The sequence below is a fragment of the Aurantimicrobium minutum genome (assembly GCF_029892845.1).
In the GTDB taxonomy this organism is placed as follows: Bacteria; Actinomycetota; Actinomycetes; order Actinomycetales; family Microbacteriaceae; genus Aurantimicrobium; species Aurantimicrobium minutum_B.
This window is the reverse complement of record NZ_JARXVT010000002.1, coordinates 284487-389497: the sequence shown is the minus strand read 5'-3', so window position 1 is coordinate 389497 and position 105011 is coordinate 284487. Positions and strand designations below refer to the sequence as shown.

Genomic DNA, 105011 nt, shown 5'->3' with positions numbered 1-105011 from the left:
CGGGGAATACCAAATCGATCCACACAAGAACTATCAACCCAAGAAATAAAAAGACACCTGAACCCCGTTTCGGGGGTTCAGGTGTCCACGATGTCTTGGAACATCACAGTGTGCGCCCGGAGGGATTCGAACCCCCAACCTTCTGATCCGTAGTCAGATGCTCTATCCGTTGAGCTACGGGCGCAGTGTTGAAAACAACTTTGAAAGCATAGCAGGGCTCTAGGGTGCCCTAAAAATCGAGTTGGAAAGTGCTTTCTAGGCGGTGAGGTTCACTAGTGAGCTGTGATCGTCTTCCTGCATGTCATCTGCTTCAGCATTAACCGCGAGAGAGCCGAAGTTCACCTGGCCGCCCACAACACTCAACCACGCAGTGTCTGCAGCATCGCGACCGGTCGCGATGCGCATAAGCGTCTGGCGAGGTGCACGGCCAGTGGAGTCAAAGACGTGCCACGAGCCATCAATGAAAGCTTCCGTGACGGCGTGGAAATCAGCTGGGGTCACACCAGGTGCATAGGTGGAAACTAGTCGTGCAGGAACATCTAGCGCTCGAAGCAGTGCGATGTTGAGGTGTGCAAAGTCGCGGCAGACACCATGTCGGGATACGAGAGTGTGGAGTGCTCCATCTGAGGAACGGCTGGTTCCCGGAATGTAGCTGAGCTGCTGGTTGACCCAGTCACGAACGCTGTTTACAAGTTCCAGTCCAGCAAGGCCACCGAACTCAGCCCGGGCAACATTGCCGAGCTGGTCAGATTCGCAGTAGCGACTCTGGCGCGAGTAGACGATGAGATCTGACTCTTCCACGGCAGGTGGTGGAGTCACCGCAGTGATGAGGGCGTCATAGGCAACCGTGACACGTCCACCGGTTACCTCAGCAATGTGAAGTCGGCTGCCGTTAGCTTCGACTAATTCACGAACAGGAACATCAACCTCGTCTTGGCGCACGACCAAGGTTTCTTCTGCGTTGGCTTTGTCTGCCACTGCGATGGAAAGAAGCAGTCGGGCAGGTGCTTTCGCGTGAAGAACGATGTGGGTGGAAGCAGTTCTCTGCATGAATACAGTGTCCGGTCTCAAAGAGGGAATAACAAGAGGTGAGGCCCCCACCTGCTCTCACAGAATAGCGGTCAATGTCACCCCTCTTCTCACCAGGAGATAACTTAGATGTATGCGCATAGCCACCTGGAACGTGAACTCGATACGTGCTCGTGTGGAGCGCGTCGTGGACTACATCGTTCGCGAAGAGATTGATGTTCTGTGCATGCAGGAAATCAAGTGCCGCGACAACCAGTTCCCCTACGAACAATTCACGGCTGCTGGGTATGAAGTCGTGCTTCACGGCTTGAACCAGTGGAATGGTGTGGCCATTGCCTCACGCCTTCCCCTGGAAGACGTGCAGATTACTTTCCCCTCTCAGCCAGGCTTTGGTGAGCCAGATGCTGACGGTAATGCGCCCATCGAAGCCCGCGCAATCGCTGCCACCGTGGACGGTGTGCGCTTGTGGAGTTTGTATGTTCCGAACGGTCGTGAACTCGACCACCCGCACTATGCCTACAAACTCGAATGGCTTCAGGGCCTTGCCCGCGACACCGCGGGCTGGCTCGCAGAGTCACCGGATATGCCGTTGGCGCTTCTTGGTGACTGGAACGTTGTTCCCTATGACGACGACGTCTGGGATATTCGAGAATTCGCTGGCAGTACTCACGTCTCTCCCCCCGAGCGTGAAGCATTCTTTGCCTTTGAAGCTGTTGGCCTGAAAGACGTTGTCCGTCCACTCATCCCCGAGGGCTACACCTATTGGGACTACAAGCAGCTGCGTTTCCCTCGCAACGAGGGTATGCGCATCGATTTCATCATGGGCTCGCCTGCTTTTGCTGAACTCGTCGACAGCGCGGTGATCGCGCGCGACGAGCGTAAGGGTGACGGCCCCAGTGACCACGTTCCTGTCGTGGTTGACTTGCTCCGGGACGGCGATGAAGACGACCGCCCCATGATTTGGTAGGAATCCATGGCAACTCCTGAAACTCGTGACCGCGTCACCGCCATCGTTGTTCTGGTCCTCACGTTCCTGAGCAGCTTCATCTTCTTTGTCTTAGCCATCATTGTGGGACTGACCAAGAGTGCCTGCGTGGGTGGCTGTAATGAGATGGTTTATGACTTTGGTGCACAGCTGACCTGGATAGGTCCCGGCATCGTGACCCTTGTGTCACTGTTCTTTACTATCCAGAAGCTTTATAAGCGAGAGAGTGCCACAACCTACGCACTGATCGGTCTCGGTGGTGCCTATGGAGCATCGCTGTTGGGCGTTGCAATTTCCTTTATCGACATCGCTGTCGGACAGGGTTAGTACTCAGGCGTTTGCTCTTCAATCAGCTGAGCAAGGTCAAGGTTGATGAACTGACGCAGGCGATCCTTGCGTTCGTCTTCGTAGTTCTCGTCGCCGAATTCACTGGCTTCTTTGCGGTCGAGTGAGCGTTCCATTTCTCTGGAGAGCTCTGCCCAGGCAAGTTCGTGGGCTTCAGTGATCAGTGCGCGTAGCCACTCCTCGTTTTCGAGGTTGTCCTTGAGGGACTCGGCAACCTTCTCGAGTGAGCCCAAGCGAATGGTGAGATTCTTCACATCTCCGCGGCGGTAGTCGTCTCGATACATCGCCTCGCCGCGGAGCTTTCGAGCGCGCTTGAGATCAGCGGAGACGATTGCTGCTGTTTCAAGTGATTCCACAGCCAAGGTGGTGACTGCTTCCTTGGCAGGAAGCATGTAAGTGTTGGGGTCGAAGGCGTCTGGCTGCGTGATCGCCTGCACCAGAATCTTGTTCTTGACCGACATGATGGCGCCGAGTCGTGCCATCGCTAGACCATCTTCTGCAGAGGTCTCGATGCTCTCCAGAACTTCTGGGGTGGGTTCGTCAATGACAGGTTCCTTGCGCCACAAGCGCCAGCCAGCCATGCGTTACTCCCGATGATTTCTTACTTCAAGAATACCGAGAACCAGCTCAGAGAAATCTGAGGACAGGGGTTGTTTCCCCTCTGTTTACTTCCGGCCCGTGAACTTATCCATGGTGTTGTAGACACCAAAGATGTTGCCGGCAATGGCGTCGAACCAGCTCTGAGGCAGAATCCCTTTGAGCACCTTGGACAGGTGGACAGTCCACGGCAACATCAGCATGGGCTTGCCCGTGGTCATGGCATGCCAGACGCGGTTGACCACATAATCAGGCTGCATGATCGGGGTCATCAGAGGACCCTTCACGCCTTCAAACATTCCAGTCGCGATATAGCTTGGGCAGACCGTAGTCACCTTGACGTTGTCGTAACCCTGCTGCTTGAGCTCGAGTCGAACTGAGTCACTCCAGCCAATCAGTGCCCACTTACTCGAGGCATAGACGCTCATCTTGGGGTTGGAGAGGGTGCCCGCAGCGGAAGCGATGTTCACAATGCGGGAAGGTCGCTTGCCGTCAATCATTCCCTTGAGGAACTCATGGGTAATGAACATGGGAGCCAGGGCATTGATCTTCATGATGAACTCGGTGTCACGCTCGTTCTCGTGTTCCCAGAAGTAGGTGCCACGAACTACGCCCGCGTTGTTGATGATGATGTCCACACCACCGTGGTTCTCTATGACATTGGCAGCGGCCTTCTCGATGGCCGTGCGCTGTCCAATGTCTACGAGCATGGGGACGATCTCTTGCGTGTTGTCCGCGTGAACACGAAGTGCCTTGGTGGTTTCACTGAGGGCTTCTTTATTGATGTCCCAGAGAATGACGGTCTCTGCGCCTTCGGCAACAGCGCGTTCGGCATAGAGGCGGCCCATTCCCATGGCAGCGCCGGTGATAAGGATTCTGGTTCCTGCAACAGTGAAGGTCATAGCTTTACTCTACTCACGCGTGTTTGTTGCGTGAATATGCTGTTTTTGTGCGTGATATTGCCTAAACTTGCTGGTTTCACGCAAGATTTCGCTGAAACGTGCGTGCATTCTCCGTTAGCGTTGAATCATGACACAGGTACTCGACATCACTGCTGCTGCAGACATCACCGCCACCACTCCAGCATGGGTTGCTCTCAAAGAAGCTGCCGTTGCCCTTCAGGCTGTGCAGATCAAAGACGGTTCTATTCCTGATGCCAGTAACCACGCTGCAGCCGGTGGCCACGTTGCTGTGATCATCGAGTCCATTCACGAACTCCTCCCAGCATTCCAGCACGATTCCGCATACCTCGAAGCAGTCATTGCTGACCTCGGTCGATGGGTCGAGGGTGGCTTTGCTGAGCCAGACTTCCTGGCCTCTATCTTGGCCTTCGCTCCCGCGGACCAGCGTGTGAACGGTGTTCGTCACTTGGTTGTCTTCCCGATGTACACCCAGAACGGCAGCACCAACCGTTTCGTTGAAGCAGTTCTCGTTGAAGTGATGTGGCCTGAGTTCATCTCCGAGCTCGAAGCTGGCGAATATGGCAACAAGCTGTTCCTGCCCCTGCGCTTTATTGACTTCACTCCTGGATACGACACCAACTCGGCTGTGCTGTTCCCCGAGACCGTGGCCATGAGCGAAGTTCCCGCTTTCAGCTGGGGTGCTATTTTCCAGGACCGCGAAGCAGCTCGCTTCGCTGTTGTGACCAAAGCTGCTGCTGAGATCACAGGACTTGAGCTTCCTGCCGATGCAGAAGAACTTTTGACTAACCAGAAGCTGGCTGAAGAGACCTTCATCATGTGGGACCTCATCCATGACCGCACCCACATGAGCGGCGATCTTCCTTTTGACCCCTTCATGATCAAGCAGCGCATGCCTTTCTTCCTTTATGGCCTGGAAGAACTGCGTTGTGACCTCACCGCATTCCGTGAGTGCGTCAAGATCGAGCGCGGTGGCTCTGCTGACCCCGAAACTCGTCAGCACGCTCGCCTGGTTCAGTACGCCGTGGTCTTTGACCGTATCTTCCGCTTCTCTATGACTGGTACCCGCGTGCGCAACTACGACGCCGTCGCTGCACAGCTTCTCTTTGCGTGGATGCACCAGCACGGTGTTTTGCACTGGACCAACAACAAGCTCTCGATTGACTGGGCTGGTCTGCCCGATGTCGTTGTAGCCCTCGGTGACGCCATCGACGAGCTCTACTGGCGCTCCATTGACCGTCCCAAGATCTCGCACTGGCTTGCTGCCTACGAACTGGTTGCCGGAACCCTGACTCCTCACCCTGCCTCGGTGTGGGCAAAGGGTGCTGACGCGCTTCCTGTTTCAGGCGAACTCGGTGAACTCACCAACCAGCTCTTGGATGACGAGTTCCCACTGTCAATGTTCTATGAAGCACTGCAGCGCAAGATCGCTCCCGTTATTGAATCCACTCAGGGAATTCGCGCATAACGCGTAGGCTCAGTTTCATGCAACGAGTACATGATGCCGCCTGGCGCGGCTTTGCCTCAGATAACTACGCTGGCGTTCACCCCCGAGTGCTGGAAGCACTAGCTGCAGTGAACGGTGGACATCAGGTCGCCTATGGCGAGGATGTCTACACCGAGCACCTGCACCAAGTGATGACTACTCACTTTGGTATGGGTATTGATGTGTTCCCCGTGTTCAACGGAACCGGTGCGAACGTGCTCAGCTTGCAGTCCATGCTTCCTCGTTGGGGCGGTGTGATCTGTGCTCAGACCGCACACGTGAACAACGATGAATCCGTTGCTCCTGAAGCAGTAGGTGGCATCAAGCTCCTCACTGTGGAGACTCCCGACGGCAAACTCACACCTGCACTCATTGACCAGCAAGCCCACGGCCGTGGTGATGAGCACCGTGCACAGCCACTGGCTGTGACCATTACTCAGTCCACTGAGCTCGGCACTGTGTACACCCCCGAAGAAGTGAAGGCGATCGCAGATCACGTTCACTCCCTCGGCATGCTCATGCACATGGATGGTGCGCGCATCTCCAACGCCGCAGCGTCTCTGGGTGTTCCTTTCCGCGCGTTCACTCGCGACGCTGGCGTTGATGTGCTCAGCTTCGGTGGCACTAAGAATGGCCTGATGGGTGCTGAAGCAATCGTCGTGCTCAACCCTGACGCTGTTGAAGGTTTGATCTACCTGCGCAAGATGAACATGCAGCTTGCGTCCAAGATGCGCTTCACTTCTGCTCAGCTCATCGCTCTGCTCGAGGGTGACCTGTGGCACCACCTGGCTAACCACGCCAACCAGATGGCTCAGCGTCTGCGTAAGGCCCTCGAAGGAACCAAAGGCCTGAACTTCACTCAGCAGACCCAAGCCAACGGTGTCTTCGTCACTCTGCCTGCTGGTGTTGCTGACGAACTGCGCAAGGAGTTCCGTTTCTATGACTGGAACGCTGCCACCGGTGAAGTGCGCTGGATGTGTGCATGGGACACCACCGAAGATGACATTGACTACTTCGCTGCTGCCGTCAAGAAGGTTCTGAGTTAAGTACTCACACAGACAAAAGGAAAGCCCCGAGAAATAATCTCGGGGCTTTCCTTATTGGTAAAGACTTAGTCTTCGAATGCGTCGTAGCGAACGATCTCTGCAAGCTCGTGACGAACACGAGGTGCCTTCTCGCGCTCTGCGAGAGCCTCAGGGAGATCATCAGCTGGAGCAAGCTTGCCCACTGCAATGGTGAGGAATGCTTCGTAACCTGCAGGCAGGTTGAAAGCTTCCTTGAGAGCTTCAACATCGGTTCCTGCAACCTGGTGAACATAGAGTCCATCTGTCTGGGCCTGGACGGAGAAGTGAGCTACCGACTGACCGAGGTCATACAGTGCGTAGTGGTTGGGGGTGCCGTCTGCGCCAGCGGTCTGAGCAACAGCAACAATGATGGCCGAAGCGTTGGGCATCCATGCCGAGTTCCAGCCTGCAAGGGTGGGAACAATCTTGTTGAATGTCTCATCGCCGCGGAAACCCACGATGAAGCGCCAAGGCTGGCTGTTGTTTGCCGAAGGCGACCAGCGAGCTGCCTCGAATGCAGGGGTGAGGTCTGCAGGAGTCAGGGTTGCCGTGGTGTCATAGGAGCGTGGGCTCCAACGTGCTGCCAAGACAGGGTTAATGGGAGTGCTGGTGTGCGCGTTGCGTGACATTTTTATCCTTGTGTTGTGTTGATGAAAATCTGTGGTGTTCTGTGCAGAAGCACGGGCATCCGAGAGAGAGATAACCGGATACCCGTGCTGGTATTCCCGAAAAGGGAAAGAATTATTCGTCTGCCAACAGCTCTGCCTCGATGAAGGGATCTTCATCACCAGCATCGAAGACTGGCCTGACCTTGTCGGCCTCAACGGTGAGCTGGTCACCATCAAGATCAACTCGGACTATGTCGCCGTCACGGATAGTGCCGCCCAAGATGGCCGTCGCTAGACGGTCATCAATCTCGTGCTGCATCAGGCGACGCAGTGGGCGTGCTCCATAAATGGGGTCGTAGCCACGTTCTGCCAACCAGGTGCGTGCCTTGGGTGTGACTGCCAATTCAAGGCGTCGTTCACCGAGACGCTTCTGCAAGCGGTCGATGTAGAGCTCCACAATCTGGCCGAGGTCTTCTTGGCTCAGCGCCGAGAACACCACGATGTCATCGAGACGGTTCACGAACTCAGGCTTGAAGGCCTGACGCACGGTCTCGTTGACAGCGCGTTCCTTCTCGTCCCAGCTCAGGTCAGGGTCAACCAAGAACTGAGAACCCAGGTTGGAGGTGAGGATCAAGATCACGTTGCGGAAGTCCACGGTGCGACCCTGACCATCGGTCAGGCGTCCATCGTCAAGGACCTGCAGCAGTACATCGAACACCTCAGGGTGGGCCTTCTCGACTTCATCGAGCAAAACTACCGAGTAGGGGCGACGACGAACAGCTTCCGTGAGCTGACCGCCAGCTTCATATCCGACATATCCGGGAGGAGCACCCACCAGACGCGAGACAGAGAACTTCTCTCCGTATTCGCTCATGTCGATACGAATCATGGCCTTCTCGTCGTCGAAAAGATACTCCGCCAACGCCTTAGCCAACTCCGTCTTTCCCACACCAGTGGGTCCGAGGAAGAGGAAGGAACCCGTGGGACGATCAGGATCTGAAATGCCCGCACGTGATCGACGGACAGATTCAGAGACCGCTTGCACGGCCTTCTTCTGGCCGATCAGGCGCTTACCGATCTCATTCTCGAGTGTGAGCAGCTTCTCAGTCTCGCCCTTAGTCAGGCGGTCAACAGGAATACCTGTCCAGGCCGCAATGACCGAGGCAATGTCGTCACTGGTCACCTGATCATTGACCATTCGCTCAGTGTCGGTCTGCTCAGCAGACTCTGCCTCCGCCAATTGACGCTCGAGTTCAGGAATCTCTGCATAAAGCAAACGGCTTGCCTGCTCCAGCTGTCCTTCACGCTGAGCACGCTCAGCCTGAATGCGGGCAGCATCGAGTTTGGTCTTGAGTTCACCCACGCGGTTCAGAGCATTGCGCTCCAACTCCCAGCGCTTCTCGAGCTCGTCCAGACGTCCCTGGCGTTCTGCCATGTCTTCACGCAGCTTGGTGAGACGGGCTTTCGAAGCGTCATCCTTCTCTTTCTTCAGAGCAAGCTCTTCCAACTTGAGTCGGTCAACGCCACGGCGCAATTCATCAATCTCAACCGGAGCCGAGTCAATTTCCATGCGCAAGCGGCTGGCGGCTTCATCGATCAGGTCAATGGCCTTATCGGGAAGCTGACGGCTGGTGATGTAACGGTTGGACAGGGCAGCGGCAGCAACGAGAGCGTTGTCCGCGATGGCCACCTTGTGGTGTGCTTCGTAGCGTTCCTTCAGTCCACGCAGAATGGCAACGGTGTCTTCAACACTGGGCTCTCCCACGAACACTTGCTGGAAGCGACGCTCGAGTGCAGCATCCTTCTCAATGAACTCGCGATACTCATCCAGGGTGGTGGCACCGATCAGGCGCAGCTCACCACGAGCAAGCATCGGCTTGAGCATGTTGGCTGCCGCCACGGAGCCTTCGCCTCCGCCCGCACCCATCAGGGTGTGGAGTTCGTCGATGAAGGTAATGATCTGACCATCTGAGTCATTGATTTCTTTGAGGACGGCCTTGAGGCGTTCCTCAAATTCACCTCGATACTTTGCACCTGCAATGAGGGCAGAGATGTCGAGGGAGACAAGCTGTTTTCCCTTGAGACTGTCGGCGACATCACCGGCGACGATGCGCTGGGCGAGTCCTTCCACGACAGCAGTTTTTCCCACGCCTGGTTCACCGATCAGCACGGGGTTGTTCTTGGTACGACGAGTAAGCACTTGGCTGACTCGACGGATTTCCGCATCGCGACCGATGACGGGGTCGAGCTTGCCGCTCTTTGCAATTTCGGTGAGGTTGACACCGTATAGCTCGAGCGCGCTCTGTTCTTCTTGCGGCTCTTGTTGCATGTTTTTCTATCTCCTTGTGTGGATTTCATCACCCAACAAAGTTGAGTGGTGATGACTCAAGTTTAGCCGATAAGCCTAGGAATTACTAGGGCTCCAGGGCTGTGAGAATGCTGTGAACTAGGCCTTAGTAGAGCAGGTAACCGTGAACTTAGGAGTCCTACGGATCTCCTTCGTTTCACCCACCAGATTGATCAAGATGGGCTTGTATCCGAGGTGGCTGTTGGCCACGACCCACAGCTCCCCGCCTGGCTTGAGCACACGTCCTGCCTCAGCAAACAGCCTCACGCTGGTGTCAGAATGCACGGCAGCACCGGAATGGAACGGAGGGTTGAAGAGAATCACATCGGCAGAAGCATCTGCTTGCGAGGACAGCCCGTCATCACGCACAACCTCAACAGCACCACCCAGACCGTTTGCCTCCAGAGTTGCCGTGGCAGACACAACAGCAGCCGAAGACTGATCGCTTGCGATCACCGTGGCGCCGGGACGAAGTCTCGAAATTGCCACGGCGAGCAGACCTGAGCCGCAGCCAAAGTCGATGATGCGCTTGGCATCAGTAGGAGTCTGATCAAGGACCGCGAGAAGCTCACGCGTTCCGATGTCAAGATTGATTCCGGCAAAGACGCCGCCGTGTGCACAGACGGTCATATCGATGACGTCATAGCGCTTGGACTTCGGCCACGTCGAGAGCGCTTCGAGCGCGACATCACTCATGGGTTCTTTCACTCGCAGCACACGGCTCTTCTGGACAGCGAGGCTGGCCACGACCATGCCGAAGTACTGCTTGAGAACATCATTCATGCCCAGAGTCATGTGCTTGAGACGTCCGCCTGCGAACACCTGCACGTTCGGGGCTGCATAAGCAGCAATGAGTGAGCTCCACTGATCGAGTTGGTCAAGAGACCTGGGCAATCTCATCACCACGATGCGGGCACCGCTGACTAACTCTTTATCCAAGTCGTGGTGAGTAAAACCCGTAATGGAAAGTTCCTTGGCGTTGTTATCGAGTGCAAGCTCACCCGAGCGTGCATCTTGATGCACGCGAACGGAGGTAAATCCCAAGTCCGCAATAGCTGCCAATGTGATGGCGCCGTAGCTGTCACCAATAACGACGAGCCCTGCCTCGAGCAGACTGGGGTCGGCCTCGACCTCATGTTGGAGCTCGGATAGCAGCAAGCGATCTGCAGCGTCACTGGCCAGAAGCTCAGGGGACTCGAAATCAGGCAAACGCCTGAGGGACTCAAAAGGGAATGTGCTCACCCCTTGAGACTATGCGGACTTTCCGACCTGCTTGTACAACTTGGAGATCACGAACCAGGAACCATCAACGTGGAGCAAGCTGAGGTAGTCCTGCATGACTCCGCCGAACATCTCGAGCTGGACTTTCGCCATGGCGAGTTCTTGTGAAATCTGGTCGACCAACAGAACCTCATCGCGGCGAGCATTCCCGGAATCATGGGGTGAGGTGCGAGCTTCCATTTGTCCGCGATAGAAGTCAGCTGGACGAATCACAATCTCATCATTCTCAGATGAGTAGAGGTTGCTGTCTTTGTGGAAGACCTTGTCGAAGAGCGACATATCTTGCGTGTGCATCAGCTCGAAGTAGTTATCGAGCAGAGTCTGGATTCCTGGGTCAGTCATAAGACCAGAGTATCCGCAGCTTTGCGACTAAGCGCGGTCTTCGAGCTCGCGCTTCATCAGGAACTGGACATCGCGATCCAAGTGGTCGATGCGGCCCGAAAGTGAATCAAAGCGAGCATTCATTTCGCCCCGGAGAGATCCCACTTCATTTCTAACAGATCCAATTTCTGTTCTCAAAGTTCGGGATATTGACGAAGTTACAAAGCCAAGCATCCCAAAGAGTGCCGTGGCAAAAACACCAATGACAGTCCATACCTGAGGTTCGTTCAATGTGAGCACCTTTCTATCTTCCTCGCATTCAGGAAAGAGTGCCAATAATTCAGAATGTATTGACTCACTATTTCGGCACGGGTGCGTGGCGAGGGTTCAGCGGAGCTGTGGAGGACTAGTCACGCCCGAAGGGACGCCAGACCACAACATCTGTGCGACGACGAGCACGTGTTCCAGCACGCAAGCTCTCCACATCACCCGCTGCACCCGCAGCAAAGACGCGACGACCTGGCTGGTTTAGCAGAGCATCTGCCAGGGCAGCTTCAAGCTCACGAACCCGAGCACGCAGTGCATCGTTCTGGTTCTCCAGTTCAAGCACGCGGCGAATGCCTTCAAGAGAAAGGCCTTCGGCACTGAGCCTGGCCACTTCCTGGAGCTGAACAACGTTCCTCATGGAATAGCGGCGAGATTGACCCGCAGTTCGGCCTGGCTGAACCAGGCCGATGCGGTCATACTGTCGCAAAGTCTGCGGGTGCATTCCCGCAAGCTCCGCAGCCATCGAGATAGTAAAGATGGGCTGGTTCTCGTCCATACTTTTACCTTTCTCGATTTAGTGGTTGTTAGCGCTGTGCTTCTGAAAGCAAGTCTGCGCGAGGGTTCTCACTTGGTGCAACTGCGGAGAACTTTTCCAGTGCTTCGCGTGCTGCCTCATCGAGGTGAGAAGGAACAGCAATCTGAACGACGGCGAGCAAATCACCGCTGTCCTTTGCTGTCTTGATTCCGCGACCCTTCACACGAAGTGAACGTCCACTCGGAGTGCCAGGGGCAACCTTGAGCTTCACGTTCTCTCCATCTGGAGTGGGAACCTCGATCGTCGCGCCGAGGGTTGCCTCGACGAACGTCACGGGGACGTTGACCTTGATGTTGAGACCATCACGTTCAAAGACAGGGTGCTTCTTCACTTTCACGGTGAGAACGATGTCTCCTGCTTCGCCACCGTCGGGGCTGGGGTAGCCCTTGCCACGAAGACGAATCTTCTGAGCATCAGCAACACCAGCAGGGATCTTCACCTTCACGGTGCGACCCTCGCTGGTGGTCAAGCTCATGGTGTCGCCGTGGAATGCTTCAAAGAAGTCGATGGTGACCGAAGAGACAATGTCTTGTCCCTTCTGCGGTCCACCGTAGCCACGGTATCCGCCGGAGGACTGACCAAAACGGCCACCGCCTCCACCGAACATGCCACCAAAGATGTCCTCGAAACCGCCACCCTGCTGGAAGTTGAACTGCTGTCCGCCACCGCGACCAAAACCACTGAAGGCGTCATCGAAACCACCCTGGGGTCCGCCAGCACTAAAGCGTGCGCCGGAACCCATGGCACGGATCTGGTCATACTCTGCGCGCTGCTCCTTATCAGAGAGCACCGAGTAGGCCTCAGAGATTTCTTTGAACTTTGCTTCTGCCTTGGCATTGCCTTGGTTGGAGTCTGGGTGGAATTCGCGAGCAAGCTTGCGATAGACCTTCTTCAGTTCTGCTTCCGAAGTGTCTTTGGAGACGCCGAGGACTTTGTAAAAGTCTTTATCGAACCAATCTTGACTGGCCATATGCGCCCCCTTTCTTTAAGTCGTTTCGGAAAAAGTTAGTCAGCAGGAACGGCGACGACAACCTTGGCCGCGCGAACCTGAGTAAGGCCAAGCATGTAGCCGGTCTCGACAACATCCAACACTGTCTCTGCAGTTGCACCTGGGGTGGGCTGCTGCAGGATTGCTTCGTGCTGGTTGGGATCGAATACATCGCCGGCTGCTCCATAAGCAACGAGGCCGAGACGTTCGGTCACACCGCGAAGCTTGCCGGCGATGGCTGCCAGGGCGGAGCCCTCAGCCAGGTCGCCGTGCTTCTCAGCACGATCGATGTCATCGAGCACGGGAAGAAGAATCTTCACGGTGTCACTGATGACACGTTCACGTTCGATTTCACGGTTAGCCTCGGTGCGCTTGCGGTAGTTGGCATATTCAGCGGTAACGCGCTGCAAGTCCGCCAGACGCTCTGCTGCCAGATCACTTTCTGCCTTTTCAAGGAAAGAAAGGTCGGCATCTGTCAGAGAGGTCTCCACGTCAGCGTCTTCGAAAGAATCGCCTTCAGCAGGTCCGTCATAACCAGGGTCTTCAGCGAAGCCAGTGTTCTCACCGGCTGCGTTGGCGTCCCCGGCGGAGGAGCCCCCGTTCAGGGGCTCCTCTACTGGGTTCTCGTTCTGGTCGGACATGCTTACTTAGCGTCCTTGTCAGCCTCGTCGTCTTCGACAACTTCAGCGTCAACAACGTCATCGTCCGAAGCGGCTTCGCCTTCGGCAGCGCCTTCAGCGCCTGCCTCTGCCTGGCCGTTTGCGTAGATGGCTTCGCCGAGCTTGCCCTGGCTTTCCATGAGCTTGTCGTAAGCAGTCTTCACTGCTGCGTCGTCATCTCCAGCAAGAGCTGTCTTGAGCTCGTCAACATCACCCTGAACCTCGGACTTGACGTCCTCGGGGAGCTTGTCTTCGTTTTCCTTGATGAGCTTCTCGATTGAGTAGGCAAGCTGCTCAGCACCATTGCGGGTCTCTGCAGACTCACGACGTGCCTTGTCTTCTGCTGCGTGCTCTTCAGCTTCGCGGACCATGCGCTCGATGTCTTCCTTGGGAAGAGAAGAGCCACCGGTGATTGTCATCGACTGCTCCTTGCCCGTGCCCTTGTCCTTAGCGGACACGTGCACGATGCCGTTAGCGTCGATGTCGAAGGTGACCTCAACCTGAGGAACACCACGAGGTGCTGGTGCGATACCGCTGAGCTCGAAGTTACCCAGTGACTTGTTGTCACGAGTGAATTCACGCTCACCCTGGAATACCTGGATAGATACCGAGGGCTGGTTGTCGTCAGCGGTGGTGAAGGTCTCGGACCTCTTGGTGGGGATCGCGGTGTTGCGCTCGATGAGCTTGGTCATCATGCCACCCTTGGTCTCGATACCGAGGCTCAATGGGGTGACGTCGATGAGCAGAACATCCTTACGCTCGCCGCGAAGAACACCAGCCTGAAGGGCAGCGCCAACGGCAACTACCTCATCAGGGTTTACGGTCTTGTTGGGCTCCTGGCCACCGGTCAGTTTCTTGACCAGTTCTGCCACAGCGGGCATACGGGTCGATCCACCAACGAGGACAACGTGAGCAATGTCGCTCACCTTGACGCCGGCTTCCTTGATGACATCCTCGAATGGCTTCTTGGTGCGAGCGATGAGGTCTTCGGTCATCGACTCGAACTGTGCACGGGTGAGGGTCTCATCGAGGTTGGCTGGGCCGTTCTCGGTCAGAGAGAGGTAAGGCAGCTGAATGCTGGTGCTCATAGAGGAGCTGAGCTCCTTCTTGGCCTGCTCAGCAGCTTCCTTCAGACGCTGGAGAGCAATCTTGTCCTTGGATACGTCAACACCAGTTGACTCCTTGAAGCGCTTGATGAGGTGCTCCACGATGCGCTGATCCCAGTCGTCACCACCGAGGCGGTTGTCACCAGAGGTCGAGCGAACCTGAATGGTTGAGAAGTCGTCATCCTTGCCCACTTCGAGCAGGGAAACGTCGAACGTTCCACCACCGAGGTCGAATACGAGGATGAGCTCATCTTCCTTACCCTTGTCTAGGCCGTAGGCCAGAGCAGCTGCGGTGGGCTCGTTGATAATACGCAGAACGTTGAGACCTGCGATCTCACCAGCATCCTTAGTTGCCTGACGCTCAGCGTCGTTGAAGTACGCAGGGACGGTGATCACGGCGTCAGTGACGGTGTCACCGAGGTAGGTCTCAGCGTCGCGCTTGAGCTTGCCCAGAATACGAGCAGAAACTTCCTGAGGGGTGTACTTCTTGTCGTCGATAGCAACGGTCCAGTCGGTACCGATGTGACGCTTGACCGACGCAATGGTGCGGTCAACGTTGGTAACGGCCTGGCGCTTTGCGGGCTCTCCAACGAGTACTTCGCCATCCTTGGTGAACGCAACTACCGAGGGGGTAGTGCGGAAACCTTCAGCGTTAGCGATAACGGTGGGCTCGCCACCTTCGAGTACGGCAACAACCGAGTTGGTTGTTCCGAGGTCAATGCCTACTGCACGTGACATATGTTTATCTCCTTGTTTCTCCCCGGCTTGTGGCCGGAAGTCCAGTGTTTATATGAAGTCTGTTCAAGACTTGAGTCCTGATGTATCAAGTTTGCCACCGGATGCAAGCAGAGTCAAGCGTTCACAGCAAATCTTGAGCTTTCTCGACTCAACTTTGGATTCATGGGTTGTTTACCCTGAGTTCTTCCCTGTAATCGCGCGGGCAAGATACCCTGAACACATGTCAAGCACCGGTGCTGTAGAAGTAAAGATTCCCCGCAAACAGGTCATCTCCTGGGCCCTCTGGGACTGGGGAACCTCCGCCTTTAGTGTGCTCATCACTACATTCGTCTTTGCTCGCTACATCGTCTCGAGCTACTTCATAGATCCCAAGATTGTCGAAGCTTACGAAGCTGCCGGTGGGGAGGGTGTGGCCACCGGCGCCGCTCTGACTAATTTCCAAGCTGCTGAGGCCAACCTCACCAGCTGGGTGGGCTGGGCCCTGGCTATAGGTGGCGTCGCGGTTGCCGTGATTGCTCCCGTGGTCGGTCAACGTACCGACGCTGGCGGAAAGCGGAAACTGTGGCTTGGAATCAACACCGGCATTGTGATCCTCGCAACAGCCGCCATGTTCTTTGTGGAAGGTGCGCCACAGTTCTTCGTTCTTGGAATTGTTCTGCTCACCATTGGCAACGTGTTCTATGAAATGGCGAATGTGAACTACAACGCCATGCTGCTCCAGGTATCCACCCCCAAGAACATGGGTCGCATCTCCGGCTTTGGCTGGGGCATGGGCTACTTCGGTGGCATCGTGGTTCTGTTGATTGCCCTGATCGGATTCATCCTGGGCGATCCCCCCTATTGGTTTGGCGTGACCACTGACGGAGGAATGAACATTCGTGTTGTCGCCGTCTTCGGAGCCATCTGGGCCTTGATTTTCTCCATTCCGGTCTTGCTCAATGTTCCAGAAAACGTCGCCACCAAGCCAGGCAAAAAAGCCGGCATCCTCGAGTCCTACAAAATCTTGTTCCGCAAGATTGCCGACCTGTATAAGAACTCTCGCCCCACTTTCTACTTCCTTCTCGCCAGCGCCGTCTTCCGCGATGGCCTCGCAGCCGTCTTTGCTTTCGGTGGCATCTTGGCTGGAACAGTCTTTGGCCTCAGCTTCACTGAAGTCATTCTTTTCGCCATTGGTGGCAACCTTGTTGCGGGTATTGGAGTGCTGTTCTCCGGTTGGATCGACGACAAGATCGGCTCCAAGCGCGTGATTGTGATCTCGCTTGCCGGACTTGTCCTCACGGGCATCGGATTGTTTATCTTCCACGACGGTGGAGCAAACGCCTTCTGGATTGGTGGCTTGATGCTCACCTTCTTCGTGGGACCCGCTCAGGCATCTTCTCGTGCATTCCTGGGACACCTTGCCCCACAGGGACAAGAAGGTGAGATCTTTGGCCTCTACGCCACCACCGGTCGGGCCATTAGCTTCTTAGCACCCACGCTCTTTGCGCTGTTCGTCGTGATTGGTGGAGCCACCTACTTCGGCATCCTGGGCATCGTGGTGGTCCTGCTCGCAGGTCTGCTCCTGATGATCCCTCTGCGCGCGAAATTCATTCGCTAGTTCTTAGGAACGTGGAAACGGCGCCCGCTGATACTGGGGCGTTCCGTAGGAAATATTTTCTCCCAGCTCTGCCGCTGCGCGAAGTGCGAAGTGAGGATCCCGCAGGTGTTCCCGGCCCAGCATCACTGCATCCGCACGGCCTGAGGTAATGATTTCGCTGGCTTGAGCAGCTGTAGTAATCATGCCCACGGCACTTGTGGGCAGGTGAGCATGTTCTTTCACGTAGTGAGCCAGGGGTACTTGATAGCCAGGCCCTACGGGAATCTTGGCGCCTGCAACAAGACCACCGGTTGAGATGTCCACGGTGTCCGCGCCGAGATCCTTGACCCAATCCGTCACGATGCTGGTTTCTTCTTCGTTCCAACCACCCTCAATCCAGTCGGTGGCAGAGAAGCGAACAAAGAGAACGATCTCTTCGCCCACTTCTGCGCGCATTGTTCGAACAATGTCGAGCAACAGACGCGCACGGTTCTTCAGAGGTCCGCCAAAGTCGTCCGTGCGCTCGTTGGTCAGCGGAGAGAGGAACTGGTGGATTAAGTAGCCGTGGGCTGCGTGGATCTCGAGAACTTGGAACCCTGCTTCCACAGAACGGCGAGCTGCCGCAGCGAAGTCGGCAACGACCTGAGCGATACCCTCCTCGGTCAGTGCATGCGCTGGGGCATAGCCCTCAAACGCGTTGGCAGAAGCAGAGACGGTCTGCCAGCCACCTGCCTCCACAGGAACAGATCCGTCAATGCCGTCATAACCCCAGCCTGGGTAAGTAGAAGCCTTGCGGCCAGCGTGAGCAATCTGAATACCAGGGACAACTCCGTTGTTCCTCATCAAAGAAGTGATCTGCTTGAAAGCTTCAACCTGATCATCGTTCCAGATGCCGAGGTCGTGGAAAGAAATGCGACCTTCTGGGCTCACTGCCGTTGCTTCCACAATGACAAGACCTGCACCTCCGAGCGCAAGCGCACCATAGTGAGCACGGTGGAAATCAGTGGGAACACCATCTTTACCCAGAGCGCTATACATACACATCGGTGGCACCCACACCCGGTTACGGATGGTGAGGTTGCGCAGGGTGATGGGCGTGAAGAGCGTGGGGTTGGTCATAGCTCCACGCTACTCGCTACTCGCTAAGCCAACTGGAACTTGCGATCTCCTACTTGCACTTCCAGCGTCAGCGTTCCGCCAACTGCTTCAACATATTTGCGCAACGTATCAACCTGGGACTTCTCAATGTCTCCGTGTTCTATGCGTGAAATGCGGTTCTGGCTGACCTGTAATTGCTGCGCGAGTTCCACTTGAGTGATGTGAAGCTCCTTGCGCAGTTCTTTGAGGCGATATGCACGGACTTCCGCCATCATTCGCTTCTTGTGCTCCTCAACCAAGGCAGGGTCAGAAGGGTACTCAGCGAATAGCTGATCTGGACTCAACATCACTTTTCCTGCTTTCTTCTGTTCAGGTGCTCCATATAAAGCTGGTCAGCTTTTCGGATGCTTGTTCGATACCACTTTGTCCACGTGCCAGATTTGTCTCCTGCGACCAACATGATTGCTTTTCTTTCTGGGTCAAACACAAACAAGATTCGAAGTTCACTCCGACCCGACGAACCTGGTCGGAGCTCTTTCATGTTCTTATGTACTGATCCGCTGACAGAATCAACCAGTGGCCTGCCTAACTGTGGACCCTCCGCTTGAAGTAGCGATATAGCCGCTTCAACCTGAGCACGTGAATTGATATCAAGCTTGGCAAACCAGGTTCGGATCAATTCAACGTCAACATCCCACGTCACCATAATACAACCTTCAAGTTATATAACTCAAGAGGTGTAATTTGTCACCTCGTCATTGCACTCTGGCCTAACCGACAGATCCCCCGTTCGAAGAACGGGGGATCTGTTGACATCTCGGTGTGTTTCAAGATGTGAAGAGTTACTTATCCGTGAAGCCAAGTAAAAATCAGCAGCATGGTCACAACGAAACCAGCAAAGAAGTTGATGCCGAGGAATTTCTTCCAGCCACGATTGGCCTGTTCACAGTCAGCATCGCTGAGATTCCTAAATGGCCACACCATGAGGATGTAGGGAACGGCTGTCGCTGCAGCAACCCAGTAAGGCCAGGTGGGCTCCGTGAAGAACGCACCGGACATGATGAGTAAACCGGCGAGCGCGTAGCAGGCCAGAGCAAAGCGAGAAGTGTTTGCTGCACCAATCACAGTGGCAATCGAGGAAAGCTCGCCTTCCCTGTCTGCCTGGATGTCCTGCACGGCGCCGAAAGCGTGTGATGCCATTCCCCACAGGAAGAACGCAGTCAAGATCAGCCACAGGTCAGGTGTGAAGGCGGCTCCGGCCAGAATCACGCCATAGACGGCAGGGCTTACAAAGTGTGTGCTGCTGGTGAAGGAATCCAGGAAGGGGATTTCTTTGAAGCGCAGGCCCTTCATGGAATACGCCACAACGGCAAACATGCTGACAGCCAGCACTATGTTTGCATCCAGGTTGCCGACGGCAACCAGGTAAATCAGGAACGGAACATTGGTGATGACCACGGCCCACAGCGTGATCTTGTGGAGACTGCGGTCCAACACAGCTCCCTCAACGCCGCCCTTGCGAGGGTTACGCATGTCTGACTCGTAGTCGAAGACATCGTTGATGCCATACATCGCCAGGTTGTAAGGAATGAGGAAGAAGATGGTGCCCAGGATGAAGGTGAGATCAACCTGGAGGGTAGTCATCACATACGCCGCCGCAAAAGGGAACGCGGTATTGATCCAGGACAAAGGCCTAGAGGAAACGAAGAGTTGCTTCAGTGTGTTCATCTCTTCTTCCTTGTTCCCAACAAAATCCACAGCACCGGCAAAATGATGACGGCGGCGAGGGTGTAACCAAAGTCTTCCAGAGGTGCGAGCCCAATGTAGGTTCCCAGCAGCGTGCTGGGGTCATATGCAACGAGTCCCACGCCAATAATGACATTGTCAAAGATGGCGGTCGTGATCATCATGATCACCAGCGTGATCCCGAAGGTCCACCACACAGGCTTCGTGAACTTCACGCCACGGCGAGTGCTCACCACAATCGCGATGACCGCAAACCAGACGGCAAGTCCTAAGAAGACAGAGTTGAGAACCGAATACGTCACTTGGTCACTGCCTTGTTCACGTATTTACTCACTCCACGGCTGACAGCGACAAAGACATTCATGGTCATGTAGCAAAGCAGGGTGAGGAAGAAGACTTCTTCAACAGGGAGCTCGGGAGCCAACTGAATACCGGTCATCCACTGTCCCTCACCGCGGAAGAAGACACCGGCATCAATGCCAGTGAGATCCCAAATGAGGAAGAACACGATACCGGTGGTCAACACCAGGGTTGCCCGGCGAGCATCCTGCCAAAAGAAAAGCTGGAACCGTCTATCCAGCATCACCATGCCGGTGAGTGCCACCAGCAGTGCTGCGAGATAGAGAATGTTCATGCGATCTAAGCGGTTTTGTCGACCGTGGGGAAAAGCGGCTCTGGCAGTGGCTCTGTGGTGGTGTCACCACGAAGACGCTTGACCAGAATCTCGGCAGAGATCAAACACATGGGCAGACCAATTCCAGGGATGGTCGTTCCGCCCGTGTAATACAGGCTTTCCACCTTCTTGGAGATGTTGCCCGAGCGGAAGAATGCACTCTGAGTGAGGATGTGGCTGGGGCCGAGGGCTCCGCCCTTCCAGGAGTTGAGGTCGTTGGCGAAGTCTGCGGGACCGATGGTGCGACGAACCTTGATGCGCTTGGCCAGGTCAGGAACACCAGCCCAGACCGAGATCTGCTCGATCACACTGTCCGCAACGGCTTCAACCTGCTTGCTTCCCTTGCCATCGATGCCGCCCCTGCCGATGGACACATCAGCAGGAACAGGAACAAGGATGAACAAGTTAGTGTCACCCTTGGGCGCAACCTGGGCATCTGTTGCACTGGGCTTGCAGACATAGATTGACGCAGGATCTGGAACTGAGGTGGGCTGGTTAAAGATCTTGCCGAAGTTCTCATTCCAGTCGTTCGTGAACAACAGGGTGTGGTGTTCGAGCTCAGGGACTTCACCCTTCACACCCAAGTAAACGAGAACGGCGCTGGGCCCGGAGACCTTCTTGTCCCAGTAGCTTTCGCCATATGTCTGAAGTGCTTCTGGCAGAAGCTCTGTCTCGGTGAAGTGAAGGTCTGCTGCAGAAACCACAATGTCGGCGGCCAGAGTGGTCACACTCTTGGACTTGCCCTTGGTGTATTCCACACCAGCAGCCTTGGCTTTGGTCTTGTGACCAGCAGGGTTCACCACAGTGAGAATCTTGGAAACGTTGGCCTCAGTGATGAGGTTCACTCCCTCAGCAACTGCGATATCGCGAATGCTTTCGATGACACGGTTGAAGCCACCCTGCGCATAGAGCACACCGTCTTCGAGGTCGAGGTAGCTCATCAAGTGATACATCGATGGGGTGATGAACGGGCTTGAACCCAAGAACACAGCTGGGTATCCCAGGATCTGCTGCAAGCGAGGATCCTTCACGTGACGTGAGGCGAACTTGTGCAAAGACTCCTGCAGAAGCTTGGTCAGTTTGGGAGTGCGACGAAGAACATCTGCACGAACCAGAGGTCCGAACTTTTCAAAGCTTGTGTAGAGGAAGCGCTTCTTCGCCATCTCGTAGGTGTCTTTGGCAGAGTCCAGGTAACGCTCCATTGCGGGACGTGAACCGGGTTCGATCTTTTCAAAGAGCTCGAGGTTGTCCTCGCGGTTGTCCAAGACATCGATAGGGCGTGCTGGGTAAACACCGTCGTCTTCGAAGAGCACGCGGTAACCAGGGTTGAGCTTAGAGAGCTTGAGCTGCTCATCGCTCGAGGTGCCCATGAGCTTGTAAAAGTGATCAAAGACCTCGGGCATGAGATACCAGGAAGGACCGGTGTCGAAACGGAAGCCATCCTTCTCCCAAGTTCCGGCACGGCCACCTACCTCTTTGTGCTTTTCCAGCAGGGTCACCTGGTATCCATCGCGGGCAAGCAAAGCTGCCGAGGCGAGGCCGGCAATGCCGCCACCGATAATGACTACGGACTTGGTCATGAGGTTTTTCCCATCAGAACTGCAAGAGCGAGGCGTGCCTTGACGAATGTCGGCACGCTCACGCGGGTGTGCTTGAGCTCGGCAGCAGGAGTGCGCGCAATCCTGCGGTTGAGTTCAGCAAATAGACTTTGTGCCAGCGCCACAGCCTTACGGCTGGTGCTGGGCAGGAGTGGAACGATAGCGCCAGAAACAGCAAGGTCCGCGTCGATGTCGTCCACAAGGCGCTGCTTATCTGCCTCGGTGAAGGTGGCGATGTTGATGCCAGGGAAGTAGCTGCGGCCCAGGGCATCCACGTCTGCACTGAGGTCGCGTAAGAAGTTGACCTTCTGGAATGCGGCGCCAAGCTTGCGGGCACCCGTCACAAAAGTGTCGTTCTGCTCTGGAGTGAGATCCATGCCCACGAGGAACGCCTTCAAACACATCAAGCCGACAACTTCAGCAGAGCCATAGACGTAGTCATCGAAGCTCTTGGGGGTATGGGTGACGCGAGTGATGTCGACGCGCATGGACTTAAAGAAGGGGCGGGTGAGGTCTGGTTCAATGCCGGTCCTGCGAGCAGTCAACGCAAACGCGTGCACGACCAAGTTGGTGCTGTAACCGCGCTGCATGGCAGCTTCAGTTTCTTCTTCAAGTTCGTCGAGCAGACGACGAATCTCTTTCTCGCTGACCCCGGCATAGGCTGCAACGCCATCTACGATTTCATCTGCCAGGCGAACCAGGCCGTAAATGTTCTCGACGTCCTGGCGAACGCCTGCACCAAGCAGGCGAGCTGCCATACCGAAGGAAGTTGAGTACTCGCGAATGATCATGCTCGCGGTTTGCTCGGCAACGCGGTCATAGAGGGCGCTCTGACGGGTGGGTTGTTCGCTCACCGGCACCGAAGCATCTTGAACGAGCTTGTCGTTGCTCATCGAACGCGCTCCACCACGGCTGAGACCAATGGAGTGAGCTGCTCAATAAGTTGCTGAGGAACCCCAGCGCCATGCAGGGCAGCGACAGCTTCGTCGGCGTAGTCGGAGGCGAGGCGCTGAGTGAACTTCTTCGCACCGGTGCGCTCGAGAACCTCGCGCACGGTGGCGGCATCAGAATCAGACAAGTTGCTATCGCCCACCAGGTGAGAGATGGTGCTCCACTCCGAGGTCTGCGATGCAAAAGCTATCAGTGCAGTGCGCTTGCCTTCACGCAAGTCACCCAAAGTGGTCTTGCCCGTGGCAGCTTCATTACCGAAGACACCGAGGAGGTCATCCACGATCTGGTAGGCAATGCCGATGTTGCGACCAAACTCACCGAGTGCGGCAATCACGTCGTGAGTGGCACCAGCAAGCAGGGCACCTGCTTGCAGCGGCGCTTCGAACGAGTAGACAGCTGTCTTGAGGCGTTCCATCTGCACGATCTCTTCAATGCTCGGCATGCCGGTATAAAGAGAGAAGTCGACATCAATGAGTTCACCGGCGGCAGAGTCAAACACTGCCCGGTCGAGAAGTTCAACGAGGGAATCACGAATTTCTGGGTTACTACTAGCGCGCTCCATCAATCGGAACGAACCAGTCAATGCCAAGTCACCTGCGATAACAGCAACTGACATGCCTCGATGTTCAGCTGTCGGAAGTGACAACCCTGCGGTTTGTGCCACGTCACGATAGCTACCAGAGACGTTAGGAATTCCCCGGCGCACAAAGTCACGGTCGACTACGTCGTCGTGAACAATCAGTGCAGTGTGGAGAAGCTCAAAAGATGCTCCCACATGGGCTGCGGAGCGCAAGTCAGATCCGCCTAGCGCGGTGTATGCCGTCATCACCATTTGGGGGCGGAAACGCTTGCCGCCAGCGGTGTTCGAACGCAGTGTTTTCCACAGCGATTCATAGGCTGGTGCAAGCGTTGCAGCTCGCTGAGTGGATAGGCTAAAGAAGCGCTCGAGGACCTCTTCGACGAGCGCGAGGTGGCGCGTCATTTCGGCTTCTTGGCTAGGAACACTCACCCCTCTAGGCTAACTGACTAGACAGGAGCACAACATGGGTGAATCCCGTGAACTCGTTGTGCTTCTTGCTGAAGACGGTAGCCCGGTCGGTACCGCCGACAAGGCCACTGTCCACACTGAAGACACTCACCTGCACCTTGCATTCTCCTGCCACGTCTTTAACCGTGAAGGTCAGATTCTGGTCACCCGCCGTGCTATTGAAAAGAAGACCTGGCCAGGCGTCTGGACGAACTCATTCTGTGGCCACCCCGCACCAGACGAAGACTTCGTTGAAGCCATTCACCGTCGTGCCGAGCAGGAGCTGGGACTCACCCTCGCTTCCGTCAAAAGCGCGCTGCCTGACTTCCGTTACCGCGCCGTCGACGCCTCCGGCATCGTTGAGAACGAGATCTGCCCTGTGTTCATCGCCATCGTGGATGACGAACCCGTGCCTAACCCCAGCGAGGTAGCTGAATACGCCTGGGCAGAGCCCGAGGCTCTGCTTGCTTCGGTGGAAAAGTCGGCCTTTGCGTTTAGCCCCTGGCTCACCTTGCAATTGCCCCGCTTGGCAGTTGCTGGGTACCTCTCTCCAGCTGGTTAACTAACTAAATAGCTTCTAGCCGAGCGCATGGTTTTCCGTCTCGATAAATAAGAACCTCGTGACCTTGCTGAACCAGCTCGATGAGCCATTCAAGCTTTTCTGCTGCTTCTTCAATTCCAAAGATGTACACAGTTACTCCCTAACTGCAGCGCTCCCTGAAATGAAACTTACTCACAGCAACGGACATTTTGCTCAATAAAAAAGAGGGCCAACAAGGCCCCCTCTTTTTATGTTGTGGTTTTTAGCCGCCGATTGCTCCGGCATCCGTTGCACTGACATCAGTGCGGTGGAAGTTGAGGAATGAGCGAGAAGCTGTGGGTCCGCGCTGACCGTGGTAGCGGGACTTGTACTCAGCCGAGCCATAAGGCTTCTCTGCAGGTGAGCTGAGCTTGAAGAAGCAGAGCTGTCCAATCTTCATACCTGGCCACAGCTTGATAGGCAGAGTTGCCATGTTCGACAGCTCAAGAGTGATGTGACCGGAGAAACCTGGGTCAATGAAGCCTGCAGTGGAGTGGGTGACCAGACCCAGACGACCCAGTGAGCTCTTACCTTCGAGGCGAGCAGCAATGTCGTCGGGCAGGGTTACCTGCTCATAGGTTGCACCGAGAACGAATTCTCCCGGGTGCAGAATGAAAGGCTCGTGAGGGTCTACCTCGATCAGACGGGTGAGGTCTGGCTGGTCTTCAGCAGGGTCGATGTAGGGGTACTTGTGGTTGTCGAAGAGACGGAAGTACCGGTCAATGCGAACGTCAACGCTCGAGGGCTGAATCATGTCGTCAGCCGAAGGTTCTAGGCCAATACGGCCCGACTCGAGTTCGGCACGAATATCGCGATCAGAAAGAAGCATGTTCTAAGCCTACAGAACCAAGAAATTAACTATGAACGGTTTCTCCGTTGACAGTTCTAAACCGTTTCAGAATGAGAAAAATGAGTGCGGCTAAACCAATACCAATGGAAATAAAGGCAGTCATCACGTTTCCCGAAGAAATTGCCTGTGTCGCTCCGTAACAGATGAGGAGCAACCCTCCGACTAACAGTCCTTGGGAGACCACGTCGTACTTTTTGGCCAGGAACATGCTTCCCGCCATTACAAGAACCGCTAAGGCAATCGAAATCACTCCAACAATTCCACTGTGGAGCTGGCGTACTTTCTCGAACTCCATGTACGCAAGATTTGACGCTTCTGCTTCAGCATCCGTCGGTTCGGAGTTTGAGAAAGTCATCAGTTCAGTTGGATAACTGGGTTCAGGGTAAAAAAGGTTAATCCCCACCCCGACAAATAGCGCGATAACTATGCCTAAAACGACCGAAGCAAAAAGCTTCATTCCCCCATTTTCCATGGTTTGAGGTTAACACCACTGCTGTGGCTCCGTCTAGGGATTTCGCGTTAACGTACCCCTGGGTCCGTGGGTTACGGTTGCAACTTTTGAGTTGAATTCGCAGACTTCTGCGCGCCCAAACCAGGTAATCCTATTTCGAGCAATCCAGCGGTAGATCATATTTCGTACCCCTCTGGGAACGACTTTTCCCACAGCGGCAAGAACCTTCCAACGCCTGGGCAGGACCTCGGCGAGCGCGAGCACTGCGTCACCCTCCTGAAGAACATGACCGTTATTGAGAACCACCACGGAATCAAAGCCTGTGACACCGGCTTCTGCGAGAAGCGCGGTTCCCCAGTCAGACTCCCCTGGCACAAACATGATGTGCTCTGGGTTCAGTTTCTCTTTCGGGATGCGTTTGCCCAGCCATTCGACCAACCCCACACACAGTGCGCAGTCCCCGTCGATGAGCACAATCATGTTCTTAGCCTTCGAGAGCTTGGCCGAGTGATTCAACCCGTCCCATGAAGCGTTCCACGTCAGGATCCACGATGACATCCGACGGACGCAGAGGACGTGAGAGGTAGAGACCCTCCAGTGAGGTAATGCGACTCAGTGCCACATAAGTCTGACCAGGAGCGAAAGCACGAGAGCCCATGTCGATGAGTGCCCGGTCATAGGTTTGACCCTGTGCTTTGTGAATGGTCACAGCCCACGCCAAGCGCAGGGGGAACTGGGTGAACTCTGCGACCACGTCGCGGCTGAGCTCATCAGTACTCTGCTTGTAGGAGTACTTGTACCGCTCCCAGGTGACGGGGTGAACTTCATACTCTGAACCGGCAACGGTCACGAAGACAGTGTCGGTGACCTTGGTCACCGTGCCGACTGTTCCATTGACCCAGCGACCTTCGCTGTCGTTCTGCAAGAACATGACCTGAGCACCGAGCTTGAGTTCGAGGTCTTCATCAGCTGGGAAGGCGTTAGCGGCGAAGTCGCCACTGACATCCGCTGCAGCGACCTTCTTCTTTCCCGGAAGCTTGGCCAGCTGCTCGGCGTTGATGGCATTCACGCGGGCATTCGTGGTGGCCAAGATAATGATGTCCTCGCCCTCAGGGGCAGGACGGTTCCCAGCTGCGTTGAGTGCAGCACCTAATGTGGGGGTCACCGTTCCGTGACGAACAGCGTTCAACATTTCTTTGAACGCATCGTCACGCTGACGGTGGATCTCGGTGAGTTCGATAATGCGCAGTGGGGTGTCTTGCCACACAGCAGCATCAAAGAACCAGTTCGAGGCGTAACGGGCCTGAAGGTATTCCTTCTCCTCTGGTGTGCGAGGAGGTACTGGTGAGAGTTGGTAGGGGTCACCGAACATGATGACCTGCACTCCGCCGAAGCTTTCCTTCTTGCGGTGACGTGCTTCGCGCAAAGCGCGGTCAATCGCGTCCATGATGTCGGCATTGACCATCGAGACCTCATCGATAACGAGAGAGTCAATGGCGTTCAAAATCTTGCGCTGGTCTGGACCGTGGTTCAGATCCAAGGAACCGATCAGCCCTGTGGGCAGGCGGAACAGTGAGTGAATCGTCTGGCCGCCGACATTCAGTGCGGCCACACCTGTGGGAGCACAGACCGCGATGGTCTTCTCCGTAGTGAACGCCAAGTGGTTCAGCAGGGTGGACTTACCTGTTCCTGCGCGGCCAGTGATGAACACGTGCTCACGAGTTTCCTCAATGAGGTTAAAGACCTCCTGCTGCTGGGCAGATAAGGAGACTTTGTTCACTCCCGAAGTTTACCGGCGCAGCGCTTACTCAGCTTGTTGCCCACAGGCGCTTTGTAGGATGAAGACGTGAAACTGACCAAACGCCAAGGCACCTATCTGGGTTTGGCGGCAGCTGCTCTGCTTTTGGTCACCGTATTCGTCGGTATCGGCATCAACCAGTCGCTCTATAGCGCTTCTGGTTTTGTCAGCCAATACCTCTCTGCACTCTCACGTCATGATGCGGCTTCTGCTCTGTCGATGCCTGGGGTAGGTGACAAGCTCCCTGCTGATGCCGACCGCACCTTGCTGCGCGGTTCTGCAATGGGTGAGCTCACTGACATTCGCATCACCAAGGTTTCTGGCAACGACGCCAAGACCACAGTGACCGCCAGCTACCTGCTCGGTGGGGAGAAGGCCACGGGCACGTTTGTGGTCACACGCATTGGCAGCACGATGGGTGTGTTCGAGTCCTGGGCATTTGCAGAGCTTCCCGTGGCAAAAGCCAAGGTCACCGTCTGGCACGATGCCTCTTTCAGCGTGGGGGACTCCGGCCAAATTGACCTGCGCTCAACTGACTCTGCCAAGGACGCCACCGTCTGGGGTGGAACTGGAACGTATCTCTTGTTTGCGCCAGGTAACTATGTCTTCGATCACACCTCCACATGGCTCACTGCAGAAAAGGTCACGCTCGACGTGGCAACGCCTGGCGAGACTGCAGAAGTTGTGGTGGATGTCCAGGCAAACAAGGCCTTCACCAAGCGCGTGCAGAAGGAAGTCGATGACTACCTTGATAAATGCGTAAAACAAGATGTTCTGCAGCCTGCAGGCTGTCCATTTGGTTACCAAACGGGGAACCGCATCGTGGGTGAGCCCAGCTGGGAAGTGGCGGAATACCCCGCAATCAAGGTTGTCCCAGGTGAGACCACCTGGGCTGTGCGGGATGCTGTGGGCAAGCTGCGCATCACCGGTGAAGTCCAGTCACTCTATGACGGAACGATTTCTCCCCTGGATGAGATTGTGGATGCGGTGTTCAACATCAATATCTCGATTCGATCCGATGGCAATCTTGCCATCGTGCTCTCTCAATAACCTGCTGAGTTAGTTCTGCTGGCTATCAGCGGCTGCTTGCTTGGCAAGCATCTCGTTGTAGGCCTTGAGCTCAGCATCGTCAGTGCGATCTGCTTGGCGGTCTGTGCGCTTGGCTTCCTTGGCATCTGAGCGGTTCCACTGGTATCCCAGGACAAGGGCCAAGATCAGGTTAGGAATCTCTCCCACGCTCCAGGCAATAGCTCCACCGGCCTGCTGGTCTTCTAGTGGGGTGGAACCCCAGGTGCGACCCATTGCTCCATACCAATCAGCGAGCATCAAGCTCTCTCCTGACATGATGCCCAGGCCAAAGAAGGCGTGCACGGTCATGGCGGCAAGAAGCTGAATGAGGCGGAAAGGGTAGGGGTAACGCGTCTTGACCGGGTCGATACCAATCAAGGACTGGACAAAGAGATACCCGGCGAGAAGGAAGTGAACAATCATCCACTCGTGCCCAATGTGGTCACTGGTCGCCCATCTAAAAATGGGCGTGTAGTAGAACAGCCACAACGATCCGACAAAGTTGACGGTGGCAAATAACGGATGCGAGATGACATTGGCATAGCCCGAGTGGACGGCCTTGAGAATCCATTCACGGCCACCACGGCTGTCGTCTTGACGCTTATTTACTGCGCGCATCGCCAGGGTGACGGGAGCACCGGGAACGAGCAGGATGGGCACCATCATGCCGAGGGTCATGTGCGCACCCATGTGGGCAGAGAAGAGATACATCTCGTAGGCGTTGATCCCGCCGTTGGTGATGTAAAACAGCAGGCCCATGCCCGCAATCCAGAGCACCGTGCGATACCAAGGCCACTTGTCTCCGCGCTTGTGTAGACGGTAGACACCAACTAAGTAGAAGAAGACCGCGAAAACGCAGAACAGCAACCAGATCAGGTCAAAGTTCCAGACCGTGAAGTAGCGCTCAATCGTGAACGGCGGGGGCAACGGACTTCCGGTCAGAATCTCCGCAGGTGTGGGGTTCTGGTTCAAGGTCTCACTGACGGGTGTGGGCGTGCGGGCAAGACCTGCAGCCAAACCTGCGGCAGCGCCCATCACCACGAGCTCAATGGCAATGAACCACCAGAACATCTTCTGGGTTGCTGCTCCGGTCATGCGCTTGACCAGGAAGCCACGCTGCCAGAAACCAAAGGCCCCCAAGATCACCATTGCCGCAACCTTGGCCAGCACGAGCTGGCCATAAGGAGTGGAGATCAACTTGTCGAAGGTGCCGATGCGAACCATCGCATTTGCCACACCCGAGACGGCAACCACGATGAAGGCGATGATCGCCAGAGTGGAGAAGCGTGCAACAACCACAGGGAGACGGTCAGGGCCAATGATGCCACGCAGCAGAATCAGGGTGACCACGCCACCGAGCCAGACCGAGACGAAGACCAGGTGCAAGCCCATGGACGTAATGGCCATCGCGTGACCCGAGGTGCCTGCAGAGTGGCCCTGCAGCGCCATGGGCACCAATGTGCCCACCGCTGCCAAGCCGACAAAGAAGAGCGCCGTCTGGTTCGTTACGGCAATGCAGAGAACTGCAACAAATGCTGCCAGCAAGGTGGTGATTAACCACGCCTGGCCAAGCTGAATGTTGGTGAAGAAAAAGCCGAGTTGATTGCCAAACTTCGAGTCAGCCGAAAAGGGAGTCAGGCTCACGTTCAAGAAGGTCAAGAAACCTGTGACAGCAGAAGCCAGAGTCAAGACGAGAGCTGACGCTGCAGCAATATCAATACTGCGGACATAGGCGCGTTCCCGCGAGGCGAAAGCCCACAGTGCGAGTGCGAGCGAACCAATCATGGTTGCCGCTGAAAGATCCACGAGGAGCTTGGCAATAGGCAAGCCCACGCGAACGACAACACCAGGGTCACCGAGAGCTGGTGTGCTGGAGCCACCGCCAAAAGCAAGGGCCCCAAGCAAGACAACAAGCGCCACCAGCACGGTCAGTGCGGGGATAGCTATCTTGAATAAACGGGGCACAACTCAAGCCTAGAGATTATTGCTGAGGCTTAAATGCATAGTGGGTGTGGACCCGAAGGCCCACACCCACCAAAGCGAGTGAAACTCGTGACTACTTGACAGCAGCCTTGAGCTTGCTACCAGCCGAGACCTTTACCGACTTGGAAGCGGCGATCTGGATGGTTGCGCCGGTCTGAGGGTTACGACCGGTGCGAGCTGCACGGTTGGTGCGCTCGAAGGAGATGAAGCCAGGAATGGTTACCTTTCCACCCTGAGCAACTTCAGCAGAAACAACTGCGAAGAGAGCGTCGATGACGCCGTTTACGTTTGCCTGCGAAAGGTTGGTGTGAGCGGCAACTGCTGCGACAACCTCAGACTTGTTGAGAGCCATTTGTGTCCTCCTGGACGTTGAGCTACCGAAGTAGCACTTTGTTTGGAACGGTTGAGCCACAAGGGCCGTCTCGTTTGGTCTGTATGACCATTCGAAAAAATATCAGCAATTCCTTGTATTTACAGGCAATTCGTGTCGGCGTGGCACGAGAAGACCTCGACCCAAGGTTGAGGGTTTAAAACAGGGTTAACACAGTGAAAGCCATGGACTTTGCAGTCCATGGCTTTCACATTTAAATCTGACTGGGATTACCAGCTGGACTTGGTGATACCGGGCAGTTCGCCACGGTGAGCCATCTCGCGGAAACGAACACGAGAGATACCGAACTTGGTGAGAACACCACGGGGACGGCCATCGATCGCGTCGCGGCTGCGAACACGGATGGGAGAAGCGTTACGAGGAAGCTTCTGGAGAGCAATACGAGCCTCTTCGCGAGATGCGTCGGTACCGTTGGGGTCAACGAGTGCCTTCTTGATCTCGAGACGCTTAGCTGCGTAACGCTCAACGATTACCTTGCGCTGCTCGTTACGAGCAATCTTGCTTTTCTTAGCCATTTAGCGCTCCTCACGGAATTCAACGTGCTGACGCACTACGGGGTCGTACTTCTTGAGTACAAGACGGTCGGGGGTGTTACGACGGTTCTTGCGGGTTACGTAGGTGTAACCAGTGCCCGCGGTTGAACGCATCTTGATGATGGGACGTACGTCCTGTGCCTTAGCCATTAGATTTTCTCCCCACGTGCGAGAAGGTCCTTGACGACGGACTCAATGCCGCGTGCGTCGATGACCTTGATTCCCTTTGCCGACAGAGTCAGCGTTACATTACGACGAAGAGAAGGTACGTAGTACGTCTTCTTCTGAATGTTGGGGTCGAAACGACGCTTGGTGCGTCGGTGCGAGTGTGAAATTGCGTGCCCAAAGCCGGGTACGGCTCCGGTCACCTGACAGGTCGCAGCCATGTCTATCCTCCTAATACCGCAAGACGGGATTGTCTTGCCCAAGATTCCTTGTCTGCGCACGAACACCCACAACTCACGAAGTGAGAGAGAACATGCACTGCTTACGCGAGGAATTCCGCGCAGCCAAGGGTCAATTCTACGTTGAGTCTGATTCTTTAAGCAAACTCAGGGAGCTCTACTTCAGCGAAATCAAGCGGTTCTTTGAGTTGTCGCATATTTTGCGACTACTGGGGTCAGAGCTCTGGGGTGTGAGCTAACAAGTGTCGAACCGTCGCAAATATTGCGACAGTTCCCGATTAGTTAAATAATTCTGCGTGTTTGATTACTTATGGAGAAGGGACAAAAGCGGATTCAAAACGCTTCTGCGTTTGTTCAGCAATCCCCATTTCACCTGCCAATTGTTGCCACAATTGCGTCGCTTCTACGATCTCGCCGACAATTTGGCGAGCATTGTCCAGGGTAATTTCATATGTACCAGAATCTTCGATAAGCGCTTCAAAGTCGTGGGTCACATTTCTTGGTGCGCTCGGAGTGACCCACATATTTGACGGTTCCACTAGTTCAGGTGGCTTGGGATTGATATCAAAAGCTGGAGCTAGCTTCCAGCCATACTTTCCTCGAAGAAAACCAAAGTTCTTCAAGTGATCATCAACATCATTTAGAGCAATCGACAGCGCTGCTCTTCTAAAGAGTTGGTCGAGGTCAACACGGGGCTGAAAACTATGGAAGCTAACAAACTGGGCCATCTCTTGATAACTAGATTGGACTGACTTGTTCTCGCTAATCCCCATCGCATGACGCATGCTTTGGTAGCCGATGCGTCGCGTGCCCTGGCGATCAAATCGCTCTAGGAACAACAGTGACAAAGTCGCGCTGTGACGACGGTGCCGGAACTTTGGAACCTCAAGCCCGACCTCTTGAGCAATGGATAGGGCGACTGCTTCCCACCCCTCAATATCCAATGACCTGTCATTTTCACTCCACAACTTCACAATGCAACTCACGTTGCTCTCAACCCAGTTCACCTTGGGTCTGGCTCCCCCCAACGGGCTGCTAATTCCTGATAGCACTGTGAGATCTTCATCTGTGGCAGCATCTCGATCAAACCTCGCAGTAGCTTCTACTATTCGCTCTAACGGAGTGAGTCCCGGCCTAGTTGGTGCTTCAAAGAAATCGGTGGCGCTTTGCTTAAACCGCAATGCACCCAGCCTGGTGTCGTCACTTTGTCGAAGTAGAAATTCAAGTTCATCTAGTGGATCTGGTACTCGCGATTCCTGACGAGCTTGAGTGACGTTCTCATGACGGATGAGTCTGCGTCCCCATTCATCGGGAAGCGAGTCCGCGATTCCAGAAAACATGAGGCGGTCAAGCGAAAGTTGCTGCGCCCCGCGAAAGAGAGGCAGGTCACTCGACAATTCATAAGTGTCTAGATTTTCGAGATATGTGTTGTCGTAGCTGAAATCTAGAGTTGGCTGACTGTAGCCAGCTGGCTGAATCTCTCGCAACAAACCGACTTTGATATCAGTGTTTTTCTCGCCTGAAAGCCAGACCTCAACGGATCGCATGTGGCCGCACTCTCTTGCGATTGATCAAGGCAGCGCGGTTCCGACCGATTTCAGTATTGAGCGGCTCCACTGCGTTTGTCATTGAACTTGAAATACCGAGTGCTTCCATGACGGCAACAACAGCGGCGAGTGAGGCGGTTCCTTTTCCGGCTTCAATAGACCGTAAGGTATCTCTGCTTATCCCAGCACGTTCGGCGACGACCGCTCCAGGGAGTCCGCGGATTGATCGCCAGCTTCTGATGGACTCGCCGAATTTAACTAACGTGCGTTCAACCGCCGGTGTTTTTCGTGCCATGTGTAAAGTATATGGCGAATATAACCTTCATTGCTAGATTTAGTGACGGTTATATTCGTCTTAAGGAGATAATGTGCATTCTCTACAGAGGCCAAATACGTCCACCACGTGACGGGGTTGGGTAAATCCGTGTTCTGCAGCAACCTTTGCAGCCCAAGACTCCACAGCTTCTGCTTCAATTTCTTCAGTGTGACCGCACTGCCGACAGATCAAGTGGTGATGGTGTCCGTCACTGGAGCATGCGCGATAGAGGTTCTCACCCTCTGGTGACTGCAAAGCATCTGCTTCATCAGCAGTTACCAGGTCTGTCAGGGCGCGATAGACCGTCGCCAAACCAATCGTGGAGCCTTCTGCTTTGAGTTCAGTGTGCAGCTTCTGGGCGGAGATGAAATCTCCGCGCTCATTCAGTGCTGTTCTCACGGCTTCGCGTTGCCAGGTGTTGCGTTTCATGCTGATGCTCCGATCGATGCGGGGCGACGCATGGTGAAAGTTCCCCATGCAACAAAGAAGATGGCCGCAGCGACCAATGCGATGCTCGCCCCGGCGCTCACACCGAGCCAACGAGAAATCAACAGCCCTGCGACACCGGCGAGCGCGCCGAGTGTTGGCGCCAGCCAGAACATGACGTTGATCTTGTCGGTGAAGTAGCGGGCAGCTGCTGCCGGAGCTGCAATCAAGGCGATCGCCAGGATTGCTCCGGCCGCAGGAAGCGCTGCCACCACAGCAACGGTGGTGATGAGTAGAAGCACTGCATCAAGCAACCAGGGCTTTGCCCCGGTTGCTGCGAAAGCTTCGGGATCGAAGAGGAAGAACAGGATCTGCTTTCCCCAGATGAGCATGGTGGCAATCACTGCAAGAAGAGCGACACCTGCAACAAGTCCATCAACCCAGGTTGCCGAGAGGATCGAACCAAACAAGAAGCTGTCAATCTGGATGGGAATGCTCGGGTTCATGGCCTGCAGCAGAACACCTGCGGCAAAACCTGCCGTGAGCATGACGCCGGAGGCGGCCTGGGTTCCTTGGCCGCGGATGCGACTCAGGAAAGTCAAGATGATGGCCAAGCTCACACAGGCAATCAGTGCACCAATTTGGAGGCTTGCTCCCAAGATGGTCGCAATGACCGCACCGGGGAAGGTTGCGTGCGTCAACGCTTGAGCGAACAAGACCCGCTTACGCAGGACCACCAGCACACCGGCAAGACCTGCCAGTGCGCCAACCAACACAATGACAATCAGGGCACGTTCGAAGTAGCTCATGCGTTGACCCCCTTACGGAGCACGCGCACGATCAAAGCGATGGCATAGAGCGTCACAAAACTCAGCGCAACGGTTGCTCCCGCTGGAACATCTACCCCACCCACAACGGAGATATTGAATCCCAGAGCAAGACCCATCCAGGATGCGAACACTGCGGCACCCACGGCAACAGCAAAGAGGCCGCCCAGCTTGGTAGTCACCAAGCGGGAGAGGGCGCCCGGAACAATGAGCACAGCAAGAACCAACAGGTTCCCCACCGCATTCGATGCCGCAACAATGACAAGTGCGATGGCGACGTTCAAGACGAGCTCCGTGCTGACCCGGCGATAGCCGGCAGCAGCACTGCCCTCAGGGTCGAAGGCGCGGAAGACCTGGCGGCGGAATGTGAGCAGCACCAGAACCAGTGCAACTCCGGCAACAACTGCTGTTGTGATGGCTTCACTGTCTGTAACAGTGAGCAAGTGGCCAAACAGAAGTTGTTCCAAACCACCAGCTCGCCCTGGCGATGCCGAAACGATGATCACACCAATACTGAACATGGCTGTGAGCACGATCGCTGTCGTGGCATCAGAGGTGACCCGGTTGTTACTCATCAAAGTCAGCACGATGGTTGCGGCAGCGGCAGCAACCAGTGCGCCAATGAGAACGCCGCCCTGTCCTCCAAAGACAAAGCCCGCTGCCAAACCAGGGAACACCGCATGGGTGAGGCCGTCACTCAAGAACTCGAGGCCGCGCAGGTTGATGAAGACACCAATCACTCCGGCAGCCACGCTCAACACAATCAACACCAGTAGCGCTCGACCCATAAAGGGCAGCGCGAAGGCGGTGGTGAGAGAGTCGAGCAGATTCATGATTAATGGCCTTCGTGGCCAGGCACAACGACCGTGTGCTCGTCGATCTCCACTTGGAACTCGTGGAAGACCTCTTGCAAGTTGGCTAGCGTCAGCACGTCATCCTTGGGCCCGAAGGCAATCTGGCGACCGTTCACAAATAGAACGGTGTCACAGACCTCGCGGGCAAGTTCCAGATCGTGGGTGGTGACAATGATGGCAACCCCCGCTGCCTTGAGCTGACGAAGTGTTTGCATCAGAGCATCCCGGTTGGGCTGGTCCAAACCGTTGAATGGTTCATCAAGAAGGAGCAGGCCGGGTTCTGAGGCGAGAGCGCGCGCCAAGAAACCGCGCTGCTGCTGACCTCCGGAGAGTGAGCCAAAACGTTTGTTGGCAACATTGGTCAGGCCGACATTAGCTATGGCTTTCCTGACTGCAGCACGGTCAGTGCTGGTGGGGAAAGAAAACAGTCCCATCTTGCGATAGCGACCCATCATGACGACCTGCTTGAGGGTCACTGGAAACTCTGGGTCGATGTGCTCGGTCTGGGGAAGGTATCCGATGGACTCGGCGCTTTTGCCAAAGCCCATGGAACCTTCCAGCAGGGGGATCAGGCCCAAGACACCCTTCAGCAGGGTCGACTTTCCAGATCCGTTCGGGCCAATCAGCGCCATAGCTTCGCCGGGCTTCACGGTGATGTTGACCTCAGTCAATGCTGGCGTGCTGCCATAACTGAAAGCACCGCCGGTGATCGTCAGTGCATCATCAGTAATGATGGGGATAGGTCTGGTGCGTGGACTCATCAGCTCAGCTCCGCAGGTAGTGGCAGGACGGGATAGCCCCACGAGTTCATCAGCATGGTGACGTTGTGAATGGTGGCCTTGATATAGCTTTCACCTGCAGAGCCGGTGACCCCGAGGGAATCTGAATAGAGCGCATCGTCACCGGAGTAGACCTTGACGCCTGCTTCGCTGGCGATGGTCTGTGCCAACTTGGGTGAAATGGACGCTTCAGAGAAGATGGCCGTCGTACCGGACTGCTTGATCAGCGTGATGAGTGCATCAATCTCGGCAGCACTAGGCTCTGCGTTGTCATCGAAGCTCGGAATAATTGACCCTAGGAAGTTGAGGCCGTAAGCATCCACGAAATATGTGAATGCGTCGTGGTTTGTCACCAGTAGTCGCTGATCTGCGGGAACCTGGGCAAGGTTGGCAAGGATCCATTGATCCAGTGATGTGAGCTGCTGGTTATAGACAGCAGCGTTGTCTGCGAAGGTCTTCTTCTGGGAAGAAGTGATTCCGGGAAGGCCATCAAGGCCTGTCTCAATGTTGGTCACCATCGTCTGGGCATTGCGAGGTGCTGTCCACACGTGGGGGTCACTCTCAATCAGAGGAATTCCGGTCGATGCATCGATGACGGTGCCTGAGAAGTTGGCCGCACTCAGCGCATCCTGGAGCCACGGCTCGAGATCTGCACCGTTAATCACTACTGCGTCTGCTTGCGAGAGCATCAACAGCTGTTTGGCCGAAGGATCAAAGGAGTGTGCACTCTGATTGGGCTGAATCAGCCCCGTGACGGCGCCTGCCGTGCCCACGACGGTCTGTGTGAATTCAGTTACCTGAGTTGTCGTGGCTACAACACTGAGCCCTTGGCTGGGATCTGCAGGGGTTGAGCATGCAGTCAGCCCTAGTACCCCGAGGAGCAAGGTCAGGAGGATGGCAAGTTTCTTCACACACCAAAACTATGGCTTATTGAGAATGATTGTCAATACCGATGGTGCGGTGCTTGCCCGAGGCGCGTACCCTTAGAGACATGGCAGTCCCCAAAGTTCTTTTATATTACGCATTCGCACCCGTTGCCGACCCCGAGGCCGTTCGTCTCTGGCAGCGCGACCTCTGCGAAGGCTTGAACCTGCGTGGACGCATCCTCATCTCTAAGCACGGCATCAACGGAACCGTCGGTGGAGACATCGACAACGTCAAGATGTACCTGCGTAAGACCAAGGAATACCCCGGCTTCAAAAAGATGGACGCCAAGTGGAGTGACGGAACCGGTCTCGACGAGAACGGTCAGAGCCTCGACTTCCCACGCCTCAGCGTGAAGGCACGATCAGAGATTGTGGCCTTCGGTGTTCCTGACGAGATTGAGGTCAACCACAAGGGCATCATCGGTGGCGGAACCAAACTTAAGCCCCACGAGCTGGATGCGCTGGTTGAAGAACGTGGTGACGAGGTTGTCTTCTTCGATGGCCGCAACGCCTGGGAAGCCGAGATTGGCCGTTTCAAGAACGCCATCATTCCTGACGTGAAAACCACCCACGACTTCGTGCGTGAACTTGAAAGTGGCAAGTATGACCACATCAAGGACAAGCCCATCGTGACTTACTGCACCGGTGGTATTCGCTGCGAGATCTTGACCCCGATCATGAAGGCTCGTGGCTTCAAAGAGATCTACCAAATCGATGGCGGCATCGTTCGCTATGGCGAAGCTCGCGGCAACCAGGGACTCTGGGAAGGTTCGCTTTATGTCTTTGACAAGCGGATCTCCGTCGACTTCGCTCCTGACGTTGCCCTAATCGGCACATGTGTTTGCTGCGGGACTAAGTCAAACCACATGATCAACTGCGCTGACAAGATGTGCCGCGAACAGATGGTTGTCTGCGAAGAATGTGCAGCAGTCGATGTGTTCTGTGAAGAACACGCGAAGGTTACGGCTTAACGCTCAGAGCCCGTTCGACCAAGAGGTCGACCATGGATTCGATGTTGATGGCATCTGCCACTGCATCGATGCGCAGCCCAAATGCTTCAGCGTCTTTTGCTGTGCGGGGACCAATTGCTGAGATCAACGTCTTGGTGGGAATGTCGCCGATCTGAATGGCAATCTGTTCTGCCACCGAACCAGAGGTGACCAAGATGTCACTGATCTTGCCGTTACGGACATCGTTGATCACGCCTTCGGCGACATCAACACCGACAGAGCGATAGGCAACAATCGACTTCACGCTGTGGCCAATACGAATCAAGCCCTCGGTGAGCACAGGAACAGCAATCTGTGAACGCAAGGTCAGCACCCGGAGTGGGATTACGCCACCGGTCGCTGCCGTCCACTCTTCAAGAAGACCGTGTGCAGTGTTCTCTTCGCTGGGGGCTAAGTCTGCTTTGTAACCTGCTGCAGCCAACGCTGTCGCAGTGGTTTCACCCACGCATGCCACCTTGGTGGTGGGTGGGATGACTGCCTGGTGCGCCATGAGTACATCAACGGTGGTGGCGCTGGTGAGCGTGATCCAGTCAAACTCGCCAGCAGCAAGATCCTTGAGTGCTGCTTCGAGAGCGGGGGCGTCATCGGTGGGGACGAAGTTCACCATGGGTGCAATTACCGCAGATGCGCCTTTAGCGCGGAGAGCGGATGCGACAGAGTCGCCCCAAGGTCCACCGCGAGGCACGAGTACGCGGTGCCCATACAGGGGACGCGTCTCAATAGGAGAGGTAAAAGACATCGCTTCTATTGTCACCGACTGTTGTGCCACACAACAAACTGAGAACAGCGCTTTCCACCATTAATGGTGGGACTGTAACCAAATGGTTATCGGCGACCTGAGCGGAATACGCCGGCAATAATCACGCCAGCAAGTGCAACTGCACCTACGCCAATGCCCAGAAGAAGCAGTGGCTGCTCTTCTTTCATCACCGTGAAGCGAGCTTGGAGGCGATCCTTAGCCTTACCCAACTGCTTGGGAACATTGGCCTTGTCTTCCAGCTCGTCCAAGGTGGAGGAGAGCTTGTCGCGAGTAGCGGCAAGGTGTTCTTGCAATTCAGTGTTGCTCAAGGTGGAGACGAAGGAAGGCTCGGTGAAGAACTCCTCTTCAGAGACCTTGGACAATTTCGAGTTAGCGGCCATAGCCGTCATCCCCCTTGAATGCGTGGGAATCTTTCACAACGCTGTCGAATGTCTCAGTGGGAAGAGGAGGAGTCCCCTTCTTGAACTGCACAGCAGCGGCACCAATGAGACCAAGAATCGTCAGCAGAAGAATTCCGGAGACCGTGAGCGCTGCTGCCCAGGGTGGCATGACAAGCGCTAGCGCGAAGATGCCAGCCAGCAGCAATGTGAACGTGAGGAAGCTGAGCAGCACCAAGGCAATCACAATCAGGATTGCGCCAATACCCAAGCTCTTCAGCTTGCGAGCCATCTCGCGCTTGAGCTGTTCAAACTCTGCACGAACCAAATCCATCAGGATGCCGGGCAGATCGCGCAGCAAAGCGAAGAGCGAACGCTCTTCCTTCTGAGTGTTCTCCTTCTCAGGAGAAGATGATGCGGTTGCCATGATTACTTCGCGGAAGGCTTAGGAGCAGTCTTCGCGACGGGCTCAGCAGCTGGTCGAGGTGCGACGGGCTTCTTTACTGGAGCCTTCTTCGCCGGTTCCTTCTTGGCAACGGGCTTGTCGCCAGTGACCTGGTGGATCACACGCTTGGCAGCAGTGATGGCTTCTTCAGCGACATCGCCCACGGCGTCCTGTGCCTGCTTGACCGACCACTGAACGGGCTCCGACTCCCAGATGTTCTGGGCAGCGGACTTGATCTGCTCGTAACGCTTACGTCCTGCACGAGTACCAAAGACGTAGCCGATAGCTAGACCCACAATGAAAAGGAACTTGCCCTTCATGATTTCTTCCGTTCAATATGTCAAAAATCGCATATGTTGCGGTTCTAGCCTAGCCCTCGAAGCTGAGAGTCCCAACGGGAGGTTTTTCAGGGTCACTCAGAAGCACCCTGCGCATGCCCAGAGCAGCATGCTGCGAAGCGGGGATTGCCCGCTCTAAACCAGGGTTCTCGGAAGAAATACCCACCTCAGCAACACGCTCAGTGTCGATTCCTTCAGGAAGTTCAACTTCACCAAAGTCCGCGAGCACAACGCCTGCTTTCTTGTAACCGGTAGCGAGCTTCTTGGTGGGGTCGGTTACCCGGGTCACGGTTGCAGCAAAGTATTCGAGCTTGGCAATCGCGGCAGCGGTGATTGCTTCAGCGCCGCCAGGAACCACAACGCGTTGAACCGAACGAGGATCTTCAGCAATAAGTTCGAGGATCCCGTTGCTCAATGAGCCGCCACGAGTCATTGCTTGAGAAAGTCCTGGTGCTACCGCATCCACGCTCAGTTCTTCAGCGGGAAGCCCATAGCGCTCAAGGACAACTGGGTTGACCAGCTTCTCACATGCTGCTTCGCCGATGCGGCTTCGCACCAGCTTGCCCAAGTTCGGTTCGGTGCCGATGGTGAGCACAGGCTTGATGCGGTCGAGGTAGACCCGCCATGCTCCACTCCAGCCGAGGGCTTTTCTGACTCGTTGGGAGAACGGGTTAGCAGGGATACCGCACAGCTCTTCTTCGCCTGGTGCGGGGATGACAATGTCATAGGGAACACCGAGTTCGTCCAGAAGTTCGGAAACCACCCCACCACGGTGAGAGAAGTTGGCAGGGCCTTGGTTCTCGTCTGCTTTGGGAATCCAGACATCGACCTTCAGGCCAATGCGTGCACAATCCAATGCAGCGGCAAAGACTGCAAGGTCACTGCCAATGGCCAACACATCACAGCGGTTCGCTGACTTTGCTGCGGCCATAATTACTACCTCTTACTTATGCGCCCTTGAGGGCAAGTGCGAGATACATGTGCAGGTCCTCGATGAGGATACGTTCCTGAGCCATGGTGTCGCGGTGACGCACGGTCACTGCCTTGTCCTCGAGGGATTCAAAGTCAACGGTGATGCAGAACGGGGTGCCGATCTCATCCTGGCGACGGTAACGGCGACCGATAGCACCCGAGTCATCGAAGTCGATGTTCCAGGACATGCGCAGTTCTGCGGCCAGCTCCTTCGCCATGGGCGAGAGCTGCTCATTACGAGACAGGGGAAGAACAGCTGCCTTGATGGGAGCCAGACGTGGGTCAAGCTTCAAGACGGTGCGCTTGTCTGTGCCACCCTTGGCGGTCTCTACTTCTTCCTCAACATAGGCGTCCACAAGGAATGCCATAAGCGAGCGAGTCAGACCAGCCGCAGGTTCGATGACGTAAGGAGTCCAACGCTCGTTCTTGTTCTGGTCAAAGTAGGAGAGATCCTTACCGGAATGCTCCGAGTGGGTCTTGAGGTCAAAGTCGGTGCGGTTCGCAATACCTTCGAGCTCACCAAATTCACCGCTAGCAAAACCGAACTTGTACTCAATATCTACGGTGCGCTTGGAGTAGTGGGAGAGCTTTTCCTTGGCGTGTTCGTAGAGACGCAGGTTTTCTGGGTCAATACCGAGGTCGACGTACCAGGCGAAGCGCTGGTCTATCCAGTACTGGTGCCATTCTTCGTCCGTGCCGGGCTCGACGAAGAATTCCATCTCCATCTGTTCGAACTCACGGGTGCGGAAGATGAAGTTTCCAGGTGTGATCTCGTTACGGAAGCTCTTACCGATCTGGCCAATTCCGAAGGGAGGCTTCATACGTGCTGCCTGCAGCACGTTCGCGAAGTTCACAAAGATGCCCTGAGCAGTCTCGGGACGCAGGTAGTGCATTCCTGCTTCTTCGGCCACGGGGCCAAGGTAGGTCTTGAGCAGACCAGAGAAAGGCTTGGGCTCGGTCCATGCTCCTCGCACGCCACAGTCAGGGCAGGGAACGCCTGCAAGGCCACCTTCAGGTGCGCGGCCCTTGCGCTCTTCGAAAGCCTCAATGAGGTGGTCTTCACGGTGACGCTTGTGGCAGCTGGTGCATTCAACCAGAGGGTCAGAGAAGACCTCCACGTGGCCGGATGCTTCCCACACCTTGCGGGGAAGAATGACCGAGGAGTCCAAGCCCACGACGTCGTCGCGGCGCTGAACCATGAAGTTCCACCACTGCTTCTTGATGTTCTCTTTGAGAGCAACACCCAATGGGCCGTAGTCCCATGCAGAACGGGATCCGCCATAGATCTCACCGGCTTGGAAAACAAAGCCGCGGTGCTGAGCTAGAGCGATAACAGAGTCAAGACGAGTGCTGGGGGCCATAACCAGCAATCTTACCGAGGACTACCAGATGCTGACGCGCTTGTCGGTGTCGAGCCAGTGGTCATCGGAGGGTTGGACATCGAATGCGTCATAGAACGCATCGATGTTGCGGATGATTTGGTTGCAACGGAATTCGTTGGGCGAGTGGGGATCGATAGCAAGCAGTCGGATCACTTCTTCGTCGCGACCCTTCTGCTGCCAGGACTGTGCCCAGCTCAGAAAGAAACGCTGAGCGCCGGTGAGACCATCAATCACAGGGGGTTCTTCGCCCTTGAGTGAAATGGCATATGCCTTCCACGCAATAGCGAGACCACCTAGGTCGCCGATGTTTTCACCAATGGTGAGCTCACCGTTCACAAAGTGTCCAGGCACCTGCTTGGGAGAGAGTGCGTTGTATTGATCAATCAGAGACTTCGTGCGCTTCTCGAAAGCTTCACGGTCTGCATCCGTCCACCAGTCGGTGAGTAGACCATCTCCATCAAAGCGAGAGCCCTGGTCATCGAAACCGTGACCGATTTCGTGGCCAATGACGGCTCCAATGGAGCCGTAGTTGGCAGCGTCGTCCCAGTCCGGGTGGAAGAAAGGTGGCTGCAGGATTGCCGCGGGGAACACGATCTCGTTGAACCCAGGGTTGTAATACGCATTGACTGTCTGAGGGGTCATGAACCACTCGTCGCGGTCAATGGGCTTGCCAATCTTGCCGAGCTCACGAGCAAACTCGAACTCCGCAACGCGGCGCATGTTGCCGACGAGATCAGTGGGGCTGACAACCAAAGCTGAATAGTCGCGCCACTTGACGGGGTAGCCGACCTTGGGGGTGAACTTGTCCAGCTTCTGCAGGGCACGGCCACGTGTTTCTTCACTCATCCAGTCCAGGTTGGTAATGGATTCGCGGTAAGCCTCAATGAGGTTGGCTACCAGAACATCCATCTCAGCCTTGGCGCGCTCGGGGAAGTGGCGTTCCACATACACACGGCCCACCGCTTCACCCATTGAACCTTCGACCAAAGAGACGCCACGCTTCCAACGCTCGCGCTGTTCTGGTGTGCCGGTGAGGGTGCGGCCATAGAAGTCAAAGTTCTCTGAGACAAACGCGGCGGGAAGGAATGGAGCTGCTGAGTGAATGATGTTCCAGCTGAGCCAGTCACGCCATGCCTCGAGGTGTTCCTGGATAAGCAAAGCCCCCAGTCCTTCGAGGAAGCTGGGCTCGCGGACAACAACGGTGTCAAGTGCGCCGGCAGGTGCATCGAGGGCAGTGAGCCAGATGTCGAGATCTGCAACGTGTTCGTGGGGGTCTGAACCCACAACTGCTTCAAGATCAATCGCGCCACGTGCGCCAGAGGCAACGAGTTCCTTCACCTCAGCCCAGGTCAGTGGGTTGTAGGTGGCAACGGAGTCACGGGTTTTCACGTTGTCCCAGTGTGCTGCGGCGAGCGCGGTCTCGAGTTCAAAGACGCGCTGTGCACGAACAGCAGCGTTGTCGAGACCAGCTGTAGTTGGGAGGTGCTCCGCCGTCAGTTCAAACATGCGTTGGATGTGCCCAACATATGCTTCACGTGCTGATGCGAACTTCTCTTCGCGGTAGTAGCTCTCATCAGGAAGGTTGAGACCTCCCTGCTCTGTGAAGACGAGGTAGCGCTCTGGGTTTCCAGGGTCGTTATCGACGAAGAGTTCCATGAAGCCGCCGACACCGTGGCGCTCGAGACGAGCGACGGTGTCGAGCAGCTGAGAAATCGTGGCAACGTTGCCGGCGAATGCTAGCTGTGATTCGATGGGGGCAACACCGAGGGATTCGATCAGGTCGGTGTCCATAAAGCTGGTGTAGAGGTCGCCCACAGTGCGCTGCTGAGAACCTTCAGGGGCGTTCTGTCCTTCAATGATGATGTCGCGGACGGCCTTCTCTGCTTCCTCAGCGAGGATGTGGAACGAGCCATAGCGAGCCTTGTCCGAAGGGATTGGGGTGCGCTCTTCCCACTTGCCGTTCACGTGGCGGTAGAGGTCGTCTTGGGGACGAACCTTCTCATCCAGCTCGGTGATGTCGATTCCTGAGAGGGCGGTGTTTTCACTCATTCCTCCAGCCTAGAAGTTGGCAGGGTGCACTTCTCGCATGTTCGCTGTTAGGTAGCCTGAAGTTATGTCATTTCCACAGCTTCCTGGCTCCCTCACTCTGGAGGGAAAGACTGCACTGGTGACCGGTGCAGGTAGTGCAACAGGCATTGGCTTTGCCTCAGCTCGTGCTCTGGGTGAGCTCGGTGCCCGCGTGATCATCACCGGCACCACCGATCGCATTCATGAGCGTGTGCGTGAACTCGAAGCACTCGATATCGATGCCCTCGGGATTGTGTGTCGCTTGGACACCGAAGAGGGTGCTGCTGGTTTGGTCAAAGCTTTAGCTGATGTTTCTGCCCAGCCCACCATCGTGGTGAACAACGCCGGCATGGTCACTGTCTCGGACGAGACCATTGCCCAGGGCAGTATCGACATGAGCACATCCGAGTGGAATGACGCGCTCGGCATGAACCTCACCACGGCGTTCCATGCCACCCAGGCAGTCGTGCACTTCATGCGCTCGGCAAAGTGGGGTCGCATCATTAACATCACCAGTGTCTCGGGCTCTGCCATGGCTACCCGTGGAGATCTCGCCTATGCCGCAGCAAAGGCCGGCATGGTTGGTTTGACTCGTGGCCTGGCAGTGGATGAAGCACGTCATGGCATCACGGCAAATGCGGTGGCTCCCGGATGGATTGCCACCGGAAGCCAGCTGGAATCTGAGGCAGCCGAAGGCCGCCTTGTTCCTGCTGGACGCAGCGGAACTGCCGAAGAAATTGCTTCTGCTGTTGCGTGGCTTGCTTCGCCCGGTGCGAGCTACATCACCGGACAGGTCATCACCGTTGATGGCGGAAACACCATTGGCGAAGAACGGATCCCCACCGCATGAGCGAACATCCCGAGGTAGTGCACAACCCACCCACCACCGTGGAGGTTGACTACACCCCAGGTCCAGTGCTGCGAACAGAAGGTCCCTGGACTCCCTTGCTCTGGGACATGGATGGCACTCTGCTGGATTCCGCGGTGGCCATTGTGCGCCGCCTGCGCGAAACCCTGTTGCACTTTGACGTGACCCCACCCAGCGACGACCAACTCAAGTTCTTGATTGGTCCTCCCACCGGAACCTCTCTGCTGCGCTTTATTGGCACAGCGCGAATCGATGAATCCCGCGCGTATTACCGGTCGCTTTCGGAGCGAGATGGTCTGAAAGACCAGCACCTCTTTCCCTGGATCCTCTCCACGCTCAAGACCCTGCACACTGCCGGTATCCCGATGGGTGTGGCTACCAGCAAGCCCCAGCATGAAGCAGAGCGCCTGTGCGATGCCTACGGAATGACTGAATACTTCACTGCCATCGTGGGCGGTAACGAGAACCGCGGTGACAAAGCTGCTGTGATTGCTGAAGTTCTCCGCCAGCTAGGCTCCGAGAACGCCCTCATGATTGGGGATCGTTTCTATGACACTGATGGCGCTGCCCTCAATGGCATTCCTACCGTGTTGGTTCGCTGGGGCTATGCCCATGAGAAAGAGTTTGCTGGGGCAATGGCAACAGTCTCGAATGACGCCGAACTGTTGAAGCTGTTGTTGGGCCCGGGCGAAGTAGCCTAATTCTTATGCGTCTCGTTGTTGCTAAATGTTCGGTTGACTATGCCGGCCGCCTCAGTGCGCATCTGCCTCTGGCAACCCGTGTGCTCATGCTCAAACAAGACGGTTCTCTACTTATTCACTCCGATGGTGGTTCCTATAAGCCACTGAACTGGATGAGCCCGCCCTGTTCACTGACTACTCACGAACCCGAGGCCGACCAGGCTGATGTCGGTGTGACGGAGATCTGGCGCGTGACACATGCCAAGACCGCAGACATGCTGGTCGTGAGTATTTACGAGATTTACAACGACGTGGAACACGAACTCGGCGAAGACCCTGGTTTGATCAAGAACGGTGTGGAAGCAGAGTTGCAAGAACTTCTTGCCGCCCACATCGAACTTCTCGGCGAGGGTTACACCCTTGTTCGCCGTGAATACTTCACCGCCATCGGGCCCGTGGACATTCTTGCCCGAGATGAGAATGGCAACTCCGTTGCTGTGGAAATTAAGCGGCGCGGAGAGATTGATGGCGTGGAGCAACTCACGCGTTATCTCGAGCTGATGAATCGTGACCCTCACCTTGCTCCCGTCACCGGAGTTTTTGCCGCTCAAGAGATTAAGCCCCAGGCCAAGACCCTGGCTGAAGACCGCGGTATTCGCACATTGGTGCTTGATTACGACGAGATGCGGGGCATTGAGGACAAGCACGGTCGTTTGTTTTAGCCCTTCAGGGAGAAAAGCCTGAACCGCTGTGGGTTGTTCTCAGCTTTCACGCCTATGCTTGCCAAGTTATGAATTCTGTCGTTACGCGCACCTGGTCCTCTGTCCTCTTTGATCTCGATGGGACTGTCCTCGATTCGGCGCCGGGCATCATTGACGCGCTGTCGGCAACTTTTGCTCACCTCGGACTTCCTGTTCCTCCCCGCGACGAGTTCATGGCATACATTGGTCCCCCGCTGTTGTCTTCCCTGCAGGAACGTGCAGGACTTTCAGAAGACAAGGCGCGCGAAGCTCTCGCAATTTATCGCAATGACTTTCGCCGTGAAGGTGCCTTTGACTCCGCTATCTTCCCTGGCGTGATTGGTCTGCTTGACTCACTGCGCGATGCAGGAGTTCCCCTCGCTATTGCCACCAGTAAGCCTGAGACCCAAGCTCGTGCGATTTTGAATCACTTTGACCTCACTGACTACTTCACCGTCATTGCCGGTGCTTCTGAAGACGACGCTCGCACGTCCAAAGCACATGTGGTGGGACACGCTCTCTCCGAGTTGGCCAAGTCAGGTGCTGACACTTCGCAGAGCGTGCTCATCGGTGACCGCATTTATGACGTGGAGGGTGCTGCTGCCCACAACGTGCCCACCATCATCGTGGAGTGGGGCTATGGCTCACCTGTTGAAGCAGCAGGCGCTATCGCCACGGTTTATTCCGCTGATCGTCTCCGGGAATTGCTTTTAGGGAACTAACTTCTTCAACGGCTAACGGCCCCTCCCGTATTCGGGAAGGGCCGTTGTCTTTTTTGGAGGCCGTGCGTGTATTTCTTGGGGGTTATTACTTCACGTTGACGGTGAAGGTTATGACCTGGCCGGTTGCCTTATTGGTCATCTCAACGGTGGTGGTTCCAGCCGCGGTGCCCTGGAGACCGGGGTTCATCACTGCATCGCCAGACTTTCCACCCGCGGTGAAGGCTGCAACTGCAGGGTCAGAAAGAACTGCTGACCAGTCTGCTGGGTCGGTATCACCGGTGGTGATGTCCACGAAGCTGCCGTTGCTGATGTCAATGGTCTGTCCGTCTGCGGTTGCGACGTCAATGATTGTGGGTGCTACCACCTGGCTGGACTCCTCTGAGCTGTTGGATTCTTCGCTCGCTGCAGTTGAACATGCGCTGAGGCTGAATGCAGCTGCTGCTGCGAGGGCTGCGATGGCGCTGACTTTGATGATCTTCTGGTTCTTCATGATCTGCTTTTCTCCTGGGGTTGTGAAGCTTGTGCTGTGTGAGCGGGTTGCTCTTGAGACAACGTTATCTCTGTACCATTCGTTTAAGTTGGGATTTACCTGTGTGTAGTCTGGTAGTTTTCTGAAAGCAATATTTCCCCGAAAATACAGAAAGGGCGCCCCCGCAGGGACGCCCTTTCGTGTGTACGTGAATTACTTGAGGAGAACCTGAATGTTCAGTTCCTTGGGGTCTTCACCTGCGAAGGTGAAGGTCACGGTGGACTCGCCACCGGAGAGAGCGAGCAGACCAGCAGAGAACTGAGTGTCGTCCTCGTAAGAAGCTGCCGAGTACTCGACGACCTTCTTGTCTGAGATGGCAACTTCGATTTCGCCATCGTTGATGCCGCCGTAGTTGATGTTGACAACCTGGCCGACAACCAATTCAAGAGTCTGGCCATCGATGTCCTGGTAGTTGATTTCGATAGGAGCAACAATGTCTCCACCGATTGCGGACTGAGTGGGCTCTGGTGCAGGTGTTGCACATGCAGAAAGACCGAAGGTAGCAACAGAAGCGATTGCTGCAACAACAGCAACCTTGCGCAAGGTGAACTTAGCCATGAAGATGACTCCTTATGTATGAGGGTGGGTGCGCAACGGTGCGCACTGCAATTCTGGCAGTTAGCTGAGCAAAAACAGACTATTAGTCGATAACAATGTGGTGAACAAATATCGGCCTTGTTGAGAACAGTTGTGCTGAAAATTTCTCTTCAACCCGAACTATCGCAAATATTGAGACAGTTCGGGCGCCTACAGGTCATTCACTCAGTGACACAGTGACGGGCCGCAGCTCATTCCCTATGCGGGATCTGGCCAGATCTCCATTGAACATTTCGACGACATCGATGGGGAGCGGCTGCTCTGTGGCCTCACGAGCAAGATTGTTCTTCACTGCCCACGCGTGAACGTCAGAGCGAGCCCACGCACTCTTGTTTCCCACCTGGGTATAGCGCTTGGGGAATCCATTGCGGCGGTGACCATTAGCCCACAATCTCGCGGTTTCGCGAGAAACACTGTAATCAATTGCGATGTCCTGCACTCCGATGAGATCCACAACAACGCGCAGCACAGAAAGGTCGGTCTTTGCAATTTCAGTCAAAACCATTTCAAGGGCTTCACTTGGGGTCTCTGCTTCTACATCACAGGAGAGATAGGTTTGGAAATCCATCCAGCTAAACATGGCGCTGAACGACCTAGTAGCAAAGAAATCAATCCATGTCTCGTCTTCGCGATCGAGTTCTTCGATTTCTACGTCAAAAAAATAGGTCTGCATGTGTGTACCTCCCGAAGACAAAATAACAGAAATGTTGGCAGTTGCCAACATTTACCTTTGCTCACTTTTTCCGCTTCGGCTGGCAGAATTGCACCACGTTTAATTGCTGTGGGGACCTGGATTACGGCAGAGTGGAGATCCCCTAGCCTGAAACACTTTTCATTTGGTCAAGCGCCCCGAAGTTGATGACCGTCGCTAGAAAAGTTGTCCCGCTTCTCCTCGGTCGTCTTCAATGAGGCGAGAGAAGTTTAGATAATCACTACAACGTGCCCCGTTACTCAAGTTGTTCCGAACACCCGACTCACCGGCCAAAACGTAGTGCCAGGTCCTGTTATCTCGTTGTTCAGGTACAAGAGAATTAATACGTTCGCACCACGCCACTGCTGAGCGCTGTTTACGAAGTACATTTTGATCCGAGAGCCCAGACTGAGACTTTGTTTCAACTACGTAGACACGATCTGAAGTTCGTACAAGAAAATCAGGCGAATACTGCGCGGGCATTCCGTCTGCTTTGAGATACGGGCGGCGCATGAAGTCATGCTTGTATTCATGAAGCTTAATGAACGCCTCAACTTTGGTATCAGAGTCTGCCCAGATCATGAAGTCACGTTCAAGACCACCCCCATTAGTGGGGTAGGGCAATGAGCCAAAAATACATTTGGTAACTTCAACAGAAGCGCTCGTTCGAACTGTAATTTCAGACACCTCTGAAATCCAGCGATACATCACCTCTGCAGTATCGACGGAAACATTTTCTTGAAGTTCCACAAGCAATGTTCCAAATTGTCCAGCAATGTCTTCAGCAACATCCTTGAGAAGTAATACCCTCCAGTTTTCGGCTTCCATGGGGTCAAACTGTTGGCCAAATAAACGTTCGCGAATGTATGTGTTGAGCCAGCCAATAAGTAACGGTTTATACGCCTGCATCACCGGGTATTGAGCAACCTTGTTGTATTGCTGAGTAGTGGTTACGAATGCCCGAGTATGCGCCTCCGTGATTCGGGTTGCTAATCGACTGAGGTAATCGTTGTAACCCGTAGCAGTCATTACTCCACCGTCTACTCTGTAATCACCGAACTGTGTTCCGGTTTCCACCGCCACGGAGGTGAAGCTGTCACCCTTGCCTATGGCCGCTATAAGAGCATCAAGCGGGTACTTGGACTTCGACAGTGAGAGTGGATCAATACTGGGTGCACGCATCTCTTCGTCAGCGTCACGAACCACAAATGGAACTTCAAAGTCATACCGTTCGAATCCATCACGAAGACCAATTCGTTCAAGATCACCCGCTGCACGGGTTCCAGGCTCGTCGTCACCAATTTCACCGACAAGGCCTCCAGAAATTAATTCGTCATAGAACTTCTGAAAGTTGGGGTGTTCCACAATAAACAACATGTCGAAATAGTTGGTGGGTTCGAGCTTTTGGCGAATGCGAGAACGGTTTTCCTGCTTGAGCTCATCAATACCGCTGTCACCGCGCCACATCAAACGCAAACCACGACCAATGGTCTGTTCGAGGAGAATCGAAGAACCAGCTGAACGAAGCGGGACCACTACGCAGATGTTGTTTACATCAAATCCCTCCCGAAGCATGAGTACGCTCACCACAACCTTCGGGGAAGCGTGGCTATCAAGCGCAAAGAGTCGTTCTCGAACAGGCGCCCACTCTTTCTCACCTAGTTCAGCTTTCTTACCTGAATGGACACTGAGCACATCTTCTTCACTCATGCCAGTTTCATAAAGGAATTCTTCAACCAAGGGCACAACGGTTGTGTCCTCACAGATCACCATCATCTTGGGGTGCTTGCTTGGATCGGTTTCAGCGAATTGCTCTTCCAGGATGCTGAGTTTCTTTAGGCCAGCCCGAAGCATCACTCTTTGGCCTTCAGAAAGCGCGATAGAACCAGACTCGTCTCGCTCGACTTTGAAGTCGAGCGGAAGCGCAGCTATTTCTTTGCGCTTGTCGAGCAGGAGAGTCTTAACCAGCCCTTTGGACATCGCTGCTCGCAAATCGAAGTCCACAACAATATGGGGGAAGAACTTCTTGGAAGATTCTTTCCCTCTTCCTCCGCCCACTTCGTTATACGGCGTTGCTGAAAAATCTACTTGAATGAATCTGCGACCCTTAGTCGCAGCGATTGCGCGAAGGCTCTTTTGCCACTCGACTTCAGTGACTTCTGCGCCCTTTTTCAAGGCGTGAATGTGGTGAGCCTCATCGTTAAATACAACAAGACCAGAAAGGTCCTTCAAGAAGTCGAGGGCTTCTCCACGTCGATGTCTCCGGTCCAATACATCAAGTGCATTACCAGCAGCAACACCTGGACTGAGTGGGAGTAGATCCCGAGCCATTTCCTTTTCGTCGATATCGGCACCAAGAGAAAGGAACTCATTTTCATCTGATTCTTCATCCAGGAAGTCAGGGTCTTCTTGACCAGCAAGCAAGTGCCAGTTGGTGATGGCGATAACACCAGAGCCGGTAACCTTCCGACCAATGTCTTTCTTGGTTACAACGGAAGATTGAATAAACCCAAAGACTTGTTGGCGATAGGTGTCAGGAACAAACAAGTCCTTTACTCCATACATATCGCTGGTCTCAAAAACTCGTTGACCTTCCACCACGCGACCTTGGAATGAGTCGAGAAGACGTTCATACACAATCAGGCCAGGTGCAACAAGCAAAAAATTGCTGGTGAAACGTTCATCTTCAGGCGCAGCAACAGCGTTCAAATGTTGCCAGACCATCAAAGCGTTGAGCACCCAGGTCTTTCCAGTACCCGTGGCCATCTTGGCTGCATACTTCGGGTGGCCGTTGCGAGAGTCTGTTACTTCCCCTAATACATCCCCGGACAACATGGCCTGCGGCGCTATCTGGTTATAGAGTTCGGCAAGTGTTGCTGCGCCCAGAATCTCGTGGGCATAGACAATCGCCAAAATGGCGTCGCGCTGACCCTCATGAAAATTGGCAGAACGCAGTGCGCAGTAATCCCGCTGAAACCAATACCTCAGAAGCTCTGCCGTCACCGGTGAAACTTCATTCACAAAGATGCCCGAACCCGACTCCACGAGCTCATGTACTGCCTCTGAAATGCGTTGTGTGATTCCCTCTGCTAGAGGAAATCGGTCTAGTGCTGGTGCAACACTCATCGTGCTGCCGCCGGAATATCGAGAACTACTTCTGATTCAAAGCCGAAGACATCCACCGCACGAACACAGACTTTACGAGCTCGGTCTAGACGATCAACTGTCAGATTGGCCTCCGCTATGACCCGGAGAGGATCATTGTCATTTTCCGTGTTGCCTCGATAGTCCTGCCACAGCGAGCGAAAAACAACACCGTCATAGTCAGGGTCAACAGCCCAATACTCAATGAGAGCCAATGGCTCTGCATTCATCACCTTGAGTAACTTCTCACGATTATCTTCATCAAGGTTGATGGCCTGAGGATCAACAAGCACATAGTTGTCTAGAGCAATTGTGAGTTGTTCTGAAGCATCAGAAGTGAATCGGTCTTCAAGGTGTGCCTCGAGGAACTGGAGAGTCGAGAAGCGGATGTTTCCGGCAAGACCCGCAACGCCCTTCTTTTTCAGACGGTCCAGAAGATCTGGGGGGATTACACGGACGTTCAGACGGTCATCACCAAGGTTCGTTAGAGCCTGGGCAATATCAGCAGAGAAGTTCCAGCCCAAGACCGTCACGCTCTTGAAGCCTCCCATCTTCGTGTCACGCAGCTGCTGAGCACGCTTAAGTGTGCTGAGAGTGGTTACACGAGAGGGGCTGTCGACAATGATGAGCTCGCTGCCTTCAGCCATGCGACCAAGTTGACCACCAGTGTTTTCCTCTGGAGGGAGAGGCATGGCGCCATAGATTTCTAGAACTGTGCGAGAAAGATCACCAGCTTTGTATCGCTTACCCAGAGTGCTCTTAGCTTGTTCTACTTGGTAGTCACCGATGGCTTGGTAGAGAAATGGTTTTGCGTCTTGGTCAATAAGTCGTTTGCGAGAAACCATTACAGATGGCTTTCCTAGGTCGGAGCCAATCCATTTTCTTCCCATAGTTTCTGCTGTCGCAGCAGTGGTACCCGAGCCAAGGTAAAAATCAGCAACTGTTCCACCAGGAGGACAGCTCGCCTTTATTACTCTCTCGACTAGCCCTGTAGGTTTTTGAGTTGCATAGCCGACCATCTCAGAGCGAACACGATCCACGGTGTAGATGTCAATCCACCAGTCTTCAACAGCTTTACCTCTTGCTTCTAAAGCCTCAATCGCCTCGGGATTTTCTTCTATAGCGCCAAAGACCTGGCCGCTGTTATGAACGCCGCTTTTGTGGGGAATGTAATCACCCGCGAAGTAATAATCATTTGATTTTCCATATAGATATAAAACATCGTGTTTTCTTGGAAACGCTCTCCTGACAGCAGAGGGACCGGTGTATGCCCAAACAATTTCATTAATGAACAATTCCTTGCCGAAAATCTCGTCCATAACAATTTTTACGTAATGCCCCACATGCCAATCCAAATGAACATAGATCGAACCCGTTTCAGCTAACAACTCACGCATTAAAACCAAACGAGGAATCATTGATTCCAGATATGAGGCCGTCCCATTTGCCCAGCTGTCGGAATATGCAAACTGCTCAAGAACATTTGGTCTTTGTGAAAGTTCTACCCCCGGTAACTCAACCTTGGTTCGGTAATCTGCCTTCGAGTCATATGGTGGATCGATATAAATCAGATCAATCTTGCCCCGCATAGAGGGTGTATTTTCGTCACCTGCGAGAAGCGCTGCCATTGCAAGAAGGTTGTCGCCATAAATCAAGCGATTGGGTTCCTCCGGAACATCCTCAAGAGTCTGCCCCGAAGAAATCAAAGCTGTCGTGTCTCGTGAGGGAACAACAAGCTCTCGGGTCTGCAGGCTTACGCGATTCTGACCCTCTAGCTGCTCAAGGATTTGTTGTGCCTGGCGCTTACCGTTCTTTACAATTTCTGGCAATTGCTCGAGCAGTGACTTTGCCACAATTTCCCCTTTGATCGCGACAATAAGATATAGAGCGTTAGAACCTCAGGTATATAAGCTCTGGTTAAACTTACTCCAAGTGGGAACGCTTGAGGCATGGATTCAATTGCTTCTGCAGCGGCTCAAATTCTTGGGAGTCGACTTCGTGAACGCCGAGAGGGCCTGGGCTTAAGCCAGGAAGATGTGGCGCACATGTCTGCAATGCACGTGTCTAACTACGGCAAGATCGAGCGCGGGCGGGCCAATCCGAACCTGCATACTCTGCTGCGCATCGCCAGTGTTCTTGAGATTGATCCCGGTGTGCTCATTGCCGGCCTCAGTGGCGACATGGTGACCGCTAGACCACACAAACTCACGGCTGCTGAACTTATTCGAGCTCGAGAGGGCTAATCTCACATACCTCTAATTACTCACACCACGAGATATTCAGGATTTATCCACAGTTGGGTGCAATTGTTGAGGTTCAAATTTGCCTGTAGTAAGTTATTCATTGGTAGCGAGCTCTGAAATACGAGTGGCGCACCGACTCGAAGAACCCACGCTTATGCGTGGGTTCTTGCGTTATCGGAGGACCAACTGTGTTGATCGCATACATTGATGAATTTGGACACCCTGGTCCTTTTATTTCCTCAGATCACAAGAAGTATGGGCATCATCCTGTGTTTGGTTTCGCAGGTTTCATCATTCCCGCTCACAACGCCCGTGAATTCAGCGCATATTTCAAGCGTGAACGCGATGCACTTTTCAAGCCACTCCTTGAGCAAAGTGAATCACCTAACCAATTTGAGAAGAAAGGAAATGAATTCTTCTCGACAGGAAGTATGAATAACAACCCGGGCTACTCTCGGGTTTTCCGGTCAATACTCAAAAAGCTTTACCGCCTCGAAGGCAAACTGTTTTATTACGGAGACGAAAAATTAGTTGGCACTGTAAAACAGACAGACACAACCTCAGCAGAAACAGCTCAAGCCGCATTAAAGGAATCCATCAATCGAATCTGCCGTCATGCTCATGTTGCCAATCAAGATGTTCTCATCATCGCTGATTCAATTACTGACAAAACTCGTCGTGAAATGGCAGCGCAAATGTATGCCCATATTTATTCCAGAAGCACTACTCACATAGAGATGCGGAGAATTGTTGAAGTTCCCCTGCACATCGAAAGCAAACTGAACACAAATATTCAATTCGCTGACTGGATCTGCGCAGCAATTTCCCGGGCAAGTCACTACCAGCTCGCCAGGGACTCAGAATTTGCTTGGGCCGCAAAGCTATTCGGAGATGACTTTCATGGGCATTTCACTCATGAATCCAAGCTTCATACGAGGGTAAATGAGGCAGAGGTGCACCACAGCGAACTATTCCAAGAAACACGTCCTCGTTTCCCCCAACACAATTTACGAGCCATAGGAAGCCAACACCCTCAACTTCAAAAGTTTTATGACACATTGCGTACTCAAACAACTACCGAATTTTCAGAGAATCCTCAATGAGTGAAACAAGCAGGTTGCGCCACAAGTTTAGTGAGAACTAAAATATCGGGTATCGGCGATGAAGGACATTATGAAAGAAGACGACCCAACAGGGCTCAGGCGCATGTTCCCCGATGTTCCCTGGGACAGCCCCGAGATGATTGCTCTTGGTGAGGACATCAACCATTTCATCGATTTCATCCAAGAGTCACGCGAGCTTCGTCGCGCAGAGGGACTCACTCAATCTGACATGGCACGGCGTTTGAAAACAACACAGTCCTGCGTCTCGGACTTCGAACGCATTGGCGGGGACCCCCGTATACATACGATCCAGCGGTATGCAAGAGCCATGGGCTACCGGGCACGTCTGGTACTCGAGAAAATTCCTGAAAGCTGAGATAGGTTTTCTCAGGACCAAGCCACCCCATCTGGGTGAGGGCGGCCCTAGCTGCCCTCGGAAGAAACCGAGGGCTTTTCTCTTATGCCAAAAAGAAAATCCCCGGTATGAATACCGGGGATTTCGTTCGTGCGCGAGGGGGGACTTGAACCCCCACGCCCTTGCGGGCACTGGCACCTGAAGCCAGCGCGTCTGCCATTTCGCCACTCGCGCGAACTGGTCGAGGCTATCACGGAGTGATACTCCCGCGCCATTTGAGCCAGAGCGAAGCTCGCTACTCCCGGCGCGCATCCAGCTTGCTCCGAGCTCCCCGGGTACGATTTGGGGAGGAGTTTTACCCTGAAGAAGGAGACCTGTGGGCATTCTCGACAACCTTGAACGCGGCTTAGAGCGCGTGGTCAATGGTGCGTTCGCGAAGACGTTCCGTTCTGGTCTTCAGCCTGTTGAAATCACTGCAGCACTGCGCCGTGAACTCGACACCAAGGCCGCAGTAGTCTCTCGCGATCGTGTTCTTGTTCCCAACAAGTTCACTGTGCGTCTTGCTCCAGATGATTACGAGCGCATGGTCACCATGGGTGCCACGCTCACGGACGAACTGACCCGCCTGGTAACTAAGCACGCTGCCACCCAGCACTACCAGTTCGCTGGCGGCATCAAGATTTCCCTGCGCTCGGACCCCACTCTTGCCGTGGGTGTTGTTCAAGTTGACTCAGAAAATGTCAGCGGTTCGGTCACCTGGGTTGCCGTTCTCGAAATTGCTGGGCAGCGTTACCCCATCTCTAAGTCCCGCACCGTCATTGGTCGTGGCACCGAAGCAGATATCACCGTCGATGACTCAGGAATTTCTCGCAAGCATGTTGAAGTGCTCTGGGATGGCACCCGTGCTCAAGCAAATGACCTTGGCTCAACTAACGGTTCCAAGCTCAACGGACAACGTCTCGTGTCAGCAGCTTTAGAAGCTGACTCCGTCATCACCATTGGTCAAACCTCCATCGTTCTTCGCCTTCTCCCCCAAGCATCAGCTTCTCCTTCAGCACCCGCTTCTGCGGAGTCAGTGCAGACACCCCGTGCTGCCGAGCCCGGCGGATTCTGGGGTCCCCGTGAGTGAGCTCACTCTTCTGATCCTGCGCATAGGTTTCCTCATTGCGCTCTGGGTCTTCGTTTTCTTTGTTGTCTATGCGGTGCGCAGTGACCTCTTTGGTCAGCGCGTGCGCAAGATGCCTGTGGCAGCTCCCCCTGCTGTTGCCCCCGATGCGCGAGCATTTCTCACTTCTGCCCAACCCCGGATTGCTCCACCTGTGTCGAGTGTCGAGACTGCGCCTGCGGATGGAACTCCCCTCAAGCTCGTGATCACCTCCGGAGCCCTGGAAGGCCAAGAGCTTCCACTTCAGGGTGACGTCATCACTATTGGTCGTTCACCCGACTCCAGCTTGGTTATTCAAGATGACTACACCTCTACTCATCACGCCCGCTTGGAGACCCGTGGGGGAAGCTGGCTTCTTCGAGACCTCGATTCCACCAATGGAACTACTCTGGCCGGTGCCCGCGTGACCAGCCCCGTTCCTATTCCGTTGAACACTCCTATCGTTGTCGGATCAATGACTTTTGAGGTTCGCCGCTAGGCGCCCGATATGTCCAAGCACAGCGCAGCCGCCTCGAATGTGGGCAAGGTTCGAGCATCCAATCAGGATGCTGGCTACGCAGGCACCTACCTCAGCGTGGTTGCTGACGGCATGGGGGGTCACGCCGGTGGAGACGTCGCTTCTCACCTGGTAATCCGACACCTCTTGCAACTCGACAAGGAATACACCGACGTCATCGCGGCGCAGCAGGAACTGCTGGCAACGCTCCTGCAAGCAAATGACATGCTCTCCGACGTGGTCTATGAACACCCTGAACTTGCTGGTTTGGGAACCACCGTCAGTGCCATGCTGCGCGTGGGCAGACAAGTTGTCATTGCCCATATTGGTGACTCACGTATATATCTCCTGCGCGAGGGCAACCTTTCTCAAGTCACCGTCGACCACACGTTTGTGCAGCGCCTGATTGACAGTGGACGCATCACTGAAGAAGAAGCTCACGACCACCCACGTCGTTCTGTCCTGATGCGAGTGCTCGGTGATGTGGACGCCTCACCAGAACTTGATACTGCCGTGCTGGATCTCGAAGAAGGTGACCGCTGGATGCTTTGCTCCGACGGTCTCACCGGTGTTGTCTACACAGAGCGCCTCAAGCCCTTCTTAGTTGAAGCAGAAACAGCAGACGATGCTGCCGACACCTTGGTTCAGGCAAGCCTGACCGGAGGTGCACCAGATAACGTCACCGTCGTTGTGGTCGACATCACAGCTGATGAGCCGGAGAAGATTTCTGAACTCGTGGGATCTGCCGCCGGCCCGATGGCCGTGAAAGCACCCGAGGCCAAGCTCATCCCCACCCCCAACTTGAAGCCTCGCCCCAAGCCGAAGAAGCTTCCTGTTTCCACCGGTGGAATGAGTGTTCCTCCCACTGCCCTGACTGCTCAGCTCGACGCCGTGAAAGCTAAGCGCATTCGTCGACGTGCTGTTTTGATTGGTTCACTGATCTTGGTTGTTGGCGCAATCGTGATTGCGGCGATCTTGGGTTATCGCTGGAGCCAGACACAGTTCTACGTTGGCAGCGATACAGACTCTGTCGTGATTTATCAAGGTATTCCCGAAGACGTTGCTGGCATGGACTTGTCTCATGTTTACGTCGATACCGATATTCCTCTTGAATCCCTCACCGCTTATCAGCAGCAGCAAATCAAGAACGGTATCCCGTTCGGTTCCTATAACGAAGCGCAAAGCTTGGTTGATTCCCTCACACGTGAGGCGAAGTAGTGTCAGCACCTGCTCCAGACTTTGTTGCCACCGGTTCTATTGGGCGCCTCAAGCGTGTGCGCTCCTCGCAGCGCATGCGCAATGTTGAACTGATTCTCATCTTGGTGGCGAGCGCCATCAATGTTGCGTCCCTCGTTCTTGTGCAATGGGCGGTCTTGGACACCATTGATGCGGGTCCACTAGCTATTTGTGGATTGCTTGCGGTTCTGGTTCTATCGATTCACGTGGCGATGCGCTTTGTCGCACCACAGGCAGACGCACTCATTCTTCCGATTGCAACCGTGCTCAACGGTTTAGGTATTGCTGAGATTTATCGCATTGACCTTGCTCTGGGTAATGAAGGCTGGGATTCTCTGGCTAATAAGCAGATTGCCTGGACTGCGTTGGCGCTGGGTTCTGCCTTGGCCACCATCATTGTGATCAAGCACCAACGAATTCTGCAGCGTTACACCTACGTGGCCGGTCTGTTGGCTGTGTTATTGATTGCTCTGCCCATGGTTCCCGGTTTGGGTATTTCCATCAACGGTGCTCGTGTCTGGATCCAATTGGGCACCCTGACCTTCCAGCCTGGTGAGATTGCCAAGATTGCGTTGGCCGTCTTCTTTGCCGGTTACTTAGTGCAACGTCGTGAGAGCTTGTCCATGGTGGGTCGCACGTTCCTCGGCATGCGCTTTCCCCGTGGCCGTGACCTGGGACCCATCATCGTGGTCTGGGCATTATCGATGGCTGTCATTGTGTTCCAGCGCGACCTTGGTACTGGTCTCCTCTTCTTCGGCCTCTTCCTCGTCATGCTCTATGTCGCCACGGGGCGCGGAAGCTGGGTGGCCCTAGGTCTGAGCTTGGTTGGTGTGGGAGCGGTCATCGCTAACCAGACCCTGGACTACGTCAATGGCCGTTTTGCCAACTGGTATGACGCCTTCAATGACGCCAACTTTTCTGCCGATGGCGGCAGCTACCAATTGGTGCAGGGACTCTTCGGTCTCGCACATGGCGGGGTGATTGGCACCGGCCTCGGTGAGGGCATGCCCGAAGTCACTCCAGTTTCACAAAGTGACTACATCATTGCCAGCCTGGGTGAAGAACTCGGCCTCGCAGGCATCTTCGCCATTCTCTGTTTGTACTTGCTTCTCGTTGGTCGCGGACTTCGCATCGGTTTCGCCGGCCACGATGACTTCAGCAAGCTGTTAGCTGTTGGCTTGTCTTTCACTATTGCGCTTCAGTGCTTCATCGTGATCGGCGGTGTGATGCGTGTCATTCCTTTGACAGGTCTGACCACGCCATTCCTTGCCGCTGGTGGTAGTTCACTGGTTGCCAACTGGATTATTGCGGCGCTGTTGCTTCGCCTTTCCGATTCCATCCGCAGCGAACCCAGGTTGGTGGTCGGATGAACCGGGAATTAAAGCGGGTCACCATGGTGGTGATTGGCATGTTTGTTGTGCTTTTTCTGGCAGCAAGCACCATTCAGGTGTTCACGGCGGATCAGCTGTATGCGGATTCGCGGAACACTCGCACCATTTTTGATAGCTATCGCTACAAGCGGGGCTCCATCTTGGTGGCCGGTGCACCGATTGCAGAATCAGTGCCCGTTGATGACAACTACCGCTACCAGCGCACCTATCCCAACCCTGCTACCTATGCCAATGTCACGGGATACTTCACCCTCAACCAGGGCATGACCGGTATTGAAGGCACGCTCAACTCATACCTCAGCGGGAAAACTGGTTCACAGTTCCTCAACCAGCTCAACGCCATCTTGACCGGACAAGAACCTCAAGGCGCCAGCGTCGCCTTGACCCTCGACCCCGTGATGCAGCAAGCAGCCTTTGATGCTCTCGGCGACTACGAAGGTGCTGTTCTGGTGACCGAACCCAGCACCGGCAAGATTTTGGTGATGGCGTCCAAGCCAAGCTACGACCCCAACTTGCTCGCTGCTCACAATGCAGACGAAGTCATCTCAACCTATGACGCCTTGATTTCTGATCCACTCAAACCGTTGATCAATAAGGCCATCGCTGGAGATATGAATCCTCCGGGATCGGTTTTCAAGCTGGTTATGGTTGCTGCTGCACTGGAATCAGGAAAATACACTCCAGAAAGCACCTTTGCGAACCCCTCAGAGTTCCAGTTGCCTGGAACCGATGTGTTTATCCAGAACTCCACCTTCACAACCTGTGGATATGGTGCCACGGTGACATTGGCCACCGCACTGCGATTGAGCTGCAACATTCCTTTTGCTGAGTTAGGTCTGGAGCTGGGCCGTAAGGCGATTCTCGATCAAGCCAAGAAGTTTGGTTTCAACACCTCGTTCGATGTGCCCATGACGGCAGCCGCGAGTGAATTCCCTGTGGTGATGAATGATCCTCAGACGGCATTGGCCTCGTTCGGTCAATATGACGTCAGGGCAACCCCACTTCAGATCGCCATGGTCTCTGCTGCTATCGCCAATGGCGGCAAGGTGATGTATCCCACCGTGCTTGACCAGATCCTCGAACCTACGCTCAAACCAATTTCCCAGTTTGAAGCGAAAGAATTCTCTCAGGCAATCAGCCCAGAAACGTCCGCGACCATCACCCAAATGATGATCAACAACGTAGATAACAGCAATCTCATAACTAATGTGAGAATTGAGGGAGTAAAGGTCGCGGGTAAAACCGGTACGGCCCAAAATGGAGACGGGGAACCGTACACATTCTGGTTCACCGGGTTCGCTCCGGCTGAAGCTCCGAGATATGCCATTGCCGTTGTAATCGAAAACGGTGGTGGACTCGGACAAAATGGTTACACCAATGACATCGCAGTGCCAATCGCAAGAAAAGTCCTAGAGGCAGGGTTAAACAAATGAGACCAACAGCTGGAATCACCTTCGGTGGTCGTTATGAACTCCAGTCCCGCATTGCCATTGGTGGCATGGGTGAGGTCTGGCAGGCCACTGACCTTGTCATTGGTCGCTTGGTCGCGATCAAGATTTTGAAGGACGAGTACCTTGGTGACCCCGGCTTCCTCGAGCGATTCCGTGCAGAAGCACGTCACGCTGCCCTGGTGAACCACGAAGGTATTGCAAACGTCTATGACTACGGCGAGGAAGAAGGCTCTGCCTACCTCGTCATGGAACTTGTTCCTGGTGAGCCCCTCTCTGCGGTCATTGAGCGTGAGAAGACTCTCTCCATTGACAAGGTTCTGGACATCATTGCTCAGACTTCTGCTGCCCTTCAGGCGGCACACAGCGCTGGCCTGGTGCACCGCGACATCAAGCCCGGCAACATGCTCATTACTCCCGAAGGCCGTGTGAAGATCACCGACTTCGGTATTGCTCGTATTGCTGACCAAGTTCCCTTGACCGCAACCGGCCAGGTAATGGGTACTGTTCAGTACCTCTCTCCTGAGCAGGCTTCTGGTCACCCCGCGTCCCCTTCAACCGACATTTACTCGCTCGGAATTGTTGCCTACGAATGCCTCGCAGGTAAGCGTCCTTTCACCGGTGAATCACAAGTCGCAATCGCGATGGCTCAGATCAACGAAGAGCCTCCACCACTTCCTGACACGATTGCTGAACCTGTTCGCAACCTGGTTTACTCCTGCATTGCGAAGAAGCCCGCTGACCGTCCCGCCTCTTCGGCAAACCTTGCCCGTGCTGCTCAGGCACTTCGTCGTGGAGACCTGCAAGGCGCTGCAGCTGCAGTGCCTGGTGTCCTCGGCACCACAACAACCCCCTTGGACGCAACCGTGGTCATGCCACGCACTGCTGAAACCGGAGCAACAACAGTTTTGAATATCCCAGATGCACCCGCACCCGTTGACACCACAGAGAAGAAGAAGCGCAGTCCCTGGACCTGGCCTCTGATTGCTTTGGTTGGCGTATTGGTGATTGTCCTGATCGGTGCAGTTGTTGCACTGACTTCTGGCGGGAACACCCCAGAACCCAAGCCCACCGACACCACACAGTCGGCAAGCCCCACAAAGACCAAGAAGCCCACCGCGACTCCGACTGGTTCAGCGACCCCCACCGCAGCAGCTATCAACAAGGCTGACTACGTGGGCAAGTCTCTTGCTGACGCTACGGCAGCGCTGGAGAAGCTCAACATGAACGTCAACGCGGTCAAGGGAACTGCTGCTCCTAGCGCTGACAAGGTAGGCGTTGTCTACGACGTCAACCCAACCGGACCTCAGGTTGCCAACGGCACCACCATCAACGTGACTTACTACGGTGATCTTCCTGTCGCACCTGCTCCCACTGCTGCTCCGAGCCTCAACGATGACAACGCAACTCCAGGTCAGAACCTCACGGCGACTTGGGCTGGCTACACCGCATGCCCATCTGGTCACAGCTTGGAAAGCTACACCGTCCTGGTTGATGGCTCGCCTGTGAGCTCAGTGCCTAACGCAACTGCTCCCTTCACAGCACCTTCAGCTTTGGGTAACCACACCATTGCTTACCAGGTGACCTGTTCTGGTCTTGCTATCTCAGCAAGCTCTCCCACCACTTCCTTCACAGTCTCAGCGCTGGGATAGATTAGACACACAGTCTTATCAAGGGGAATCAGTGCCACTCAGTAACAACGTCATCGCTGGGCGCTATCAGCTCAATAAGCTCGTCGGTAGCGGCGGCATGGCTGACGTTTATGTTGCGCACGATTCTGTTCTGGGACGCAAGGTTGCCATCAAAGTCCTCAATGAGGAATTAGCTAGTAACAAGAAGTTCAGCCAGCGCTTTAAGCAGGAAGCAAAGTCTGCTTCTGCCATGGACCACCCCAACATCGTGAAGGTGTTGGACGCCGGCGAAACAACTGATACCGATTCCGCAGGCGTCAAGCACACTTACGCGTACTTGGTCATGGAATACGTTGATGGTCTTGAGCTTTCTAAGCTCGTTGCCCGCGGTCCACTGAAGGTTCCTGAAGCTATTCGGGTTACCAAGGAACTGCTTTCTGCTGTGGAGTTTGCCCACAACAAGGGCATCGTTCACCGCGACATCAAGCCTGACAACATCATGTTGACTCGTGCGGGCAAGGTGAAAGTTCTCGACTTCGGTATTGCTCGCGCTGTTGCCGAAACTTTCGATGACATTGCCACCACCACTTCCATCTTGGGCACCGCTGCGTATTTCTCCCCTGAACAAGCTCAGGGCCAGAAGGTAGACATCCGCACCGATCTTTATGCCATTGGCATCGTGCTGTTTGAGATGCTCACCGGCAAGGTTCCTTTCACTGGGGACACCGCCGTTGCCGTGGCTCACCAGCACATCCATGCACACCCTCCAGCACCAAGCTCCCTGAACCCGAAGGTTTCGTTGGCACTCGACCAGGTTGTGTTCACAGCATTGGCCAAGGACAAGGCCGATCGTTTCCAGACAACCGCCGAGTTTGGCCGTGAACTTCGTGCTGCTGCAACAGCTAAGCCTGGAACTGCTCCCGTTCCTGTCGTGCCCAAGCCAGATATGGATACTCTGCTCGGAGCAAACATCTCTGAGCCAGCCATGGAGAAGTCTGAGACCGTTTCTGAACTCCCTGACGACTTCCTCTTTCTCTTTGGCGATGACCCTCAGACTGCTCCCACACTGATTCAGCCAGAACAGTTCCGTCCCGAGCGCAAACGTGTCATTACTGCTGTCGCAGTTATTGCATTGGTCTTCGGTGCTATCGCGGGTATGGGTCTCTGGGTTGCCACACTGCAGCCCACCAATATCTTCCCCACGTCAACAGTGACAGTTCCCACACTGAAGAACGTTGATCAGAAGGATGCCCTCAAGCAACTTCAAGACCTTGATCTCATCACCAGCACCGTGGTTGAGAACTCTGCCCTGATCAAAAAGGGCAAGGTCATCCGCACCGAGCCTGAAAAGGGCGCGGTCATTGACCCTGGAACTCCGATCACCGTTTATGTCTCTGCGGGAAAGACCATGGTGGAAGTTCCACAGGTCTCAGATATGACAGCAGCGGACGCCAAGATTCAGCTCGAAGCAGTTGGTCTTGTTGTGGGAACAACAACTGAGGGACACTCGCCCTCCTACGCTGCCGGTTTGGTCATTGGTACTACTCCCACGTTGGGAACCAAGCTCATCCAGGGCAGCAAGGTGAATCTGCTCATCTCTGACGGCAAGATTGATATACCTGATCTCAAGGGCAAGACCGTGACCGATGCCAACAACCTGTTGAGCACTCTCTCGATCACCCCAACAGTTCAGGCAGATACAACCTGTGCCAAGGGTGAGCAGCCGACGGTGAAGTCCCAGTCTCCTGGTCCTGGAGTGGCGCCTCAAGGTACCGCTGTCACGATCACCTACTGTGCGGGATAGTTCTTAGCGAATCAATGGGCTCTTAGTCAGAGCTAGTTCTGCTGCGCCTGTCAGGCCACACACTTCTAGCCAGTTGCCCAGCATGGTGTAACCGCCTTCAGTAAGTACGGACTCAGGGTGGAACTGAACACCATAAATGGGTGCTTCCTTGTGCTGAAGTCCCATAATCACACCGCCGGCAGTTGAGCTGGTGACAACCAGCTCCTCGGGGACGGTCGAGTTCACTACAGCCAGAGAGTGATAGCGCGTGGCTGTGAAGGGCTGAGGTACCGACGCGTACAAGGTGCTGTCGTTGTGGTTGATCAGTGACGTCTTACCGTGCATGAGCTCTTCGGCATTCGTCACGGTCGCACCGAAAGCTTCACCGATTGCCTGGTGACCAAGGCACACACCCAGAAGTGAGATGCCCTGTTTGCGAGCAGAGTGCACTGCGGCAATCGAAACACCCGCGTCGGACGGCTTACCGGGTCCTGGTGAGACCAGAACTCCGTCATATTCGGCCAGAGTCGAATCAAGCTCTGCCAGAGGGATCTGGTCGTTGCGCACAACAACAGTCTGGGCACCCAGCTCTTGCAGATACCCGTTGAGGGTATAGACAAAGCTGTCGTAGTTATCGATTACCAAGATCCTGGTCATTGGTTAACCGTAACCTCTCTGACCGTAATTGCTGTATCCACGAGGGGAAAAACAAACACCATCAACACTGTGATGACAACGGCAGCTGCTGCCGTCAAGATTGCAATCTTGACCCACAAGTTCCCGGGCAATACTCGCCATAACGCTGAATACATTAGGACTCCACCTTCTGAGTCTTCGCCATCTCAACAGGGGGCCCTGCAGAACGTGGCTGCCATGATTCCAAGACGCTGTAGACAATCATGCGCTCAGCATCACCGAGCAACGGGTTACAGGTGGTGATGGTGAGGATGCTTTGATCACCAGGGGCTTCATTGGTTCCAGGCACGGGCAGGAGCACATCAACAGCGGTGGGGAGCACAAACTCATAGTTTCGGAAAGCGTAGGTGTAGTACCCGTCTACGGTCTCAACATAGATCTTGTCACCGACCTGCAGTTTGGGAGCATCGCCGAAGGGGCTTCCCCAATTGGTGCGGTGAACGGCTACCGCAAAGTTTCCGGGCTGGCCTGGCCACTGAGTGTCAGGGTAGTGACCGAAGTAACCGTTGTTCAGCACAGTGGTGAGATCAACGCTGTTCTTGACCACGCGGGTGGAATCTGCGCCCAAGCGTGGAATGTAGATGGTGGCAAACTTCGCGCCTTCACCCACGCCAGCAAAGGCAGGTGCTGGGCCAAAATCTTCTGATGTTGGCGCTGTAGCTGATTTGTCCTTGTCCGTGGACCATTCCTGGACTAGCTCCTGAGATGCCGTTTTCTGCTGCCCTGCAACAACAGCGTTGTTGATCCACAACTGCCAGGCCAAGAACAACAGGACGATTGCACCGAAGGTGATGAGGAGTTCGCCAACAATGCCCATCAGACGGGAAAGAACAGCTGGCTTGAACACGTACTCAACTTTACCCGGCTAGATGTGGGCTTCCTGTGGAGGTACTGAATTCGGGTAGACTTTTGAGCACTATGGCTGCAGAAAAGAAGAAGCGCACGAAGGCTCCTCGTAACCCCGAGGCTACCGGCGCAGACGCACCGAACCCCGTATGGTTCAAGCCCGTCATGTTTGGCTTCATGCTCATTGGTCTCGTCTGGATCATCGTGTTCTACATCAGCCAGGGTACGCTGCCTATTTTGGCTCTTGGTTCCTGGAACATCCTGGTTGGATTCGGCATTGCCTTCATCGGCTTCCTGATGACCACACGGTGGCGCTAACTCTAATTACACGCGTGTAATTCTCCCCATGTGGACAACCATGTGGATAACTCTCGTTGTTAACCCTGCACAAACATTGGGGCGTGTGAGAGGGCTAAAGCCACAAACGCGAGCACAGTGAGGCTGACCAAGCCAAGTTGAAGCTTCTTCTGGGTGTACTTCCTGGTCTGCACAAAGATGAAGCCCAGCAATGCTCCTCCGAGCAAACCTCCGAGGTGTGCTTGCCAGGAAACACTCATGCCCGGCAAGAAGCCAATGACCAAGTTAATGCCAACCAGCACGAGTAACTGGGTAGTTTCGCCGCCGAGCTTGCGTTGAATGACAAGATACGCGCCCATCAAACCAAAGATGGCACCGGAAGCACCAACAACAAAGGTGTCATGAGGTGCCCAGAACATGACGCCGAGGGATCCAGCAAGACCGGAAGCTAAGTAGAGGGTGATGAACCGAGCTTTGCCTAGCATTCGCTCTAACATTTGGCCAAAAATCCACAACGTATACATATTGAGCAGGATGTGGAAAACAAAGCCTGTTGAATGCGTAAAAACAGAGGTAATCATGCGCCACGGCTCATAGGGAGCACCAATGGCTCCGTATTCGCCGTAGCTGTACAAAGGCGAATAAGCCAAGTAGCTGGTGGCATCTAAGCCAGGAATCCACTGCAGTACGTAGAACAATGCCGTTATGGCAATCAGTGTGTACGTCACCACGGGGTTTTGATTACTGCGGCCGCCCAGGGCTTCTCGTCCCACACGTGGTGCACGAGCCTGAGCCTGGCCTAAACATTCAGGGCAGATCACACCCACGGGAGCTGGAACCTGGCACTGCACACACACAGAGCGTTCACAGCGCTGGCAGCGAATAAAGGTGGGTGTATCTGGGTGGCGATAACAGGAAGGGGCTACCTCAGCGGTAGCCCCAAAGCCTGTCTCGTTGCTCACGAAGAGTTAGACCTGTTCGATGGTGATGGATTCAATCACCACGTCGTCGAGGGGGCGGTCGCGACCATCGGTCGAGACAGCACCCAGCTGGTCAACAATGGCACGGCTTGCTTCGTCCTCAACAGCACCGAAAATGGTGTGCTTGCCCTGCAACCAGGTGGTGGGTGCAGTGGTGATGAAGAACTGAGAACCGTTGGTTCCCTTTCCGCCATGGGTTCCAGCGTTTGCCATCGCGAGGATATAGGGCTGGGTGAAGTTGAGTTCAGAGTTGATCTCGTCATCGAACTGGTAACCAGGGCCGCCGGTTCCGGTTCCGAGAGGGTCGCCGCCCTGGATCATGAAGTCGGGGATGATGCGGTGGAAGACAACGCCGTTGTAGAGAGGATCGTTGCGCTTCGCGCCGGTCTTGGGGTCGGTCCACTCGATATCTCCAGTGGCGAGACCTACGAAGTTCTTCACGGTCTTTGGAGCGTGGTTTCCGTAGAGGTTGATCTTGATGGGGCCAAGAGTGGTGTTCATCGTGGCAACTGCGGTGTGAATAGACATGGCTCAATCTTTTCACACGGTGCTTCACAAAATGCCCATCGTTCGCTCACCGGGGAACAGCTCTGGTGGCATTCACAGCCAACAGTGGCAAGATGGAACTATGGCTCGCAAAAAGATGACTGAAGCAGAAGCACTCAAGGCACACGCAGAAGAACTCCTGCACGAACAGCAGCGCGTTCTTGCTCACGCAGGTTCCGTCGTTCGTGAGGCCAGCCGTGAACTCGGCCGCGTCACCAGCGAAGAGGTCTTCCCTCGCGTGGTGAAGGGTTCACGTGCAGCAGCACAGAGCACTCGCGACAAGCTCGTTGAAGATGTTCTGCCCACCGTGGCATCCGTCATCGGCTCTACTCTGTCCGTGATTGACGCGGCTCGCGACAAGCGAGTCAAAGAAGTGACCAAGCAGGTTGCCAAGCTCGCCGCGAGCAAGAAGGTTGTTGCACCCGCCGCTACCGCGAGCGCTGGCAAGTACTTTGCAGCAGGTATTGGTATCGCTGCCCTTCTTGGTATTGGTTACGTCGTCTGGCAGACCTTCCGTGCTGACGATGAACTCTGGGTCTCCGAAGACGAATAAGCCCTCATGGCTTTAGTTCTGCCCCAATTTCCTGTGGGGTCAGTGTTGATGCCCTTTATGCCACTGGCATTGAGAGTATTTGAACCCCGCTATCTCAAGCTCATGGGAGACCTGGTTGGCTCGGAGAACCCTGTCTTTGGCGTTCCCCTCCACCCCCAGCGTGTGGCAGCCGGCGAACAGCCTGAACGTCTCACCATTGGCACCGTGGCCAAAGTTGAAGACTTTGGCATGACTGATGAGCACCTCGGCATCACCGCCACCGGAACAAAGCGCTTTGTCGTGACGAAATGGCTCGAGGCAGATCCCTATCCTCGCGCAGAGGTTGCCTACCTTCCCGATTTGGTCTGGGACGACAAGTTTGATTCTCAGCGCATGACTCTGGAACTTGAAGTTCGTGGACTCCTCACCCGAGCTAGCAAGTATGGCGAGATGATGTGGGAACCTGACACCGAAATCTCTGAAGAGCCCGTCGCCGCTATTTGGCAACTAGCGGCCATGCTGCCTGTCCCCCCTCAAGAACAGCACACCATGCTCGAGTCAGAAGACTTCGAAACCCTCATTGAAACAGCCCTTGCTATTTGTGCTGGCGGTAACCGGTTCCTTGATGGTCTCGATGCCGGGGAGTCACCCGAGCGCGCAGACTGACCTGCGAGATACTGGAGCAATGACCGGCTCACAGTCCCCAGAATCATGGAATGACGCCGTGTTGCGCACGCAACACCACCCTCACTTCATGCAGTCACTGGCCTGGGCACAGTTCAAGACAGGTTCCGGTTGGGAGCCTTCCGGTCAGCACCTCACTGATTCCTCTGGAGCAGAAGTTCTTGCCGTTCAAGAGTTCACTCGACCAGCATTCGGCTTGGGTAACCTCATTCACGCTCCCCGTGTATCTGGGATGACTCCCGACAAGGTGAAGATCCTCACCGATCATGCCAAGAAGCTGCGCGGTGGCAAGAACCTTGCTTACAAGATTGAGACATACCAGCAGACCGATCCAGATCTGATCGCTGCCTACAAGAGCAATGGCTGGGTCGAGGCATACCCTTCGCAGTATCAGTGGTCAGTCACCGTTGACCTCACTCCTGACGAAGACACCATATTTGCGAACTTTGGCCCCAAGGCCCGCAATCACCTCCGCTTTGCCATGAAGGCAGACATTGAGGTCAACCGTGTTCCCTTCTCAGAAGAGAACATTGTTCAACTTCTCCAGCTGGTTGGTGGAACCAAGGATCGCTCAGGTGCGTTCTTCCGATCTGAGGACTACCTGCGTAAGGCGTGGGGCACCTTCGATGCTGCTGGCCAGGCCTACCTCTACCAAGCACATCATGAAGGCACACTGATTGCCGCTGCAGTGGTCTTCACCTTCGGCAAAAAGGCTTGGTACAAAGACGGCGGCTCTATTCGCACCCAAAAGCGCCTGCCTGCTCCTCACCTGATGCAGTGGACCATCATGCGTGATCTCAAAGCCGAAGGCTTTGAAGCCTATGACCTGGGTAACGTTCCAGACCCTGAGAACATCACTGCAGGAGCTATGGAAGGCCTCTGGCACTTCAAGACAGGCTTCAACTCCACCGTTGACACCTACATGCCAGCATTTGAGTATCCCTTGAACTCCAAACAGAAGCTGTGGAACAAGTTTGAGACTAAGTTCCTTGGTCTCTACTCGCGCCTGCGCAAGGACTACTGGTACTAACTACTTCTTAGAAGCGGGGTGGTCCATCCGCATATAGACGCCACCCTTCTTCAGCTCATCAAGCATTTGGTTCAGGCGCTTCTGGCGAATCTCTTGCCGAACTGCTCGAGTGATCCAAGCCAGGTAGTCATTGCGTTGATACGCAGGTCTGTGGTCGTAGTCAGCACGCAGGCCATTCTGTTCCAGCGCTAACTTCACGTCCGCAGGCATCTCCACGAGCTTGCGACGCAGGTTTCCCTTTTTGTCGCGCATATCTCGAGAGCTCATGTGGCCAGCGTAGTCTGAACGTATGAATGATGTTGTGAAATACAACGAAGCAGCTGATGCCACCAACCGCCCTGTTATTGACTTCCTCTTTGAAGAGTTCCAACAGGCACTCCCCACAGCCACTTTCAAGGTCTGGCACGGAGCACCCGTATTCTTTCTCGATGACATTCCTGTTGCGGGATACCAAGACCACAAGCATGGCGTGAAGGTGTTGTTCTGGAGTGGGAAAGACTTTTCAGAGCCAGGGCTTCTCGGCATAGGCAAGCACAGGGCCGCCGGCATCACATATACGGATGTTGCAGCAATCAACGTGGAAGACCTCAGGCGCTATCTCCGCTTGAGCACAGAGATCATCTGGGACTATCGGTCACTGCGGCCTAAGAAGTAATTACTTCGCCAGCTTTCTTTTTCTGTAAATGCGGTCCGCTGTGTAACCAGAAAGCGGAAGAAGTAAGAATACTGAAAATGCGACCACACCCATCATGAATATGATGAGGGCGTCATTGGGTCCGTCCTCTTCCCAATCTGTTTGCAGAGCTGGTGTGAAGAAAAGTACTACGCAAATTGTCGCGATTACAAAAATGAGTGCGGAAGCAACATAAATGAGTTTTTTGCCGTTGAATTGCTGTCGGCCTTGATCAAAAAGTACACGAGAAATGAGCGCACCTAGCGCGATAAAGAACGCCCCTAAAAAAATTGGCATCAACAAAGCCAGGAGCAGAAACAACCCAAGTAAAACTAGGGAGTACTTGTAGGTGTCTATCCAATTCTTCATTTCGGATCCTTCTTTTCAGGATCAGGAAACGGCAATGTAGCGATGATAAGTGCAGTAATCAGAGGGCTAAACGCTAGCGATAACCAGAAGAATGATTTCCTGTTGCGGAGTTTTCTCTCCGCTGCACGTCCCACTTTGGAAGCGCCCCAGAAATAGAAAAAGATTATTGCTCCATAGAAGAGCAGAAATATTAGTGAATAACTTGCCACGTTCATAGATCCCCCGATCTAGAGTCCTAAGTAATCCAGTGTGTTATGAAGTTACCAATTGAGACAAAAACCTCAACGATTCCTCCCCAAAAATTTCTATCTTGCTCTTCTGAAGAAGTCTTTCGGTTTCTCTTAATTTTGTCCCCCTCGAACAATTAAACTTTATCCAGATTCTTTCTCAGGCGAAATACCAAAGCTTGAGCAAGGTTTATGTTCAAATTACACAGGACAGAGAACAGTCGAATAAAACAAAACACCCTCCATTTCTGGAGGGTGTTTCTTGTTGTGGAGCCTAGGAGAATCGAACTCCTGACCTCCTGCTTGCAAAGCAGGCGCTCTACCAATTGAGCTAAGGCCCCGATTGCTTTTACTACTTTACATCAAAATATAAAGAGCAATTGCGTGGGGCTACCAGGACTTGAACCTGGGACCTCTTCATTATCAGTGAAGCGCTCTAACCACCTGAGCTATAGCCCCGCTTAGGCAGATTCGAGACTACCGGAATCCCGGCAAATCTCTAAATCGAGCCTTGGGTTGGTTACTGCTGGTTGGTGAAACCAACCGACAAACCACCCGTAATCTTGGCTGCTGCGTTGTATAGAACCGCGCAAATTGCACCCATGACGGTGATGACGATCAGGTTGACCAGACCAACTGCAGCAGCTGCACCCACGGTTTTACCAATAGAGGCAATGCTGTTGATGTCGAAGGAATTGCTTCCCAGAACCTCACCAGCAACGCTGTTCGCGGTCTCGAAGATACCGGTCTGAACGAAGACTAAGTACAGAAGCAAGGTGCCAACAACGACAACGATGAACTGTGCCAAACCAAGAAGGAACGACATCTTGAGCGCAGACATGAAGTCGACATAAACGAGCTTCAGGCGAACCTGCTTAGCCTCAGGACCCTTAGGGGCCTTGGGCTCGCTCTTGGGAAGCTTGTCTTTGAGCTTCTGTGCCAATGCGTTACTCATTTGGTGCCTCTTCCACTACAGCGTCTCCGCTGATTGCTTCTACTTCTTCTTCAACTGCATCTTCTGCAGACTCAAGATTACGCTCTGAATTGCGTGCGACGGCAAGAATCTTGTCGCCCTCTTCAAATCGGGCGAAGACAACACCCATGGTGTCACGTCCCTTGGCAGGAACTTCGTTCACTGCCGAGCGGACAACCTTGCCGGTTTCGAGGACAACGAGAACTTCGTCTTCTTCACCAACAATGAGTGATCCGACCAGATCTCCGCGGTCTTCGCTGAGCTTGGCCACCTTGATTCCCAGGCCACCACGGTTTTGTGTGCGGTACTGGTCAGCAGAGGTGCGCTTGGCGTAACCACCCTCGGTGACAACGAAGACAAATCCAGAGTCAGATACCAGCGAGGCAGACAGCAGACTGTCTCCACCGCGGAACTTCATACCGGTGACACCAGACGTCGAACGGCCCATGGGGCGAAGTGCCTCATCGGTTGCGGTGAAGCGAATGCTCATACCCTTGCGGGAAACAAGGAGAACGTCCGAGTCAGCTTCGAGAAGGAGTGCCGAGACGAGTTCGTCACCTTCGCGCAGTTTGATGGCGATGATGCCACCGGTGCGGTTGGTGTCGTATTCGGTTAGAGCAGTCTTCTTGATCAAACCATCGCGAGTTGCCAGGGCGAGGTACTGAGCTGTCTGGTAGTCGCGAATGTCGAGAATCTGGGTGACCTGCTCATCAGGAGCAAGTGCCAAGAGGTTAGCAATGTGCTGACCCTTAGCGTCACGACCTGCTTCTTGAACTTCATAGGCCTTCGCGCGGTAAACACGTCCAGTGTTAGTGAAGAACAAGAGCCAGTGGTGAGTGGTGGTGACGAAGAAGTGCTCGACTACGTCATCAGCTCGGAGCTGAGCACCCTTGACGCCACGGCCACCACGGTGCTGGCTGCGGTAGTTGTCACTGCGGGTGCGCTTGATGTAGCCGCCACGGGTAACGGTGATAACCATTTCCTCTTCAGGAATGAGGTCTTCCACGTTCATGTCGCCGTCGAAGCCAGGCATAATCTCGGAACGACGGTCATCGCCGTAACGGGCAACGATGTCAGTGAGTTCTTCTGAAACAATCTCGCGCTGACGAGAAGGGCTAGCCAAGATGGCGTTGAACTCAGTGATCTGAGCTTCCAACTCGTTGGCTTCGTCAATGATCTTCTGACGTTCCAGTGCGGCCAGACGACGGAGCTGCATTTCCAAGATGGCGCGAGCTTGCAGCTCGTCAATCTTGAGGAAGGCAATCAGGCTGTCACGAGCATCTTCAACAGTGGAGCTCTTGCGGATCAGGGCAATCACTTCATCGAGAGCATCCAGTGCTGCAAGGTAACCCTTGAGGATGTGCATGCGCTCTTCTGCCTTGCGCAGACGGAACTGCGTGCGGCGAACGATGACGTCAATCTGGTGCTCAACCCAGTTGGAGATGAATCCATCAATGGCGAGGGTGCGAGGGATGCCATCCACGATGGCAAGCATGTTTGCGCCGAAGTTTTCCTGGAGCTGGGTCTGCTTGTAGAGGTTGTTGAGAACAACCTTTGCTACAGCATCGCGCTTGAGCACGATAACCAGTCGCTGACCGGTACGACCCGAGGTCTCATCGCGGATATCCGCGATGCCGGTGATCTTGCCGTCCTTGACGAGCTCCGCGATCTTGATCGCGAGGTTGTCAGGGTTGACTTGGTAGGGAAGCTCGGTGACGACCAGGCAGGTACGGCCCTGAAGTTCTTCAACGCTAACCACGGCACGCATCGTGATGGAACCGCGGCCAGTGCGGTACGCGTCCTGAATTCCCTTGATGCCCAGAATCTGTGCACCGGTGGGGAAGTCAGGTCCCTTGATGCGAGAGATCAGTGCTTCGAGGAGCTCTTCACGCGTTGCATCAGGGTTAGCCAGTGACCAGAGTGCACCTTCGGCAACCTCACGCAGGTTGTGTGGAGGAATGTTGGTGGCCATACCCACGGCAATACCAACCGAGCCGTTGACCAGCAGGTTGGGGAAGCGCGCAGGAAGAATCGAAGGCTCTTGGGTGCGGCCGTCGTAGTTGTCCTGGAAATCGACGGTTTCTTCGTCGATGTCGCGAACCATTTCCAGCGCCAGGGGAGCCATCTTGGTTTCGGTGTAACGAGGAGCAGCAGCAGAGTCGTTACCGGCAGAGCCAAAGTTTCCCTGACCGAGTGCCAGTGGGTAACGCAACGACCAAGGCTGAACCAGACGCACGAGTGCGTCATAGATGGCCGAGTCACCGTGCGGGTGGAACTGACCCATGACGTCACCGACGACACGAGCACACTTAGAGAATGCCTTGTCGGGGCGGTAGCCACCGTCATACATCGCGTAGATCACACGACGGTGAACAGGCTTGAGGCCATCACGAACGTCAGGAAGTGCGCGGCCCACGATAACGCTCATCGCGTAGTCGAGGTAGGAACGCTGCATCTCCAGTTGCAGGTCTACCTGCTGGATGCGGTTCTCTCCGTTTTCGTCAGTTGTGACGAGGTTGTCGTTAGATGTCAAGGAAACGCACATCCTTTGCATTCTTCTGGATGAAGTTTCGACGTGATTCCACGTCTTCACCCATCAGGGTTGAGAAAATTTCGTCAGCAGCAACTGCGTCATCCAGGGTGACCTGAAGCAGGGTGCGAGTTTCTGGGTTCATAGTGGTGTCCCACAGTTCGCGGTAGTCCATCTCACCGAGACCCTTGTAGCGCTGGATTCCATTGTCTTTTGGAATCTTGCGACCAGCTGCGAGGCCAGCTTCAAGCTGGCGGTCGCGCTGTTCGTCCGAGTACACGTACTCGTGATCAGCGTTCGACCACTTCAGTCGATACAGCGGTGGTTGAGCGAGGTAAACATAACCGAGCTCAATCAGTGGCTTCATGTAACGGAAGAGCAGAGTCAGCAACAAGGTGGTGATGTGCTGGCCGTCAACATCCGCATCGGCCATGAGCACAATCTTGTGATACCTCGCCTTTTCGGGGTTGAAGTCTTCGCCCACGCCTGCACCGAAAGCAGTAATCATGGCCTGGACTTCGTTGTTGGCGAGAGCCTTATCGAGGCGTGCCTTCTCCACGTTGAGGATCTTGCCTCGCAGAGGAAGGATCGCCTGAGTGTCAGGGTTACGGCCCTGAACGGCAGAACCACCAGCGGAGTCACCCTCCACCATGAAGATTTCAGAAAGTGAAGGGTCCTTGCTTGCGCAGTCCTTCAGCTTTCCAGGCATTCCGCCACCCTCAAGCAAACCCTTGCGACGTGCGGTTTCGCGCGCCTTGCGAGCTGCCATGCGAGCGGTTGCTGCCTGGAGTGCCTTACGGATAATGTCCTTGGCCTGGTTGGGGTTGCGCTCGAACCAGTCACCGAGGAAGTCACCGGTAATGCGCTGAACGAAAGCCTTCGCTTCAGTGTTACCAAGCTTGGTCTTGGTCTGACCTTCGAACTGGGGTTCGCCCAGCTTGATGGAGACAACTGCGGTGAGGCCTTCACGGACGTCATCACCGGAGAGGTTTTCGTCCTTCTCCTTAAGAATGCCCTTTTCGCGTGCGTACTTGTTGACCAAAGTGGTCATTGCGGCACGGAAGCCCTCTTCGTGGGTTCCACCCTCGTGAGTGTTAATAGTGTTTGCGTAGGTGTGAACACTCTCGCTGTACGCGGTGGTCCACTGCATCGCGATTTCACACGAGATCTTCTTGTCGGGATCTTCCAACTCGAAGTGAATGATCTCGTCGTGAACGATCTCGTTCTTCTTGATGCGGTTGAGGTACTCGACGTAGTCCATCAGACCGTTTTCGAACATGTATGAAACGGTGAGGGGGTTGCCCTCGTCATCGATCTGGTTCTCATCGATCAAGGTGATGCGCAGACCCTTGTTCAGGAAGGTCATCTGCTGGAAGCGAGCACGCAGAGTTTCGTAGTCGAACTCGACGGTTTCGAAAATGTCCGCATCTGGCCAGAACGTAATGGTTGTTCCAGAGTCTGTGGTCGCTGCACCCTTGGCCAATGGTGCTTCAGGAACACCAATGTTGAAGCTCTGGGTGTAGGAGAAGCCTTGACGCTTAACCTCGACCTCGAGGTGAGAAGACAGTGCGTTTACTACCGAGCTACCCACACCGTGCAGACCACCGGAGACGGCGTATCCGCCGCCGCCGAACTTTCCACCGGCGTGGAGGACGGTGAGAACAACCTCAACGGTCGACTTACCTTCGGTGGGGTGAATGTCGACTGGGATACCTCGACCGTTGTCAATGACGCGGATGCTGCCGTCTTTGCGCATGAAGACTTTGATGTCATCGCAGTGACCGGCGAGCGCCTCATCAACAGAGTTGTCAACGATCTCATAGACCAGGTGGTGAAGACCACGAGGACCGGTTGATCCGATGTACATACCGGGACGCTTACGAACCGCTTCAAGGCCTTCAAGAACCTGAATATTACTTGCGCCGTAATCGGCTTCTGCGGCTTGCTGTTCAGATTCAGTTGACATATGTTTCGGTGGCTCCCTTACGCACTTAACGTGACCCCTCATTCTACCTTTTGGGGGCTGGGAAAACCGGGAGAAACGGGCCGTAGGCGCGTTTTTATTTAGCGCTTGACCAGAAACCTATTTCTAACCGTAAGTATCGCGAGGACCACGCCCTGGAATTGATTTGGGGCCACGTTTCCAGCTTGGGGCGTTGGGGCCTTGAAAGCGGATTGCGGTAACGCCAGATTCTGGGTGGGATTGCAGAACTTTTGTGAGCACCTCGGTGCGCATCAAACGAAGCTGTGTTGCCCAGGCCGTGGACTCACACGCCACCGTCAATGTTGCGTCATCAATTCCTAGTGGAGTCGTCCGTGCCGCGATGTCTGGGCCGACGATTTCTGCCCAATCTGCCAGCAAATCCGACTTGGCTAACGGGGCCTTCCAACCGAGTTGCTGGGAGAGGTTATCGAGGACATCATCGAGGCCTTTGGGATCCCGGCCAGGGGAGAAGGGCATCTCGCTGGCATGCTCTTCCGCATTGCGTTTGCGGGCACGGGCATCTCGGGACAATTTCACGCGGGGAGTCCCGGTTGCTTTGGACTTCAACCGGGAATATAACGCCAGAGCTTCTGATTCTTCGGGCCCCGCCGCGTCAGCGGCGCCAGGCCCATTTGAGTTAATTTCAGTCATGAGCTGGGATTTCGTAACTAATGGTCCCCTTTTTCACGTGAAACACTTGCGTCATCAATTGTGGGGGAACATCTTCGGCAACCGCAGCAGTAATGAAGGTTTGCTCGAAATCTGCCACGGCTTCAGCGAGGCGTTCACGCCGAGCCGAGTCCAATTCTGCAAAAACGTCGTCCAAGATCAGGATTGGATCACCTAGTACTGATTCGCTGCGAAGCAGCCGCGCTGCTGAAAGCTTGAGTGAAAGCGCATAGGACCAAGTTTCACCATGGCTGGCATAACCCTTTGCGGGAAGATTGTTCAAGCCGAACTCGACATCATCCCGGTGAGGCCCAACAAGTGTCATTCCGCGCTCAATTTCCTGAACACGTCCTGTCTCGAGAAGGTTTTTGAACTTTTCGGCATAGGCCGCAGCGGATTCGGGCGCATCAATAGATGGTTTGAGATCAATACTCACGGCATGATCTGACCCAGCTATTGCTTCGTATGCTTCGCCGAGGGGTCCGGATAAATCAGCAAGGAGCCGGCGGCGCTCAGACGTGATCTCTGTGCCAAGCGCAACGAGCCGCTCATCCCAAATATCGAGAGTTCCGAGGTTTCCCGAATCAATATCTTTGACTCGCGCCGTTTTCAGCAAGGTATTGCGCTGTTTGAGCACGCGGTCATAGTCAGAAACCACCCCGGCAAGGCGAGGCGTGCGCTGAATAATCAGGTCATCCATGAACTTTCGGCGTCCAGATGGCTCACCCCGGACCAACATCAAGTCTTCTGGAGCAAATATCACGGTCGAGATATATCGGGGGAAGTCCCGAAGCTTGGCATTCGCGTGGTTGACCTGGGCTTTATTTGCACCGTTCCGGTTCAACTGTGCTTCGAGTAGGATCGTGCGGCCGTCATGTGCGAGGTTTACTCGCACAATGGCCGCATCTGATCCCTGTCGGATTAGCGCAGAGTCAATACTTGTTCGGTGAGAGCCCAGTGTCGCCAAAAAGTTAATTGCTTCGACGATATTTGTTTTGCCTTGGCCATTAGAGCCGACTAAAACAACAGAACCTAAGCCAGGTTCAATATCTGCCGTGGCGTAATTTCTAAAGTCTCGAAGACTGAGTGAGCTAACGTGCATCGCTCAGAAATTCACTTAAATTAGCGAAGAAGAAGGTTGGGCTGCAGAAGGTAGCGGTATGCATCTTCTGAAGGAGTGTCCTTCGAAGTCTGGCTTGTGATCAAGACAGGACCTGGCTTTGCTGGGTTCTCTACCGAGGTAAAGCCAATTCGAGTGAATTCAGAGTGAACAGCACCCAGACCATCAAGCAGGAAGTCTGGCTTGAGTGACACAACAACATCGGGGCCAGAAATCACGGCATCAATGGTTTCTGAAGCCTGTGCCTGCTCGCCACCAATTGCTTCAAGAGTGAGGCCGTTGTTCGCAAAGGTGAAACGCAGTGCTGCTTCGCGTTCAACAACAAGTTTGACGCGACGAGTAGCTTCGATGAGCTCTGCGGTGTTCACTACTGCGTAGTTCTCTACCTTTTCGGGGAACAAACGCTTGACGGGTGGGAAGTTTCCCTTGATCAAGAGTGAAGTTACTGTCTTGTTGTCAGCAGTGAACGCAATCAATTCACGATCATCCTTGTTGGTGATCGAAATGGAGATGTTGCCACTGTGACCGAAAGTTTTACCGATTTCCTGAATCGTACGAGCAGGAACCAAGGCAGTGATGTCTGCAACAGTTCCAGTTGATTCCCAAGGAATGTCACGGATTGCAACACGGTAGCGGTCGGTAGCGACCAAGCTCAAAGAATTTCCAGTGATTTCTAGCTGAACACCTGTAATGACGGGAGTCACATCATCGCGAGATGCGGCAACGGCAACCTGTGAAACTGCGGAAGAGAATTCTTCTGCAGGAAGAACTCCAGTTTCACCATCAACCTGAGGAATGGTGGGGTATTCCTCAACAGGCATGGAAAGCAGAGTGAAGTTTGCTGATCCGCAGCTGACCTGAATGCGTGACTCAACACTTTCAAAAGTGACAGGTGCATTCGGAAGGCGGTTTGCGATTTCTGCAAGCAAGCGGCCGGAAACCAATACTCGACCTGGTGTCTCAACAGTTGCGGCAACCTTAGTCTGAGTAGATACTTCGTAATCAAACGAAGAAAAAACGAGTCCCTCAGTGCTTGCTTCAATCAGCACACCCGAAAGAATGGGAAGAGTTGTTCGTGCTGGGAGCATCTTGACGGCAAAAGAGACTGCTTCGCTGAGCACATCTCTGTTTACTTGAAACTTCACCGTGGCGCCTTTCCGTTGATCCCCAAACCTGGGTCTCTCATGTTATCGCGGTTTTTTACAGTGAATTAAGCCAGGACGTAAAAGGTTATGGAATGGATTTGTTTAATTAATTAACTCTTTAATCTTCTTAACCTCTGTGGATACTGTGTATAACTCACAAGTTTTAGCCCCAGTGCTTGAAACTACAACGGCGTAAGTTGTGTTTGGCCTGTGTGTGAGAAGTCTCAGCCTCACACCAACACTGAATTACATATTTGCGTTATTCACACAAAAGAATTTTTCATACACAGGCAGCCTCGGCGATTTCCCCACATATTCACAGGGTTATCCACAGGGGGAAAACACCTAGTTATTGCGTGCGTATGAGCTGCGCTGCTTAATTCTGGTTGTTAACTCAGTGACCTGGTTGTAAATAGAACGACGTTCTTTCATCAACTCAGCAATTTTTTTGCAGGCGTGCATCACAGTGGTGTGATCGCGGCCACCAAAGAGTTGGCCAATCTTTGGAAGTGACAGGTTAGTCATTTCACGGCAGAGATACATGGCGATTTGGCGTGCAGTAGCAATAGCTTGTGCGCGAGAAGTACCCGTTAACTCATCAATACCGAGACGGAAATAGTCTGCAGTGTTGTTGATGATGTCAATTGGAGCAATGATGTCGTCTTCATCAAGAGTGATGAGGTCCTTCAACACTGTTTGAACCAACGGAAGATCTACTGCCTGCTTATTCAGGTTGGCAAAAGCCGTCACACGAATAAGAGTTCCCTCAAGCTCACGAATGTTGCTGGTGACTTTCGTGGCGATGAATTCCATGATGTTGTCAGGAACACTGAGCTTTTCGCGCTCTGCTTTTTTGCGCAGGATTGCAATACGTGTTTCAAGGTCAGGGGTTTGAACATCTGTGATGAGGCCCCACTCAAATCGAGTACGCATGCGGTCTTCGAAACCAGTCAAGTGCTTGGGCTGTACATCGCTGGTGATCACTACCTGCTTGTTGTGATCGTGAAGCGTGTTGAAAGTGTGGAAGAAAGCTTCCTGAGTTTCAGCTTTCCCTTGGAGGAACTGAATGTCATCGATCAGAAGAATGTCGATGTTGCGGTAACGGGACTGGAATGCAGCACCACGGTTATTAGCAATCGAGTTAATAAAGTCGTTGGTGAACTCTTCGCTACTGACATAACGAACACGAATAGTGGGATACAAACTCTGCGCGTAGTGACCAATGGCGTGAAGCAGGTGGGTTTTACCCAAACCGGACTCACCATAGATAAACAACGGGTTGTAAGCCTTGGCGGGGGCTTCGGCAACTGCTACGGCAGCGGCGTGAGCAAATCGGTTTGATCCACCAATAACAAAACTGTCGAAGTTGTAACGAGGGTTGAGGCGTGACTCAAGTTCACTCTCAGTTGCCATGATGGTTGGAGCAGTAACCGGGTTGCGGTCTTCTTTTACTTCTTCAACCTCAACGGCCGGTGCCGGTTCGGCCAGGGCTACTAGGTCTGGGTTGACCACGATGGCGAATGTAGAAACTTCACTCAATTGACCCAGGCTGCCAATGGCAGAAAGCAAAGGTCCGCGAAGCCGTTGTTCCACCATGCTGCGGGTGAAGTCGTTTGGAACTTCGAGATAGAAGGTTCCAGCCATGATGCCCTTGGGCTCAATGAGCGACGCAAATCCATACAACGGGGGAGTAACACCAGGATCTGAAGCAAGTGCTTCAAGAATGGAGTTCCACGTACCGCGCATGTTGTCGTCGGACATGTTTTTCCCCTCTGGTTATTCACTGAGTTATCCACCGTATTTTGGATGTTTCACGTGGACATGAGGTCTCAAGCGTGAAAAGCTGGGGATAACTCTTACTGACCGTATCGAAAACCTGTGGATTAAGGCAACTCGAGTTTCTACATATTTGCGTGTCGTTACGAAAATATAAACCTCAGAACATTCATAATCTGAGGTTGGTGTGTGCTCTGGTTTGACGGGAGCGCCGGAAAGCCTTAGATTTAATCGGTTGATGCCATTGCGCATCCCAATGTTTTGCGCCGCGCTCTCGTGGGCGCGCGACATCAGCCTTCATGGAGATTGACTTATGAGCAAGAGAACGTTCCAGCCAAACAACCGCCGCCGCGCCAAGGTGCACGGCTTCCGCCTTCGCATGCGTACCCGCGCCGGCCGCGCCATCTTGGCAGCACGCCGCCGCAAGGGCCGCACCGAACTCTCCGCTTAGTATCGGCCGTGCTCGATCGGGCACACCGATTGGCTTTGCCAACGGACTTCCGCCGAATTACTCGTCGCGGAACGAAACAGACCTCGTCTTTGGTTGTTGCTTATGCAATACCCAGTGACCGAGGTCTTTCTCGTTTCGGGATTGTCACCTCAAAGGCTGTCGGTAATGCTCCGACCCGTAATCGGGTTCGCCGCCAACTCAGAGCCATTGCGTGGGAGGCGAGAGACGCCAGAAGCGCAGACATTGTTATTCGTGCTTTGCCAGCCGCGGCCACAGTGACCTGGGATGTCTTGCACGCGGATGTTCTTAAGACCCTCGACAGACTGAACACTTCCGCATGAGAAAGTTTCTGTGGTTCGTGTTTCTTTTGCCGCGCAACATCATGATTTCCTTGGCTTTGGTCTACCGAAAAGTGATCTCTCCGCTCTATGGAGATGTCTGTCGGTACTACCCAACGTGCTCACATTACGGACTTCAGTCACTGCAGCAACGAGGCCTCATTGTGGGTTCTGCCCTAACACTGCGTAGGCTAGGTAGGTGCAACCCGTGGGCACTCGGTGGCGTCGATGATGTGCCGCCTGCGAAGCACAAGATTTTTAGAGTCACAACACTAGGTTTCGTTGTGATGAATGAAGGAAGGGCATAAAGCTCGTATGGACATTATCGGCACAATTCTGTGGCCTATTAAGTGGGCTATTGAGCTCATCCTTGTCTTCTTCCACTGGTTATTCACCAGCATGGGAATGGACCCAGCAGCAGGCGCTACCTGGGTTCTCGCCATTGTCGGCCTTGTTGTCGTTGTTCGTGCCGCACTGATTCCTGTCTTTGTTAAGCAGATCAAGAGCCAGCGCAAGATGCTCGAGATTGCTCCTGAGCTCAAGAAGATTCAGGACAAGTACAAGGGCAAGAAGGACCAGTTCTCCCGCGAAGCAATGTCCCGAGAGACCATGGAGCTTTACCGCCGCACCGGCAGTAACCCTCTGAGCTCCTGCCTTCCTCTCTTGCTGCAGATGCCCATCTTCTTTGGTCTGTTCTCCGTATTGAACGAAGCACAGAACTCCAAGGCTGGCGTTGGCCCACTCAACGCTGAGTTGGCAAAGCAGTTTGGTTCCGCTGAACTCTTTGGAATTGCTCCCCTGCACTCCACCTTTGTGAGTGCAATGAACGCGCAACCACAGCAGATCGCCGTCATGGTTATTGCCATGGTCATGGTTGTCCTGATGACTGCATCACAGTTCATCACTCAGCTGCAGATCGTCTCTAAGAACATGTCTGAAGAGACCAAGGCAAGCCCTGCTTTCCGTCAGCAGCGCATCCTGTTGTACCTACTCCCCCTTGTTTTCGCCTTCTCTGGCTTCACATTCCCCCTCGGCGTTATGTTCTACTGGCTCGTATCGAACTTCTGGACCATGGGTCAGCAGTTCATCGTGATCCGCAACATGCCTACTCCTGGTAGCCAGGCAGCAAAAGACCGCGAAGAGCGCCTTGCTCGTCGCGGCAAGCTCCCCAAGGGAACCACTGAAGTTATCGAAGTAGAAGCACCTAAGCCCATTCAGCGCGCACAGCCTGTGAGCAAGAACCGCGCAAAGAAGTCCGGAAAGAAGAAGTAATTATGCCTGAAGACCTCACCCCAGAACCCAAAGCTGCTCCCACCATCAAAGACCTCGAGAACGAGGGTGATGTTGCCGCCGACTACATCGAAGAACTCCTCGATATCGCAGATCTCGATGGCGACCTCGACATCGATGCCCGTAACGGCCGCGCTTACGTCTCCGTAACCGCTTCAGAACAGGGCAACGTCCGCGTTCTTTCTCGCCCCGAGACCGTTTCTGCACTGCAGGAGCTCACTCGCTTGGCAGTTCAGAACAAGACCGGCCAGTACTCACGCCTGATTCTGGACGTGGGTGGCTCACGCCAGACTCGCGAGCAGGAACTTGCTGCACTCGTTGACGCTGCTGCTGCACGTCTCGAAGGCGGAGCTGCTGCCGCTGCACTTCCTCCCATGAGCTCCTACGAGCGCAAGCTTGTGCACGACCTGGTGAGCGAGCGTGGCTTGGTGTCACACTCCGACGGTGAGGGCAAGGACCGCCACACCGTTATCACCGCCGGCGCATAGTTTCACGTGAAACATTGACTCCCGAATATGAAGCGGAGCCAGCTCAAGCGGCTCAAGTATTTGGAGATCAACTCGCTCTAGCCCGCCAATTCACTGCGAACTTGGCACAGTATGGCGAGGAACTGGGCCTGATTGGCCCACTTGAACTCCCCCGTTTGTGGTCACGCCACATCCTCAACTGCGGCATTGTTGCGCCTTTACTGAATGGTCGCGTCGGTGACGTCGGCAGCGGCGCGGGGCTTCCGGGCCTTGTTCTGGCAATTGCACGCCCAGATGTTGAGTTCGTCCTGATTGAGCCTATGGAACGTCGCACGGCTTGGCTGAATGACCAGGTGGCTGAACTTGGTCTGACCAACGTCACAGTGGTCCGCGATCGCGCCGAAGATGTCCGCAGGGATGTTCTTCTGGACCAAGTGACTGCTCGTGCAGTCAGTGCGTTGAAGAAGCTCATCCCCATGACTGCTCCCCTGGTTCGCCCCGGCGGAGAACTAGTCCTCATGAAGGGCGCCGGAGCTGCTGCTGAAATTGAAGCCGCTTCCAAGCAGATTCGTGCCTTCAAGCTCCACAATGTAGAGGTTCTCACCCTGGGTGAGGGAATCCTCGATGAAGTAACGAGGGTGGTTCGGGCTACAGTTGAGTAGACCTCGTTCCGCACTTGTTTGATCCAAAGGTTTCACGTGAAACATCCCGAAGAATCGATTGATACGTCACTCAGTGGCGCCGATTCCCCTTTGGCGCGCGAACTGAGTGATCTGACCGCACGCCGACGGATCCTGGATCAACCAGCACCCCCACTCCCTGCGCGCCCCCGTGTATTTACGGTGTCAAACCAAAAGGGTGGAGTCGGAAAGACCACGACCACCGTCAACATTGCTGCAGCTCTCGCTCGCTTTGGCGCCAAGGTTCTTGTTATTGACCTGGATCCTCAGGGAAACGCGTCCACTGCGTTGGGTATTGACCACCACGGAGACATCCCCAGCATTTATGACGTTCTGGTCGAAGGAAAGTCTCTGAGTTCTGTAATTCAAAAGAGCACCGAGGAAGGTGAGCTCTACTGCGCTCCCTCCAATCTGGATCTTGCGGGTGCAGAAATTCAGATGTTCAGTATTGAACGTCGCGAATACCTCCTCCGGGACGCTCTGGAACGTTTTTTCAATGAGCACGGTAACGATTACCACTACGTCTTCATTGACTGCCCACCTTCGCTGGGCTTGCTCACCATCAATGCTTTTAGCTCTGCTCGTGAAGTTCTGATTCCCATTCAGTGCGAGTACTACGCCCTTGAAGGTCTGACTCAACTCCTGAGCACGATTGAGATGATCAACCAGGGGCTGAACCCCTATCTCCAGGTCTCCACCATCTTGCTCACCATGTTTGATAGCCGCACCCGTCTCGCCCACGAAGTAGCGGAAGATGTGCGCCAGCACTTCCCCCAGCAGGTGCTCAACGCCGTCATTCCTCGCGCTGTGCGCGTTTCTGAGGCCCCTAGCTACAGCCAGACCGTTGTCAGCTACGACACCATGTCTGTCGGCTCCATTTCTTATATCGAAGCAGCACACGAGATCGCCCTCCGCGGCGCTCCCGGAGCTGCCAGCACTACTAACCAGGAGGCCACAGATGGCAACGAATAAGCGCACCGGTCTCGGCCGCGGCATTGGCTCACTCATTCCCACGGCTCCCACCACTGAGCGTCCCGTGGACGTCTTCTTCCCCGACCAGGTGGGCACCGGCGCTATTCCTGTTGTGGAGAACAACAATGCCAACCTTGTTGAAGTCCCCGGTGCACGCCTGGCCTTCATCTCCCCCAACCTTGTTATTCCCAACCCCCAGCAGCCTCGTAAGGTCTTCAACCCCGAGGACCTTGCTGAACTGGTTCACAGCATCCGCGAGATCGGAATCCTGCAGCCCATCGTGGTTCGTAGCATTCCTGGTTCAGAAAACTTTGAGCTCATCATGGGTGAGCGTCGTCTCCGTGCGTCGAAGGAAGTAGGCCTCGAGCAGATCCCGGTCATCATTCGTGACACCGCCGATGAAGACATGCTCCGTGATGCACTGCTGGAGAACCTCCACCGTTCGCAGCTGAACCCACTCGAAGAAGCTTCTGCCTACCAGCAGCTCATGGCCGACTTCGGCATCACTCAGGAGCAGCTCGCTGAGCGCATTGGTCGTTCACGTCCCCAGATCTCGAACACCATCCGTTTGCTCCGTCTTCCACCCTTGGTTCAGAAGCGCGTCGCCGCTGGTGTTCTTAGTGCAGGTCACGCCCGTGCCATCTTGGCTGTGGGCGACCCCGAAGCCATGCAGCGCTTGGCAGACAAGATTGTCAACGAAGACCTTTCGGTTCGTGCCGCTGAAGCACTCGCTGGCGAAGCTCCCACCGCCAAGAAGCCCAAGCCTGTCGCGGGAACCCGTCGTGGCCACCTCGACGAGATTGCCGAACGCCTCGGAGATCGCCTCGATACTCGGGTAAAGATCGCCCTCAGCGCTAAAAAAGGCCTGATCAGCATCGAATTTGCAACTATTGGTGACCTGAACCGTATTCTCGCCGAACTGGGCGAGACCCCGTTCGGCCAGAACTAGTTTCCACGTGAAACGTGGGCGGGCAACAGCCTAGTTTGCTGCTGCGCGAGCGAGAGCTTCGTAGAGCTGTCCGAGTTCAACACCGGATGCCTCAATAGCAAGTGGCGCACTCGAGGTCTCGGTCAGACCAGGAAGCGAGTTTGCTTCGAGGAACCAGGGCTCGCCTGCCTCGTCCACAATGAGGTCAATGCGAGAGAGCTGGGAGAGACCCAAGGTCTCGTGAACAGACACTGCAGCTGCAGAAATCTTGGCCGACACCTCATCGGAGACACGTGCGGGGACAAAGAAGGTGGTTTCTCCGGCGTTGTAACGGGCTTCAAAGCTGTAGACGCCATCCAGAGGGACGATTTCAACTGCAGGCAGGGCAGTAGCGCCAGTTGGGCCGTCTGTGACCGTCACGGCCACTTCAGTGCCCGCAATGAACTTCTCTACGAGAGCGACGTCGTTGTAGGTGAAGGCATCCACCATGGCACGAGGGAGATCCTCTGCCTTGGTCACGATGGACACACCTTGGGCAGAACCACCAGATGCGGGCTTCACCACGACATGATTTCCCAGTTCAAAGGCAATTAATTCCAAAACCGAACCAGCGCCGAGCTCACGGAATGCTTCACGTGCAACGGTAATGGATGGAGCAGTTCTCACACCTGCGCGAGATACCAACGTCTTTGCAACCGGCTTGGACCATGCCAGTCGTGCAGCAGCAGCTGATGGTCCGACGTAGTTGTAACCAGATGCACGAAGCAGATCAAGAACAGCTCCGTCTTCACCGCTGGATCCGTGCAGTGCAGGCCAGACAACGTCAGGGTTCAGGTTCTTGAGAGTGGCAAACAGGGACGCATCGGGGTCAATGATGGTGACGTTGTGTCCACGGGCAGTGAGGGCATCAGCCACGCGACGACCGGATCGCAAGGACACCTCACGCTCGTGCGAAATCCCACCAGAAAGAACGGCGATGTTGAGAGATGACATAAATAGCCTCGTGTTCTTAGCTCAGGTCAGGTGGTGGGGCAATGACGTTGTCGTCACCGGCAGCAGCGGTGAGGGAACCAGTTCCCGCGAAATCAGCAAGGAGATCCAGCTCACCTCGGATCACCGTGGCAAGACGACGAATACCGATCTTGATGTTCTCAGGAGTGGGGTAGCAGAAGGAGAGACGGAGGTTTTGACGTCCTCCACCATCTGCGAAGAATGCAGTTCCAGGTGTGTAAGCAACTAATTCGGTTACTGCACGAGGCAACATCGCCTTGGAATCGAGGTTTTCGGGCAATGAGCACCAGATGTAGAACCCGCCGTTGGGCACATTCCAGCTCAAGTCAGGCAGGTGTTCTTCCAGAGCCTCAAGCATGGCATCGCGACGCTCTTTGTAGACACCGCGGAAGGTTTCAATCTGACCCTTCCAGTCGGCCTGGCTCAAATATTCAGAAATCACCATTTGGCTGAACGAGCTGGGGCACAAAATGGCCGCTTCTGCCGCAAGAACAAGCTTTTCGCGGATGGCGTGGGGGGCCAAAGCCCAGCCCACGCGGAATCCGGGAGCCAGCGTCTTCGAGAAAGACCCTAAATAGATCACGCCATCATCGTTGAGTGAACGAATTGCAGGAGGAACGTCTTCTTCGAAAGAAAGAAGACCGTAGGGGTTGTCTTCCAGGATGAGAATCCCGTTGCTCTGGCAAATCTCCAGAATCTCAGGGCGACGCTCTGCAGAGAGAGTCACACCGGCAGGGTTGTGGAAATTCGGGATTGTGTAAAGGAACTTGATGGTGCGCCCCGACGCCTTTACCTCAGCGATAGCTTCGCGGAGCTTCTCTGGAATGAGGCCGTTCTCATCCATCAAAACGTGCACCACATCAGCCTGGTAGCTGCGGAAAACACCAATAGCGCCCACATAACTGGGGGCTTCAGCCAGAATGACGTCACCTGGATCAATGAAGAGCTTGGTTACGAGATCGAGTGCCTGCTGGCTACCAGTGGTGACGACAACGTCATCCACCGAAGCAGAAATACCTTCGAGGGCCATGATTTCCAGAATTTGCTCACGCAACGCAGGAACGCCCTGACCTGAGCCATATTGCATGGCCATGGGGCCGTTGTCTTTCATGACCTTTTCGAGAGCACCGTTGACCAGGGACTCTGGTAGCGCGCGAACATACGGCATGCCACCGGCAAGAGAGACAACTTCGGGACGAGAGGCCACCGCGAAAAGGGCGCGCACTTCTGAGGCGCTCAGTCCGGCAGAACGGCTGGCGTAGTGATTGAACCAGGGATCAAGGTTAATTCCTTGACCGGTCTCGTTATTCTCGGCCACGTAGTCAATCGTAGTTGGGATTTTTAGGGGTTAACTGCCGTTGGCCGCCTGAGAAGACTCAGACGGCCAACGATGAAGCAAAATTAGCCGATGTAGTCTGCGAGATCGTGCTCGAGAGCTGGCTTGGGCTTGGCACCGATGATGGTCTTGGTGACCTCACCGTTGACGAAGACCTTCATCGCGGGGATGGAGGTGATCTGGTAGGTCATCGCGGTCTGAGGGTTCTCGTCCACGTTGAGCTTCACGATCTCGATCTTGTCGCCGTGCTCGGCACGGATCTGGTCGAGGATGGGACCCACTGCGCGGCAGGGGCCACACCATTCAGCCCAGAAGTCAACGAGAACGGGCTTGCCGCTCTTGAGGACGTCTGCGTCGAAGCTTGCGTCAGTAACTGCGGGTGCTGCAGACATGATTTCTCCTAGTAATTAGTTGTTTTCGGCCTGCGCGAGCAACTCGGCAGGAAGTGATTGGAGGTAGTGCTCTGCATCTAGTGCAGCAACAGTTCCGCTCGCTGCGGCAGTAACTGCCTGGCGGTAGGTGGGGTCAACCACGTCACCGGCAGCAAAGACACCGGTGAGGTTGGTCTTGGAGGTGCGACCCTTCACTGCAACGGTTCCCTCAGGTGCGAGGTCCAATTGTCCGTGAATGAGCTGGGTGCGGGGGTCATTACCAATGGCAATGAACAATCCTTGAAGTTCAACCTCGCTGAGATCACCGGTAACCGTGTTCTTGATGGTCACACCGGTGAGTGACTCAGCACCATTGAGCGAGTCAATCGTGGAGTTCCACAGGAATTCAATCTTGGGGTTTGCCATGGCGCGGTCCTGCATGATCTTCGAGGCACGCAGCGTCTCGGAACGGTGAATGACATAGACCTTGTCCGCAAAGCGAGTGAGGAAGTTGGCTTCTTCCATGGCGGAGTCGCCACCGCCGACGATGGCGACCGTCTTCTGGCGGAAGAAGAAGCCATCGCAGGTTGCACACCAGGAAACACCGTGACCAGAGAGGCGGTCTTCGTCAGGAAGGCCGAGCTTACGGTTGGCAGAACCAGTAGCAAAGATCACGCTGAGTGCCTCGAATGTCTGGCCACCACCAGTGGTGACGCGCTTGACGTCTCCTGCAAGCTCCAGGCTGACAACGTCATCCATCAGGATTTCGGCACCGAACTTCTCTGCCTGTTCCTGCATCTTCATCATGAGTTCAGGACCCATGATTCCTTCAGGGAAACCGGGGAAGTTCTCCACCTCAGTGGTGTTCATCAGTTCGCCACCTGCTTCAACAGAGGACGCGATTACCAGGGGCTTGAAGTTTGCGCGAGCAGCATAGATCGCAGCGGTGTAGCCAGCTGGACCCGAACCAATGATGATGACTTGACGCACAAAAACTCCAAGAAAAGGAAGAGAATGCCTGAAGTACAGGCACAGAAGTAAACCCAGTCTACTGGCCGGTTATTCCCGAAAGCTGGAGATATGTGGGGTGCCGAAGGTGAATAGTGGGGGAAATATTCAGAGCAGTTTAGGAAGTGCTGACAGATCCTGATTTACGGCGACGAACCGTTCTGATCACACCGGCGGTAAGCAAGCCCACAAAAGCTAGTGCCACTGCACCGAGCCCCCAGGTTTCCCAATCAGCACGAACATTGATGGGGATAGCAACGGGCTCTCCCACGGGCACGCCATCAACTGATTGCAAGCTCACCGTCAGGATCGAGCTACCGTTACTAACTTGGGCCTGAACAGGGATTTGTGCCTTAGCTTGTGATTCGGGCTGAATCGTGACTTTCTCCGAGCCCTGAACAATCAACCGAGCGTTGTTGGGGTCGGCATTGACCATGACAGTCACCGGCTGAAGCAGTGAGTTGAGCACGGAGATAGGAATATTGGCCTGTCCACCGACCATGTTGATGGTGCTGCTGGTGACAACAGAGACCGATGTCAGCACTTTCTCACTGTTGCGCAGGCTTTCAGAAACGGCCGTGGACCACTCGTCATTACCGAGCCATCCCACAGACAACACTGCAGCCAACTCACGTGAGGCAGGGCTTGTGATCAAACTGGGGTCTTCAGCGATGGTAGCGAAAGACGCAACCTGGGCATTGCGAGCAATCAAGCTACTGGCAACCGAGATTCGCTGGGAAGACTCGGGAGAATCCACGATCTCCAGTGAAGAAGTAGCTGCACTCAAGCCACTGGAGAGAGTTCCTGAACTTACCCAGCTTTGCCCTAACAGAGTGTCCAGGGTTTGGCCCAGCTTGGACAGTCCCGTAATGCTGAATGTTTCACGTGGCAACGCAGCAAACGCTCGCCCAGCTTGAGTGTCATCCACGGCTGACACGGCAACATATGACGCTGCACGGGACACGTCATTGTTATTCAGCGCCGAACTTAACCCGTTCAACGTCACCAGGCTGGGGAGACCCGCAGCGAGACCTGAAGACATATTGTCTCCGGCCACATTCCCAGAGGAAAGAATGGAAGTGGTGAGCCCACTGGCAGATAAAATACCCAGGTCAGACGCAATTACTGAGTTACCAGCTGGCCACGCAATCGAGTTCAGCGTGGGGGTAAATAGGGGCGCCACAACGGGGGCAGGCGATGCAGTGGGAGCCGGTGAAGCAGAGGCCTCATCAAGAACCAGGGGAGTGATGACGTCACTGGTGGACGGAGTCAACAAAGTCGACGAACCTGCCTGGGCTTGGGCTGAAATGTCGGCATCTGCCCAAGCCAGCAGGAAGCTTTCATTGGGGAGTGCCTTCAGTGCTTGCAGCCACAAAGTAACACCATCTGGAGCGGTGTCCCCCAATGCCTCAATCGAGCCAAGAATGCGAGGGTCAATGCCCACGGCAACGGGGCGACCCTGGGCAACAGCCAACTGGCGGGTCAAAATGCCACTGGGGCCAGTAAGTTCCGTCAACTCTGCTGCGGTGAGCAGACCAGATGTGCTGGGCGGGGGAACAATCGCCAGAATTCCGGTGAAGGCTGCCTTTGTGTCAGGCGATGAAGGAGTCCACACAAACGAAGAACGCCCGGTTGCGGTGCTTTCGTCATTGAGCAGGTAATTCGCTGCGAGACCTCGAGCACCCCAGATTCCGCCGAAACGACCGGAATTGAGCGGGAGCTCAACGGAGACGTCGACGGTTTTGCCAGCGAGGATCTCTGGAATATCAACCGTGGCGAGATAACGACCAGGCTGAGCTTCTTCATCCTCTGTCGCAAACCAGGCATCGAGATCTGCAACTGTTGTGATGGCAGCGGAGGGCGCGGTAATAATCGCCTCGCCCACAGCCAGAGTTTGCGAACCAGAATTGGTCACGCTCACGGTGACCGTAAGGTTTTGGCCTGGGCCTGCGCTCACCACAGAGGGAGTGATCACTACGGTGGCGTTTTCTGCTGCCTGTGCTGGGGGAAGATTCGATGAAACAATGCCGGCGACAAGAAGCAACAGAGCGACGAAGGCTGCTGAAAGCGACAGTGCGACGCGTCGAATCAGCAGGGAAGGCATCCTGCCATTGTAGGCGTCGCAACCGAAGAACTTCCTGATGCTCCCCGTAGAATGACGGGAAATGCACAGTGTCGCCTCCGCAATCGAATCGATTACTCAGTTGAGTAAGTCGCCCAGCGTTTCACGCTTGGCGGCAGCATTTGCTGATGCCGGATACGAACTCGCACTTGTCGGCGGCCCTGTTCGCGATGCGTTCTTGGGGCACGCAGTCCATGACCTCGACTTCACCACCAATGCGCTCCCCGATGACATCATTCGTGTGGTCGAACCCATTTCAGAAGCCCACTGGGACATCGGCCGCGACTTTGGCACGATTGGTGCCCAGATCGCGGGCGAAAAGGTCGAAATCACGACCTATCGCGCAGACCAGTACGACGGCAAGACGCGAAAGCCGGTTGTTGCATTCGGCGACAGCCTCGAAGAGGACCTCTCTCGCCGGGACTTCCGCGTGAACGCCATGGCTGTGCGCTTGCCCGAGCTCGTTCTTGTTGACCCGTCAGGTGGCGTTGAAGACTTGATGGCAGGAATTCTCCGCGCACCCAAGTCAGCGGAAGTCTCATTTACTGAAGATCCCCTGCGCATGATGCGCGCTGCCCGGTTCTCTTCCCAGCTGGGTTTCCAGCTGGATGCAGAAACTGAATGGGCAATGACCGAGTTCGCGAGCTCGATCGAGAACATCTCCGCAGAGCGCGTCAATGAAGAACTCTGCAAGCTGTTGCTCACGGACAAGCCTCGCGCCGGCATTGAACTTCTAGTGAGCACGGGTATCGCTGGCTATGTCCTCCCAGAAATTCCAGCGCTGCGCTTGGAAGTGGACGAACACCACCACCACAAAGATGTCTATGAACACAGCCTGACGGTGTTGGAACAAGCTATTGATCTTGAACAAGAACGTCACCCTGGAGAAGCAGGGGATCTGACCCTGCGCCTTGCTGCGCTACTGCACGACATTGGCAAGCCCGCGACGCGTCAGTTGGAAACGGGTGGCGCAGTGAGCTTCCACCACCACGACCTCGTCGGTGCAAAACTCTCCGTCAAGCGAATGAAGGCTTTGCGTTTCGACAAGGAAACCACGCAAAACGTGGCACGTCTGATTGAACTTCACCTGCGCTTCTTTGGCTATTCCGATGCAGCCTGGAGTGACTCTGCAGTGCGCCGCTATGCCCGTGATGCCGGTGACCTTCTGGAAAGACTTCACATCCTGACCCGTGCAGATGTGACCACGCGCAATAAGCGCAAGGCTGATCGCCTTGCCTTTGCTTATGACGACCTCGAGAACCGCATCGCCGAACTCTCCGAAGCTGAAGAGATGGCGGCAGTGCGCCCCGATCTCAACGGCGAAGAAATCATGGCAATCCTGGGTATTCCTGCTGGCCGCGAGGTTGGCGAGGCCTATAACTACCTCTTGAACGTTCGCTTGGACGAGGGGCCCATTGGGGCAGACCTCGCCCGCGAACGCCTGCTCGCCTGGTGGGCAAACCGCTAGTTCAAGCCGATGCACGGCTGACCCGGATTGGATTAACGCCCAATCCCGGTCTAGACTGGGGAAGTTGTCTGTGCGCCGGAAATATCCGGCCTCCTCAGATGGCACATGCACAACCCTCCTGATACAGACCGCCTGTATCCGTTTTAGTCCGAAGGAGGTGGGTTAGTCATGCATCAGTACGAGTTGATGGTCATCCTCGATCCAGAGATCGATGAGCGCACCGTAGCTCCCAGCCTCGACAAATTCCTCAACGTCATTCGTAACGATGGTGGAACCATCGAGAACGTTGACATCTGGGGTAAGCGTCGTTTGGCTTACGAGATCAACAAGAAGTCCGAGGGCATCTATGCCGTCGTTAACTTCACGTCTAGCGCCGACGCAACTGTCGAGCTCGACCGCCAGCTGAAGCTTTCCGAAGCTGTCATGCGCACCAAGGTTCTGCGTGCAGAGGAAGCCATCGCTATGGTTGCCGCTGCTGCAAAGCTCGCTGACGAGAAGGCTGCCCGCAAGGCTGCTGCTCCCGCCAAGGCTTCGAAGGACGCGTAAGTAACATGGCCGGCGAAACAGTCATCACCGTTGTGGGAAACCTCACGAGTGACCCCGAACTGCGTTACACGCAGAACGGACTCGCAGTCGCCAACTTCACCATCGCCTCCACTCCGCGCAATTTCGATCGCGCATCAAGCGAGTGGAAAGATGGCGAGGCTCTCTTCCTTCGTGCCAGCGTCTGGCGCGAGTTTGCCGAGCACGTCGCAGGCAGCCTGACTAAGGGCTCCCGCGTCATCGCAACCGGTCGACTCAAGCAGCGCTCGTATGAGACCAAGGAAGGCGAAAAGCGAACCACGATCGAACTCGAAGTAGATGAGATCGGTCCCTCGCTTCGCTACGCCACGGCAACTGTGAGCCGCGCGGCATCCTCGGGTCGCCCCGGAGTCCCTGCAGGCAATGACGAACCTTGGGGTTCGCCAACCGCTCCTGCAGCAGACCCTTGGAACACCCCCGGTATCCCCGCAGACGATACGCCGTTCTAAACAATCCTCTTCGGGCTCAACGCACGTTGATCCTTGATAAAAAATTTACGAAAGTTAGGTAATCATGGCTGGAAAAGCTAGCGGCGGAGCCCGCAAGCCACTCCGCGGTGGCAAGGGCGCTAAGGCTCTCGCACCTGCGAAGGCTATCCGCGTTGGTGTGATCGACTACAAAGACGTCGCCACTCTTCGCAAGTTCGTTTCTGAGCGTGGAAAGATCCGCGCTCGCCGTATCACCGGTGTTTCTGTCCAGGAGCAGCGCCTCATCGCCAAGGCAGTTAAGAACGCCCGCGAGATGGCTCTTCTTCCCTATGCAGGCGCTGGCCGCTAAGGAGTTCGAACATGTCTAAGTTGATTCTTACGAATGAAGTCTCCGGCGTTGGTTCGGCAGGCGACGTTGTCGAGGTAAAGAACGGTTTTGCCCGTAACTACCTCATTCCTCAGGGCCTTGCAGTTGCATGGTCACGTGGCGGCGAGAAGCAGGTTGAGCAGATTCGTGCTGCTCGTACCGCTCGCGAACTCGCAACCCTCGAAGAGGCACAGGCACTCAAGGCCAAGATCGAAGGCACCAAGGTCAAGCTTGCTGTCAAGACTGGTCAGGATGGTCGTCTCTTTGGTTCGGTCAAGACCGATCACATTGCTGCTGCAGTAGAGAGCGCCGGCATCGGTGCAATCGACAAGCGCAAGATCGAGATGGCAAACCCCATCAAGTTCACCGGTGAGCACGAAGCAACCGTTCGTCTGCGTGACGACATCGTTGCAACCATCACCATCCAGGTTGTTGCTGCAAAGTAATTCCCTGTAAAGAACCGCAGAGGGCGGAAAGCTTCGGCTTTCCGCCCTTTCTTTATTGCCAACACATACTGGCCATGAGAGGCTGAAACAATGAGCATTATCGGTCAGCGTGACGAAGAAGAATTTGGTCCAAGATTCGCAGGGATTGCAACTTTTGCACTTCTTCCGATGGCGGCGGACGTTGAAAAAGTAGATATCGCGGTTGTCGGAGTTCCTTTTGATTCGGGCACCAGCTTCCGCCCAGGTGCTCGTTTTGGCCCGGCACATATTCGTGAACAATCACGCCAGCTACACCCCTATCACCAGTATCTGGATGCTTTTCCGTTCAAGGAACTTCAGGTTGCCGACGCGGGAGATATCCCCGTCGAGCCATACAACATCGTTCGCGCAGTTGAGAAAATCGAAACTGCAGCAAAAGCACTAACTTCGTCGGGTACTCGCATTGCGGCCATGGGTGGAGACCACACAATTGCTCTGCCACTGTTACGAGCAGCTCATGCTGCTCACGGGCCAGTTGCAGTGATTCACTTTGATGCACATCTAGATACCTGGGATGTTCTTTATGGCGAATCAATTTGGCACGGATCACCATTCAGGCGCGCAGCTGAAGAGGGCTTAATGGACCTCAACCGCTGCCAGCATGTGGGTATTCGTGGTGGAATCTATGACCCTGTGGAATTGGTAGAGGATGGCCAGGCAGGATTTGAAATAATCCATGCTCAAGAGTTCCAAAATCGATCCATTGAAGACCTTGTTTCTCAAATTCAGCGAAGGGTCGGAACAGGACCCGTATATATTTCGGTGGATATTGACGTTCTTGATCCAGCGCATGCTCCCGGAACTGGAACCCCTGAGGTAGCAGGTATCTCAACCCGCGAATTCTTCTCTGTTTTGAGGGGCCTCAGAGGCTTGAACATCGTTGGATGCGATGTAGTTGAAGTCGCACCTGCATATGACCACGCGGGAATCACCGGTTTAGCTGCAGCTCACACTCTCTGGGAACTGATTACTCTCATGGGCCTGTCTCGATAACTACAAAATTTTTATGCTGCCTTCATGAGGGCTAAGCATTAATTGGCTTTCTTGCGAACATAAATCTGTTTTCTCACAATTGCCACGACGGTTGCATCCGCTGCTGTGATTTCAACATCAAACCATTTCAAAAACTTGCCATTGGTTTCGACTTCGCGTGTGATCTCATCGACATCTGCATCCGAAAGAGTGAATTCAGCAAATACCGTTGTCTTTCCTGGTGAAACATACTCAATTTCACTCTGCTTGTCCCACACAATGTAGCCAGGACCAAGATTTTTGAGAACCATCAACATAAAAAACGGGTCCGTCATTGCATAAAGCGATCCGCCAAAGAGCGTTCCCACATAGTTAGAAGTCAGGAGTTTCTTGCGCAGCCGGACCTTGACGTGGCGAAAATCTTGTGAAATTTCGCGAACAGATATCCCTGAGAACAGAAAGGGCGGCCAAATATTGAGCATTCGTCGCATACCTGCACGCGAGGCCATAAATGTGTGCAGCGGATGGGCTTTTTGACTCATATCCTGCAAGTTAGCACCGTTTTGAAAGACGAGTAGCAAACCCGCAAATTAAGCATGACTTTAGAAGCTCAATTTCGAACCGTGTTTACTCGTGTTGGGGGTACAACGCAAGACCTTTAAGGGGTCATCTTTATGCACATGAGGGCTAATTTTCCCCAAGCTTAAACACATGCTTGAAGGAAATTAATGTTCACACCCGTTGATAACTTAAATACCAGTTCAGAGAAGAAAAATTAGGTAAACATTTTCCTCTGTCCACAACGTTACCCCCAGCTTATAAACAGTCGCTCCGGCGTTTCACGAGTTTCATGCACAGAGTTATCCACAGGGTCATTTGGATGTGAGTGAAGGTATTCCTACAGTGGGGATACAACTCTCATTAGGTCACTCTCAGACCAATGTCAGAGGAGCGGGTTAGATTCAGATAGCCCACCTGCACAGCCATCGGAAGGACTTGTGAGCATGTCTCTTGCACACCTTGGTTCTCCTGGCGATTCTCGCGAAACATGGCAGGGTGAACGGACTCCTCCGCATGATCTTCTTGCGGAGCAAAGTGCTCTCGGCGGCATGCTGCTCAGCAAAGACGCTGTGGCAGACGTCGTCGAGATTCTTCGTGGAAATGACTTCTACATTCCCAAGCATGAGGTCATCTTTGATGCAGTGATGTCGCTGTATTCACACGGTGAACCCACCGATGTGATTACCGTCACCGACGAACTCACCAAATCTGGTGAACTAGGCCGTGCTGGCGGGGCTGAATACCTGCACACCCTCACTGCACTGGTTCCTACCGCTGCCAACGCTGGTTACTACGCCAACATTGTTTCTGAGCGTGCCCTGCTACGACGCCTCGTTGAAGCAGGTACCCGCATCGTGCAGATGGGCTACGCCGGTGAGGGCGAAGCTGTTGACCTGGTTAACACTGCCCAGGCAGAGATTTACCAAGTCACTGGTTCTGTGGAAACCGAAGACTACGTTCCTCTGACGGACGCAGTAGACACCGCCATTCTTGAAATTGAGGCAGCCAAGGGTCGCGACGGACAAATGACCGGCGTTCCCACTGGTTTTGCTGATCTCGACGAGCTCACCAACGGTTTTCACCCTGGCCAGCTCATCATCGTTGCTGCCCGTCCTGCGTTGGGTAAATCGACACTGGCTCTGGACTTCTGCCGTGCTGCGTCTATCAAGAACAACCTTCCTGCCATTTTCTTCTCGCTCGAAATGGGTAAGTCAGAAATCGCCATGCGTCTGCTCTCTGCCGAAGCATCCGTTCCTTTGCAGAATATGCGTAAGGGCACGGTTGATAACCGGGACTGGACCACGATTGCCAGCACTCGTGGCCGCATCAACGACGCTCCGTTCTACATCGACGACAGCCCCAATATGACTCTTGTGGAAATTCGCGCCAAATGCCGACGCCTCAAGCAGAAGGTCGGCCTGAAAATGGTCGTCATCGACTACTTGCAGCTGATGACCTCGGGCAAAAAGGTTGAAAGCCGACAGCAAGAAGTTTCTGAGTTCTCTCGTGCACTCAAGCTGATGGCCAAGGAACTTCAGGTTCCCGTTATTGCACTGTCACAGCTGAACCGTGGACCCGAACAGCGTTCGGACAAGAAGCCCGCCATCTCCGATCTTCGTGAATCTGGATCACTGGAGCAGGACGCCGACATGGTTATCCTTCTGCACCGTGAAAATGCGTTCGAAAAGGACAACCCACGTGCCGGCGAAGCTGACTTCATCGTGGCGAAGCACCGTAACGGTCCCACTGCGACAATTACCGTTGGATTCCAGGGTCACCTCTCCCGTTTTGCCGATATGCCTAAGGTTTAGCCGGGAAAACCTTTTCCTTTTCAGCCGTAGACTTGAGCCGTGGCAATCGCTGATAGTTCTCTTTCTCGTGTGGGTAACGCGCTCATTTTGCGCGCCATCCCTACCTTGGTTGCAGCGGTTGTGATTACTTTCTCGCGCAACCATGCTGCGGTAGTTGGCCTGAGCGTTTTTGTCGGCTTTGCCTTCCTGCTTGCCTCCACGCTGGTATTCACCATCATGTCGGTGCCCCTCGAAGGGCTCAATCGCATTCTGGTGGGAATTCAAGCCATTGCCACCGTCGTTGCGGCAGCGATTGCCTCAGCAACCTTGACCTCTGGCCTTCCTGCGCTTTTGCTCATTCTGAGTATCTGGGCAGGAATCTCCGCTGTGCTTGAGCTCTATGCCGGATATCGCGAGAGCAACCGCACTGTTGCCAAAGAATGGCTCACTATCGGAGGCTTCACAGCTATCTTGGCCATTATTGAAGCAGTTGTTCCCATGAATGATGTCTATGCCGTGGGCATCTTCGGCGCCTATGCCGCCATTGTCGGCATGTATCAAATCATTGCCGGCATCTCACTTCGTTCCGATGCCCCCTCAACCCGTAAGGTTTCCTCATGAGCACTCCCACCCTGCGCGACCGTATGAAGCCCGTTGAACTGCTGCTCGTTTCAGCAGCGTTGGGACTCTTCACCGGAGTAGTTGTGTTGATGTCCTCTCGTGACCTCATCCTCAGCAGCATCTCATTCGGTGCTGTGTTTATTGTGTGCCTGGTCTCGATGGCCATGTTTGTGCTGGCAATCAAGCCCAACAAGAAGGAACTGCTCGACATCGAAGAGCAGGACCACTCGGGATCCTCCGCGCACTAAGACTTAAAACAAGAAAGCCCCTCGCAAGTGCACTGAACCCCAAAAGTTGGAGTGCTAATAGGGAGTCGTTTCTATGTCTGTGACTACTTGAGGTAGTCGACCAAGTCTGACGCCAGGCCAACATAGCCAGCTGGAGTGAGCTCCAGTAGTCGAGCCTTGGCAGCGTCTCCGATCTCGAGGCCGGAAACGAAAGCAATGAGGTCGTCACGGCCAATGCGCTTGCCGCGGGTGAGTTCCTTAAGCAGTGCATAGGGGTCCGAGATGGTCGAACGACCAGCAGCAACCTCTGCACGGATCACGGTCTGAATTGCTTCACCCAAGATTTCCCAGTTGGTGTCGAGGTCATGAGCCAGGGCAACAGAGTCGAGGTCAATCTCGCTCAGTCCACGACGAATGTTGTCGAGGGCAAGCAGTGAGTGGCCGTATCCCACACCCACGTTGCGCTGGGTGGTGGAGTCAGTGAGGTCACGCTGCAGACGGCTGGTCACCAGCGTTGCGGAAAGTGAATCAAGAACAGCGCTGGAGAGCTCAAGGTTGGCCTCAGCGTTCTCAAAACGAATGGGGTTGATCTTGTGAGGCATGGTGGAGGAACCGGTTGCACCAGCCTGAGGGATCTGGCGGAAGTAGCCCATCGAGATGTAGGTCCAGATGTCGGTGGCCAGGTTGTGAATCACGCGGTTGGCGTGAGAGATACGGGTGTAGAGCTCTGCCTGCCAGTCATGTGATTCGATCTGGGTGGTCAGTGGGTTCCAGGTCAGACCCAAAGAAGTGACAAACTCTTCCGAGATCTTGGGCCAGTTGGCGTCAGGTTCGGCGGCAATGTGAGCAGAGAAGGTTCCTGTTGCACCGGAGAACTTGCCCAGGTATTCAGATCCTTCGATCTGCTTCTGAATGCGCTCGAGGCGGTAAACAAAGACAGCAAGTTCTTTACCCATGGTGGTGGGGGTTGCTGGCTGACCGTGGGTCTTCGCCAACATGGCCTCGTCGCGGTACTGAACAGAGAGTTCGCGCAGACGAGCAATGACAGCCTTCAGGCCAGGAAGCCAGATGTTCTTGGTGGCATCGCGCACGATGAGCGCATAGGAGAGGTTGTTAATGTCTTCGCTGGTGCAGGCGAAGTGCGTCAGCTCAGCAATGTGGTCCAGGCCCAGCTCGGTGAGCTTGGCACGAACCAAGTACTCCACTGCCTTGACGTCGTGACGAGTGGTCGCTTCAAGACGAGCAAGCTCATCAATCTCTGCCTGACCGAAGTCAGTCACGAGCGCACGGAGTGCGGAAACGTTGTCTGCGCTGAGGGGACTGGTACCAAACATGGAGTGAGTGGTGAGGTAAATCAACCATTCAACTTCGACCGTGACGCGAGCACGGTTCAGGCCAGCCTCCGAGAGGTATTCACCCAGAGGTGAAACGACGGACTGATATCGACCATCGAGCGGGCTGAGGACCTGAATAGGAAGCGTCATGCTTCTATTCTCCCAAAGAAAACAGGTATCCCTTCACAGGCAAAGCCGCCGCACACTCTCCACATTCAGAATCAGACAGCCCAGCACTCCGGCTCAGCGCTGGCACGGTATCCAGGTGAATGAATTCGAGGGTCTATCCGGCTTCCCGCCAGCTGGCCATAGCCAGTGGCTGGCGCTCGCCGATGCCCTCGATGCCGCAGTCGTCACACTTCACAATGCTGTGCCGGATCCGCTCTGGTTTGGACCATCACGGTATGCCTTCGACCACAACGCGGAACAGGTTATGGCCGATTTACGTCAGGCCCGCTGGGCCATTCTTGCCACGGAACCGGGTTCATCGTGATGAGGGTTGGTTCAGGAGTCGACACCGTTGCGCTTGATGATCTCTCGGGACGACTCCACGCCAGAGTGTGGCATTTGGAACATGTGCTTGCCAGCACTCGAGCACTGAGCTTTCATTCCACTCAAGCCCAGCATGCTTTTGCCCGCGCAACGCAAGCTACTCAACGACTCAAAGAGTTAGCAGGTGTCACGGCAGAAGGCTCCCGACAATATGCAGAGCGGGAGCAGTATCTACGCCAGGTCTCCGAGGACCTCAGTTCCACGTTGATGTGGAATCTGGGTCGAGCAATGCCTGCGTTGATTGGCGCATTTGGTCCAGAAATAATTGGCGGCGTCGCCATTGTTCTGGGTTTAGCAGCTGCACGGCGCCTGACTCCAGGCAGCCCCTTTGACCAGTTCGTCACACGACTCGAACAACGGTTGCCGGATTCAGGGCAATTCATGAGTCATCCCCTGGTGGTGCAGGGCACTGCCCACCTGATGTCCGGGGCAGATGATTTTGTAGCTGGCGTTCTGGGAATGCCCAAGCCACCCCAGGACGGGCTCCTGGCAGGGGAAGACCTCTTAGCTGGTGCAGCAATTGCTGGGCTGGGGATTGTGGGTGCCACAACTTTGCAAGAAACCCCTGTCCGGGTGAGGAACGTGGAACGCAGCACCGCCGAATCTGCTGACAGTTACCAAGACCTCATCTCACGCATTCCTCGAGCAGATGAAGGTGCTGCACAAATCCGAATCGAGCAATACGACTCCGGTTATGTGGTCTATCTCAGCGGGACGATTGATTCTGGTGTGGAACCTGCCACTGAGCCGTGGGATATGACCAGCAATATCTCCGCTATTGCTGAACTTGATTCCGGAAGCTATACCGCTGCTGTGATGGCTATGCGCGAAGCTGGCATTACCGCTCAGGACAACGTCATTCTGGTCGGGCATTCCCAAGGGGGACTAGTTGCCGCCCAGCTAGCTGCGTCAGGGAACTACACCGTCAGTGACGTTGTCACTGTGGGGGCTCCACTTCACCAAGTGGAGATTCCCGAAGAGATCAATGTTGTTGCCGTTGAGCATGAAGAAGATGTCATCCCCTCCCTCAGTGGTGTTGCCGCACCTGCTGCCATTGCTACTCACATGACAGTGACCAGGTCGCTGTTTGCACACTCGCCAGCGCCTCGAGGAGAGTTACTTCCAGCACATAATCTCTCTCGTTATGTCGAAACGGCAGCCGTAATGGATCGAAGCGGAGACCCCAAGCTCACTGCTGAGCAGAGACAAATCTCAGAGCGCACGCAGGGCACAGCAACCGTCACGATGTGGCGGGCAGATCGGGTGCAGTAATTACTTGCCGGTTGCGGGGCGAAGAATGAGACCCAAAATCCAGCTGACGATCGACAGCACGATTGCTGCCCAGAATCCGCCGGCAAAGCCGTCAACCTGCAGACCGTAGCCAAAGCCAAGAACCTGAGTAAGCCACGCAACAAACATGAGCAAGAAGGCGTTGACCACCAGGGCCATGAAACCGAGGGTGAGGATAAAGAGGGGGAAGGCCAGGAAGCGCAGTACGCGACCGATGGTTCCATTCACAATTCCAAAGATGAAGGCCACAAAAGCAAGGGTGAGCACATAGCCCAGGGTCTGCTGGTCCTCAGGGATGATGCGCAGGCTGTCAGGCAACATCACAGTGGTGAGCCAGAGTGCAATGGCGTTGATCACGGTGGAGAGCAGGAG

Annotated in this window: 117 protein-coding genes and 4 tRNA genes (1 of these 121 only partly in view); 46 read left to right on the top strand and 75 right to left on the bottom strand. The window is 54.6% G+C overall.

From position 1 onward, the window contains the following. Window positions 1-111: 111 nt before the first annotated feature. Both M2118_RS04550 and M2118_RS04545 read right to left on the bottom strand, forming a co-directional pair. Window positions 112-184: transfer RNA gene (locus tag M2118_RS04550), tRNA-Arg, on the bottom strand. 71 nt (window positions 185-255) lie between these two features. After that, window positions 256-1050 (bottom strand): transglutaminase-like domain-containing protein, encoded by a 795-nt coding sequence (locus M2118_RS04545; RefSeq protein WP_280794746.1) that lies wholly within the window; start codon window positions 1048-1050, stop codon window positions 256-258. A 112-nt stretch (window positions 1051-1162) separates the two neighbouring features. Here M2118_RS04545 and M2118_RS04540 point away from each other — a divergent pair, with 112 nt between their 5' ends. Together M2118_RS04540 and M2118_RS04535 are read left to right on the top strand one after the other, a co-directional pair. Continuing rightward, entirely contained in the window at window positions 1163-1996 is an 834-nt protein-coding gene (locus tag M2118_RS04540; RefSeq protein ID WP_280794745.1) for an exodeoxyribonuclease III, read from the top strand. Between the two features lie 6 nt (window positions 1997-2002). Next, a complete protein-coding gene (locus tag M2118_RS04535; RefSeq protein ID WP_280794744.1) occupies window positions 2003-2341 on the top strand; it encodes a hypothetical protein in 339 nt (112 codons plus the stop codon). Here M2118_RS04535 and M2118_RS04530 read toward each other — a convergent pair. Further along, the gene (locus M2118_RS04530) at window positions 2338-2940 is read right to left on the bottom strand and encodes a hypothetical protein (RefSeq protein WP_280794743.1); all 603 of its coding nucleotides are present in this window, start codon (window positions 2938-2940) and stop codon (window positions 2338-2340) included. The genes M2118_RS04535 and M2118_RS04530 overlap by 4 nt on opposite strands. 84 nt (window positions 2941-3024) lie before the next feature. Further along, entirely contained in the window at window positions 3025-3858 is an 834-nt protein-coding gene (locus M2118_RS04525; protein WP_280794742.1) for an SDR family NAD(P)-dependent oxidoreductase, read from the bottom strand. 127 nt (window positions 3859-3985) lie between these two features. Here M2118_RS04525 and M2118_RS04520 point away from each other — a divergent pair, with 127 nt between their 5' ends. After that, window positions 3986-5344: a DUF6421 family protein gene (locus tag M2118_RS04520; protein WP_280794741.1), complete on the top strand. Its 1359-nt coding sequence runs from the start codon at window positions 3986-3988 to the stop codon at window positions 5342-5344. Window positions 5345-5361: 17 nt separating this feature from the next. Next, window positions 5362-6408 (top strand): threonine aldolase family protein, encoded by a 1047-nt coding sequence (locus M2118_RS04515; RefSeq protein ID WP_280794740.1) that lies wholly within the window; start codon window positions 5362-5364, stop codon window positions 6406-6408. 65 nt (window positions 6409-6473) lie between these two features. On the opposite strand, the gene M2118_RS04510 is transcribed toward M2118_RS04515, so the two are convergent. The 9 genes from M2118_RS04510 to dnaK form a co-directional block, all read right to left on the bottom strand. Further along, on the bottom strand, window positions 6474-7055 hold the full coding sequence (locus M2118_RS04510) for a nitroreductase family protein (protein WP_280794739.1): 582 nt from the start codon (window positions 7053-7055) through the stop codon (window positions 6474-6476). Between the two features lie 112 nt (window positions 7056-7167). Continuing rightward, window positions 7168-9363, bottom strand: a complete 2196-nt coding sequence (locus M2118_RS04505) for an ATP-dependent Clp protease ATP-binding subunit (RefSeq protein WP_280794738.1) — start codon at window positions 9361-9363, stop codon at window positions 7168-7170. Between the two features lie 117 nt (window positions 9364-9480). Next, complete coding sequence (locus tag M2118_RS04500) at window positions 9481-10623, bottom strand: class I SAM-dependent methyltransferase (protein WP_280794737.1); 1143 nt, start codon at window positions 10621-10623, stop codon at window positions 9481-9483. Window positions 10624-10632: 9 nt separating this feature from the next. Further along, window positions 10633-11004, bottom strand: a complete 372-nt coding sequence (locus M2118_RS04495; protein ID WP_280794736.1) for a nuclear transport factor 2 family protein — start codon at window positions 11002-11004, stop codon at window positions 10633-10635. A gap of 27 nt (window positions 11005-11031) precedes the next feature. Further along, window positions 11032-11283: a hypothetical protein gene (locus M2118_RS04490; protein ID WP_280794735.1), complete on the bottom strand. Its 252-nt coding sequence runs from the start codon at window positions 11281-11283 to the stop codon at window positions 11032-11034. Between the two features lie 106 nt (window positions 11284-11389). Continuing rightward, complete coding sequence (locus M2118_RS04485) at window positions 11390-11806, bottom strand: heat shock protein transcriptional repressor HspR (protein WP_280794734.1); 417 nt, start codon at window positions 11804-11806, stop codon at window positions 11390-11392. Window positions 11807-11834: 28 nt separating this feature from the next. Then, on the bottom strand, window positions 11835-12815 hold the full coding sequence (locus M2118_RS04480; RefSeq protein ID WP_280794733.1) for a DnaJ C-terminal domain-containing protein: 981 nt from the start codon (window positions 12813-12815) through the stop codon (window positions 11835-11837). 35 nt (window positions 12816-12850) lie between these two features. Then, window positions 12851-13474 carry a nucleotide exchange factor GrpE gene (locus tag M2118_RS04475; protein WP_280794732.1) on the bottom strand — a complete coding sequence of 208 codons (624 nt, stop codon included), beginning with the start codon at window positions 13472-13474 and terminating at the stop codon, window positions 12851-12853. Window positions 13475-13476: 2 nt separating this feature from the next. After that, on the bottom strand, window positions 13477-15336 hold the full coding sequence (gene dnaK / locus M2118_RS04470) for a molecular chaperone DnaK (protein ID WP_280794731.1): 1860 nt from the start codon (window positions 15334-15336) through the stop codon (window positions 13477-13479). A gap of 220 nt (window positions 15337-15556) precedes the next feature. On the opposite strand from dnaK, the gene M2118_RS04465 reads away from it, so the two are divergent. Next, window positions 15557-16933 carry an MFS transporter gene (locus M2118_RS04465; protein ID WP_280794730.1) on the top strand — a complete coding sequence of 459 codons (1377 nt, stop codon included), beginning with the start codon at window positions 15557-15559 and terminating at the stop codon, window positions 16931-16933. Between the two features lie 3 nt (window positions 16934-16936). On the opposite strand, the gene M2118_RS04460 is transcribed toward M2118_RS04465, so the two are convergent. From M2118_RS04460 to M2118_RS04420, 9 genes are all read right to left on the bottom strand, one after another. Next, on the bottom strand, window positions 16937-18031 hold the full coding sequence (locus M2118_RS04460) for an NADH:flavin oxidoreductase/NADH oxidase (protein WP_280794729.1): 1095 nt from the start codon (window positions 18029-18031) through the stop codon (window positions 16937-16939). Between the two features lie 23 nt (window positions 18032-18054). After that, the gene (locus M2118_RS04455) at window positions 18055-18357 is read right to left on the bottom strand and encodes a helix-turn-helix domain-containing protein (RefSeq protein WP_280794728.1); all 303 of its coding nucleotides are present in this window, start codon (window positions 18355-18357) and stop codon (window positions 18055-18057) included. Continuing rightward, entirely contained in the window at window positions 18357-18716 is a 360-nt protein-coding gene (locus tag M2118_RS04450; RefSeq protein ID WP_280794727.1) for a type II toxin-antitoxin system RelE/ParE family toxin, read from the bottom strand. The genes M2118_RS04455 and M2118_RS04450 overlap by 1 nt, the downstream gene beginning before the upstream one ends. A gap of 140 nt (window positions 18717-18856) precedes the next feature. After that, window positions 18857-19738, bottom strand: coding sequence for a prenyltransferase (locus M2118_RS04445; protein WP_280794726.1), 882 nt, complete (start codon window positions 19736-19738; stop codon window positions 18857-18859). Further along, entirely contained in the window at window positions 19735-20058 is a 324-nt protein-coding gene (locus M2118_RS04440) for a lycopene cyclase domain-containing protein (protein WP_280794725.1), read from the bottom strand. Before M2118_RS04440 ends, M2118_RS04445 begins: the two co-directional genes overlap by 4 nt. Beyond that, the gene (locus tag M2118_RS04435) at window positions 20055-20390 is read right to left on the bottom strand and encodes a lycopene cyclase domain-containing protein (protein ID WP_280794724.1); all 336 of its coding nucleotides are present in this window, start codon (window positions 20388-20390) and stop codon (window positions 20055-20057) included. The genes M2118_RS04440 and M2118_RS04435 overlap by 4 nt, the downstream gene beginning before the upstream one ends. A 5-nt stretch (window positions 20391-20395) precedes the next feature. Beyond that, a complete protein-coding gene (gene crtI, locus M2118_RS04430) occupies window positions 20396-22009 on the bottom strand; it encodes a phytoene desaturase family protein (RefSeq protein ID WP_280794723.1) in 1614 nt (537 codons plus the stop codon). Then, window positions 22006-22920 (bottom strand): phytoene/squalene synthase family protein, encoded by a 915-nt coding sequence (locus M2118_RS04425; protein WP_280794722.1) that lies wholly within the window; start codon window positions 22918-22920, stop codon window positions 22006-22008. Before M2118_RS04425 ends, crtI begins: the two co-directional genes overlap by 4 nt. Next, on the bottom strand, window positions 22917-23987 hold the full coding sequence (locus tag M2118_RS04420) for a polyprenyl synthetase family protein (protein ID WP_280794721.1): 1071 nt from the start codon (window positions 23985-23987) through the stop codon (window positions 22917-22919). Before M2118_RS04420 ends, M2118_RS04425 begins: the two co-directional genes overlap by 4 nt. A 34-nt stretch (window positions 23988-24021) precedes the next feature. Between M2118_RS04420 and idi the strand changes: the two genes are divergently transcribed. Next, window positions 24022-24567: an isopentenyl-diphosphate Delta-isomerase gene (gene idi / locus M2118_RS04415; protein ID WP_280794720.1), complete on the top strand. Its 546-nt coding sequence runs from the start codon at window positions 24022-24024 to the stop codon at window positions 24565-24567. Between the two features lie 4 nt (window positions 24568-24571). On the opposite strand, the gene M2118_RS04410 is transcribed toward idi, so the two are convergent. The 5 genes from M2118_RS04410 to M2118_RS04390 form a co-directional block, all read right to left on the bottom strand. Next, window positions 24572-24697, bottom strand: a complete 126-nt coding sequence (locus tag M2118_RS04410) for a type II toxin-antitoxin system Phd/YefM family antitoxin (RefSeq protein ID WP_280794719.1) — start codon at window positions 24695-24697, stop codon at window positions 24572-24574. Window positions 24698-24808: 111 nt separating this feature from the next. Continuing rightward, window positions 24809-25414 (bottom strand): dCTP deaminase, encoded by a 606-nt coding sequence (gene dcd, locus M2118_RS04405; RefSeq protein WP_280794718.1) that lies wholly within the window; start codon window positions 25412-25414, stop codon window positions 24809-24811. A 25-nt stretch (window positions 25415-25439) separates the two neighbouring features. After that, on the bottom strand, window positions 25440-25892 hold the full coding sequence (locus M2118_RS04400) for a hypothetical protein (RefSeq protein ID WP_280794717.1): 453 nt from the start codon (window positions 25890-25892) through the stop codon (window positions 25440-25442). 48 nt (window positions 25893-25940) lie between these two features. After that, entirely contained in the window at window positions 25941-26366 is a 426-nt protein-coding gene (locus tag M2118_RS04395; RefSeq protein WP_280794716.1) for a thiol-disulfide oxidoreductase DCC family protein, read from the bottom strand. 4 nt (window positions 26367-26370) lie between these two features. Next, window positions 26371-27666, bottom strand: coding sequence for an ATP-dependent DNA helicase (locus tag M2118_RS04390; RefSeq protein WP_280794715.1), 1296 nt, complete (start codon window positions 27664-27666; stop codon window positions 26371-26373). Window positions 27667-27732: 66 nt separating this feature from the next. Here M2118_RS04390 and M2118_RS04385 point away from each other — a divergent pair, with 66 nt between their 5' ends. After that, window positions 27733-28734, top strand: coding sequence for a hypothetical protein (locus M2118_RS04385; RefSeq protein WP_280794714.1), 1002 nt, complete (start codon window positions 27733-27735; stop codon window positions 28732-28734). A gap of 9 nt (window positions 28735-28743) precedes the next feature. Here M2118_RS04385 and M2118_RS04380 read toward each other — a convergent pair whose 3' ends face one another. The 12 genes from M2118_RS04380 to M2118_RS04325 all read right to left on the bottom strand — a co-directional run bounded on the left by M2118_RS04380 (window position 28744) and on the right by M2118_RS04325 (window position 37723). Then, a complete protein-coding gene (locus tag M2118_RS04380; RefSeq protein ID WP_280794713.1) occupies window positions 28744-30717 on the bottom strand; it encodes a cytochrome c oxidase assembly protein in 1974 nt (657 codons plus the stop codon). Window positions 30718-30808: 91 nt separating this feature from the next. Further along, window positions 30809-31087 (bottom strand): HU family DNA-binding protein, encoded by a 279-nt coding sequence (locus M2118_RS04375; RefSeq protein WP_280794712.1) that lies wholly within the window; start codon window positions 31085-31087, stop codon window positions 30809-30811. 248 nt (window positions 31088-31335) lie between these two features. Next, on the bottom strand, window positions 31336-31641 hold the full coding sequence (gene rpsN / locus M2118_RS04370) for a 30S ribosomal protein S14 (protein ID WP_110234751.1): 306 nt from the start codon (window positions 31639-31641) through the stop codon (window positions 31336-31338). Continuing rightward, on the bottom strand, window positions 31642-31809 hold the full coding sequence (rpmG, locus tag M2118_RS04365) for a 50S ribosomal protein L33 (RefSeq protein ID WP_280794711.1): 168 nt from the start codon (window positions 31807-31809) through the stop codon (window positions 31642-31644). Next, window positions 31809-32045 carry a 50S ribosomal protein L28 gene (gene rpmB, locus M2118_RS04360; RefSeq protein WP_110234752.1) on the bottom strand — a complete coding sequence of 79 codons (237 nt, stop codon included), beginning with the start codon at window positions 32043-32045 and terminating at the stop codon, window positions 31809-31811. Before rpmB ends, rpmG begins: the two co-directional genes overlap by 1 nt. 326 nt (window positions 32046-32371) lie before the next feature. Continuing rightward, entirely contained in the window at window positions 32372-33610 is a 1239-nt protein-coding gene (locus tag M2118_RS04355) for a type II toxin-antitoxin system HipA family toxin (RefSeq protein ID WP_280794710.1), read from the bottom strand. Then, window positions 33597-33905: a helix-turn-helix domain-containing protein gene (locus tag M2118_RS04350; RefSeq protein WP_280794709.1), complete on the bottom strand. Its 309-nt coding sequence runs from the start codon at window positions 33903-33905 to the stop codon at window positions 33597-33599. The genes M2118_RS04355 and M2118_RS04350 overlap by 14 nt, the downstream gene beginning before the upstream one ends. Before the next feature lie 60 nt (window positions 33906-33965). Next, the gene (locus M2118_RS04345) at window positions 33966-34355 is read right to left on the bottom strand and encodes a Fur family transcriptional regulator (protein ID WP_280794708.1); all 390 of its coding nucleotides are present in this window, start codon (window positions 34353-34355) and stop codon (window positions 33966-33968) included. Next, a complete protein-coding gene (locus tag M2118_RS04340; RefSeq protein ID WP_280794707.1) occupies window positions 34352-35161 on the bottom strand; it encodes a metal ABC transporter permease in 810 nt (269 codons plus the stop codon). Before M2118_RS04340 ends, M2118_RS04345 begins: the two co-directional genes overlap by 4 nt. Continuing rightward, window positions 35158-36012 (bottom strand): metal ABC transporter permease, encoded by an 855-nt coding sequence (locus M2118_RS04335; protein ID WP_280794706.1) that lies wholly within the window; start codon window positions 36010-36012, stop codon window positions 35158-35160. The genes M2118_RS04340 and M2118_RS04335 overlap by 4 nt, the downstream gene beginning before the upstream one ends. Before the next feature lie 2 nt (window positions 36013-36014). After that, window positions 36015-36794, bottom strand: coding sequence for a metal ABC transporter ATP-binding protein (locus M2118_RS04330; protein ID WP_280794705.1), 780 nt, complete (start codon window positions 36792-36794; stop codon window positions 36015-36017). Next, complete coding sequence (locus M2118_RS04325; RefSeq protein ID WP_280794704.1) at window positions 36794-37723, bottom strand: metal ABC transporter substrate-binding protein; 930 nt, start codon at window positions 37721-37723, stop codon at window positions 36794-36796. The genes M2118_RS04330 and M2118_RS04325 overlap by 1 nt, the downstream gene beginning before the upstream one ends. Window positions 37724-37803: 80 nt before the next feature. Between M2118_RS04325 and M2118_RS04320 the strand changes: the two genes are divergently transcribed. Further along, complete coding sequence (locus M2118_RS04320; RefSeq protein WP_280794703.1) at window positions 37804-38709, top strand: rhodanese-related sulfurtransferase; 906 nt, start codon at window positions 37804-37806, stop codon at window positions 38707-38709. Here M2118_RS04320 and M2118_RS04315 read toward each other — a convergent pair. The 7 genes from M2118_RS04315 to M2118_RS04285 all read right to left on the bottom strand — a co-directional run bounded on the left by M2118_RS04315 (window position 38699) and on the right by M2118_RS04285 (window position 45071). Next, window positions 38699-39487 (bottom strand): uroporphyrinogen-III synthase, encoded by a 789-nt coding sequence (locus M2118_RS04315; protein ID WP_280794702.1) that lies wholly within the window; start codon window positions 39485-39487, stop codon window positions 38699-38701. The genes M2118_RS04320 and M2118_RS04315 overlap by 11 nt on opposite strands. 86 nt (window positions 39488-39573) lie before the next feature. After that, entirely contained in the window at window positions 39574-39888 is a 315-nt protein-coding gene (locus tag M2118_RS04310) for a DUF3618 domain-containing protein (RefSeq protein WP_280794701.1), read from the bottom strand. Beyond that, window positions 39878-40312: a phage holin family protein gene (locus M2118_RS04305; RefSeq protein ID WP_280794700.1), complete on the bottom strand. Its 435-nt coding sequence runs from the start codon at window positions 40310-40312 to the stop codon at window positions 39878-39880. The genes M2118_RS04310 and M2118_RS04305 overlap by 11 nt, the downstream gene beginning before the upstream one ends. 2 nt (window positions 40313-40314) lie before the next feature. After that, the gene (locus M2118_RS04300; protein WP_280794699.1) at window positions 40315-40650 is read right to left on the bottom strand and encodes a YtxH domain-containing protein; all 336 of its coding nucleotides are present in this window, start codon (window positions 40648-40650) and stop codon (window positions 40315-40317) included. Window positions 40651-40699: 49 nt separating this feature from the next. Next, on the bottom strand, window positions 40700-41599 hold the full coding sequence (locus M2118_RS04295) for a hypothetical protein (RefSeq protein ID WP_280794698.1): 900 nt from the start codon (window positions 41597-41599) through the stop codon (window positions 40700-40702). 16 nt (window positions 41600-41615) lie between these two features. After that, entirely contained in the window at window positions 41616-43001 is a 1386-nt protein-coding gene (locus M2118_RS04290) for a glycine--tRNA ligase (RefSeq protein WP_280794697.1), read from the bottom strand. Window positions 43002-43022: 21 nt separating this feature from the next. Continuing rightward, window positions 43023-45071, bottom strand: coding sequence for a M13 family metallopeptidase (locus tag M2118_RS04285; RefSeq protein WP_280794696.1), 2049 nt, complete (start codon window positions 45069-45071; stop codon window positions 43023-43025). Window positions 45072-45135: 64 nt separating this feature from the next. Here M2118_RS04285 and M2118_RS04280 point away from each other — a divergent pair, with 64 nt between their 5' ends. The 4 genes from M2118_RS04280 (at window position 45136) to M2118_RS04265 (ending at window position 48099) form a co-directional block, all read left to right on the top strand. Then, window positions 45136-45939 carry an SDR family NAD(P)-dependent oxidoreductase gene (locus M2118_RS04280; RefSeq protein ID WP_280794695.1) on the top strand — a complete coding sequence of 268 codons (804 nt, stop codon included), beginning with the start codon at window positions 45136-45138 and terminating at the stop codon, window positions 45937-45939. After that, window positions 45936-46658 carry an HAD hydrolase-like protein gene (locus tag M2118_RS04275; protein ID WP_280794694.1) on the top strand — a complete coding sequence of 241 codons (723 nt, stop codon included), beginning with the start codon at window positions 45936-45938 and terminating at the stop codon, window positions 46656-46658. Before M2118_RS04280 ends, M2118_RS04275 begins: the two co-directional genes overlap by 4 nt. A 5-nt stretch (window positions 46659-46663) precedes the next feature. Beyond that, window positions 46664-47359 carry an endonuclease NucS gene (gene nucS, locus M2118_RS04270; RefSeq protein ID WP_280794692.1) on the top strand — a complete coding sequence of 232 codons (696 nt, stop codon included), beginning with the start codon at window positions 46664-46666 and terminating at the stop codon, window positions 47357-47359. Between the two features lie 68 nt (window positions 47360-47427). Next, entirely contained in the window at window positions 47428-48099 is a 672-nt protein-coding gene (locus M2118_RS04265) for an HAD hydrolase-like protein (protein ID WP_280794691.1), read from the top strand. An 85-nt stretch (window positions 48100-48184) separates the two neighbouring features. Here M2118_RS04265 and M2118_RS04260 read toward each other — a convergent pair whose 3' ends face one another. The 5 genes from M2118_RS04260 to M2118_RS04240 form a co-directional block, all read right to left on the bottom strand. Continuing rightward, the gene (locus M2118_RS04260) at window positions 48185-48589 is read right to left on the bottom strand and encodes a hypothetical protein (protein WP_280794690.1); all 405 of its coding nucleotides are present in this window, start codon (window positions 48587-48589) and stop codon (window positions 48185-48187) included. Window positions 48590-48781: 192 nt separating this feature from the next. After that, the gene (locus M2118_RS04255) at window positions 48782-49186 is read right to left on the bottom strand and encodes a hypothetical protein (protein WP_280794689.1); all 405 of its coding nucleotides are present in this window, start codon (window positions 49184-49186) and stop codon (window positions 48782-48784) included. A 196-nt stretch (window positions 49187-49382) separates the two neighbouring features. Beyond that, entirely contained in the window at window positions 49383-49898 is a 516-nt protein-coding gene (locus M2118_RS04250; protein WP_280794688.1) for a hypothetical protein, read from the bottom strand. Window positions 49899-50093: 195 nt separating this feature from the next. Beyond that, entirely contained in the window at window positions 50094-53042 is a 2949-nt protein-coding gene (locus M2118_RS04245) for a DEAD/DEAH box helicase family protein (RefSeq protein WP_280794687.1), read from the bottom strand. Further along, the gene (locus M2118_RS04240) at window positions 53039-54913 is read right to left on the bottom strand and encodes a DNA methyltransferase (RefSeq protein ID WP_280794686.1); all 1875 of its coding nucleotides are present in this window, start codon (window positions 54911-54913) and stop codon (window positions 53039-53041) included. Before M2118_RS04240 ends, M2118_RS04245 begins: the two co-directional genes overlap by 4 nt. Before the next feature lie 96 nt (window positions 54914-55009). On the opposite strand from M2118_RS04240, the gene M2118_RS04235 reads away from it, so the two are divergent. From M2118_RS04235 to M2118_RS04225, 3 genes are all read left to right on the top strand, one after another. Then, complete coding sequence (locus M2118_RS04235; protein WP_280794685.1) at window positions 55010-55303, top strand: helix-turn-helix domain-containing protein; 294 nt, start codon at window positions 55010-55012, stop codon at window positions 55301-55303. A gap of 188 nt (window positions 55304-55491) precedes the next feature. Further along, window positions 55492-56406 carry a DUF3800 domain-containing protein gene (locus tag M2118_RS04230; protein WP_280794684.1) on the top strand — a complete coding sequence of 305 codons (915 nt, stop codon included), beginning with the start codon at window positions 55492-55494 and terminating at the stop codon, window positions 56404-56406. 70 nt (window positions 56407-56476) lie between these two features. Continuing rightward, complete coding sequence (locus M2118_RS04225; protein ID WP_280794683.1) at window positions 56477-56782, top strand: helix-turn-helix domain-containing protein; 306 nt, start codon at window positions 56477-56479, stop codon at window positions 56780-56782. Between the two features lie 130 nt (window positions 56783-56912). Here M2118_RS04225 and M2118_RS04220 read toward each other — a convergent pair. Further along, window positions 56913-56995: transfer RNA gene (locus M2118_RS04220), tRNA-Leu, on the bottom strand. Between the two features lie 142 nt (window positions 56996-57137). Here M2118_RS04220 and M2118_RS04215 point away from each other — a divergent pair. From M2118_RS04215 to pknB, 7 genes are all read left to right on the top strand, one after another. Beyond that, window positions 57138-57890 carry a DUF3662 and FHA domain-containing protein gene (locus tag M2118_RS04215; protein ID WP_280794682.1) on the top strand — a complete coding sequence of 251 codons (753 nt, stop codon included), beginning with the start codon at window positions 57138-57140 and terminating at the stop codon, window positions 57888-57890. Beyond that, window positions 57883-58404 carry an FHA domain-containing protein FhaB/FipA gene (locus tag M2118_RS04210; RefSeq protein ID WP_280794681.1) on the top strand — a complete coding sequence of 174 codons (522 nt, stop codon included), beginning with the start codon at window positions 57883-57885 and terminating at the stop codon, window positions 58402-58404. The genes M2118_RS04215 and M2118_RS04210 overlap by 8 nt, the downstream gene beginning before the upstream one ends. 9 nt (window positions 58405-58413) lie before the next feature. Further along, window positions 58414-59640 carry a PP2C family protein-serine/threonine phosphatase gene (locus M2118_RS04205; protein ID WP_280794680.1) on the top strand — a complete coding sequence of 409 codons (1227 nt, stop codon included), beginning with the start codon at window positions 58414-58416 and terminating at the stop codon, window positions 59638-59640. Between the two features lie 74 nt (window positions 59641-59714). Continuing rightward, a complete protein-coding gene (locus M2118_RS04200; RefSeq protein ID WP_280794755.1) occupies window positions 59715-61028 on the top strand; it encodes an FtsW/RodA/SpoVE family cell cycle protein in 1314 nt (437 codons plus the stop codon). Next, complete coding sequence (locus tag M2118_RS04195; RefSeq protein WP_280794679.1) at window positions 61025-62482, top strand: peptidoglycan D,D-transpeptidase FtsI family protein; 1458 nt, start codon at window positions 61025-61027, stop codon at window positions 62480-62482. Before M2118_RS04200 ends, M2118_RS04195 begins: the two co-directional genes overlap by 4 nt. Beyond that, the gene (locus M2118_RS04190; RefSeq protein WP_280794678.1) at window positions 62479-64149 is read left to right on the top strand and encodes a protein kinase domain-containing protein; all 1671 of its coding nucleotides are present in this window, start codon (window positions 62479-62481) and stop codon (window positions 64147-64149) included. The genes M2118_RS04195 and M2118_RS04190 overlap by 4 nt, the downstream gene beginning before the upstream one ends. Before the next feature lie 31 nt (window positions 64150-64180). Further along, window positions 64181-65932, top strand: coding sequence for a Stk1 family PASTA domain-containing Ser/Thr kinase (pknB, locus tag M2118_RS04185; protein ID WP_280794677.1), 1752 nt, complete (start codon window positions 64181-64183; stop codon window positions 65930-65932). A 3-nt stretch (window positions 65933-65935) separates the two neighbouring features. On the opposite strand, the gene M2118_RS04180 is transcribed toward pknB, so the two are convergent. Both M2118_RS04180 and M2118_RS04175 read right to left on the bottom strand, forming a co-directional pair. Further along, on the bottom strand, window positions 65936-66568 hold the full coding sequence (locus M2118_RS04180) for an anthranilate synthase component II (RefSeq protein WP_280794676.1): 633 nt from the start codon (window positions 66566-66568) through the stop codon (window positions 65936-65938). Between the two features lie 154 nt (window positions 66569-66722). Next, window positions 66723-67454, bottom strand: coding sequence for a class E sortase (locus tag M2118_RS04175; protein WP_280794675.1), 732 nt, complete (start codon window positions 67452-67454; stop codon window positions 66723-66725). A 71-nt stretch (window positions 67455-67525) separates the two neighbouring features. Between M2118_RS04175 and M2118_RS04170 the strand changes: the two genes are divergently transcribed. Then, entirely contained in the window at window positions 67526-67771 is a 246-nt protein-coding gene (locus M2118_RS04170; protein WP_280794674.1) for a cell division protein CrgA, read from the top strand. 59 nt (window positions 67772-67830) lie between these two features. Here the strand turns inward: M2118_RS04170 and M2118_RS04165 are convergent, their stop codons facing one another. Both M2118_RS04165 and M2118_RS04160 read right to left on the bottom strand, forming a co-directional pair. Then, window positions 67831-68712 (bottom strand): rhomboid family intramembrane serine protease, encoded by an 882-nt coding sequence (locus tag M2118_RS04165; protein ID WP_280794673.1) that lies wholly within the window; start codon window positions 68710-68712, stop codon window positions 67831-67833. A gap of 6 nt (window positions 68713-68718) precedes the next feature. Beyond that, window positions 68719-69258: a peptidylprolyl isomerase gene (locus tag M2118_RS04160; RefSeq protein ID WP_280794672.1), complete on the bottom strand. Its 540-nt coding sequence runs from the start codon at window positions 69256-69258 to the stop codon at window positions 68719-68721. On the opposite strand from M2118_RS04160, the gene M2118_RS04155 reads away from it, so the two are divergent. Genes M2118_RS04155 through M2118_RS04145 form a run of 3 tightly spaced genes read left to right on the top strand, consistent with a single transcriptional unit; the run spans window position 69257 to window position 71522 of the window. Then, window positions 69257-69829: a hypothetical protein gene (locus M2118_RS04155; protein WP_280794671.1), complete on the top strand. Its 573-nt coding sequence runs from the start codon at window positions 69257-69259 to the stop codon at window positions 69827-69829. The genes M2118_RS04160 and M2118_RS04155 overlap by 2 nt on opposite strands. Window positions 69830-69835: 6 nt before the next feature. Beyond that, window positions 69836-70474 carry an LON peptidase substrate-binding domain-containing protein gene (locus tag M2118_RS04150; RefSeq protein WP_280794670.1) on the top strand — a complete coding sequence of 213 codons (639 nt, stop codon included), beginning with the start codon at window positions 69836-69838 and terminating at the stop codon, window positions 70472-70474. Between the two features lie 19 nt (window positions 70475-70493). After that, window positions 70494-71522 carry a lipid II:glycine glycyltransferase FemX gene (locus M2118_RS04145; protein WP_280794669.1) on the top strand — a complete coding sequence of 343 codons (1029 nt, stop codon included), beginning with the start codon at window positions 70494-70496 and terminating at the stop codon, window positions 71520-71522. On the opposite strand, the gene M2118_RS04140 is transcribed toward M2118_RS04145, so the two are convergent. Then, the gene (locus M2118_RS04140) at window positions 71523-71789 is read right to left on the bottom strand and encodes a YdeI/OmpD-associated family protein (protein WP_280794668.1); all 267 of its coding nucleotides are present in this window, start codon (window positions 71787-71789) and stop codon (window positions 71523-71525) included. It lies immediately after the preceding gene. A 22-nt stretch (window positions 71790-71811) separates the two neighbouring features. Between M2118_RS04140 and M2118_RS04135 the strand changes: the two genes are divergently transcribed. Beyond that, window positions 71812-72177: a DUF1801 domain-containing protein gene (locus M2118_RS04135; protein WP_280794667.1), complete on the top strand. Its 366-nt coding sequence runs from the start codon at window positions 71812-71814 to the stop codon at window positions 72175-72177. Here M2118_RS04135 and M2118_RS04130 read toward each other — a convergent pair whose 3' ends face one another. The 10 genes from M2118_RS04130 to dnaA all read right to left on the bottom strand — a co-directional run bounded on the left by M2118_RS04130 (window position 72178) and on the right by dnaA (window position 82973). Continuing rightward, on the bottom strand, window positions 72178-72564 hold the full coding sequence (locus tag M2118_RS04130; protein WP_280794666.1) for a hypothetical protein: 387 nt from the start codon (window positions 72562-72564) through the stop codon (window positions 72178-72180). Between the two features lie 495 nt (window positions 72565-73059). Next, a tRNA-Ala gene (locus M2118_RS04125) sits at window positions 73060-73132 on the bottom strand. 44 nt (window positions 73133-73176) lie between these two features. Next, window positions 73177-73250: transfer RNA gene (locus M2118_RS04120), tRNA-Ile, on the bottom strand. Window positions 73251-73311: 61 nt separating this feature from the next. After that, a complete protein-coding gene (locus tag M2118_RS04115; RefSeq protein WP_277494499.1) occupies window positions 73312-73746 on the bottom strand; it encodes a DUF3566 domain-containing protein in 435 nt (144 codons plus the stop codon). Beyond that, a complete protein-coding gene (gene gyrA, locus M2118_RS04110) occupies window positions 73739-76297 on the bottom strand; it encodes a DNA gyrase subunit A (RefSeq protein WP_280794665.1) in 2559 nt (852 codons plus the stop codon). The genes M2118_RS04115 and gyrA overlap by 8 nt, the downstream gene beginning before the upstream one ends. Then, window positions 76287-78260: a DNA topoisomerase (ATP-hydrolyzing) subunit B gene (gene gyrB / locus M2118_RS04105; protein WP_280794664.1), complete on the bottom strand. Its 1974-nt coding sequence runs from the start codon at window positions 78258-78260 to the stop codon at window positions 76287-76289. Before gyrB ends, gyrA begins: the two co-directional genes overlap by 11 nt. 123 nt (window positions 78261-78383) lie before the next feature. Next, window positions 78384-78929: a DUF721 domain-containing protein gene (locus M2118_RS04100; protein ID WP_280794663.1), complete on the bottom strand. Its 546-nt coding sequence runs from the start codon at window positions 78927-78929 to the stop codon at window positions 78384-78386. Further along, window positions 78922-80049, bottom strand: coding sequence for a DNA replication/repair protein RecF (recF, locus tag M2118_RS04095; protein WP_280794662.1), 1128 nt, complete (start codon window positions 80047-80049; stop codon window positions 78922-78924). Before recF ends, M2118_RS04100 begins: the two co-directional genes overlap by 8 nt. 20 nt (window positions 80050-80069) lie before the next feature. Beyond that, window positions 80070-81212 carry a DNA polymerase III subunit beta gene (gene dnaN / locus M2118_RS04090; protein WP_280794661.1) on the bottom strand — a complete coding sequence of 381 codons (1143 nt, stop codon included), beginning with the start codon at window positions 81210-81212 and terminating at the stop codon, window positions 80070-80072. 345 nt (window positions 81213-81557) lie between these two features. Next, window positions 81558-82973 carry a chromosomal replication initiator protein DnaA gene (gene dnaA, locus M2118_RS04085; RefSeq protein ID WP_280794660.1) on the bottom strand — a complete coding sequence of 472 codons (1416 nt, stop codon included), beginning with the start codon at window positions 82971-82973 and terminating at the stop codon, window positions 81558-81560. A gap of 328 nt (window positions 82974-83301) precedes the next feature. Between dnaA and rpmH the strand changes: the two genes are divergently transcribed. The 8 genes from rpmH to M2118_RS04045 are packed head-to-tail and all read left to right on the top strand — an operon-like array spanning window position 83302 to window position 88135. Continuing rightward, window positions 83302-83439 (top strand): 50S ribosomal protein L34, encoded by a 138-nt coding sequence (rpmH, locus tag M2118_RS04080; protein WP_022881903.1) that lies wholly within the window; start codon window positions 83302-83304, stop codon window positions 83437-83439. A gap of 8 nt (window positions 83440-83447) precedes the next feature. Then, complete coding sequence (gene rnpA / locus M2118_RS04075; RefSeq protein ID WP_280794659.1) at window positions 83448-83780, top strand: ribonuclease P protein component; 333 nt, start codon at window positions 83448-83450, stop codon at window positions 83778-83780. Further along, window positions 83777-84085: a membrane protein insertion efficiency factor YidD gene (gene yidD, locus M2118_RS04070; RefSeq protein ID WP_348519954.1), complete on the top strand. Its 309-nt coding sequence runs from the start codon at window positions 83777-83779 to the stop codon at window positions 84083-84085. The genes rnpA and yidD overlap by 4 nt, the downstream gene beginning before the upstream one ends. A 7-nt stretch (window positions 84086-84092) precedes the next feature. Next, window positions 84093-85049, top strand: a complete 957-nt coding sequence (yidC, locus tag M2118_RS04065) for a membrane protein insertase YidC (RefSeq protein WP_280794658.1) — start codon at window positions 84093-84095, stop codon at window positions 85047-85049. Window positions 85050-85051: 2 nt separating this feature from the next. Beyond that, window positions 85052-85555: a protein jag gene (locus tag M2118_RS04060; protein WP_280794657.1), complete on the top strand. Its 504-nt coding sequence runs from the start codon at window positions 85052-85054 to the stop codon at window positions 85553-85555. Window positions 85556-85569: 14 nt separating this feature from the next. After that, window positions 85570-86196, top strand: a complete 627-nt coding sequence (rsmG, locus tag M2118_RS04055) for a 16S rRNA (guanine(527)-N(7))-methyltransferase RsmG (RefSeq protein WP_280794656.1) — start codon at window positions 85570-85572, stop codon at window positions 86194-86196. A gap of 36 nt (window positions 86197-86232) precedes the next feature. Further along, window positions 86233-87186: a ParA family protein gene (locus tag M2118_RS04050; RefSeq protein WP_280794655.1), complete on the top strand. Its 954-nt coding sequence runs from the start codon at window positions 86233-86235 to the stop codon at window positions 87184-87186. Beyond that, entirely contained in the window at window positions 87173-88135 is a 963-nt protein-coding gene (locus tag M2118_RS04045) for a ParB/RepB/Spo0J family partition protein (protein ID WP_280794654.1), read from the top strand. The genes M2118_RS04050 and M2118_RS04045 overlap by 14 nt, the downstream gene beginning before the upstream one ends. Window positions 88136-88165: 30 nt before the next feature. Here M2118_RS04045 and M2118_RS04040 read toward each other — a convergent pair whose 3' ends face one another. The 5 genes from M2118_RS04040 to M2118_RS04020 all read right to left on the bottom strand — a co-directional run bounded on the left by M2118_RS04040 (window position 88166) and on the right by M2118_RS04020 (window position 93944). Then, entirely contained in the window at window positions 88166-89107 is a 942-nt protein-coding gene (locus tag M2118_RS04040) for a D-alanine--D-alanine ligase family protein (protein WP_280794653.1), read from the bottom strand. Window positions 89108-89123: 16 nt separating this feature from the next. Then, window positions 89124-90443, bottom strand: coding sequence for a PLP-dependent aminotransferase family protein (locus M2118_RS04035; protein ID WP_280794652.1), 1320 nt, complete (start codon window positions 90441-90443; stop codon window positions 89124-89126). Window positions 90444-90526: 83 nt separating this feature from the next. Then, on the bottom strand, window positions 90527-90853 hold the full coding sequence (gene trxA, locus M2118_RS04030; protein WP_280794651.1) for a thioredoxin: 327 nt from the start codon (window positions 90851-90853) through the stop codon (window positions 90527-90529). 15 nt (window positions 90854-90868) lie between these two features. Then, window positions 90869-91822, bottom strand: a complete 954-nt coding sequence (gene trxB / locus M2118_RS04025) for a thioredoxin-disulfide reductase (protein WP_280794650.1) — start codon at window positions 91820-91822, stop codon at window positions 90869-90871. A gap of 136 nt (window positions 91823-91958) precedes the next feature. Then, window positions 91959-93944, bottom strand: a complete 1986-nt coding sequence (locus tag M2118_RS04020; protein WP_280794649.1) for a DUF6049 family protein — start codon at window positions 93942-93944, stop codon at window positions 91959-91961. Between the two features lie 61 nt (window positions 93945-94005). Here M2118_RS04020 and M2118_RS04015 point away from each other — a divergent pair, with 61 nt between their 5' ends. From M2118_RS04015 to speB, 6 genes are all read left to right on the top strand, one after another. Next, entirely contained in the window at window positions 94006-95430 is a 1425-nt protein-coding gene (locus M2118_RS04015) for a CCA tRNA nucleotidyltransferase (protein ID WP_280794648.1), read from the top strand. A 168-nt stretch (window positions 95431-95598) separates the two neighbouring features. Further along, window positions 95599-95976, top strand: coding sequence for a 30S ribosomal protein S6 (gene rpsF, locus M2118_RS04010; RefSeq protein ID WP_096382942.1), 378 nt, complete (start codon window positions 95599-95601; stop codon window positions 95974-95976). A gap of 5 nt (window positions 95977-95981) precedes the next feature. Beyond that, a complete protein-coding gene (locus tag M2118_RS04005) occupies window positions 95982-96461 on the top strand; it encodes a single-stranded DNA-binding protein (RefSeq protein ID WP_280794647.1) in 480 nt (159 codons plus the stop codon). Between the two features lie 64 nt (window positions 96462-96525). Continuing rightward, window positions 96526-96789: a 30S ribosomal protein S18 gene (rpsR, locus tag M2118_RS04000; RefSeq protein ID WP_096382948.1), complete on the top strand. Its 264-nt coding sequence runs from the start codon at window positions 96526-96528 to the stop codon at window positions 96787-96789. Between the two features lie 11 nt (window positions 96790-96800). Continuing rightward, window positions 96801-97253, top strand: a complete 453-nt coding sequence (gene rplI, locus M2118_RS03995; protein ID WP_280794646.1) for a 50S ribosomal protein L9 — start codon at window positions 96801-96803, stop codon at window positions 97251-97253. A gap of 90 nt (window positions 97254-97343) precedes the next feature. Continuing rightward, entirely contained in the window at window positions 97344-98285 is a 942-nt protein-coding gene (speB, locus tag M2118_RS03990) for an agmatinase (RefSeq protein ID WP_280794645.1), read from the top strand. 38 nt (window positions 98286-98323) lie between these two features. On the opposite strand, the gene M2118_RS03985 is transcribed toward speB, so the two are convergent. Next, window positions 98324-98806 (bottom strand): DUF4442 domain-containing protein, encoded by a 483-nt coding sequence (locus M2118_RS03985; protein ID WP_280794644.1) that lies wholly within the window; start codon window positions 98804-98806, stop codon window positions 98324-98326. A 462-nt stretch (window positions 98807-99268) separates the two neighbouring features. Here M2118_RS03985 and dnaB point away from each other — a divergent pair, with 462 nt between their 5' ends. The 3 genes from dnaB to M2118_RS03970 are packed head-to-tail and all read left to right on the top strand — an operon-like array spanning window position 99269 to window position 101484. Continuing rightward, window positions 99269-100636 carry a replicative DNA helicase gene (gene dnaB, locus M2118_RS03980; RefSeq protein ID WP_280794643.1) on the top strand — a complete coding sequence of 456 codons (1368 nt, stop codon included), beginning with the start codon at window positions 99269-99271 and terminating at the stop codon, window positions 100634-100636. A 39-nt stretch (window positions 100637-100675) separates the two neighbouring features. Next, on the top strand, window positions 100676-101236 hold the full coding sequence (locus M2118_RS03975) for a hypothetical protein (protein ID WP_280794642.1): 561 nt from the start codon (window positions 100676-100678) through the stop codon (window positions 101234-101236). Next, complete coding sequence (locus tag M2118_RS03970) at window positions 101233-101484, top strand: hypothetical protein (protein WP_280794641.1); 252 nt, start codon at window positions 101233-101235, stop codon at window positions 101482-101484. The genes M2118_RS03975 and M2118_RS03970 overlap by 4 nt, the downstream gene beginning before the upstream one ends. Window positions 101485-101567: 83 nt before the next feature. Here M2118_RS03970 and purB read toward each other — a convergent pair whose 3' ends face one another. Then, window positions 101568-102947: an adenylosuccinate lyase gene (gene purB / locus M2118_RS03965; RefSeq protein ID WP_280794640.1), complete on the bottom strand. Its 1380-nt coding sequence runs from the start codon at window positions 102945-102947 to the stop codon at window positions 101568-101570. Window positions 102948-103062: 115 nt separating this feature from the next. Here purB and M2118_RS03960 point away from each other — a divergent pair, with 115 nt between their 5' ends. Continuing rightward, window positions 103063-103290, top strand: coding sequence for a hypothetical protein (locus M2118_RS03960; protein WP_280794639.1), 228 nt, complete (start codon window positions 103063-103065; stop codon window positions 103288-103290). After that, window positions 103290-104621 (top strand): hypothetical protein, encoded by a 1332-nt coding sequence (locus M2118_RS03955; protein ID WP_280794753.1) that lies wholly within the window; start codon window positions 103290-103292, stop codon window positions 104619-104621. Before M2118_RS03960 ends, M2118_RS03955 begins: the two co-directional genes overlap by 1 nt. Here M2118_RS03955 and M2118_RS03950 read toward each other — a convergent pair whose 3' ends face one another. Beyond that, window positions 104622-105011, bottom strand: the 3' portion of a protein-coding gene (locus tag M2118_RS03950) for a phage holin family protein (RefSeq protein ID WP_280794638.1). The gene runs 9 nt beyond the window's last position; 390 of the gene's 399 nt are visible here — the last part of the coding sequence; the start codon falls outside the window, past its right edge; the stop codon is at window positions 104622-104624.

Bases quoted from the DNA above. Each gene is read 5' to 3' on its own strand.
- M2118_RS04200 (WP_280794755.1), top strand. From the start codon at position 59,715: ATGCGCAATGTTGAACTGATTCTCATCTTGGTGGCGAGCGCCATCAAT.
- M2118_RS04345 (WP_280794708.1), bottom strand. From the start codon at position 34,355: ATGAAACGCAACACCTGGCAACGCGAAGCCGTGAGAACAGCACTGAAT.
- M2118_RS04310 (WP_280794701.1), bottom strand. From the start codon at position 39,888: ATGGCCGCTAACTCGAAATTGTCCAAGGTCTCTGAAGAGGAGTTCTTC.
- M2118_RS04180 (WP_280794676.1), bottom strand. From the start codon at position 66,568: ATGACCAGGATCTTGGTAATCGATAACTACGACAGCTTTGTCTATACC.
- M2118_RS04535 (WP_280794744.1), top strand. From the start codon at position 2,003: ATGGCAACTCCTGAAACTCGTGACCGCGTCACCGCCATCGTTGTTCTG.
- M2118_RS03970 (WP_280794641.1), top strand. From the start codon at position 101,233: ATGAGCACTCCCACCCTGCGCGACCGTATGAAGCCCGTTGAACTGCTG.
- M2118_RS04495 (WP_280794736.1), bottom strand. From the start codon at position 11,004: ATGACTGACCCAGGAATCCAGACTCTGCTCGATAACTACTTCGAGCTG.
- rpmB (WP_110234752.1), bottom strand. From the start codon at position 32,045: ATGGCTGCGACCTGTCAGGTGACCGGAGCCGTACCCGGCTTTGGGCAC.
- rpsN (WP_110234751.1), bottom strand. From the start codon at position 31,641: ATGGCTAAGAAAAGCAAGATTGCTCGTAACGAGCAGCGCAAGGTAATC.
- M2118_RS04285 (WP_280794696.1), bottom strand. From the start codon at position 45,071: ATGAGTGAAAACACCGCCCTCTCAGGAATCGACATCACCGAGCTGGAT.
- M2118_RS04425 (WP_280794722.1), bottom strand. From the start codon at position 22,920: ATGAGCAACGACAAGCTCGTTCAAGATGCTTCGGTGCCGGTGAGCGAA.
- M2118_RS04515 (WP_280794740.1), top strand. From the start codon at position 5,362: ATGCAACGAGTACATGATGCCGCCTGGCGCGGCTTTGCCTCAGATAAC.
- M2118_RS04020 (WP_280794649.1), bottom strand. From the start codon at position 93,944: ATGCCTTCCCTGCTGATTCGACGCGTCGCACTGTCGCTTTCAGCAGCC.
- M2118_RS04135 (WP_280794667.1), top strand. From the start codon at position 71,812: ATGAATGATGTTGTGAAATACAACGAAGCAGCTGATGCCACCAACCGC.
- M2118_RS04040 (WP_280794653.1), bottom strand. From the start codon at position 89,107: ATGTCATCTCTCAACATCGCCGTTCTTTCTGGTGGGATTTCGCACGAG.
- dnaK (WP_280794731.1), bottom strand. From the start codon at position 15,336: ATGTCACGTGCAGTAGGCATTGACCTCGGAACAACCAACTCGGTTGTT.
- M2118_RS04505 (WP_280794738.1), bottom strand. From the start codon at position 9,363: ATGCAACAAGAGCCGCAAGAAGAACAGAGCGCGCTCGAGCTATACGGT.
- M2118_RS04100 (WP_280794663.1), bottom strand. From the start codon at position 78,929: ATGACTGAAATTAACTCAAATGGGCCTGGCGCCGCTGACGCGGCGGGG.
- rpsF (WP_096382942.1), top strand. From the start codon at position 95,599: ATGCATCAGTACGAGTTGATGGTCATCCTCGATCCAGAGATCGATGAG.
- M2118_RS04170 (WP_280794674.1), top strand. From the start codon at position 67,526: ATGGCTGCAGAAAAGAAGAAGCGCACGAAGGCTCCTCGTAACCCCGAG.
- M2118_RS04355 (WP_280794710.1), bottom strand. From the start codon at position 33,610: ATGCGATCCGTTGAGGTCTGGCTTTCAGGCGAGAAAAACACTGATATC.
- M2118_RS04475 (WP_280794732.1), bottom strand. From the start codon at position 13,474: ATGTCCGACCAGAACGAGAACCCAGTAGAGGAGCCCCTGAACGGGGGC.
- M2118_RS03955 (WP_280794753.1), top strand. From the start codon at position 103,290: ATGAGGGTTGGTTCAGGAGTCGACACCGTTGCGCTTGATGATCTCTCG.
- M2118_RS04115 (WP_277494499.1), bottom strand. From the start codon at position 73,746: ATGAGTAACGCATTGGCACAGAAGCTCAAAGACAAGCTTCCCAAGAGC.
- M2118_RS04140 (WP_280794668.1), bottom strand. From the start codon at position 71,789: ATGAGCTCTCGAGATATGCGCGACAAAAAGGGAAACCTGCGTCGCAAG.
- M2118_RS04525 (WP_280794742.1), bottom strand. From the start codon at position 3,858: ATGACCTTCACTGTTGCAGGAACCAGAATCCTTATCACCGGCGCTGCC.
- M2118_RS04465 (WP_280794730.1), top strand. From the start codon at position 15,557: ATGTCAAGCACCGGTGCTGTAGAAGTAAAGATTCCCCGCAAACAGGTC.
- M2118_RS04305 (WP_280794700.1), bottom strand. From the start codon at position 40,312: ATGGCAACCGCATCATCTTCTCCTGAGAAGGAGAACACTCAGAAGGAA.
- M2118_RS04250 (WP_280794688.1), bottom strand. From the start codon at position 49,898: ATGCAGACCTATTTTTTTGACGTAGAAATCGAAGAACTCGATCGCGAA.
- M2118_RS04480 (WP_280794733.1), bottom strand. From the start codon at position 12,815: ATGGCCAGTCAAGATTGGTTCGATAAAGACTTTTACAAAGTCCTCGGC.
- trxA (WP_280794651.1), bottom strand. From the start codon at position 90,853: ATGTCTGCAGCACCCGCAGTTACTGACGCAAGCTTCGACGCAGACGTC.
- M2118_RS04300 (WP_280794699.1), bottom strand. From the start codon at position 40,650: ATGAAGGGCAAGTTCCTTTTCATTGTGGGTCTAGCTATCGGCTACGTC.
- M2118_RS04235 (WP_280794685.1), top strand. From the start codon at position 55,010: ATGGATTCAATTGCTTCTGCAGCGGCTCAAATTCTTGGGAGTCGACTT.
- M2118_RS04280 (WP_280794695.1), top strand. From the start codon at position 45,136: ATGTCATTTCCACAGCTTCCTGGCTCCCTCACTCTGGAGGGAAAGACT.
- M2118_RS04450 (WP_280794727.1), bottom strand. From the start codon at position 18,716: ATGGTGACGTGGGATGTTGACGTTGAATTGATCCGAACCTGGTTTGCC.
- crtI (WP_280794723.1), bottom strand. From the start codon at position 22,009: ATGACCAAGTCCGTAGTCATTATCGGTGGCGGCATTGCCGGCCTCGCC.
- idi (WP_280794720.1), top strand. From the start codon at position 24,022: ATGGGTGAATCCCGTGAACTCGTTGTGCTTCTTGCTGAAGACGGTAGC.
- M2118_RS04295 (WP_280794698.1), bottom strand. From the start codon at position 41,599: ATGGCCGCAGCAAAGTCAGCGAACCGCTGTGATGTGTTGGCCATTGGC.
- M2118_RS04540 (WP_280794745.1), top strand. From the start codon at position 1,163: ATGCGCATAGCCACCTGGAACGTGAACTCGATACGTGCTCGTGTGGAG.
- M2118_RS04205 (WP_280794680.1), top strand. From the start codon at position 58,414: ATGTCCAAGCACAGCGCAGCCGCCTCGAATGTGGGCAAGGTTCGAGCA.
- M2118_RS04530 (WP_280794743.1), bottom strand. From the start codon at position 2,940: ATGGCTGGCTGGCGCTTGTGGCGCAAGGAACCTGTCATTGACGAACCC.
- M2118_RS04260 (WP_280794690.1), bottom strand. From the start codon at position 48,589: ATGAAGAACCAGAAGATCATCAAAGTCAGCGCCATCGCAGCCCTCGCA.
- yidC (WP_280794658.1), top strand. From the start codon at position 84,093: ATGGACATTATCGGCACAATTCTGTGGCCTATTAAGTGGGCTATTGAG.
- M2118_RS04335 (WP_280794706.1), bottom strand. From the start codon at position 36,012: ATGAATCTGCTCGACTCTCTCACCACCGCCTTCGCGCTGCCCTTTATG.
- M2118_RS04395 (WP_280794716.1), bottom strand. From the start codon at position 26,366: ATGATTGTGCTCATCGACGGGGACTGCGCACTGTGTGTGGGGTTGGTC.
- M2118_RS03985 (WP_280794644.1), bottom strand. From the start codon at position 98,806: ATGAGTCAAAAAGCCCATCCGCTGCACACATTTATGGCCTCGCGTGCA.
- M2118_RS04195 (WP_280794679.1), top strand. From the start codon at position 61,025: ATGAACCGGGAATTAAAGCGGGTCACCATGGTGGTGATTGGCATGTTT.
- M2118_RS04520 (WP_280794741.1), top strand. From the start codon at position 3,986: ATGACACAGGTACTCGACATCACTGCTGCTGCAGACATCACCGCCACC.
- M2118_RS04485 (WP_280794734.1), bottom strand. From the start codon at position 11,806: ATGGACGAGAACCAGCCCATCTTTACTATCTCGATGGCTGCGGAGCTT.
- M2118_RS04290 (WP_280794697.1), bottom strand. From the start codon at position 43,001: ATGGCCCCCAGCACTCGTCTTGACTCTGTTATCGCTCTAGCTCAGCAC.
- nucS (WP_280794692.1), top strand. From the start codon at position 46,664: ATGCGTCTCGTTGTTGCTAAATGTTCGGTTGACTATGCCGGCCGCCTC.
- M2118_RS04340 (WP_280794707.1), bottom strand. From the start codon at position 35,161: ATGAGCTACTTCGAACGTGCCCTGATTGTCATTGTGTTGGTTGGCGCA.
- M2118_RS04320 (WP_280794703.1), top strand. From the start codon at position 37,804: ATGGCAGTCCCCAAAGTTCTTTTATATTACGCATTCGCACCCGTTGCC.
- M2118_RS04130 (WP_280794666.1), bottom strand. From the start codon at position 72,564: ATGAAGAATTGGATAGACACCTACAAGTACTCCCTAGTTTTACTTGGG.
- dnaA (WP_280794660.1), bottom strand. From the start codon at position 82,973: ATGTCCGACGACAACATGCGCGGTACGTGGAACTCCATTCTTGAAGCA.
- M2118_RS04060 (WP_280794657.1), top strand. From the start codon at position 85,052: ATGCCTGAAGACCTCACCCCAGAACCCAAAGCTGCTCCCACCATCAAA.
- M2118_RS04255 (WP_280794689.1), bottom strand. From the start codon at position 49,186: ATGGCTAAGTTCACCTTGCGCAAGGTTGCTGTTGTTGCAGCAATCGCT.
- dnaB (WP_280794643.1), top strand. From the start codon at position 99,269: ATGTCTCTTGCACACCTTGGTTCTCCTGGCGATTCTCGCGAAACATGG.
- M2118_RS04330 (WP_280794705.1), bottom strand. From the start codon at position 36,794: ATGAGTCCACGCACCAGACCTATCCCCATCATTACTGATGATGCACTG.
- rpmH (WP_022881903.1), top strand. From the start codon at position 83,302: ATGAGCAAGAGAACGTTCCAGCCAAACAACCGCCGCCGCGCCAAGGTG.
- rplI (WP_280794646.1), top strand. From the start codon at position 96,801: ATGTCTAAGTTGATTCTTACGAATGAAGTCTCCGGCGTTGGTTCGGCA.
- gyrB (WP_280794664.1), bottom strand. From the start codon at position 78,260: ATGTCAACTGAATCTGAACAGCAAGCCGCAGAAGCCGATTACGGCGCA.
- M2118_RS04145 (WP_280794669.1), top strand. From the start codon at position 70,494: ATGACCGGCTCACAGTCCCCAGAATCATGGAATGACGCCGTGTTGCGC.
- M2118_RS04045 (WP_280794654.1), top strand. From the start codon at position 87,173: ATGGCAACGAATAAGCGCACCGGTCTCGGCCGCGGCATTGGCTCACTC.
- M2118_RS04510 (WP_280794739.1), bottom strand. From the start codon at position 7,055: ATGTCACGCAACGCGCACACCAGCACTCCCATTAACCCTGTCTTGGCA.
- purB (WP_280794640.1), bottom strand. From the start codon at position 102,947: ATGACGCTTCCTATTCAGGTCCTCAGCCCGCTCGATGGTCGATATCAG.
- M2118_RS04445 (WP_280794726.1), bottom strand. From the start codon at position 19,738: ATGAACACACTGAAGCAACTCTTCGTTTCCTCTAGGCCTTTGTCCTGG.
- M2118_RS04005 (WP_280794647.1), top strand. From the start codon at position 95,982: ATGGCCGGCGAAACAGTCATCACCGTTGTGGGAAACCTCACGAGTGAC.
- rpmG (WP_280794711.1), bottom strand. From the start codon at position 31,809: ATGGCTAAGGCACAGGACGTACGTCCCATCATCAAGATGCGTTCAACC.
- M2118_RS04400 (WP_280794717.1), bottom strand. From the start codon at position 25,892: ATGAAGCTTTTTGCTTCGGTCGTTTTAGGCATAGTTATCGCGCTATTT.
- dcd (WP_280794718.1), bottom strand. From the start codon at position 25,414: ATGCTTCTTTCTGATCGCGATATTCGTGCCGAACTCGAGTCGGGCCGT.
- speB (WP_280794645.1), top strand. From the start codon at position 97,344: ATGAGCATTATCGGTCAGCGTGACGAAGAAGAATTTGGTCCAAGATTC.
- M2118_RS04150 (WP_280794670.1), top strand. From the start codon at position 69,836: ATGGCTTTAGTTCTGCCCCAATTTCCTGTGGGGTCAGTGTTGATGCCC.
- recF (WP_280794662.1), bottom strand. From the start codon at position 80,049: ATGCACGTTAGCTCACTCAGTCTTCGAGACTTTAGAAATTACGCCACG.
- M2118_RS04375 (WP_280794712.1), bottom strand. From the start codon at position 31,087: ATGGCTCTCAACAAGTCTGAGGTTGTCGCAGCAGTTGCCGCTCACACC.
- M2118_RS04015 (WP_280794648.1), top strand. From the start codon at position 94,006: ATGCACAGTGTCGCCTCCGCAATCGAATCGATTACTCAGTTGAGTAAG.
- M2118_RS04460 (WP_280794729.1), bottom strand. From the start codon at position 18,031: ATGACCAACCCCACGCTCTTCACGCCCATCACCCTGCGCAACCTCACC.
- yidD (WP_348519954.1), top strand. From the start codon at position 83,777: ATGAGAAAGTTTCTGTGGTTCGTGTTTCTTTTGCCGCGCAACATCATG.
- M2118_RS04435 (WP_280794724.1), bottom strand. From the start codon at position 20,390: ATGAACATTCTCTATCTCGCAGCACTGCTGGTGGCACTCACCGGCATG.
- M2118_RS04190 (WP_280794678.1), top strand. From the start codon at position 62,479: ATGAGACCAACAGCTGGAATCACCTTCGGTGGTCGTTATGAACTCCAG.
- M2118_RS04155 (WP_280794671.1), top strand. From the start codon at position 69,257: ATGGCTCAATCTTTTCACACGGTGCTTCACAAAATGCCCATCGTTCGC.
- M2118_RS04245 (WP_280794687.1), bottom strand. From the start codon at position 53,042: ATGAGTGTTGCACCAGCACTAGACCGATTTCCTCTAGCAGAGGGAATC.
- M2118_RS04350 (WP_280794709.1), bottom strand. From the start codon at position 33,905: ATGGCACGAAAAACACCGGCGGTTGAACGCACGTTAGTTAAATTCGGC.
- M2118_RS04160 (WP_280794672.1), bottom strand. From the start codon at position 69,258: ATGTCTATTCACACCGCAGTTGCCACGATGAACACCACTCTTGGCCCC.
- M2118_RS04455 (WP_280794728.1), bottom strand. From the start codon at position 18,357: ATGTTGAGTCCAGATCAGCTATTCGCTGAGTACCCTTCTGACCCTGCC.
- M2118_RS04545 (WP_280794746.1), bottom strand. From the start codon at position 1,050: ATGCAGAGAACTGCTTCCACCCACATCGTTCTTCACGCGAAAGCACCT.
- rpsR (WP_096382948.1), top strand. From the start codon at position 96,526: ATGGCTGGAAAAGCTAGCGGCGGAGCCCGCAAGCCACTCCGCGGTGGC.
- M2118_RS04225 (WP_280794683.1), top strand. From the start codon at position 56,477: ATGAAAGAAGACGACCCAACAGGGCTCAGGCGCATGTTCCCCGATGTT.
- M2118_RS04315 (WP_280794702.1), bottom strand. From the start codon at position 39,487: ATGTCTTTTACCTCTCCTATTGAGACGCGTCCCCTGTATGGGCACCGC.
- M2118_RS04275 (WP_280794694.1), top strand. From the start codon at position 45,936: ATGAGCGAACATCCCGAGGTAGTGCACAACCCACCCACCACCGTGGAG.
- M2118_RS04265 (WP_280794691.1), top strand. From the start codon at position 47,428: ATGAATTCTGTCGTTACGCGCACCTGGTCCTCTGTCCTCTTTGATCTC.